At 68.7% G+C, this 109233-nt stretch carries 112 protein-coding genes and 1 other RNA gene (2 of these 113 running past the window's edge); 55 read left to right on the forward strand and 58 right to left on the reverse strand.

Annotated features, from left to right (window positions below; translation table 11 throughout):
* Together rimM and rpsP are read right to left on the reverse strand one after the other, a co-directional pair.
* On the reverse strand, window positions 1-49 hold the beginning of the coding sequence (gene rimM / locus ACSQ4M_RS31110) for a ribosome maturation factor RimM (protein ID WP_436193223.1). Its footprint begins 521 nt before the window's first position; 49 of the gene's 570 nt are visible here — the first part of the coding sequence; it begins with the start codon at window positions 47-49; its stop codon lies off the left edge, out of view.
* Between the two features lie 16 nt (window positions 50-65).
* A complete protein-coding gene (gene rpsP, locus ACSQ4M_RS31115; protein ID WP_436193224.1) occupies window positions 66-341 on the reverse strand; it encodes a 30S ribosomal protein S16 in 276 nt (91 codons plus the stop codon).
* Between the two features lie 157 nt (window positions 342-498).
* Between rpsP and ACSQ4M_RS31120 the strand changes: the two genes are divergently transcribed.
* Together ACSQ4M_RS31120 and ACSQ4M_RS31125 are read left to right on the forward strand one after the other, a co-directional pair.
* The gene (locus ACSQ4M_RS31120) at window positions 499-1020 is read left to right on the forward strand and encodes an N-acetyltransferase family protein (protein ID WP_436193225.1); all 522 of its coding nucleotides are present in this window, start codon (window positions 499-501) and stop codon (window positions 1018-1020) included.
* 4 nt (window positions 1021-1024) lie between these two features.
* A complete protein-coding gene (locus ACSQ4M_RS31125; protein WP_436193226.1) occupies window positions 1025-1480 on the forward strand; it encodes a hypothetical protein in 456 nt (151 codons plus the stop codon).
* Between the two features lie 63 nt (window positions 1481-1543).
* Here the strand turns inward: ACSQ4M_RS31125 and ACSQ4M_RS31130 are convergent, their stop codons facing one another.
* Window positions 1544-2554 carry an anion permease gene (locus tag ACSQ4M_RS31130; RefSeq protein WP_436193227.1) on the reverse strand — a complete coding sequence of 337 codons (1011 nt, stop codon included), beginning with the start codon at window positions 2552-2554 and terminating at the stop codon, window positions 1544-1546.
* Window positions 2555-2569: 15 nt separating this feature from the next.
* Window positions 2570-3217, reverse strand: a complete 648-nt coding sequence (locus ACSQ4M_RS31135) for a DUF47 domain-containing protein (RefSeq protein WP_436193228.1) — start codon at window positions 3215-3217, stop codon at window positions 2570-2572.
* 160 nt (window positions 3218-3377) lie between these two features.
* On the opposite strand from ACSQ4M_RS31135, the gene gmd reads away from it, so the two are divergent.
* The 10 genes from gmd to ACSQ4M_RS31185 all read left to right on the forward strand — a co-directional run bounded on the left by gmd (window position 3378) and on the right by ACSQ4M_RS31185 (window position 14241).
* Entirely contained in the window at window positions 3378-4493 is a 1116-nt protein-coding gene (gmd, locus tag ACSQ4M_RS31140; RefSeq protein ID WP_436193229.1) for a GDP-mannose 4,6-dehydratase, read from the forward strand.
* Window positions 4490-5443 (forward strand): GDP-L-fucose synthase family protein, encoded by a 954-nt coding sequence (locus ACSQ4M_RS31145; protein WP_436193230.1) that lies wholly within the window; start codon window positions 4490-4492, stop codon window positions 5441-5443. The genes gmd and ACSQ4M_RS31145 overlap by 4 nt, the downstream gene beginning before the upstream one ends.
* Before the next feature lie 20 nt (window positions 5444-5463).
* Window positions 5464-5922: a low molecular weight protein-tyrosine-phosphatase gene (locus ACSQ4M_RS31150; protein WP_436193231.1), complete on the forward strand. Its 459-nt coding sequence runs from the start codon at window positions 5464-5466 to the stop codon at window positions 5920-5922.
* A gap of 393 nt (window positions 5923-6315) precedes the next feature.
* A complete protein-coding gene (gene epsA / locus ACSQ4M_RS31155; protein WP_436193232.1) occupies window positions 6316-7140 on the forward strand; it encodes an XrtB/PEP-CTERM-associated transcriptional regulator EpsA in 825 nt (274 codons plus the stop codon).
* Window positions 7133-8557 (forward strand): undecaprenyl-phosphate glucose phosphotransferase, encoded by a 1425-nt coding sequence (locus ACSQ4M_RS31160; RefSeq protein WP_436193233.1) that lies wholly within the window; start codon window positions 7133-7135, stop codon window positions 8555-8557. Before epsA ends, ACSQ4M_RS31160 begins: the two co-directional genes overlap by 8 nt.
* Window positions 8558-8565: 8 nt before the next feature.
* Window positions 8566-9744, forward strand: coding sequence for an XrtB/PEP-CTERM-associated polysaccharide biosynthesis outer membrane protein EpsL (gene epsL, locus ACSQ4M_RS31165; RefSeq protein WP_436193234.1), 1179 nt, complete (start codon window positions 8566-8568; stop codon window positions 9742-9744).
* Window positions 9745-9770: 26 nt separating this feature from the next.
* Window positions 9771-10595 carry a polysaccharide export protein EpsE gene (gene epsE / locus ACSQ4M_RS31170; RefSeq protein WP_436193235.1) on the forward strand — a complete coding sequence of 275 codons (825 nt, stop codon included), beginning with the start codon at window positions 9771-9773 and terminating at the stop codon, window positions 10593-10595.
* A gap of 292 nt (window positions 10596-10887) precedes the next feature.
* Window positions 10888-12378: a lipopolysaccharide biosynthesis protein gene (locus ACSQ4M_RS31175; protein WP_436193236.1), complete on the forward strand. Its 1491-nt coding sequence runs from the start codon at window positions 10888-10890 to the stop codon at window positions 12376-12378.
* A gap of 28 nt (window positions 12379-12406) precedes the next feature.
* Complete coding sequence (locus ACSQ4M_RS31180; protein WP_436193237.1) at window positions 12407-13432, forward strand: polysaccharide pyruvyl transferase family protein; 1026 nt, start codon at window positions 12407-12409, stop codon at window positions 13430-13432.
* An 83-nt stretch (window positions 13433-13515) separates the two neighbouring features.
* On the forward strand, window positions 13516-14241 hold the full coding sequence (locus tag ACSQ4M_RS31185) for a galactosyl transferase (protein ID WP_436193238.1): 726 nt from the start codon (window positions 13516-13518) through the stop codon (window positions 14239-14241).
* 37 nt (window positions 14242-14278) lie between these two features.
* Here the strand turns inward: ACSQ4M_RS31185 and ACSQ4M_RS31190 are convergent, their stop codons facing one another.
* From ACSQ4M_RS31190 to epsF, 15 genes are all read right to left on the reverse strand, one after another.
* A complete protein-coding gene (locus ACSQ4M_RS31190; protein ID WP_436193239.1) occupies window positions 14279-15757 on the reverse strand; it encodes a lipopolysaccharide biosynthesis protein in 1479 nt (492 codons plus the stop codon).
* An 80-nt stretch (window positions 15758-15837) separates the two neighbouring features.
* Window positions 15838-16671: a glycosyltransferase gene (locus ACSQ4M_RS31195; protein WP_436193240.1), complete on the reverse strand. Its 834-nt coding sequence runs from the start codon at window positions 16669-16671 to the stop codon at window positions 15838-15840.
* 28 nt (window positions 16672-16699) lie between these two features.
* Window positions 16700-17869 (reverse strand): polysaccharide pyruvyl transferase family protein, encoded by a 1170-nt coding sequence (locus ACSQ4M_RS31200; RefSeq protein ID WP_436194095.1) that lies wholly within the window; start codon window positions 17867-17869, stop codon window positions 16700-16702.
* Window positions 17866-19014, reverse strand: coding sequence for a nitroreductase family protein (locus ACSQ4M_RS31205; protein ID WP_436193241.1), 1149 nt, complete (start codon window positions 19012-19014; stop codon window positions 17866-17868). Before ACSQ4M_RS31205 ends, ACSQ4M_RS31200 begins: the two co-directional genes overlap by 4 nt.
* A 172-nt stretch (window positions 19015-19186) precedes the next feature.
* On the reverse strand, window positions 19187-20197 hold the full coding sequence (locus ACSQ4M_RS31210; RefSeq protein ID WP_436193242.1) for a hypothetical protein: 1011 nt from the start codon (window positions 20195-20197) through the stop codon (window positions 19187-19189).
* Between the two features lie 67 nt (window positions 20198-20264).
* The gene (locus ACSQ4M_RS31215; protein ID WP_436193243.1) at window positions 20265-21104 is read right to left on the reverse strand and encodes a polysaccharide pyruvyl transferase family protein; all 840 of its coding nucleotides are present in this window, start codon (window positions 21102-21104) and stop codon (window positions 20265-20267) included.
* A gap of 60 nt (window positions 21105-21164) precedes the next feature.
* Complete coding sequence (locus ACSQ4M_RS31220; protein WP_436193244.1) at window positions 21165-22361, reverse strand: glycosyltransferase family 4 protein; 1197 nt, start codon at window positions 22359-22361, stop codon at window positions 21165-21167.
* 199 nt (window positions 22362-22560) lie between these two features.
* Window positions 22561-23730 (reverse strand): glycosyltransferase, encoded by a 1170-nt coding sequence (locus ACSQ4M_RS31225; RefSeq protein ID WP_436193245.1) that lies wholly within the window; start codon window positions 23728-23730, stop codon window positions 22561-22563.
* A gap of 67 nt (window positions 23731-23797) precedes the next feature.
* Window positions 23798-24892 (reverse strand): acyltransferase family protein, encoded by a 1095-nt coding sequence (locus ACSQ4M_RS31230; protein WP_436193246.1) that lies wholly within the window; start codon window positions 24890-24892, stop codon window positions 23798-23800.
* Between the two features lie 94 nt (window positions 24893-24986).
* Complete coding sequence (locus ACSQ4M_RS31235) at window positions 24987-25967, reverse strand: glycoside hydrolase family 26 protein (protein WP_436193247.1); 981 nt, start codon at window positions 25965-25967, stop codon at window positions 24987-24989.
* 25 nt (window positions 25968-25992) lie between these two features.
* Entirely contained in the window at window positions 25993-27045 is a 1053-nt protein-coding gene (locus ACSQ4M_RS31240; protein ID WP_436193248.1) for an acyltransferase family protein, read from the reverse strand.
* Between the two features lie 3 nt (window positions 27046-27048).
* Window positions 27049-28317 carry a hypothetical protein gene (locus ACSQ4M_RS31245; protein ID WP_436193249.1) on the reverse strand — a complete coding sequence of 423 codons (1269 nt, stop codon included), beginning with the start codon at window positions 28315-28317 and terminating at the stop codon, window positions 27049-27051.
* Window positions 28317-29366 carry a glycosyltransferase family 2 protein gene (locus ACSQ4M_RS31250; RefSeq protein WP_436193250.1) on the reverse strand — a complete coding sequence of 350 codons (1050 nt, stop codon included), beginning with the start codon at window positions 29364-29366 and terminating at the stop codon, window positions 28317-28319. Before ACSQ4M_RS31250 ends, ACSQ4M_RS31245 begins: the two co-directional genes overlap by 1 nt.
* Window positions 29356-30246, reverse strand: coding sequence for a polysaccharide biosynthesis tyrosine autokinase (locus ACSQ4M_RS31255; RefSeq protein WP_436193251.1), 891 nt, complete (start codon window positions 30244-30246; stop codon window positions 29356-29358). Before ACSQ4M_RS31255 ends, ACSQ4M_RS31250 begins: the two co-directional genes overlap by 11 nt.
* A 77-nt stretch (window positions 30247-30323) precedes the next feature.
* Window positions 30324-31745: a chain length determinant protein EpsF gene (gene epsF / locus ACSQ4M_RS31260; protein WP_436193252.1), complete on the reverse strand. Its 1422-nt coding sequence runs from the start codon at window positions 31743-31745 to the stop codon at window positions 30324-30326.
* Window positions 31746-31910: 165 nt separating this feature from the next.
* On the opposite strand from epsF, the gene ACSQ4M_RS31265 reads away from it, so the two are divergent.
* Entirely contained in the window at window positions 31911-32243 is a 333-nt protein-coding gene (locus tag ACSQ4M_RS31265; protein ID WP_436193253.1) for a hypothetical protein, read from the forward strand.
* Between the two features lie 60 nt (window positions 32244-32303).
* Here the strand turns inward: ACSQ4M_RS31265 and folK are convergent, their stop codons facing one another.
* Genes folK through hda form a run of 4 tightly spaced genes read right to left on the reverse strand, consistent with a single transcriptional unit; the run spans window position 32304 to window position 35682 of the window.
* A complete protein-coding gene (gene folK, locus ACSQ4M_RS31270; RefSeq protein ID WP_436193254.1) occupies window positions 32304-32774 on the reverse strand; it encodes a 2-amino-4-hydroxy-6-hydroxymethyldihydropteridine diphosphokinase in 471 nt (156 codons plus the stop codon).
* A gap of 3 nt (window positions 32775-32777) precedes the next feature.
* The gene (pcnB, locus tag ACSQ4M_RS31275; protein WP_436193255.1) at window positions 32778-34328 is read right to left on the reverse strand and encodes a polynucleotide adenylyltransferase PcnB; all 1551 of its coding nucleotides are present in this window, start codon (window positions 34326-34328) and stop codon (window positions 32778-32780) included.
* The gene (locus tag ACSQ4M_RS31280) at window positions 34325-35011 is read right to left on the reverse strand and encodes an HAD family hydrolase (RefSeq protein WP_436193256.1); all 687 of its coding nucleotides are present in this window, start codon (window positions 35009-35011) and stop codon (window positions 34325-34327) included. Before ACSQ4M_RS31280 ends, pcnB begins: the two co-directional genes overlap by 4 nt.
* The gene (hda, locus tag ACSQ4M_RS31285) at window positions 35008-35682 is read right to left on the reverse strand and encodes a DnaA regulatory inactivator Hda (protein WP_056656708.1); all 675 of its coding nucleotides are present in this window, start codon (window positions 35680-35682) and stop codon (window positions 35008-35010) included. Before hda ends, ACSQ4M_RS31280 begins: the two co-directional genes overlap by 4 nt.
* Window positions 35683-35791: 109 nt before the next feature.
* Here hda and purM point away from each other — a divergent pair, with 109 nt between their 5' ends.
* A complete protein-coding gene (gene purM / locus ACSQ4M_RS31290) occupies window positions 35792-36844 on the forward strand; it encodes a phosphoribosylformylglycinamidine cyclo-ligase (protein ID WP_436193257.1) in 1053 nt (350 codons plus the stop codon).
* A gap of 1 nt (window position 36845) precedes the next feature.
* Here purM and ACSQ4M_RS31295 read toward each other — a convergent pair whose 3' ends face one another.
* Complete coding sequence (locus ACSQ4M_RS31295; protein ID WP_436193258.1) at window positions 36846-37742, reverse strand: LysR family transcriptional regulator; 897 nt, start codon at window positions 37740-37742, stop codon at window positions 36846-36848.
* Between the two features lie 110 nt (window positions 37743-37852).
* Between ACSQ4M_RS31295 and ACSQ4M_RS31300 the strand changes: the two genes are divergently transcribed.
* Complete coding sequence (locus ACSQ4M_RS31300; RefSeq protein ID WP_436193259.1) at window positions 37853-38860, forward strand: aldo/keto reductase; 1008 nt, start codon at window positions 37853-37855, stop codon at window positions 38858-38860.
* On the opposite strand, the gene ACSQ4M_RS31305 is transcribed toward ACSQ4M_RS31300, so the two are convergent.
* Complete coding sequence (locus tag ACSQ4M_RS31305) at window positions 38861-40177, reverse strand: hemolysin family protein (protein WP_436193260.1); 1317 nt, start codon at window positions 40175-40177, stop codon at window positions 38861-38863.
* Window positions 40177-40662, reverse strand: a complete 486-nt coding sequence (locus ACSQ4M_RS31310) for a hypothetical protein (RefSeq protein ID WP_436193261.1) — start codon at window positions 40660-40662, stop codon at window positions 40177-40179. Before ACSQ4M_RS31310 ends, ACSQ4M_RS31305 begins: the two co-directional genes overlap by 1 nt.
* Before the next feature lie 76 nt (window positions 40663-40738).
* Here ACSQ4M_RS31310 and ACSQ4M_RS31315 point away from each other — a divergent pair, with 76 nt between their 5' ends.
* On the forward strand, window positions 40739-41581 hold the full coding sequence (locus ACSQ4M_RS31315) for a symmetrical bis(5'-nucleosyl)-tetraphosphatase (RefSeq protein ID WP_436193262.1): 843 nt from the start codon (window positions 40739-40741) through the stop codon (window positions 41579-41581).
* 6 nt (window positions 41582-41587) lie between these two features.
* Here the strand turns inward: ACSQ4M_RS31315 and ACSQ4M_RS31320 are convergent, their stop codons facing one another.
* Window positions 41588-43135, reverse strand: a complete 1548-nt coding sequence (locus ACSQ4M_RS31320; RefSeq protein WP_436193263.1) for a DEAD/DEAH box helicase — start codon at window positions 43133-43135, stop codon at window positions 41588-41590.
* 109 nt (window positions 43136-43244) lie between these two features.
* Window positions 43245-44339: a chorismate synthase gene (gene aroC, locus ACSQ4M_RS31325; protein WP_436193264.1), complete on the reverse strand. Its 1095-nt coding sequence runs from the start codon at window positions 44337-44339 to the stop codon at window positions 43245-43247.
* A gap of 117 nt (window positions 44340-44456) precedes the next feature.
* Here aroC and ACSQ4M_RS31330 point away from each other — a divergent pair, with 117 nt between their 5' ends.
* Window positions 44457-44879 (forward strand): cupin domain-containing protein, encoded by a 423-nt coding sequence (locus ACSQ4M_RS31330; RefSeq protein WP_436193265.1) that lies wholly within the window; start codon window positions 44457-44459, stop codon window positions 44877-44879.
* A gap of 30 nt (window positions 44880-44909) precedes the next feature.
* Here ACSQ4M_RS31330 and ACSQ4M_RS31335 read toward each other — a convergent pair whose 3' ends face one another.
* Window positions 44910-45569 (reverse strand): glutathione S-transferase, encoded by a 660-nt coding sequence (locus ACSQ4M_RS31335; protein ID WP_436193266.1) that lies wholly within the window; start codon window positions 45567-45569, stop codon window positions 44910-44912.
* 138 nt (window positions 45570-45707) lie between these two features.
* Between ACSQ4M_RS31335 and ACSQ4M_RS31340 the strand changes: the two genes are divergently transcribed.
* Window positions 45708-46925, forward strand: coding sequence for a polyhydroxyalkanoate depolymerase (locus tag ACSQ4M_RS31340; protein WP_436193267.1), 1218 nt, complete (start codon window positions 45708-45710; stop codon window positions 46923-46925).
* 27 nt (window positions 46926-46952) lie between these two features.
* Here ACSQ4M_RS31340 and ACSQ4M_RS31345 read toward each other — a convergent pair whose 3' ends face one another.
* Window positions 46953-47411: a CBS domain-containing protein gene (locus tag ACSQ4M_RS31345; RefSeq protein ID WP_436193268.1), complete on the reverse strand. Its 459-nt coding sequence runs from the start codon at window positions 47409-47411 to the stop codon at window positions 46953-46955.
* A 100-nt stretch (window positions 47412-47511) separates the two neighbouring features.
* On the opposite strand from ACSQ4M_RS31345, the gene ACSQ4M_RS31350 reads away from it, so the two are divergent.
* From ACSQ4M_RS31350 to ACSQ4M_RS31365, 4 genes are read left to right on the forward strand one after another with little or no spacing between them, the layout of a single operon-like run.
* Window positions 47512-48822: an O-acetylhomoserine aminocarboxypropyltransferase gene (locus ACSQ4M_RS31350; RefSeq protein WP_436193269.1), complete on the forward strand. Its 1311-nt coding sequence runs from the start codon at window positions 47512-47514 to the stop codon at window positions 48820-48822.
* Window positions 48819-49637 carry an alpha/beta fold hydrolase gene (locus tag ACSQ4M_RS31355; RefSeq protein WP_436193270.1) on the forward strand — a complete coding sequence of 273 codons (819 nt, stop codon included), beginning with the start codon at window positions 48819-48821 and terminating at the stop codon, window positions 49635-49637. Before ACSQ4M_RS31350 ends, ACSQ4M_RS31355 begins: the two co-directional genes overlap by 4 nt.
* Window positions 49637-51997, forward strand: coding sequence for a GDYXXLXY domain-containing protein (locus ACSQ4M_RS31360; protein ID WP_436193271.1), 2361 nt, complete (start codon window positions 49637-49639; stop codon window positions 51995-51997). The genes ACSQ4M_RS31355 and ACSQ4M_RS31360 overlap by 1 nt, the downstream gene beginning before the upstream one ends.
* Window positions 51998-52040: 43 nt before the next feature.
* Window positions 52041-52370: an Mpo1-like protein gene (locus tag ACSQ4M_RS31365; RefSeq protein ID WP_436194096.1), complete on the forward strand. Its 330-nt coding sequence runs from the start codon at window positions 52041-52043 to the stop codon at window positions 52368-52370.
* A gap of 11 nt (window positions 52371-52381) precedes the next feature.
* Here the strand turns inward: ACSQ4M_RS31365 and ACSQ4M_RS31370 are convergent, their stop codons facing one another.
* Window positions 52382-53623, reverse strand: a complete 1242-nt coding sequence (locus tag ACSQ4M_RS31370; protein ID WP_436193272.1) for a YihY family inner membrane protein — start codon at window positions 53621-53623, stop codon at window positions 52382-52384.
* A 21-nt stretch (window positions 53624-53644) separates the two neighbouring features.
* Between ACSQ4M_RS31370 and ACSQ4M_RS31375 the strand changes: the two genes are divergently transcribed.
* The 7 genes from ACSQ4M_RS31375 to ACSQ4M_RS31405 all read left to right on the forward strand — a co-directional run bounded on the left by ACSQ4M_RS31375 (window position 53645) and on the right by ACSQ4M_RS31405 (window position 58074).
* On the forward strand, window positions 53645-54037 hold the full coding sequence (locus ACSQ4M_RS31375; protein WP_436193273.1) for a DUF2069 domain-containing protein: 393 nt from the start codon (window positions 53645-53647) through the stop codon (window positions 54035-54037).
* Window positions 54038-54054: 17 nt separating this feature from the next.
* Window positions 54055-55491 carry an FAD-binding oxidoreductase gene (locus tag ACSQ4M_RS31380; RefSeq protein ID WP_436193274.1) on the forward strand — a complete coding sequence of 479 codons (1437 nt, stop codon included), beginning with the start codon at window positions 54055-54057 and terminating at the stop codon, window positions 55489-55491.
* A 45-nt stretch (window positions 55492-55536) separates the two neighbouring features.
* Complete coding sequence (locus ACSQ4M_RS31385; RefSeq protein WP_436193275.1) at window positions 55537-55776, forward strand: type II toxin-antitoxin system CcdA family antitoxin; 240 nt, start codon at window positions 55537-55539, stop codon at window positions 55774-55776.
* Window position 55777: 1 nt separating this feature from the next.
* Complete coding sequence (locus ACSQ4M_RS31390) at window positions 55778-56092, forward strand: CcdB family protein (protein ID WP_436193276.1); 315 nt, start codon at window positions 55778-55780, stop codon at window positions 56090-56092.
* A 1-nt stretch (window position 56093) separates the two neighbouring features.
* A complete protein-coding gene (locus ACSQ4M_RS31395) occupies window positions 56094-56918 on the forward strand; it encodes a thymidylate synthase (RefSeq protein WP_436193277.1) in 825 nt (274 codons plus the stop codon).
* A 9-nt stretch (window positions 56919-56927) separates the two neighbouring features.
* Window positions 56928-57437, forward strand: coding sequence for a dihydrofolate reductase (locus tag ACSQ4M_RS31400; protein ID WP_436193278.1), 510 nt, complete (start codon window positions 56928-56930; stop codon window positions 57435-57437).
* 172 nt (window positions 57438-57609) lie between these two features.
* A complete protein-coding gene (locus tag ACSQ4M_RS31405; RefSeq protein ID WP_436193279.1) occupies window positions 57610-58074 on the forward strand; it encodes a CopD family protein in 465 nt (154 codons plus the stop codon).
* Here the strand turns inward: ACSQ4M_RS31405 and ACSQ4M_RS31410 are convergent.
* Window positions 58052-58534, reverse strand: a complete 483-nt coding sequence (locus tag ACSQ4M_RS31410; protein WP_436193280.1) for a DUF2231 domain-containing protein — start codon at window positions 58532-58534, stop codon at window positions 58052-58054. The two genes, ACSQ4M_RS31405 and ACSQ4M_RS31410, sit on opposite strands and share 23 nt — an antisense overlap.
* 54 nt (window positions 58535-58588) lie before the next feature.
* On the opposite strand from ACSQ4M_RS31410, the gene coxB reads away from it, so the two are divergent.
* The 5 genes from coxB to ACSQ4M_RS31435 are packed head-to-tail and all read left to right on the forward strand — an operon-like array spanning window position 58589 to window position 63562.
* Complete coding sequence (coxB, locus tag ACSQ4M_RS31415) at window positions 58589-59266, forward strand: cytochrome c oxidase subunit II (RefSeq protein WP_436193281.1); 678 nt, start codon at window positions 58589-58591, stop codon at window positions 59264-59266.
* Window positions 59263-61755 (forward strand): cytochrome c oxidase subunit I, encoded by a 2493-nt coding sequence (ctaD, locus tag ACSQ4M_RS31420; protein WP_436193282.1) that lies wholly within the window; start codon window positions 59263-59265, stop codon window positions 61753-61755. Before coxB ends, ctaD begins: the two co-directional genes overlap by 4 nt.
* Window positions 61756-61757: 2 nt before the next feature.
* Window positions 61758-62132, forward strand: a complete 375-nt coding sequence (locus tag ACSQ4M_RS31425) for a hypothetical protein (RefSeq protein ID WP_436193283.1) — start codon at window positions 61758-61760, stop codon at window positions 62130-62132.
* Window positions 62117-62854, forward strand: coding sequence for a cytochrome c oxidase assembly protein (locus ACSQ4M_RS31430; RefSeq protein WP_436193284.1), 738 nt, complete (start codon window positions 62117-62119; stop codon window positions 62852-62854). Before ACSQ4M_RS31425 ends, ACSQ4M_RS31430 begins: the two co-directional genes overlap by 16 nt.
* Window positions 62855-62902: 48 nt before the next feature.
* Window positions 62903-63562: an NUDIX hydrolase gene (locus ACSQ4M_RS31435; RefSeq protein ID WP_436193285.1), complete on the forward strand. Its 660-nt coding sequence runs from the start codon at window positions 62903-62905 to the stop codon at window positions 63560-63562.
* Here ACSQ4M_RS31435 and ACSQ4M_RS31440 read toward each other — a convergent pair.
* Window positions 63559-64545, reverse strand: a complete 987-nt coding sequence (locus ACSQ4M_RS31440) for an arsenic resistance protein (RefSeq protein ID WP_436193286.1) — start codon at window positions 64543-64545, stop codon at window positions 63559-63561. The genes ACSQ4M_RS31435 and ACSQ4M_RS31440 overlap by 4 nt on opposite strands.
* Window positions 64546-64627: 82 nt before the next feature.
* Between ACSQ4M_RS31440 and ACSQ4M_RS31445 the strand changes: the two genes are divergently transcribed.
* Both ACSQ4M_RS31445 and ACSQ4M_RS31450 read left to right on the forward strand, forming a co-directional pair.
* On the forward strand, window positions 64628-65536 hold the full coding sequence (locus tag ACSQ4M_RS31445; RefSeq protein ID WP_436193287.1) for a TauD/TfdA dioxygenase family protein: 909 nt from the start codon (window positions 64628-64630) through the stop codon (window positions 65534-65536).
* A 22-nt stretch (window positions 65537-65558) separates the two neighbouring features.
* Window positions 65559-66389: an amidohydrolase family protein gene (locus ACSQ4M_RS31450; protein ID WP_436193288.1), complete on the forward strand. Its 831-nt coding sequence runs from the start codon at window positions 65559-65561 to the stop codon at window positions 66387-66389.
* Window positions 66390-66401: 12 nt separating this feature from the next.
* Here ACSQ4M_RS31450 and ACSQ4M_RS31455 read toward each other — a convergent pair whose 3' ends face one another.
* Together ACSQ4M_RS31455 and ACSQ4M_RS31460 are read right to left on the reverse strand one after the other, a co-directional pair.
* The gene (locus ACSQ4M_RS31455) at window positions 66402-67196 is read right to left on the reverse strand and encodes a phosphodiesterase (protein ID WP_436193289.1); all 795 of its coding nucleotides are present in this window, start codon (window positions 67194-67196) and stop codon (window positions 66402-66404) included.
* A gap of 62 nt (window positions 67197-67258) precedes the next feature.
* Window positions 67259-67822 (reverse strand): TetR/AcrR family transcriptional regulator, encoded by a 564-nt coding sequence (locus ACSQ4M_RS31460; protein ID WP_436193290.1) that lies wholly within the window; start codon window positions 67820-67822, stop codon window positions 67259-67261.
* A gap of 103 nt (window positions 67823-67925) precedes the next feature.
* Between ACSQ4M_RS31460 and ACSQ4M_RS31465 the strand changes: the two genes are divergently transcribed.
* Complete coding sequence (locus ACSQ4M_RS31465) at window positions 67926-68645, forward strand: glutathione S-transferase (protein WP_436193291.1); 720 nt, start codon at window positions 67926-67928, stop codon at window positions 68643-68645.
* Here ACSQ4M_RS31465 and ACSQ4M_RS31470 read toward each other — a convergent pair.
* Window positions 68635-69330 carry an HAD family hydrolase gene (locus ACSQ4M_RS31470; protein ID WP_436193292.1) on the reverse strand — a complete coding sequence of 232 codons (696 nt, stop codon included), beginning with the start codon at window positions 69328-69330 and terminating at the stop codon, window positions 68635-68637. The genes ACSQ4M_RS31465 and ACSQ4M_RS31470 overlap by 11 nt on opposite strands.
* A 116-nt stretch (window positions 69331-69446) precedes the next feature.
* Here ACSQ4M_RS31470 and ACSQ4M_RS31475 point away from each other — a divergent pair, with 116 nt between their 5' ends.
* The 3 genes from ACSQ4M_RS31475 to xth all read left to right on the forward strand — a co-directional run bounded on the left by ACSQ4M_RS31475 (window position 69447) and on the right by xth (window position 71562).
* Complete coding sequence (locus tag ACSQ4M_RS31475; protein ID WP_436193293.1) at window positions 69447-69719, forward strand: metal/formaldehyde-sensitive transcriptional repressor; 273 nt, start codon at window positions 69447-69449, stop codon at window positions 69717-69719.
* Window positions 69716-70699 carry a CDF family Co(II)/Ni(II) efflux transporter DmeF gene (gene dmeF, locus ACSQ4M_RS31480; protein WP_436193294.1) on the forward strand — a complete coding sequence of 328 codons (984 nt, stop codon included), beginning with the start codon at window positions 69716-69718 and terminating at the stop codon, window positions 70697-70699. The genes ACSQ4M_RS31475 and dmeF overlap by 4 nt, the downstream gene beginning before the upstream one ends.
* A gap of 89 nt (window positions 70700-70788) precedes the next feature.
* Window positions 70789-71562, forward strand: coding sequence for an exodeoxyribonuclease III (gene xth / locus ACSQ4M_RS31485; protein WP_436193295.1), 774 nt, complete (start codon window positions 70789-70791; stop codon window positions 71560-71562).
* 3 nt (window positions 71563-71565) lie between these two features.
* Here xth and ntrC read toward each other — a convergent pair whose 3' ends face one another.
* From ntrC to ACSQ4M_RS31535, 10 genes are all read right to left on the reverse strand, one after another.
* The gene (ntrC, locus tag ACSQ4M_RS31490) at window positions 71566-73095 is read right to left on the reverse strand and encodes a nitrogen regulation protein NR(I) (protein WP_436193296.1); all 1530 of its coding nucleotides are present in this window, start codon (window positions 73093-73095) and stop codon (window positions 71566-71568) included.
* Between the two features lie 43 nt (window positions 73096-73138).
* Entirely contained in the window at window positions 73139-74248 is a 1110-nt protein-coding gene (gene glnL, locus ACSQ4M_RS31495) for a nitrogen regulation protein NR(II) (RefSeq protein WP_436193297.1), read from the reverse strand.
* Window positions 74245-74736, reverse strand: a complete 492-nt coding sequence (locus tag ACSQ4M_RS31500) for a hypothetical protein (RefSeq protein ID WP_436193298.1) — start codon at window positions 74734-74736, stop codon at window positions 74245-74247. Before ACSQ4M_RS31500 ends, glnL begins: the two co-directional genes overlap by 4 nt.
* A gap of 158 nt (window positions 74737-74894) precedes the next feature.
* Window positions 74895-76310 (reverse strand): type I glutamate--ammonia ligase, encoded by a 1416-nt coding sequence (glnA, locus tag ACSQ4M_RS31505; RefSeq protein WP_436193299.1) that lies wholly within the window; start codon window positions 76308-76310, stop codon window positions 74895-74897.
* Between the two features lie 177 nt (window positions 76311-76487).
* Window positions 76488-77363 carry a competence/damage-inducible protein A gene (locus tag ACSQ4M_RS31510; RefSeq protein WP_436193300.1) on the reverse strand — a complete coding sequence of 292 codons (876 nt, stop codon included), beginning with the start codon at window positions 77361-77363 and terminating at the stop codon, window positions 76488-76490.
* A complete protein-coding gene (locus tag ACSQ4M_RS31515; protein WP_436193301.1) occupies window positions 77335-78255 on the reverse strand; it encodes an EI24 domain-containing protein in 921 nt (306 codons plus the stop codon). Before ACSQ4M_RS31515 ends, ACSQ4M_RS31510 begins: the two co-directional genes overlap by 29 nt.
* 21 nt (window positions 78256-78276) lie before the next feature.
* Window positions 78277-79248: a sterol desaturase family protein gene (locus tag ACSQ4M_RS31520; RefSeq protein WP_436193302.1), complete on the reverse strand. Its 972-nt coding sequence runs from the start codon at window positions 79246-79248 to the stop codon at window positions 78277-78279.
* Window positions 79236-80069, reverse strand: a complete 834-nt coding sequence (locus ACSQ4M_RS31525) for a polysaccharide deacetylase family protein (RefSeq protein ID WP_436193303.1) — start codon at window positions 80067-80069, stop codon at window positions 79236-79238. Before ACSQ4M_RS31525 ends, ACSQ4M_RS31520 begins: the two co-directional genes overlap by 13 nt.
* Window positions 80056-81039, reverse strand: coding sequence for a YncE family protein (locus ACSQ4M_RS31530; RefSeq protein ID WP_436194097.1), 984 nt, complete (start codon window positions 81037-81039; stop codon window positions 80056-80058). The genes ACSQ4M_RS31525 and ACSQ4M_RS31530 overlap by 14 nt, the downstream gene beginning before the upstream one ends.
* A gap of 46 nt (window positions 81040-81085) precedes the next feature.
* Window positions 81086-81838: a 16S rRNA pseudouridine(516) synthase gene (locus ACSQ4M_RS31535; protein ID WP_436193304.1), complete on the reverse strand. Its 753-nt coding sequence runs from the start codon at window positions 81836-81838 to the stop codon at window positions 81086-81088.
* 183 nt (window positions 81839-82021) lie between these two features.
* Between ACSQ4M_RS31535 and ACSQ4M_RS31540 the strand changes: the two genes are divergently transcribed.
* On the forward strand, window positions 82022-82363 hold the full coding sequence (locus ACSQ4M_RS31540; protein WP_436193305.1) for a hypothetical protein: 342 nt from the start codon (window positions 82022-82024) through the stop codon (window positions 82361-82363).
* 20 nt (window positions 82364-82383) lie between these two features.
* On the opposite strand, the gene ACSQ4M_RS31545 is transcribed toward ACSQ4M_RS31540, so the two are convergent.
* Both ACSQ4M_RS31545 and ACSQ4M_RS31550 read right to left on the reverse strand, forming a co-directional pair.
* On the reverse strand, window positions 82384-83202 hold the full coding sequence (locus ACSQ4M_RS31545; RefSeq protein WP_436193306.1) for a hypothetical protein: 819 nt from the start codon (window positions 83200-83202) through the stop codon (window positions 82384-82386).
* 2 nt (window positions 83203-83204) lie between these two features.
* On the reverse strand, window positions 83205-84110 hold the full coding sequence (locus tag ACSQ4M_RS31550) for an alpha/beta fold hydrolase (RefSeq protein WP_436193307.1): 906 nt from the start codon (window positions 84108-84110) through the stop codon (window positions 83205-83207).
* A 164-nt stretch (window positions 84111-84274) separates the two neighbouring features.
* Between ACSQ4M_RS31550 and ACSQ4M_RS31555 the strand changes: the two genes are divergently transcribed.
* Together ACSQ4M_RS31555 and ACSQ4M_RS31560 are read left to right on the forward strand one after the other, a co-directional pair.
* Window positions 84275-85366, forward strand: coding sequence for an SMP-30/gluconolactonase/LRE family protein (locus ACSQ4M_RS31555; RefSeq protein ID WP_436193308.1), 1092 nt, complete (start codon window positions 84275-84277; stop codon window positions 85364-85366).
* A gap of 170 nt (window positions 85367-85536) precedes the next feature.
* On the forward strand, window positions 85537-86499 hold the full coding sequence (locus ACSQ4M_RS31560) for an alpha/beta fold hydrolase (protein ID WP_436193309.1): 963 nt from the start codon (window positions 85537-85539) through the stop codon (window positions 86497-86499).
* Here ACSQ4M_RS31560 and ACSQ4M_RS31565 read toward each other — a convergent pair.
* Complete coding sequence (locus ACSQ4M_RS31565) at window positions 86465-87379, reverse strand: AraC family transcriptional regulator (protein ID WP_436193310.1); 915 nt, start codon at window positions 87377-87379, stop codon at window positions 86465-86467. The two genes, ACSQ4M_RS31560 and ACSQ4M_RS31565, sit on opposite strands and share 35 nt — an antisense overlap.
* Before the next feature lie 81 nt (window positions 87380-87460).
* Here ACSQ4M_RS31565 and ACSQ4M_RS31570 point away from each other — a divergent pair, with 81 nt between their 5' ends.
* The 4 genes from ACSQ4M_RS31570 to ACSQ4M_RS31585 are packed head-to-tail and all read left to right on the forward strand — an operon-like array spanning window position 87461 to window position 89951.
* A complete protein-coding gene (locus ACSQ4M_RS31570; RefSeq protein WP_436193311.1) occupies window positions 87461-88009 on the forward strand; it encodes a carboxymuconolactone decarboxylase family protein in 549 nt (182 codons plus the stop codon).
* Window positions 88010-88012: 3 nt separating this feature from the next.
* A complete protein-coding gene (locus ACSQ4M_RS31575; RefSeq protein WP_436193312.1) occupies window positions 88013-88567 on the forward strand; it encodes a TlpA family protein disulfide reductase in 555 nt (184 codons plus the stop codon).
* Window positions 88564-89271: a glutamine amidotransferase gene (locus ACSQ4M_RS31580; RefSeq protein WP_436193313.1), complete on the forward strand. Its 708-nt coding sequence runs from the start codon at window positions 88564-88566 to the stop codon at window positions 89269-89271. Before ACSQ4M_RS31575 ends, ACSQ4M_RS31580 begins: the two co-directional genes overlap by 4 nt.
* Complete coding sequence (locus tag ACSQ4M_RS31585; RefSeq protein ID WP_436193314.1) at window positions 89268-89951, forward strand: MOSC domain-containing protein; 684 nt, start codon at window positions 89268-89270, stop codon at window positions 89949-89951. Before ACSQ4M_RS31580 ends, ACSQ4M_RS31585 begins: the two co-directional genes overlap by 4 nt.
* Window positions 89952-89960: 9 nt before the next feature.
* Here ACSQ4M_RS31585 and ACSQ4M_RS31590 read toward each other — a convergent pair whose 3' ends face one another.
* The 3 genes from ACSQ4M_RS31590 to ACSQ4M_RS31600 all read right to left on the reverse strand — a co-directional run bounded on the left by ACSQ4M_RS31590 (window position 89961) and on the right by ACSQ4M_RS31600 (window position 92627).
* Window positions 89961-90467, reverse strand: coding sequence for a hypothetical protein (locus ACSQ4M_RS31590; RefSeq protein ID WP_436193315.1), 507 nt, complete (start codon window positions 90465-90467; stop codon window positions 89961-89963).
* Window positions 90468-90563: 96 nt separating this feature from the next.
* Window positions 90564-91994, reverse strand: coding sequence for a catalase (locus tag ACSQ4M_RS31595; RefSeq protein ID WP_436193316.1), 1431 nt, complete (start codon window positions 91992-91994; stop codon window positions 90564-90566).
* Window positions 91995-92009: 15 nt separating this feature from the next.
* A complete protein-coding gene (locus ACSQ4M_RS31600; RefSeq protein WP_436193317.1) occupies window positions 92010-92627 on the reverse strand; it encodes a protoglobin domain-containing protein in 618 nt (205 codons plus the stop codon).
* A gap of 223 nt (window positions 92628-92850) precedes the next feature.
* On the opposite strand from ACSQ4M_RS31600, the gene ACSQ4M_RS31605 reads away from it, so the two are divergent.
* Window positions 92851-93771, forward strand: coding sequence for a YihY/virulence factor BrkB family protein (locus tag ACSQ4M_RS31605; protein ID WP_436193318.1), 921 nt, complete (start codon window positions 92851-92853; stop codon window positions 93769-93771).
* Between the two features lie 121 nt (window positions 93772-93892).
* Here ACSQ4M_RS31605 and ACSQ4M_RS31610 read toward each other — a convergent pair whose 3' ends face one another.
* The gene (locus ACSQ4M_RS31610; RefSeq protein WP_436193319.1) at window positions 93893-94492 is read right to left on the reverse strand and encodes a LuxR C-terminal-related transcriptional regulator; all 600 of its coding nucleotides are present in this window, start codon (window positions 94490-94492) and stop codon (window positions 93893-93895) included.
* A 158-nt stretch (window positions 94493-94650) separates the two neighbouring features.
* On the opposite strand from ACSQ4M_RS31610, the gene ACSQ4M_RS31615 reads away from it, so the two are divergent.
* From ACSQ4M_RS31615 to ACSQ4M_RS31625, 3 genes are all read left to right on the forward strand, one after another.
* Window positions 94651-97473: an ATP-binding protein gene (locus ACSQ4M_RS31615; protein ID WP_436193320.1), complete on the forward strand. Its 2823-nt coding sequence runs from the start codon at window positions 94651-94653 to the stop codon at window positions 97471-97473.
* A gap of 130 nt (window positions 97474-97603) precedes the next feature.
* A complete protein-coding gene (locus tag ACSQ4M_RS31620) occupies window positions 97604-98254 on the forward strand; it encodes a LuxR C-terminal-related transcriptional regulator (protein ID WP_436193321.1) in 651 nt (216 codons plus the stop codon).
* A gap of 103 nt (window positions 98255-98357) precedes the next feature.
* A complete protein-coding gene (locus ACSQ4M_RS31625; protein WP_436193322.1) occupies window positions 98358-100709 on the forward strand; it encodes a PAS domain-containing protein in 2352 nt (783 codons plus the stop codon).
* Between the two features lie 7 nt (window positions 100710-100716).
* On the opposite strand, the gene ACSQ4M_RS31630 is transcribed toward ACSQ4M_RS31625, so the two are convergent.
* Window positions 100717-101013 (reverse strand): hypothetical protein, encoded by a 297-nt coding sequence (locus tag ACSQ4M_RS31630; protein WP_436193323.1) that lies wholly within the window; start codon window positions 101011-101013, stop codon window positions 100717-100719.
* Window positions 101014-101302: 289 nt separating this feature from the next.
* Between ACSQ4M_RS31630 and ACSQ4M_RS31635 the strand changes: the two genes are divergently transcribed.
* The 3 genes from ACSQ4M_RS31635 (at window position 101303) to ACSQ4M_RS31645 (ending at window position 104831) form a co-directional block, all read left to right on the forward strand.
* Window positions 101303-102058: a response regulator gene (locus ACSQ4M_RS31635; RefSeq protein ID WP_436193324.1), complete on the forward strand. Its 756-nt coding sequence runs from the start codon at window positions 101303-101305 to the stop codon at window positions 102056-102058.
* 98 nt (window positions 102059-102156) lie between these two features.
* Window positions 102157-103290, forward strand: a complete 1134-nt coding sequence (locus ACSQ4M_RS31640) for a thiolase family protein (protein WP_436193325.1) — start codon at window positions 102157-102159, stop codon at window positions 103288-103290.
* Between the two features lie 8 nt (window positions 103291-103298).
* Window positions 103299-104831: a phospholipase D family protein gene (locus tag ACSQ4M_RS31645; RefSeq protein WP_436193326.1), complete on the forward strand. Its 1533-nt coding sequence runs from the start codon at window positions 103299-103301 to the stop codon at window positions 104829-104831.
* A 55-nt stretch (window positions 104832-104886) separates the two neighbouring features.
* On the opposite strand, the gene ssrA is transcribed toward ACSQ4M_RS31645, so the two are convergent.
* From ssrA to ompA, 4 genes are all read right to left on the reverse strand, one after another.
* Window positions 104887-105273: a transfer-messenger RNA gene (ssrA, locus tag ACSQ4M_RS31650) on the reverse strand.
* Window positions 105274-105280: 7 nt separating this feature from the next.
* Complete coding sequence (gene gph / locus ACSQ4M_RS31655) at window positions 105281-105976, reverse strand: phosphoglycolate phosphatase (protein WP_436193327.1); 696 nt, start codon at window positions 105974-105976, stop codon at window positions 105281-105283.
* The gene (gene ubiG / locus ACSQ4M_RS31660; protein ID WP_436193328.1) at window positions 105966-106694 is read right to left on the reverse strand and encodes a bifunctional 2-polyprenyl-6-hydroxyphenol methylase/3-demethylubiquinol 3-O-methyltransferase UbiG; all 729 of its coding nucleotides are present in this window, start codon (window positions 106692-106694) and stop codon (window positions 105966-105968) included. The genes gph and ubiG overlap by 11 nt, the downstream gene beginning before the upstream one ends.
* 94 nt (window positions 106695-106788) lie before the next feature.
* Window positions 106789-107430 (reverse strand): outer membrane protein OmpA, encoded by a 642-nt coding sequence (ompA, locus tag ACSQ4M_RS31665; RefSeq protein ID WP_436193329.1) that lies wholly within the window; start codon window positions 107428-107430, stop codon window positions 106789-106791.
* A 212-nt stretch (window positions 107431-107642) separates the two neighbouring features.
* Here ompA and gyrA point away from each other — a divergent pair, with 212 nt between their 5' ends.
* On the forward strand, window positions 107643-109233 hold the 5' portion of the coding sequence (gyrA, locus tag ACSQ4M_RS31670) for a DNA gyrase subunit A (RefSeq protein WP_436193330.1). The gene runs 1043 nt beyond the window's last position; 1591 of the gene's 2634 nt are visible here — the first part of the coding sequence; its start codon is at window positions 107643-107645; its stop codon lies off the right edge, out of view.

Consider the following 109233-nt stretch of genomic DNA (forward strand, 5'->3'; position numbering starts at 1 on the left):
CTTCGACCGCATCGTCCGGCAGGGGCGCCGGATCGAGAGCCTGCAACATCAGCAGGCCTGCCAACTCAGGCAGCCGCTACGGGAGCAGCGGCCGGTGCGGCGGCAGCGGCCTGGGCCACCAGACGCTCGACCGTGGGCGATGCCTGGGCACCGACGCTGCGCCAGTAGCTCAGGCGGTCCTGGGCGATGCGGATGCTCTCTTCGTTGGCCTTGGCGGTCGGGTTGTAGAAACCGATGCGCTCGATGAAGCGGCCGTCACGGCGCACGCGCTTGTCGGCAACGACGATGTTGAAGAAGGGACGGGCCTTAGCACCGCCGCGGGAAAGCCGGATGACAACCATGATTTATCCTCAAGGGGTCGGCCTGCCAGCTAGATAGCACCGGTGGGCCAGATTCATTTTTCAGATTCAGCGCTGAGACACGCGCTTGTGGCCACCCGGCCAGCGACACGCTGAAAAGCCCGCGATTATAGCCTGCACAGTTGCTTTTTCTTTCCACATGCCCAGCATCCGCCCCAGTACCGACGCCGACGTCGCGGCCATCGCCGCCATCTACACCCACCACGTGCTGCACGGCACCGGCACCTTCGAGATCGATCCGCCCACTGCACAAGACATGGCAGCGCGCCGCGCCGACGTGCTGGCCAAGGGCCTGCCCTACCTCGTGGCAGAGGAAGACGGCTGTGTGCTGGGCTTTGCCTACTGCACCTGGTTCAAGCCGCGCCCGGCCTACAGGTTTTCGGCCGAGGACTCGATCTACCTCGCTCCCGAGGCCGCCGGCCGCGGCCTGGGCCGCCAGTTGCTGACGGCACTGGCCGGCGAGGCCGAAGCGTGCGGCGTGCGCAAGCTCATCGCCGTGATCGGCGACTCGGCCAACGCCGGCTCCGTCGGCGTGCACCGCGCGCTGGGCTTCGAACAGGTCGGCGTGATCCGCTCGTGCGGCTGGAAATTCGAGCGCTGGCTCGACATCGTGCTCATGGAAAAAGCCCTGGGCGTGGGTGACAGCCAGCCGCCGGTCTGAAGCGATGCGCAAGACCAAGAACAAGACCCTGGCCACCTGGCTGGCCCTGCTGGGTGGCCCGCTGGGCCTGCACCGCTTCTACTTGCGCGGCCTGGGTGATCTGTGGGGCTGGCTCTACCCATTGCCGACGGCACTGGGCCTGTACGGCATCGAGCGCGTGCAGCAGTTCGGCCAGGACGACCACTGGAGCTGGATGTTGATTCCGTTGCTGGGCGTGTCGATCGCGGCCAGCGCGCTGACCGCCATCGTCTACGGCCTGCGCACGCCCGAGAAGTGGAACGCTGCCTTCAACACGGCGGCCGCGCCCGAAGCGCCGGCCGGCAACACCAACTGGATCACCGTGATCGGCATCGCCGCCGCACTGCTGCTGGGCACCGGCGTGCTGATGGCCAGCCTGGCCTTCAGCTTCCAGCGCTACTTCGAATACCAGATCGAAGAGGCGCGCAAGATCTCGCAGTGAGCACAGCACCGCCGGTGCCGCCCCATGGTGCTCAGCACCTCAGTGTGAAGGCCATCCAGTGCGTCAGAACACGCGGAAACTGATCCAGTAGGCGATCGCCGCCACAAAGGCGCTGGCCGGGATCGTGAAGATCCAGGCCCACACGATGTTGCCCGCCACGCCCCAGCGCACCGCGCTGGCGCGGCGCGTGGAGCCCACGCCGACGATGGCGCCCGTGATGGTGTGCGTGGTCGACACCGGCACGCCCAGCACCGTGGCCATGAACAGTGTCAGCGCCCCGCCAGTCTCAGCGCAGAAGCCGCCCACCGGCTTGAGCTTGGTGATCTTCTGGCCCATGGTCTTGACGATGCGCCAGCCGCCGAACATGGTGCCTGCCGCGATCGCCACGTAGCAGCTGATGATGGTCCAGGTCGGCGGCGACGCATCACCGGCCGAGGCATAGCCCGTGGCGATCAGCAGCAGCCAGATGATGCCGATGGTCTTTTGCGCATCGTTGCCACCGTGGCCCAGGCTGTAGGCGCCGGCCGAGACCAGCTGAAGCCGGCGAAACCAGCGGTCCACGCGCGAGGGTGTGGCACGCCGGAAGATCCAAGCCACGATCACGAGCATCAGCGAGCCCAGCGCGAAGCCCAGCAGCGGCGATACGAAGATGAAAGCCACCGTCTTGGCGATGCCGCTGCCGACCAGGCCCGACGCGCCGGTCTTGGCCATCACGGCGCCCACGATGCCGCCGATCAGTGCATGCGAGGAACTGCTCGGGATGCCGTAGTACCAGGTGATCAGGTTCCACGAGATGGCGCCAATCAGCGCACCGAACACCACGTGCACATCCACCACGCCCGGTTCGGCGATGCCCTTGCCCACGGTGGCCGCCACACTCAGGTGGAACACGAAGATGGCGACGAAGTTGAAGAACGCGGCGAATACCACGGCCTGCCCGGGCTTGAGCACGCCCGTCGATACCACGGTCGCGATCGAGTTCGCCGCGTCGTGGAAGCCGTTCATGAAGTCGAACACCAACGCCAGGGTGACCAGCAGCACCACGACCCACAGGGCCACCTGCACAGAAGCCATCGCGCGCTGCCCGGATCAGGAGTTCTCGAGGACGATGCCCTCGATCAGATTGGCCACGTCCTCGCACTTGTCGGTGACCGTCTCCAGCAGCTCGTAGATGGCCTTGAGCTTGATCAGCTCGCGCACGTCCGGCTCCTCGCGGAACAGCTTGCTCATGGCCGAGCGCATCACGCGGTCGGCGTCGGATTCCAGGCGGTCGATCTCTTCGCAGGTCTTGAGCGCGGCCTCGGCGGTCGCCGGGTCACCGATGTTGGCGAGCAGCTTGACCGCATCCTTCACGCGCTCGCAACACTTCATGCACAGCTCGGTCAGGCGGCGGATTTCGTCCGTCATGCTGCGCACGTCGTACAGCGCCATGGTCTCGGCCGCGTCCTGCAGCAGGTCGGCCACGTCGTCCATGCAGTTGATCAGCGAGTGGATCTGCTCGCGGTCGATCGGCGTGATGAAGGTCTTGTGCAGCGTGCGGTTGACCTCCTGCGTCACACGGTCGGCGGCCCGCTCGGCGTTGTCCACATCGCGGTTGTACTGCTCACGCAGGTGTGCATCGTGGTAATTGGCCACCAGCTGCGAGAAGGCACGGGCCGCCTCCACGATGCGGTCGGCATGCTGGTTGAACATCTCGAAAAAGTTGCCATCACGTGGCATCAGCTTGCCGAACAGCATGCGCAGATCCTGGGGGAGGGTGTCAAAAATATGACGATTCGGTGAAACGGGGCGCAGTGTAACTGCGCGTTCCGGCGCCCCGTCCCACACTGCGATACTTCCACCCGCCCCGCCGGCACATACGCTGGCGCCCTCTCCTGCGGACCCTTTGACGACCCTCATGAAAAAAGTTGCCCTCATCACCGGCATCACTGGCCAGGATGGCGCCTACCTGGCCGAACTGCTGCTGCACAAGGGCTACGAGGTGCATGGCATCAAGCGGCGCGCCTCGCTGTTCAACACCGACCGGATCGACCATCTGTACCAGGATCCGCATGTGGAGCACCGCAACATGGTGCTGCATTACGGCGACCTCACGGACAGCACCAACCTGATCCGCATCATCCAGCAGGTGCAGCCCGACGAGATCTACAACCTGGCCGCCATGAGCCACGTGGCCGTGAGTTTCGAGATGCCCGAGTACACGGCCAACGCCGATGGCCTCGGCACGCTGCGGCTGCTCGAGGCCATCCGCATCCTGGGGCTGGAAAAAAAGACACGCTTCTACCAGGCCTCCACGAGCGAGCTCTACGGCCTGGTGCAGGAAACGCCGCAGAAGGAGACCACGCCTTTCTACCCGCGCAGCCCCTATGCCGTGGCCAAGATGTACGCCTTCTGGATCACGGTGAACTACCGCGAGGCCTATGGGATGTACGCCTGCAACGGCATCCTGTTCAACCACGAAAGCCCGCTGCGCGGCGAGACCTTCGTCACGCGCAAGATCACGCGCGCTGCCGCGCGCATCGCACTGGGCCTGCAGGATTGCCTGTACCTGGGCAACCTGGACTCGCTGCGCGACTGGGGCCATGCGCGCGACTACGTCGAGATGCAGTGGCTGATGCTGCAACAGGAGCAGCCGGAAGACTTCGTCATCGCCACCGGCGTGCAGTACAGCGTGCGCCAGTTCGTGGAGTTCGCGGCCGGCGAGCTCGGCATCACCATGCGCTGGGAAGGCACGGGGGTCGATGAACGCGGCATCGTTGCCGCAGTCCACGGCAAGCAGGCCAAGTGCAAGGTCGGCGATGTGATCGTGAAGGTCGACCCGCGCTACTTCCGCCCGACCGAGGTCGACACCCTGCTCGGCGACCCGGGCAAGGCCAAGCGCAAGCTCGGCTGGAGCCCCAGAACCACGCTCAAGGAGCTGGTGGCCGAAATGGTGCAGGCCGACTACACCGACGCCAAGCGCGACGCGCTGGTGCGGCTTGCCGGCTTCACGGCCTACGACCACCACGAATGAACACGGCCGCCACACCGATCGGCCGCAACGCCACCATCCTGGTGGCCGGTGCCAATGGCATGGTGGGCTCGGCCATCGTGCGCCGCCTGCAGGCCGGCGGCTACGGCCGGATCCTCGCGCCAGCGCGCGCCGAACTCGATCTGCAGGACCAGGCCGCCGTGCACGCCTACCTCGCAGCGCACCGGCCGGACTACGTGTTCATCGCCGCAGCCAAGGTCGGTGGCATCCAGGCCAACAACACCTACCGGGCCGAATTCCTCTACCAGAACCTCAGCATCCAGAACAACCTGATCCACGGCGCGCACCTGGCGGGCGTGCAGCGGTTGATGTTTCTGGGCTCCAGCTGCATCTACCCCAAGCTCGCCCCGCAACCGATCCGGGAAGACCATCTGCTGACCGGCCTGCTGGAGCCCACCAACGAGCCTTACGCGATCGCCAAGATCGCCGGCATCAAGATGTGCGAGGCCTACAACGCCCAGTACGGGCGCCAGTACACCAGCGCCATGCCGACCAACCTGTACGGCCCCAACGACCACTACGACCTGGCCAACAGCCACGTGCTGCCGGCGCTGATCCGCAAGGCCCACGAGGCCAAGCTGCGCGGCGATGCCGAGTACGTGGTCTGGGGCACGGGCACGCCGCTGCGCGAGTTCCTCTACGTGGACGACCTGGCCGACGCCTGCGTGTTCCTCATGGAGCGTGGCTTCGATGGCCCGTTGATCAACGTTGGGGCCGGCGCCGACGTCAGCATTGCCGCGCTGGCCGACATGGTCATGCGGACCGTAGGCTTCTCCGGGCGCATCGTCTACGACCACAGCAAGCCCGACGGCACGCCGCGCAAGCTGATGGACTCCAGCCAACTCCATACCATGGGCTGGCAACCGCGCGTCGGCCTGGAAGAAGGCATCGCCCGTTCGTACCAGGACTTTCTGGCACGATCCGCCGCTTAACGGCCCCCGCGCGGTCTCTCATGTACGAACGTATTCTTGTCGTATGCACCGGCAATGTCTGCCGCAGCCCGCTGGCCGAAGCCCTGTTGCGCCTGCAATTGCAAGCGGATGGCCGAGGAGAGAGAACGCAGGTGCAATCCGCCGGAACACGCGCGCTCGTCGGCAAACCCGCAGACGAAACCGTGCTGTATGTTGCGCGCGGGCAGCCCCGCCTTGTGCAAGAGCTGGAACGGCACCGTGCGCAGCAGATCAACCGCACCCTGCTCTGGTGGGCCGACCTGATCCTGGTGATGGAGAAGGCCCACGTCCGCCAGCTCGCCCAGGTCGATCCCCAAGCTCCGGACAAGGCTCGCATGCTGGGGCACTGGCTCGGGACGGCCATTGCCGATCCCTACCTCAAGCACGAATCGGTCTATCAGGAGACGCACAGCCTGGTCGAGCGGGCCGTGTTGTCATGGCGGGAAGGCATCCACGGTTGAGCAGCCCTGCAGATCGGGCCAACGCGTCGGAACCGCCAGCGAGGCCGGACGCTGTTACATTTCCTGATGGCTTGAAAGTTGCTCTGTTGCAGAGTGCCGCTAACATCCCTGCCTACCGAGCACCGCGTCGACAATCTGTCAGCGCAGAATTTCCCGAATTTGGCGGCCTGCCAACCAGGCATTGACCGGGGTGAGTCAACCCGGAATATTTGTCGTCAACATGACAATTTGGCCTATGAATGAGATGCCATCAGACAGACATGGACAGGCATCAAACTGGCTAATGCAGAGGACAAGGCCGGGGGACATTCAAGAAAATGCACCATTTCGAAGCACGCAGAAAGCGGCAGTGTGGTTGCGTTTCCGATCGACTGGCCTTCCCCGAGGATGTGAATGTCATTTCTGAGCAATTTATCCATCGCAGATCGCGGGCGCTGCTTCGATGTGCTGGCAGAAGTCACGCACATCCGCACGCATCTCGATTTGGTCCATTGGCTACGCGGTGGCGTCCAGCACTTCATGCCGCACGACATCCTGGTCGCCGCCTGGGGTGATTTCCAGCGCGGAGCCATCGGCCACGACATCGTCTCTCCACTGCGCGGCGTGCGGACGGCGCAGGCCAATATGTCCGCCCTGGTTTCTCAGTTGCAAGAACTGTTTGCCAACTGGTCCGCCGCGAACAAACAGCCCTACGTGACCCCTGCCCAGCGCATCAACGGCCTTCTCGGGCTCGCGCCACAGCAGGAGTTGCTCCATTCGTCGGTCCCGGCCATGCGCTCGGCCATGGTGCATGGCCTGCGCGACCTGCGCGCTGAACAGGATTGCCTGTATGTCGTGCTGAGCCGCGAGGCGATCCCCGAAAAGACCTGCGCCGCTGCGATGACGGCGCTGCTGCCCCACATCGACATGGCCATGCGCCAGACCGCCCTGCCCTCCAAGATCATCACGCAAGGCAGCGCTTGCGGAGCGCCTGCGCAGATCACCATCTCGCGCCACGGACCGGACAGCGCAGTACCCGACAACGGCATGACGGGCCGTGAGTTGCAGATCATGCAATGGGTCGAAATGGGCAAGACCAACCAGGAGATCGGCACTATCCTGGACATCAGCGCCTTCACCGTCAAAAACCACCTGCAACGCATCTTCAAGAAGCTGGACGTCTACAACCGCGCCCAAGCGGTGTCACGGCTGAAGAACAGTCACTACGCCCATGGATAGCTCTCCCATTCCCTTGACACAGGCCAAGACTGCACCCGAAGTCGTCGGCGGCGGCAGCCTGGGCAAGGACCACCCCCTCAGCTTCATCGAATCGCTGCTCGATCCCGGCATGCTGGTGCTGTCGCTGTGGGGGGTCGGGCTGTACCACACGGGTAGCCTGCGGCCCGAGTACCTGATCCTGTCCGTCATCGTGTTCGCGATGACATTCCCGGGCACGACGCAGATCCGCTCGTCGTTGCGCAAGCTGGTCACGCAGACGCTCATCAACTGGGCGGCCATCGCCGCGCTGCTGATGGTGATGGGGGTGGCCACCGGGTACAACCGCCACTTCCCCGTGGGCGCGCTGCTCATGTGGCTGTGGCTGGCGCCCGTGTCGCAAATCGCCGCCCACCGTGCCCTGCGCCTGGCAGCACCCGCCATCCTGGCCCTGCGCGGACCGCCGCGCAAAGCCGTGATCGTCGGCATGAACACCCAAGGGGTGGCGCTGGCACGCCGCATCCGCGAAACCCCGTATTCCCAGATCGAAGTGTCCGGTTTCTTCGACGACCGCGAACTGCACCGCCTGAACGCCCCGATGGGCTTTGGCCTGATCGACCGCCTTGCCGCCTTGCCGGCCTATGTCAAGGCGAACAACGTGCAGATGATCTATCTGTCCTTGCCCATGGCATCGCAGCCGCGCATCCTGCAGGTGCTCGACGGCCTGAAGGACACCACGGCCTCGATCTATTTCGTGCCCGACATGTTCGTGACGGACCTGATCCAGGGCCGCAGCGCGTCGGTGTGCGGCACGCCCGTGATCTCGGTCTGCGAGACCCCTTTCCGCGGCACGACCGGCCTGGTCAAGCGTGGCTGGGACATCCTGCTGGCCTCCGTGATCCTGCTGCTGATCGCGCCGATCATGCTGGCGGTGGCCGTCGGCATCAAGCTGACCTCTCCCGGCCCCATCATCTTCAAGCAGCGCCGCTACGGTCTGGACGGCAAGGAGATCATGGTCTACAAGTTCCGCTCGATGACGGTGACCGAAGACGGCGAGAAGAGCTACACACAGGTCAAGCGGGGCGATGCGCGCGTGACCAAGATCGGCGCCTTCATCCGCAAGACCTCGCTGGACGAGTTGCCGCAGTTCATCAACGTGCTGCAGGGACGCATGAGCGTGGTCGGCCCGCGGCCGCACGCCATCGCCGTGAACGAGCAGTACCGCAAGCTCATCTCCGGCTACATGATCCGCCACAAGGTGCGCCCCGGCATCACCGGTTGGGCGCAGGTCAATGGCTTCAGAGGCGGCGACGATCTGGAATCCATGCAGCGCCGCATCGAGTTCGACCTGGACTACCTGCGCAACTGGTCGTTGCGGCTGGACCTGTACATCATCGCGCGCACGGTGGGCGTGGTGTTCAAGGACACGAAGGCGTATTGATTTCTCGCATGAGCAGACGGGTTCATTTCGCGCCAGGCCTGGTGATCGTGCTCGCGCTGTGGTCGGCCCACGCGCTGGCGCAGGAAGAGGAGCTGGATGCGCTGAAATTCAGCGCATCTCAGTCGGTTCGGTACGACAGCAACCTGTTCCGCCGGAACACCGATGCGCAGTCCGAAACCGTGAACATCACGACGGCCACCATGGCGATCGACAAGCGCTACTCGCTGCAGCGCTTCGAACTCGGTGGCAGCGTGGTGGCCAACCGCTACCGTGCCAACGACTACCTGAATTTCAATGCGTTGAACTACCGTGCGATCTGGCACTGGAGCGTGACGCCGCGCCTGCATGGCACCTTGAGCCATACACGCAGCGAGGACATCAACACTTTCGACATCTACCGCAGCTTCGACCGCAACATCCGCACCGACACGTCGACCGGGGCGGCGGCCGAATACGAAGTCGGCCGCGACTGGCGCCTGCTGGGTGGTTTGACGCGACGGCATCGGGAGAACGAGCGGCCCACGGCGCAGGACGGAGACAACCGTCTGACCAACGTGGCCCTCGGCGTTCGGCGGCTCTTTCCCTCGGGAAGTTCCATCAGCTACCGGCTGCTCGATGGTCGTGGCGACTACTACAACCGCGTCCCAGGTGTCAGCCAGGCGCCGACCGAGTTCGACCAAATTGAGCACGAGTTCCAGTTGTCCTGGTCGGCCACGGAAAAAACCCGGCTGACCGGAACGCTGTCTTACCTCAAGCGAGAGCACCCCGGCTTCCCCGCACGGGACTATTCGGGCCCGCGCGGCAACCTCACCGCGCAGTGGAGCGCCACGGGCAAGATCGGCGTGCAACTGCGCTTTGCCCGCGATATCTCGGCTTACACGGCGAACAACGCCAGCTACACCACGGTTACCAATCTGTCTGTGTCGCCCTACTGGATGGTTGGCGCGCGTACCACCGTGTTTGCCTCTCTTCTTTACGGGAAGCAGGGCTTCAGCGGTAGCTTGGCAGGCTTCACCGAAGAAGACCGCGATGACCGCAACCGTCTGGGCTTGCTCGGCATCCGATGGCAACCCATCGACGCCCTGACGCTGGACGCCAGCCTTGCACACGAGCAACGCAGGTCCAGCCTGGACATCTACAACTACACCAACCGTACTGCGCGTTTCGACGCGAAATTCGCATTCTGACTACCGGACTACACATGCAACCGTCCATGCTCTCTCCGCTCTGGCTGCGCAGCTGGTTTCACCAGTTCGTGATCTGCTGTCTCATGCTGCTGGCATGGCCCGCAACTGCCCAGGATGCACCGCCAACCGACTACCGACTCGGCGCAGGCGACACCATCCGCGTCCTGGTCTTCCAGAGCCCGGAACTCACCATCGAGACCCGGGTGTCGGAGACCGGCAACGTCACTGTTCCGTTGATCGGCAGCATCGCCATCGGCGGTCTGAGCATTTCCGATGCTGAAACCAAGATCGCGACTGCATTGCAGACCGGAGGCTTCCTGCAGAAACCGCAGGTCAACATCGTGTTGGTCCAGGTGCGCGGCAACTTGGTCTCCGTGCTCGGGCAGGTTCACCGGGCTGGGCGCTTCCCGCTGGAGATCGCCAACACCCGTGTCACCGATGTGCTGGCGATGGCTGGTGGCGTGATGCCAACGGGTGACGACGTCGTCATCCTCAGTGGGGTGCGCGACGGCAAGCCGTTCCGCAAGCTGATCGACATCCCGGGCCTGTTCCTGGCAGATGAAGCGGTCGACAATGTCCTGGTGGCCCCCAACGACACGCTGTATGTCCACCGTGCGCCGGTGTTCTACATCTACGGCGAGGCCCAACGCTCCGGGCCCTACCGCATCGAACGCGGCATGACGGTCATGCAGGGCTTGGCGATGGGCGGCGGGCCGACGAACCGCGGCAGCGAGACCCGGCTGCGCCTGCACCGCCGAGACGCGGCTGGCGTGGTCCAGCAGACGACCCCGACGCTCACTGACTTGCTGCAGCCCAACGACGTGATCTACGTGCGCGAGAGTTTGTTCTAAGGTCTAGGCGAACCGCACGCCAGTTGGCCCTATGGCCCATCTGTCCGCTCCGATCGCCGGGGCGGACCGGCAACGAAAAAAGTACCCAGGGAGGGTGCACTATGCAGATCACCATCATTGGCTGCGCTGACGTGCTCCATCGCGGCACGGCCCACGCAACCGGGATGCTGCGCAGCCGTGTGCTCTCGGTGCGCCCCGGCCTGCCTCCAACGGAACTCGAGCCGCCGTGTGCGTGCCGCCCGGCAGCAGGAACTGGGATGCTTCCCCCAGCGCAACCATCGCTCCCGCACTTGTGAACGACATCAAACACCGCCTGGTCAAGGGCACGGCTTGGCTCAGCCTGGCGCGCGTCATCATCAACGCGCTTTCCATACTCAGCACCTTTGTGCTGGCACGGCTGCTGGCACCAGAGGACTTCGGCTTGGTGGCACTGGGCACCACCTTGATGCTGCTTGTGACGGAGGTCACGGAGCTCTCGCTGGCCCAGGCGCTGGTGCGTCACGCCGATCCGACACGTGAGCATTTCGACACCGCCTGGACCCTCAATGCATTGCGCGGTACCGTGCTCGGCGCCTTGTTTCTCGCGGGCGCCACACCTGCTGCACAACTGTACGGCGATCCCCGGCTGGTCGGCATCATGCTGGCCCTGGGCAGTAGCATCTTCTTGAGCGGCCTGATCAATCCGCGCCGCGTGCTGCTGACGCGCCAGCTCGTGTTCTGGCAGGAGTTCGTGCTGAACGTCGGCCAGAAGCTGGCTGGTGTCGCTGCCTCCATCCTGGTCGCCTATCTCTACCAGAGCTATTGGGCATTGGTGGTCGGCATCGTGGTCACGCAATTGGCTAACGTCGCCATTTCCTACATGGTCTTGCCGTTCCTGCCGCGGGTGCGTTTCGCGCATGCGCGCGAGCTCTTTTCGTTCTCGCTGTGGATCACGGCGGCACGCTTCGTCGACACATTGAACTGGCGCTTCGACCAACTGTTCGTCGGCAAGCTCCTGGGTAGCACGGCCCTGGGGCACTACTCGATGGGCAGCACGCTGGCCTCCATTCCGACGCGGGAGACCACCGGCCCGTTGCGCCAGACCTTTTTTCCCGCCTTCGCCAGCATGCAGAACGACGACGCTCGTATGGCCGCGGCCTACCAGCGTGCCCAGGCCGTGGTCACGGCGGTAGCGCTGCCGGCTGGCATTGGCGCCGCGCTTCTGGCCGATCCGTTGATCCGGCTGGTGATGGGAGAAAAATGGGTGCCGGCCATTGCGATCGTGCAAGCGCTCGCAGCCGTGTACGCGCTGCAGACCCTGGGATCGTCCGCCGACTCGGTCGGCATGGCCAAGGGACAGACGCGGCTGCTGTTCATGCGCAGCCTGCAGATGCTGCTGGTGCGCGTGCCCCTGATCGTCGTCGCCACGCTGTACTTCGGCATGGCAGGCCTGGTGCTCTCGCGCGTGTTCACCGGCCTGCTGGCCGCCCTCGTCAACATGTTCGTCGTCCGCCAGTTGATCGGCGTCGGCGTGCTGGCACAGTTTGGCGCCAACCGCAGGGCGCTCACCGGAGCGGCCGTCATGGTCGTGGTCACGCTGGGCGTGATCCACCTCCTGCCTGCCGCGAATGGAGCGCACGATCTCTCCATGCATTTGCTGGTCATCGGCTCCTCGGCCGTCGCCAGCTACTGCCTCAGCACATGGCTGATGTGGATTGGCGCGCGCAAGCCGGCCGGTCCCGAACAAGAATTGAAGCAGTTGCTCGGCAAGGTGCTGGGCAAACTGCGCCGCAAAGTCTCCTAACGAGCCGATGACCCAGATCGGAACACAGATGTCGCACCCTTCTCACCAGAAATACATTGCAGAGATGCAGGACCGGATCCATGCAGTACTTGCACCGTTGGTCGGCGACCAGCCGCTGGCCGTGATCGACTTTCCCGACATCCGCAATGTGGGCGACTCGGCCATCTGGGTCGGGGAAATCGCCTATCTGAAGAACAAGCACCACACGGAGCCGCGCTACGCCTCCACCGTCTGGGACTTCTCGGAAGAGGAGCTGGAACGCGCGGTTCCGCAGGGCCCCATCTTCATCCACGGCGGGGGCAACTTCGGCGACATCTGGCTCTCGCACCAGGAGTTTCGCGAGCGCATCCTGCAACGCTTCAAGCACCGCCGCGTCATCCAATTTCCGCAGTCCATCCACTACAACGATCCAGCGCGCGTCGAACTGACGGCACGCACCATCGCAGCCCACAAGAACTTCGTACTGCTCGTGCGCGACCAGGAGTCGCTCGAGTTCGCGCAGAAGCGCTTTGACTGCGAAGTCCATCTGTGCCCCGACATGGCCTTCAGCATCGGCGCCATCCAGGCCGGCCAACCCGACCTGCCGGTACTGGCCATGCTGCGCGAAGACAAGGAAAAGGTCGGCGGGCGCGACCTGAGCGTGCTGGGCGATTGCCCCGTCGAGGACTGGATCACCGAGCCCAGGCTGCCGGTGAAGATGGCCAAGGTTCTGGGCCGGCTTTCACAGCTGTCCACGCTGGACCGCAGCATGATGCGTTTCGGCAAGCTCAATGCAGCAGCGAATCAGCGCCTGGGCCGCGGCACGCGCCAACTCTCTCGCGCGCGCGCCATCGTCACCGACCGCCTGCATGTGCACATCATCTCCACGCTGATGGGATTGCCGCACGCCGTCCTGGACAACTCCTACGGCAAGATCACACGCTTCATGGAAGCCTTCCCTGGCGCAGAGAGCGTCACCTACCGTGCCAGTTCGCTGGCCGACGGCTTCGAGTGGGCCCGCGCGCAGGCGCAGCAGCAAGAATCCAAGGCAAGCAAACAAGGAGTTGCATCTTGACCGCCATCACTTTTTTGATCCCGGTGCGCCATTACGCCAATGCACGAGACTGGTCGCTTCTCAAATCCAACATCCGTCAGACGATGGCCTCGATCGCTGGCCAGACCCACGGAGACTGGCGCGGCATCATCGTCGCCAACGAAGGCTCCGACCTGCCGCCCCTGCCCGAGCGCTTCGAGGTCGAGTGGGTGCACTTTCCGCCGAACGACATGCACGACCAGCAGAAGGCCGCAAGCCGTGAGCAGTTCCATGATGCCTTCCGGCTGGACAAGGGGCGCCGCGTGCTCAGCGGCATGCTGCGCGCGCGTGACAGCCGCTTCTTCATGATCGTCGACGACGACGACTTCGTCAGTTCCGGTATCGCCCGGCACGCCGCCAGCCACCCCGAAGCGAACGGCTGGACCGTGGACCGCGGCTATGTATGGAGCGACGGCGGCAACCTGATGCTGGAGCATGACGACTTCAACCAGGTCTGCGGCACCTCGCTCATCGTCCGCACCGATCTCTACCAGTTGCCAGAGCGCTTCGAGGATGCCACGCCCGAATACATCAAGTCGATGCTGGGAAGCCATGTCGGCTTGCACCGCATCCTGGACGAGCGCGGCACACCGCTGCAATCGCTGCCATTCCGGGGGGCCGTCTACCGCGTGGGCCAGGCCGGCTCGCACAGCCAGTTTCCAGGCATCATCCGCAGGTACTTCCTGAACCGCAATGCCTTGCGCAAGCCGGCGCAATTGCTCAAGGACGTCAAGCGCTTGCGCCGGGTCAACGCGGAGATCCGCCAGCAGTTCTTCGGCAACGCCACCTGACTGGACACGGCGCACTGCAAGCGCCTGCGCACGCCGCCTAGCGTCGCGAACGGAACAGCTGGCGGACGTTGCGCAGGGCCTGCCATCCACCCGGCCACAAGGCGTTGGCAGCGAGCCAGACAGTGGCAAAGGTTCCCAACTTGAGGCCCAGCCCCAAGAGCAAAGAGGCCTCGCTCATCAGCACGCTGTTGCCCACGGCGAGCACGGCGACCACTGCAACCACCGACGTACAGGCAGGCTGCCCAATCGCCCCCCAGAAATCCGCCATCCTGATGGTGGTTGTACGGAACGACAGTTTGACCGTGGGATACAGCAGCAGATAGATCGCAATGCTGTAGCTGATCGCCACGCCCATGGGGCCCCAACGCAGCCCGGCCACGAAGGCAAGGCAGACCACCACGGCATTCATGACGCCCAGGACCAGGTAGTCGCGCGAGCGGCCCGACGACAGCGCCACCATGCCCCGCAGACTGGCGACGGGCTGGATGAAAGCAGCGAAGGCCAGGGCCTGGAAGATCGGCACGGCGCCGCCCCACCTGGGGCCGAGCAAGAGGCCAATGACCTGCTCGGCCGCGACCGCCAGGAAGGCCACCAGCGGCATGGAGGTCAATGCAAGCAGGAAACTGACCTTGCGGTAGTAGGCACGGAACTGCTCGGGCTCGCCGCGCAGCTGGCTCATGGCCGAGAACGCGACAGCGGTGATGGGCGCGCGCAGGTTGGTGATCGGGAACATCAGCAACTGGTAGGCGCGGCTGTACAGGCCCAAGGCATCGGCCCCCCAGACGCGGCCGATCAGCACGTTGTCCAGGTTGCGGTGGAAGTAGTTGATGAACTCGAAGGCCGTCACGTCGCCGCCGAAGCGCAGCAGGCGCCGCACCCCCTGGCCACGGCGAGGCCGCTGGATCCGCAGCGGTGCCAGCGTCACCAACAGCAAGCTCGTGGTCAAGGTGCCCGCGATGGTCCCCCAGACCAGCGCCCAATATGAATACCCCTGCAACGCGAGCATGATCGACGCGCCGAAGCTGACCAACGCACCTGCGATGTCTGCCACCGCCTTGCGTTTGAACAGCAACCGTCTTTGCAGCGTCGCCGCATGCTGGCTGCCCAGGCTGGCCAGCACGAAGGACACGGCGACGCACATGGTCACGGGCACCAGCGCGGGTTGGCCGAATACCCAGCCGATCAGCGGCGCGGCCGCTATGGTCAGCATGGTGAGCAGGGCGCCCGCCACCAGATTGAGCCAGAACAGGTTGCTCGCCTGCGCGGGCGTCAAACTTTCCGCAGCCTGCACGGCGGCGGCCGAGAGACCGAAATCCTTGAAGACCCCGACGAAGCCCACGACGGACATCACCATGGCAAGCACGCCGAAGTCCTCGGGAGCCAGCAGGCGCGCCAGCACCGCCGTGGAGGCGAGGCTGAAGAGGACGATCACCGCTCTCGCGCCGACGGTCATCAGCCCGCCCCAGATGGACTTCTTCTTGATCTCGGCCAGGTCGACTGGCGGCGTGGGCTTCATGGACCCGGAAACGGCGGCGGCAAGGCTCGGCGATGCGCCGCCTGGCAACTCGGAGCCGGAGCGATCGGCTGGACCATGGCTCACTTCGCTGTCTTCGAATGGCGCTCGTGCAGGTGCAACAGCCGGCAGGCCAGGCGGGCCAGCAGCCAACGCGCCGTGCTCATGGGCGGATAGGTCCTTGGCACGGCATTCCTGGGGCTTTGCCCATTCATCTGCGCGGCGCGCTCTACCAGCGCGGAGAACTCCGTAAGGCCGGCGATCTGGGCCTGGCCGAGCCGGATGCGACGGCGCTTCTTCATGAGTTCGTACATGGTGTGGCGGGCCTCGTGCTGGACCACCATAGCCGGGCACCATCCCATCTCGTGCCCATGCGCACGCGCACGAATGCCGAACTCATAGTCGCCCCCGCTCTGCAGGCGCTGGTCAAAGCCTCCGAGCGCGAGAAATGCCGTGCGCCGCATTGCGGTGTTGGCTGTCGCCGCCCAGCCTTCGGCAACATAGCGGCCCTGGTTCAAATGCGTGCGCGCGTCGACCAACTCCACGAGCGAGGGCGGCGAGTACTTGTAGGTCATCTCGATGGGTCCGGCCACACGGCTGCCCTGGTGCGTGGCGAAGTGGCCGCGGATCGCCTCCAGCCAGCCCGCACATGGCAAACAGCCCGCATCCGTGAACGCAAGAATGTCGCCGCTTGCATGTGCCGCGCCCATGTTGCGCGCAGCGTAGCTTCCGCGCGTACCGCAGACCAGCACCCGGATGGCAGCGCCTGGATGCTGGCGCGCGAACGCTTCGCACACCTGCTGGTCTTCGGCGCCCGAACCGTTGTCCACGATCAGCAGTTCGTCGGCCGCGCCCAGTTGAACGCGCAGCAAAGCAGCGGTGGCGACGGCCGCCGCCGAGTCGCGGTAGGTCGGCATGACGACCGAGATCTTCACCATACCGCTGTCATACCGCAGCAGGGTACCTGCGCCGCAGCAGGCCAAAAATGTCGGCCCACATCTCTTCGCTGCGCTGCTGCTGCTGCTGCGCTGCGCTGCGCAACGCCGCCCGCGCCGCACTGTCCTGCGCGGCCTGAACCAGCAGCTCCAGCTTGTGGGGCCAACTGCTCTGGTCGGACAGATCGATGTTGAAGTCCGGGCAGCCATAGTCGGACATCAGCTCTCCGTACTTGTGCGTCCAGCCGCAAGCTGCGGAGGGAACAGCAGCGGACAGTGCGCTGATGAGGCCATGAAAGCGCGAGGACACAGTGGCATGCGCGGCGCCGATGATGGCCTTGGTCACGAGCGGTGAAGGCTCGTCGACGACGTCGATGGGACGGGACAGCAAGGCATTGAGTTCGCCCGCCAGCCGGCGGTCACCGCCGCCCTCGTGGACCAGCAGCAGGACTTTGCGGTCGGTCGCGAGGAAGCGCTCCGCACAGACACGCAGGAACTCCAGGTAGCCCGCGCGCCGGCCCGCATCCTGACCGACGACCACTTTCTCGTTCGGGATCAGCAGGAACGCCCCCTGCACATCGGCCAGTCGCTCCGGTAACGCCGGATGCAGCAGATTCGTGAAATCCGGACTCAGGCGCACATTGCCGGCCTGGGCACCTGCCGCATGCACATAGGCCATCGAGGCCCGGTCGCGCACATAGACCATGTCGGCGCGGCCTTGCGCCTCGCGCCACGCCGCGGCCATCCCCCGGCCATCGAACGGGCCAAGTGCTTGCGGCAGCAGGATCAGCGTCTTGCAGTCCGTCTTCCAAGGGCCGGCAACCCGCAGCAGGCGCCTTTGCAGTTTCGGCAGGCCCCAGTAGTCACCGTAGGCAAAGCCGGATGCGTCCAGCACCACATCGATCTCGCTGGGCGACAGCAGGCCCACGCCCTTGCGAAGCCGCTGTGGCAGCAATTCGCTCAGACGCGAGGTGTCCAAGCGGCCCCGCTCCCGCGGGAAGGTGCAGTGCAGGCCCAGGCTCAGCCGCTGGTCGGCGGGCCAGGTCAGCGGCACCGCCAGGCGCGCCTTCGGAAATTCTTGCCGGAACTTCTCCCGGATCGCCTCGAGCATCAACAGGGCCCCCTTGTTGTGGGGCGAAACGCCGAGGATTTCTACGTTGATCGGCTTAACGTGCTTCACATCCAACTCAGCATCTCCTGGACGCTCTTCTTCTCGGAATGGGGTACCAATCCAGTGGGATCGGGATACCCGACAGCCATCAGCATGACGACGCGTTCGTAGGGTGCCAGCTTGAGTAGCGCTGCCGCCTTGCGTTCGCGGGCCTCCATGTCGGGCCAGTTGATGGAGCAAGACGCCAGGCCCAGGGTCTCCAGCGCCAGCATGAACTGCATGTTGGCCAGGCTGGCATCGATGTAGATGATGTGGCGGTCGCGCTCGAACGGGTAGGCGCTGAGGTCGCCGACCACCGCCAACATCAAGGGGATGCCTTCTGCATAGCCGGCCGTTCCCATCGGCAAGCGAGCCAGCTGCAACTTGGTCGGGTTGTCGGCGACAGCGATGTAGCGCAGTGGCTGGCGGTTGCACGCAGATGGTGCCTGCGCAGCGGCCGCGACGGCATGCTCGATGGCCGCACGCGGCACTTCGACCGGCTTGAAGTTGCGCACCGACGCACGGCGTTGCGTCAGCGTCAGGAACTGGGCATAGCTCACATCGGTCTGCGGCAGCTGCTCTTGGGCCGCGGGGACGGCGGGCGCACCGGCGCCAATCGTCTCGCTGGCCTGTGCGCTCAGCCGCTCGAAACGCTTGGGCTGGGGCGCAGATGCAGCCCAGCGCGTGGCAGCAAAGTAGGCGCACAGCACATCGTGTGCATACCGGATCAGTGCGTGTTCGTGCGGTTGCGGCGCCTTCAGCAGATCGCCGAAGGCCACGAGTGTTTCGTCGATGTAGTCGAGCGCAAAGCGGTCACGGGCAGGCACCATGCACAGCCCCTTTTCCAGCCGATGGATGTTGCGCCGAACGACCACCGCAGCCACCCCGCTCGAGGCCACATGGCGGATGTGGTGCCAGCGGCCGGCCAAGGTGGCGTGCTGCTCGCGCGTGAACGCCGGATTGAACAGCAGGTAGTAGATCTTGGTGCAGAACGGGCTTGCCGTGGCCAAGGGCAGCAGTGCGCAGTCGATACGGTGTAGCACGCGGCCGATGCGGCTGCGTGCAAAGCCGAGCGCGCGCACATGCAAGGGCTTGCGCGGAGCGGGCGCAGCCTGGGGCCGGGTGGGTTCGGCCTGCTTTTCATCGCGCGCGATGCCTGCAGCATTCGTGGTCATGGAAACACCTTGTCTTCGGAAGAGAAAGGATGGCGGGCGCGATGGTAACGCCTGGTAACACTTTGCGCACCAGCCGATCGGCTCGACAACACGGTTGAAGCAGCACCGGCTACTAGTCCTCCGTGTGGCGGCATGCAGCAGGTGGAGATGCCCGCGCGGAAGCGCCGCAAGTTTAGGCGCCCGGCACGATCCTGCGTAGAAAGCCATCGATTGCGCGCCCGATCGGGGGCCAGTCGTATGCGTCCAGCGGCGCCGCCTGGCTGCTGGCCCGGGCGCGCAGCCGCGCGCCGAAATCCTGCAAAACCTGCGGCGTCAGCTCACCGTCGTAGAGGTACAACCAATCTTCCCCCACATGCTGTTGCAACTCCGGCAGGCTGCCTATCCTCGGCGCCAGGACCGGGCGGTTGCGCGAGAGCGCGTGCAATGCAGAGCCACTGTTCAGGATGTTGCGGTATGGCAGCACGACGCCGTCGCATGCGTCGATCAGACGCTCAACATCCGCATCGTCGAGCGGCGTCGAACGCGCGTCGAGTGTGATGTTGGCCGCCCCCGCGGCGCGCGTCTGCAGGTCGGCCAGGAGTTCATCGGCGTCTTTGGCCATGCCGCTCATGTGCAGGCTAAGACCTGGCAGGTTGGCCGCTGCCGAGACCAGGGTGTCCAGATTCTTGTATGGGCGAATCAGTCCCACGTACCCGAGCCGCACAACGCTGCCAGGCGGGCTGCATGCACTGGGGGAAGCCAGCGCCACATCGCGGTAGTGGCCATGGACAGTGACCAGCTGTTCCTTGGCACGCAGTTGCGGATAGTGCTCCTCCACGAGTTGCTGCGAGCGGCGCGACAGGAAGATGACCCCGTCGAGCGTATCGAAGAACCGGTCGCGCAGCCTGTCGTCCACGGCGGCCGTGTCATGGGGCGCCAGGTTGTGCGCCACCCACACGACGCGCTGCCCCTTGAACAGCTTCGCGGCACGGAGCATGAACAGCTTGGCGTAGGACTTCAGCGAGCCGGACAGGCCCCGCTTCAGGAAAAACTGGTCCGGCCAATGCAGGATCACCGCGTCGCTGGCCCATAGCCCTGCCCCGCTCCACGAGAACTCTCGCGTCGCGTTGCCCGCCGATTCGATCGACGAGGAGAACAGGTCGATGAACTTGTTGAGCGGCAGCGTGCGGGGCATCAGCGCCACGTTCAAGTTCCGCTTTGATGGGTTCATCGGGGCTTCACGCACTTCGTCGTTCCTCGAGGGTTCCAATTCATTCGGGGCGGTCGCCGTCTTGCCACAGATCCAGCGGAAAGGCATCCAGCAACGCCTGGGCACTGAACACCGGCGGCGGCTGCCCGCCCATCTCCAGGGCCTGGGCGATGCTGGTTGCCGCCTCGATCGGGCCGCGGCCGGTGCCACGCATGTAGTCGTCGTACTTGAAGGACTTCTCGGTCTCCGACAGCCGCACGTACCGGGCCGGTATGCCATAAGCCTCGGCAATCACGATGCCGTGCAAGGAACTGGAGACCACGAACTCGGCTTCGAGAATGCGCGCCACGCAGCGGTTCCAGCTGTCCAGAGGCGAGACGAGGTCCTTGGCGCCCTGCTCCGTGAGCAGCCGCATGTCGTGGAGATTGGGCACCACGACATGCGGGCGCCTGGCCACGGGCACGAAGCGCCCCGGAAACAGGACCGGCAGCAGCAGCGCAGGATCGCCGTAGATCTCCGGCACGGCGATGCCGCGCGCCAACAGGAATTCGCGTGTCAGCGGGCCGCGCACGGCGCGCACGTCCAGTTGGCTGTAGCGGTGCACGGCGGGATCCATCTCCTTGCCGTTGACACCAGAGCCCCAGACCACGTCGCCGGTGCGGGCAAAGTGGATCACCGAACCGATCGCCAGCAGGCGCCGGGGCTGGCGTACCGCCTCCTCGATGACATGGCCGCGGTCCGCGAGGACCTTGCTCACCACCACCCGCGCCAGGTGGTCTCCAAAGTTGCGGTGGCCCGATGCGGGCGACCACGAGAACACCTCGATCTCGGAAAAATCTGGCGCGGCGGCAGGAGCCTTCGGCGCCAGTCGCCGCATCACCTTGTTGAAAGCACGTTGCATGGGCATAGGGATCACATCGAATTCAGAGCAGCAAGGTGCCGGGGAAGTGCGCAGGACACCTCACTGCCGTGCCACCTGGCGTTCGCGGGCAAACATCCAGACCTCTTCGTAGCGCTCGATCAGTCGCTCGACCTTGAACTCCTCGCTTTTGACGAGGCACGCTTGGCGATACGCCTCGCCGTTCCAATCGGCAGCCAGGCGCCGCACGAGGGCACTCAGTTGCTCCGCGTCCCCCGGACGCACAACGAAGCCGGTCACGCCCTCCTCGACGATCTCCGGCATGCCGCCGCTGCGCATCACGATGGAAGGCAGGCCGTGTGCGTAGGCTTCGTAGATCACACGGCCCAAGGGCTCCTCCCACACCGAGGGCACGATCAACAGGTCGATCCGCGCGAAGAGATCCGCCGGTTTGGTAAATCCCAGGAACTCGATGTTGGGCGCTGCGGCGTAACGCTGCTGGAGCCCATTCACGTACTCGTCCGCCCCTTTGCCTGCGAGCAGCACCCGCACCTGCGGGGTCTGCGCCAGGCCGTCGAGCATGAACTCCAGGCCTTTGGTGGATTCCAGGCGCCCCAGGTAGCCCACCGTCAGCTGGCCAGCGAGACGGGCAGCGCACGGAGCCTGCGGCGCGGCCACCAGGTCGCTGGCGCCGTGGATGATGGCCTTCTTGGGAACATGCGCAAACATGCCCGTGCCCTCGACGCGCTCCAGCAGCCGCGCACTGAGTGAGATCACGGCCTCGGGAATGTCGGACATGGCGCGCCGTGGCGCGGTGAACACACGACAGGCCGTGCACTGGCGCGTGCAGTTCTCGCCGTTCTTGAACATCGAGGAATTGCCGCAGCCCATGTAGTAGTCGTGCAGCATCTGCACCACCGGAATGGAGCGTCGGCGCGCGGCATGCCAGACAGCAGCAGAAAATCCCAGCAGGTTGCCGGTCTGCAGCACTTCGGGTTGTTCGCGGTCCAGGATGCGCCCCACGCGCCGCGCCATCCAAGGGTTGTAGGCGTCGATGGCGTGCCACAGGGCCCGCCGCACCGCGCCGCGCGGCACGGGGCTGAACGGATAGTGGACGTTGGCCAATGGCACGTAATAGGTGCGCACGCCGTTGAGCTCGCCGCTGCGCGCAACGCCATCGGGCGCCAGCGAGATGACGGCGGCCTCGTGGCCACGGCGCACAGCCTCCTCGGCGATCGTCTGTACCGTGCGTTCGGCGCCACCCACGCCGTTGGGGGCATACAAGCTGCCCACGAACACCACTTTCATGCGGCCTGCCCTCGGCCAATGCGCCGGCCATCCCTGCCCCTGGGCGCACCGTGCATCCGTTCCGAAGGGGTCACTTCTGCCTGCATGAGGACGAGCGTGATGCAAGGCCCGGGCCAGCCGTGAACGCTCCAACCGTCGGAGCGGCCCAGGCGCAGCCGCGCTGCTGCACTGGCACGGAGACGCGCCGCCCTCATCGCGCTGCCTCCATGGAAGAAGCACGGCCCAGCAGTTCCTGGTAGAGCGCGCGCGTCTGGTGCCCGATGCCCTCCCAGGAATCCTTGCTGTCCATCTCGCGCGGCAGCGGCCGCTGCTCCACGGCCTCCTGCAAGGCTGCGGCCAGTTCGCGCGCATCGCCGCTGGCGACCAGCCGGCCGTCGTCCGTACCGTCCATCTGCTCGGCAAACACGCCGACCCTGCTTGCAATCAACCAGCGGCCCAGGGCCTTGACCAGGAAGTACACGCCACTCGCATCGATCTGCCGGTAAGGAAAGACGAAGCAATCGGCCTGCGAGAACAGCTGCGCCATTTCCTCTTCGCTGATGCGGCGCAGGTCAAAGTCGAAACATTGGCCGATGCCGAGTTCCGCGATCCGATGCTGGATGTCTGCGAGTTCCATGCGCGGGCGCCCAGCGACGAAAATCCGCAAGCGCGCCTGGATGGCCGCAGGCAAGGCACCGACCGCCTCCACCAGCACATCCAGGCCCTTGTAGGGTTTGATCTCGCCGAACAGGACCACGTTGTACGACGCGGCAGGGGCAGCGTCCACGGGCCGCGCGGCAACAGGATGAGCGATCCGCAGCGGCCCGTGCGGAACCACGCGGATCTTGGCCGCGGGCACGCCGACGGCAATCAAGTGCTCGCGGCCGGTCTGCGTGTGCGTGATGAGGCGATGCGCCAGCCGCAATGGAAGATGAAAGCCCATGCGCTTGAAAAGGGACATGCGCTCGCCGTTGAACGGCACCGAGTCGTGCACCGTGAGCACGACAGGCTTGAACAAGCGAATCACCCCGATGGCCAAGGCATCGAACAAGGGAAGCACCAACCACTGCACGTGCACGACGTCGGCACGGTGCTTGAAGACCCGCGCCACCAGTGCGACCAGCCCGCCCAGGTGCGCAAGCCCCTTGACGGCGGCGCGCCAGCCCGATGCATGCGCACTGTCGGTGCGGCGATAAAAGAAGTCATCCACGTACTGTGCGGGAATCTCCTGGCGGTCACCCGGGCGCACCGGACGGACAGCCCACATCGGAGAGACGCCCGCCCCGACGAGGCCCGCCGTCAATGCCGCGTCGTAGGGCGCCGTGAACAGCGACGGATCGACGAGCAACACTTTGATCGGAGGCTGGATGCGAGGCGGCATGTGGAGGTCGGGAAGAAGTAGAAATCGTCGAATGCCGGGTGCACAACGGGCACCTGGTGCAGCCGCATCACCGGCGCTGCGTGATTGGGGTGGGCAGGCGCCCCAGCGACTGGAGCCAGCGGCGCAGGCCAACCTCCAGGTACTTCCAGGTCAGGAGGGAAGCCAGGCAGGAAATGGCGAAGGCCACGACCACGAACACCATGATCGACGGCCAGGTACCCAGACCAAGTGCGGGCAGAAGGAGCCGCTTGACCGGACTCATCATGATGGGATGAACCAGGTAGAAACTGAAACTGATGGTGCCCAGCCACTGCATGCCGCGCGATGCCAGGATGCGGCCGTGCGCGCCACTGCGAAACAGCAGAATCCACGCGAAGAACCAGCTTGCCCCCAGGAATGCCGCGAGCGTGGCCAGTCCATCTCCCTGCATGGCGAAGTCGACCAGCGTGCGGCTGAGCGCCGCGTTGTCGACACCGGTGCTGAGCCAGGCCACCCACGCCACAAGCAGTCCCACCCAGCCCCACCGCATCCAGGCGCCCCGGGCACGCAGCCAAGGCTCGTACAAGGCCGCCAGAACCCCAGGAACGAAGAAGAGCGAGCGCGGAAACAGCACCACGAAGATCAGGGCCGGCAACAGGCACAGAATGCGCAGCCAGGTCGCGTGCCGGCGCGCCAGCCAAACCGTGGCGGCAAATGCGTAGAAGAACAGTTCATAGCACAGTGACCACTGCGCCGGATGGATGTTGTGCACCGGCAGCACCGGCTCCAGGATGAGCAGGCTCGGGATCAACGTCAGGGCATCGGGCCGCGACCGCATCGGCGTTCCCGACAGGTGGGACCATGCCGCAGCCCCGGCCAGCAGCGCGCAAGCGAGAGGCAACCACAGCGGAAAGATGCGCAGCACGCGGTCGCGCATGAACAGCCTCACATTGGCGTGCCGCCGCAAGCTGTGCACGATGACATAGCCGCTGATCAGGAAGAACACCTCGACGCCGTAGCGCAAGCCGTGGCTCAGCCACAGCAACCACGCCGTCAGCGGCGACGTTGCGGGCGGCAGCAGGCCAGAGTTGACGACGTGATAGATAAATATCGCGACGACGCAGGCGCCGCGCAGACCGTGGATGCCGGCATGGTGTTCCGTGCTGCGGACCGAAGAAGACATCGAACGCCTCAAGAATCAATCCGCTGGGTGAGTGCCAACGCGCAGGCCAGACCGACCCTCTCCAACGCGTGTGCGCCGCTGCTGGTGCAGACACTCATCGGCCAACTCCAAACGCGTCCAGGTAAATCCTTCCCGAGAGCGGCTGGTTTCCATCGGAGATCTTCGACCTGTAGTCCTTGGCGTAGAAATCCCAGTAGCTGTGGTACTCGGGTGGGTTCTCAGCAATCCACCGCGTCATGCCCTGCATGAACACAGGGTCGTCACCCCCACCCTTCCCGTCCGGGCGCGTGCCCGTGCCCCATTCAGGGAAAGATGTGGGCTTGCCATGCTTGCGGGCAAAGTCGCGATGCCAGCGCAAACCCACGGGGCCATCTCGCATTTCCTTCCAGCGCTCCTCAGCCGTCGTACCTGGACGGAAGTAATTGTTGTTGTAGGCATCGGCACCGATGATGTCGACCACGTCGTCGCCGGGATAGGCTGCCACCGGCGAGGCCACGCCAGGGCCGATGATCGGAGTCCAGTCGAACCGGAACTGCGCCCCCGGGACGCTTCGCATCACACCGACCACCCTGCGCCAATGTGCGATGTACTCTTCCGGCTTCTTGGTGGCATCCCACCTGTACCACGGCGCGTTGAACTCCCAGCCAAGCCGAATGATCGCTGCACCATTCCCCGTACCGATCAGTCGCCGCGCCACAAGAGCAATCTTGTCGTCATAGTCGCCCCGCGCACCGGCCTCAAGGGTAAAGCTCTTGTCACGAGGAAGCATGGGCATCGACACGACCACTGGCTTGCCTGCTTCCTGCCAACACTTGCCGACCCAGCCTGCCGCCCAGGCCATCGCTTCCCACGAGTCCCAGGACAGAAAGTCGACAACGAAATCCACTGGTCTGCCGATCCACGCTTCAAAGGCTGGCAACTTCTTGCGTGCATCGCAGCCGGCGCCCAGGTAGACGCCAAGTCGCGGTTGGGCCACGGGAGAGGCACCAGCGGCTGGCTGCGCGGACGCCAGCCCGCCTGTCAGCATGGCCATGCCAAGCGCAATTGGCAACACAAGTCGTAGCAGCTTCAGCATGGTCTGATCCTCGAGGTTTGATCACTCATGCCGCAGCGCGTTGGCGCGTCGCAGGCATTCCGAGCAGGGGAGCGAAGTACCGTTTCAGCAGGAACGCAGCAGGGACCGTACAGACGATGGCCCACAGCGCGAACAGTAGCGAGGCAAGTTGGCCATAGTGCCCTGCGCCGAGCATCTTGGCCAAACCACTTCCTAGGTTGATGAACAGCGCATGCAGCGGAAAGATGATCAGGGTGTTATGCGCCAGCCACTGCACGATGAGAGTAGCACGCAGGCGCGAAGCCACAGTGAAGAGAACGGCAATGCCACTGAAGGCCGCGACAAAATAGATTGGCCAGCTCGGTCCAAAGTTCGCCAGCGCGAGATCCACCCGCCCCTGCGACGAGGCGCAGCCCAGCCAAACCAGCAATACGGCGAGCAGGATCGGCAATCGCACCCATCCAGGCCGCGTGACGGCGCATTGCACCAACGCCGAACCCGGCCTCGCGCACCGCCCTGCGGAGAAGAAGACCAGCGCCACCCACGCAATATCGAGGCCCCACGGTAGACGCGTGGACCAAGGCAAGGTGGTCGCCATGAGCACCGCTGCGATCACGCCACTGCCCAGCGCCAGCCAGCCGTCGCTCCGAACGAGTTTCCACGCCATACGGTAGAGCAGTTGCGTCACAAACATGCATGGAAAGAACCACAGCGCCATGTTGACGAACAGATCAGCCGACAAGCCGGTCACCATGCTGAACAAGGCATCCAGAACCGTCAGGTCGCCAAACTTCCCTGCTCGGGTCCCAATGTTGCGGGTGGCCACCCAATAGCCAAGCGAGATCACAAAAAACAGCACGTAGGGCCTCAACAGCGATCGGGCAAGCTCGCGTGCCTGTGATGCCAAACCCTGCTCCAGGCGCTCTGTCTTCAACAGATATCCAGAAATGAAGAAGAACAGCGGCATATGGAAGCTGTAAAGCAAATCGCCGACCAGATCAGGAATTCCCGGACTGTGCCCCCATACGACGAGAACGATGCCGACCGCCTTGCAAACATCTATGAGGCCAGATCGCGCTGGAACAGAAACACCCTTCATCGATCAGACAGCACCAGGAAGACGACGAACTCTTTGTTCAGACTCCGCCCAGACGAGCAAGACAAAAGCCAGTGCATGCGCGAATGGAAAATAGTTTCCACTCAGTATGAGACAGATCGCCAAACCAACCTTCAGAACCAACGGCGCTCTGGAGCGCCCAAAGTAATAAACCAACAACCCGAAATACAGGGTCGCCCCAAGCAATCCAAATTCAAAGATAACCTTGAAAATTGCCATTTCCGATACGGGATAGGTTGCGGCCAGCATGTAGAACTTGAATGTACCAGCCCCGTAACCGATCAACGTACGAACTGGGTCGGGCCACAAGAACTCATCAAACATGTAATACCCTCCGACGAACCTCGCAAAGCCGCTGGAGCCCGTAGAACCGAATTCACCGATACGGGAAATCATGTGACCCAGGATCGGAATGTCTTTGAAGACCGACCCCAATGCAAACAGTACGAACACGCCGGCAAAAAAAGCCGTGACCAAGCCGATTTTCCCACGCTCCACAGCGAATACCACGAGCGTTGCCACGAGGAGCAACATCCCCGTTCCAGAATAAGAAACGACCATCGCAACCATTGCAACCGCGAAATACCACCATCTGCGTTTGCTGATCAACTCGATGACGATGCAAAGCGCCATCAGCTGACTAAAAACTGACGGCTCCACCATCACCATCCCATTCGCGCGATAGACAGTAGCCCCGTAAGCAATCGGGGCCTGCTGATTGAATAGGCTGACAATGAAGTCTTTTGGGAAAAAATTCTCCAGCGGAAAAACCAGATCCGCCGGAACGGCGAATTGAAGAAAATACTGGAGTATTCCAAGAATGGCGATGATCAGGCCGACATTCTGAATTGACCGGACGATCCGAACAAAACTTGGTGGCTGCACCATTCTGACAACATAAGGAAAATGCAGCATCGCCAGCAGAATCAGCGACATCAGCGAGTAGCGGCTATCTGCCATCGACTGCATCGCAACAAGGCTGCCCAACACGAACAGATAGGCTGCCGACGCCCTTGGCTCAAATACCAGACGCTGGAAAATCAAAGCGATGCACACCATCGCCAGCATGGCGGGGATGGCGACCGATATCCCCGCTGCGCCGAGCGGAGGAACCGCAAACTTGGACGCAAAGGTCGCCGTCATCACAGGCACCCAGAAGAGTCCCTTGTCGATATACCACTGCAGATGCCGGACAGAATGCGCCCTGCCCGCTTCGGCATCGCCCAACCATGGCGTGGGCAGCGACGTGGACATCAGGGCTCGGTCCGCATCAGACGTTCATCGAACACCAACGGGTCGGCGTGGCTGGCCGACCAGGGCGCTTGTCGCAGGAACGCCATGCTCCACAGGAAACCAACTGCCCAGGCTGCATGCATGGTGACTGCAGCCGGTCCGCTCCACATCCCGCACGTCGAACGCTGCTTCAGCGCAATACCGATCGATGCCGCCAATAGCGCAAGCCCATAGATGGCTGGAAGCACCAGCAGCCAGGGCAGCCAAGCGGCGGCCACCAGCGCAAACACGTTCGCACACAGGAACACGGGAACAGCCAACTGACGCAGGCGCATCGAACCGGGGTGCTTGCGCACGGTTCGCGCCCGGCCTTTGCCATAGCCGAAATACTGCCGCCACAGCCCACGCAAGGTGCTGCGCGGGCTATAGCCGATGCGGATGTCTGCATCCAGGTAGATCCGGCTGCCCAGTGCCCGCTGGCGACAGTCCAGCTCGGCGTCCTCGTTGTGCGTGAAGGTTTCGTCGTAGCCGCCGGCCCGTCGAAAGCTCTCCATGCGGAAAGCGGCGTGGTGCCCGTGGTCGATGAACCCGCTGTGCCGCCCCCCCCGGTGTGCGGAACCGCCGGACCCGAGCGGCGTGTCCGACACCCAGGCCACGGCGCGTTGCACGCAGTTGTGTCCGTGCGAATCCATGGGCACCACCACAGCATCCGCCTGAACGCGCTCCAGCGTGGCCACCAGGTCCCGCACGAAGCCATCGGGATAGTCGGCGTGCGCGTCGCAGCGCACCAGCACATCGGCATCGGCACCCAGCTTGCGGGCCGCCAGATTGACAGCGGCACTCTGGATGCGGTGGGGATTGGGAAGCAGCGACAGCCACGGTCGGCTCGCGGCCAGGTGGTGGACCTTCTCGACCGTGCCGTCGGTGCTGCCGCCGTCGGCCACAACGACCCGCACCTTGTGCCGAGGATCCCACCCACGTGCCAGGGTATCGAGCACATCTTCGATGTGCGCCGCTTCGTTCAGGGTGGGGATCACCACCAGAACCGTTCGGACGCTTTCAATGCTCATTGAGCATGACCCCGGCAATTTTGGCGTGGGAGCGCGCGATCTGCTGCACCAGCGACTGGATCGCATCCATGCGCGTGCGGTCGCGCCGACCAATGATCAGGGCCGCGCCGCAACGCGCCGCGAGCACGCGTCCGTCCGCGCCATGCTCCGCGGCCGGCGTGTCCACGATCACATGCTGGAAGCGGTTCAGCAACTCCTGCATCAAGAAAGCGAACGACGAGCGTTGCATCAGCTCTAGCGGATTGGGCGGCAGCGTGCCAACCGACAGCAGGTGCAAGCCTGGCAGCGCTGCCACTGGCTGCACCGCATCGGCGGTCGCGCGTCCGGCAAGGATGTTGCTCAAACCGTTGCCAGGCGGCACGCCGAAGAGGTGGTGCTGCCGCGGTGTTCGCATGTCGGCATCGAGGAGCAAGGTGCTCTCGCCCAACTGGCTGAACGCCACGGCGAGGTTGGCGGCAAAGTAGGTCTTGCCGTCTCCGACGTTGGGGCTCAGAACGGCCAGCGCGCGCCGGGGCTGCCCTGGCGCAAAGACGTCCATCAGAAGCTGGCTGCGCACGTCGCGAAAGACCTCCGCGGCATCGCAGAACGGGTCGGTGGCCGCCACCAGTTCCGTGCTCAACCCGGTGAGACCGCCTTCTGCTGCGTACGGGTAGTGGAACTGCTGCGAGAGCGCCCACAGCACGTCGTCACGCGAAGCGAGCTTGAGCGCAATGGCCGCCTCACCGAAGCGCACACCATGCTGGCGCTGGTACTGCAGGATCTGCTCGATCTGCCGTGTGTCCAACTTGCGCAGATCGCAGATCAGATCCCCGATCGACCGGTCGACCAGTTGGCCACCAGCGTCGAGAGAAGTAATAGACCCATCGGGTGTGGTTGTCATGGATTTCGCAGGGGTTCATGCCCGGCATCGGGCACGGTGGTCGATGGACGTGAATCAGGCACGGATTGCGCAGGCACTCAACCGGTCTTGCCGGGCGTGCTGTTGGCGATCTGTGCCGTCCACCGCGCACGCAAGCGCGGTGCGCGCCGCGTCGCACCCGACCGTTCAGGCATCACTCCCAACACGGGCAGCCGGAGCGTGCGCGCCACATCCTGCTCGCTGCGGAGCCGGCGATCACGCATTTCCGTGGCCAGCGCCGTCGCCAGCGCCAGCAATGTCGCGGCGATCAAGCCGATCGCCATGTTCATCATGACGCGGGGCTCCGACGGGCTCAGTGGCTGGGTCGCATCCTTGAGCACGTTGACATTGGTCTGCGTCGCGTTGCTCTCCACATTCGTCTGGCTGGCCCGCGACATCACCGTGTCATAGGCACGCTTGGCGTTGTCCACGTCTCGCTCCAGCACGCCGGCCTCGTCACGCAAGGCCTTCAGGTGCAGCACCTTGTTGCGCTGCTCCTCCACCGCTGCCCGCGCCTGGGCGAGCCGCCCCTGGTTGACGCTGTTGCTCACGGTGATGCTGCCGGTGACACGCTTGGTCTCCGTGGCGATCCTTGACCGCAGTTCAGCCAGTTTGGCCTGCAGCTCGACCATCTCGGGATGCCGCTCTCCGAGGCGCTCGGACAACTCCTTCTGCCTTGCTTCCTGGCGCGACAGTTCGGAGGTCAGCGACACGATCACCGGATTGGCCAGCACCTCCGGCATGCGGTCGGCATTGCCGACCGCCTGACTCTGGCGACCACCCGACTCATTGGCCAGATTCTGCAGGGCCACCATCTGCGAGGACAACTCCATCAGCCGCACGTTTTCGACGTCGACACGTTCGTCGGTCGCCACCAGGCCATGCTCACGCTGGTAGCTGGAGAGACGAGCCTGCGCCTTCTCCAGATCCTCGCGCAACTGCTTACCATATGTGTCAAAGAAGCTGTTGTACTGGCGCGCCGGATCGACGCGCAGCTCCAAGGTCGTGGCCATGTAGGCCTTGATCCATGCATTGACGACTTGGGCGGCAAGCGCGGCATCCTTGGAGGTATAAGAAACGGTGATGACGTTGGAATCGCGGGTGGGCACCGCATCCAGATCCTTCAGCAAGCCAGCCACCAGCCAGGCGTTGAAGTCACCCTGGCCCTCCGACGCGGTCTGCCAGATCTGGCGCCGCTGCTCGTCCTGGTCCCAGCCGAAAGCTCGCACTACGCGCAGTGCGACACGATCGCTGCGCAGAATGCTCAACTGCGTTCCGATGTACGAATTGTTCGTCACGCCGGCCAACGCACCGCCAGCAATCGGGTCGGCCTTGACATCCAGCACCATAGCAGCCGACGCTGTGTATTTGGGGTCCTTGAGAAACGTCACCGCTGCCACCAGGGCAACCACCGCAACCCACACCACCGCCGCCAGCCTCCAGCGGGCACGCAGCAACACAAAAATATCCGCAAGTCTCATCTGACGGCTCTCCTGAAGACGGCGATTCTCGGGCCAGTCGGCCTCGACACAGCCTTCGATAGTACTTTCAGACCACTTAGTCCATTTGGACTATTGCTGCACTGCACAATAGTCTACATACTAACCCTGAGGCTCCAATCCACTTTGCACAATAAGGACTCCACCATGCGGAAAGCTTTTTCCATTGCAGCATGCGCGCTTGCCCTCTCGTGTGCCGGGATGGCACAGGCAGCGAACGAGTCGGACGCTGTGTCGTCCGTGACGAACCAGATCAGCAGCCGGTTGCAACAATTGGTCCAGTTCGTCCAGGGAAATCCAGCCGCCGCGCCGAAGACCCAGACGGCTTTCGACGCAGGCAGCATCGGCAACCGCAGCCGCACCATGGTGACCGGCGCACCGGTCGCGCAGGCCGAAGAGCAGACCGGCCAGGCGATGCTGCTGGCAGGCTTGCTGGTCATGGGTGTCATCATCAAGCGCCGCTCCGGCAAGCGCGACTGAGCGCCATCCCACCCATCGGCCAGCACACACCGCTGGCCAGCTCCTCATCCCGCAGAGGGTCTATTTCTCACATCGCGTGATCTGCTGGTCGGAGACCGTCTCCAGCGCCCCCTGCGGCACCAGGCCGGGTTCGATCTCGGCCAGCGGCCGCAGCACGAAGGCACGCTGCCACATGCGCGGGTGCGGCAGCGTCAGCCGCGGCAGTTCCAGCCCACGGTCGGCATACAGCAGCACATCGAGATCCAGCGTGCGCGGCGCGTTGACGTAAGGGCGCTCACGCCCCGCTTGCAGTTCGAGTGCCTGCAAAGCATCCAACAGGTCCAGCGGCGCCAGGTGCGTCGCCAGCTTCGCCACAGCGTTCACGTAGTCCGGCCCCCCCGCATCGACCGGTGCACTGCGGTACAGCGACGACGCGCGCACCAGACGTGTGCCCGGCAGCCGGTCCAGTTCTGCCAGCGCCCACAAGACGGCCGCCCGCGCATCGCCCAGGTTGCCGCCCAGGCCGACGAAGGCGGTGGCGGCAGCGGCCACGGCTCAGGCGCCGTTGTCCGGCGTGGGTGCGACCTCTACGCGTTCGCCGGCCGGCTTGCGGCGGCGGCGCCGCTTCTTGGGCGCCACGGCGGTCTCATCGTCTTGGGGCGCTGCCGCAACGTCCGATGCATCGGCCTCGCGCTTGGGGCCTTTCACGACGCGCACGCGCGCGCGGCCCGATTCCTCCCGCGCCTGGTCCAGCAGATCGTGCCGGCGCTCGTCGCTGGCCAGGCTGAACTCCTGCCACCACTCGGCCAAGGCCTCGTCGATCTCGCCGCAGTCGGCGCGCAGGCGCATGAAGTCGAATGCGGCACGGAAGCGCGGCTGTTCGACCAGGCTCCAGGGCGCGCTGCCGGTGCGCTTGTCAAAGCGCGGCTGCATGGTCCAGGTCTCGCGCATGTCGCCGGCCAGCTTGCCGCGGCCCGAGACGTCGCCGATGCGCGCGCTGAACACGTCCTCGATGGCGTCCTGCAGCGCAGGGAACGGCGGCTGGCGCTTGTGCTCGACGCGCGTCTTCCACCCGTCGCGCACATCGGCCCACAGCACGCAGGCCAACAGGAAGCTGGGCGCCACAGGCTTGCCCTCGCCAACGCGGCGGTCGGTGTCCTGCAGCGCGGCGCGCACGAAGGGCTGGTCGGCGCGTTCGACCACGAGGTCCAGCAGCGGGTAGATGCCGGTCGCCAGGCCCAATTCCTTGAGCTTGTCGATGGTGGCGATGGAATGCCCGGTCTGCAGCAGCTTGAGCATCTCGTCGAACAGGCGGCTTTGCGGCACGTCGGCCAGCAGCTGCTGCGACTTGACCAGGGGTGCTGCGGTCTTGGGCTCGATCTTGAAACCCAGCGCGTTGAGCTTGGCCGCGAAACGCACGGCACGGATGATGCGCACCGGGTCTTCGCGGTAGCGCGTGGCGGCGTCGCCGATCATGCGGATGCTGCGGTTCTGCACGTCCTTCAGGCCGTCGTGGTAGTCCACCACGATCTGGCGCTTGGGGTCGTAGTACATCGCGTTGATGCTGAAGTCGCGCCGCGCGGCATCCTCTTCCTGCGGCCCCCAGACGTTGTCGCGCAGCACGCGGCCAGTGGCGTCCACGGCATGCTGCATGCCGGCCAGCTCGCTCTTGCTGGTGCGCTCGTTGCCGGCCACCTGCTCGGCCGCGGCGTTGTCCAGGTAGGCGCGGAAGGTGGAGACCTCGATGACCTCGTGCTCGCGCCCGCGGCCGTAGACCACGTGCACGATGCGAAAGCGCCGGCCGATGATGAAGGCGCGGCGGAACAGGCCCTTGACCTGCTCGGGCGTGGCGTTGGTGGCCACGTCGAAGTCCTTGGGCTTGAGGCCCACCAGCAGGTCGCGCACGGCGCCGCCGACGATGTAGGCCTCGTAGCCGGCCTGCTGCAGCGTGCTGACCACGTTGGCGGCGCGCTCGTCCACGAGCTTGGGGTCGATCTTGTGGACCTCGGCCGCAATCTCCTGGCGCTTGCCGAACTTGGGGCGGGCACGGCTGGCGGGGGCGGCGGAACTCTTGCCCAGCAGCTTGTCGATGAGTTTCTTGATCATGTGAGTTTTTCGAACAGGTCCAGGATGCGCCAGCCGCGCGCCTGCGCGACCGCCCGCAGGTGGTCGTCGGGATTGGTGGCCACCGGAACCTGGACCTTCTCCAGGAGCGGCAGATCGTTGATGGAGTCGGAGTAGAAGGTGCAGTGCACGCTGTCCCAGGTCAGGCCGCGTTCGTCCAGCCAGGCCTGCATGCGCGTGACCTTGCCCTCGCGCGCCGAGGGCACGCCGCGGATCGCGCCGGTGATCCAGTCGCCGCCGTCGGGCAGGGGTGCACGCTCCAGCTGCACGGCGATCAGGTGCTCGATGCCCAGGGCCTGGGCGATCGGCGCAGTGACGAACTCGTTGGTGGCCGTGACCAGCAGCAGCGTGTCGCCGCGTGCGCGGTGCAGCTCGACGAGTTCACGCGCCGCCGGTAGCAGGGCCGGCAACACCATCTCGCGCATGAAGTCGGCATGGGCGGCGGCCGCAGCCTGCGGGCCGCGCTCGCGCACGGCGTCGGTGGCGAAGCGCACGTAATCGTGGATGTCCAGCGTGCCGGCCTTGTAGTGCGCGTAGAACGCGTCGTTGCGCCGGGCAAAAGCCTCGGGGTCAGTCCAGCCGATGCGGGTGGTGTAGACGCCCCAGGCGTAGTCGGAATCGATCTGCAGCAGCGTGTGGTCCAGATCGAACAAGGCCAGGTTCAAGTGTGCTCCAGCATGGACTTGATCAGCGGAATGGTGATGGCGCGCTGCGTCTGCAACGCATAGCCGTCCAGATGGTCCAGCAGCTGGACCAGGCTGGCCAGGTCGCGGCTGAAGCGCCGCAGCATGAAGTCCATCACCTCGTCGGGCAGGAAGATGCCGCGCGCGTCGGCCTGCTGGCGCAACACGGCGCGGCGCTCGGCCTCGGACAGCAGCTGCAGCTGGAACACATGGCCCCAGCCCAGGCGCGAACGCAGGTCGTCGCGCAGTGGCAGGTCGGCCGGCGGCAGCGTGCCGGCACCCAGCACCCAGCGCTGCAGGCCCTGGGCGTTGACGAACCAGTTGAAGGCCGCGTGCTGCTGCACGGCCGAGTAGTGCTGCACGTCGTCCAGCAGCACGGCGGCCCAGTCCTCGTCGAATTCCGGGGGCTCGGCCACGCTCGGGTCGAGCCAGCCGATCTTGCCGCCCTGCTCGCGCAGCGCCGCGCGCACGGCCTCCAGCAGATGGCTCTTGCCACTGCCCTCGGGCCCCCACAGGTAGGTGGGCACCGGCGAGCGCGTGGGGCTGCCGGACCACAGCTGCAGATGCTGCAGCGCAGCCTCGTTCGGTCCGGCGAAGAAGTTCGCCAGCGTAGGGCCGGAAGCCAGACCGATGTCGAGGGCCAACTGTTGCATCAAAGGGGATGGAGCGAGGTAGCGGGGGGAGCCCCCGTAGAATTCGCGCGGATTTTAGTCTTCTCCGCGTACCCATTGCCCCCTGTGCCGTCGCAGGCACCCTGCCCCCATGAGCAACACCCCCGCCTCCCCCTCCCCGCTGTCCTACAAGGATGCCGGTGTCGACATCGACGCTGGCGACGCCCTGGTCGAGCGCATCAAGCCGCTGGCCAGGAAAACCATGCGCGAGGGTGTGCTGGCCGGCATCGGCGGCTTCGGCGCGCTGTTCGAGGTGCCCAAGCGCTACCAGGAGCCGGTGCTGGTCTCGGGCACCGACGGCGTGGGCACCAAGCTGCGCCTGGCCTTCGAATGGAACATGCACGACACCGTGGGCATCGACCTGGTGGCCATGAGCGTCAACGACGTGCTGGTGCAGGGCGCCGAGCCGCTGTTCTTCCTCGACTACTTCGCCTGCGGCAAGCTGGATGTGGACACCGCCGCGGCCGTGGTCGGCGGCATCGCCAAGGGCTGCGAGCTGTCGGGCTGCGCGCTGATCGGCGGCGAGACCGCCGAGATGCCCGGCATGTACCCGCCCGGCGAATACGACCTGGCCGGCTTCGCCGTCGGCGCCGTGGAGAAGAGCAAGATCCTGACGGGCAAGGGCGTGGTCGCCGGCGACGTGGTGCTGGGCCTGGCCTCGGCCGGCGTGCACTCCAACGGCTTCAGCCTGGTGCGCAAGTGCATCGAACGCGCCGAAGCGGCCGGCAGCCTGCCCGCCCTGCTGGATGGCAAGCCCTTCAAGCAGGCCGTGATGGAACCCACCCGCCTGTACGTCAAGAACGTGCTGGCCGCGCTGGCGCGGCACCCGATCAAGGCGCTCGCCCACATCACCGGCGGCGGCCTGCTGGAGAACATCCCGCGCGTGTTGCCCGAGGGTCTGGCCGCCCACCTGAAGGCCGGCAGCTGGCCGCAGACCGAGCTGTTCGCCTGGCTGCAAGCCACGGCCGGCATCGACGACATCGAGATGAACCGCACCTTCAACAACGGCATCGGCATGGTCGTCGTGGTGCCGGCGGCCGAGGCCGAGGCCACAGCCGCGACGCTGCGCGCGGCCGGCGAGACGGTCTACACCATCGGCGCCATCGCGGCGCGCGGCGACGGCGCTGCGGTGGTGGTGGCCTGAACTAGGCCGCCTGCCGGGCCTGCACCCAGTCCATGAAGGCCCGCAGCGCCGGGCTGACCTGGCGCCGGCCCGGGTAGTACAGGTGAAAGCCCGGCTCGGGCGGACACCAGTCGGCCAGCACCTGCACCAGCTGGCCGGCCGCCAACCCGGGCGCCGCCATGGCTTCGTAGATGTAGGCCCAGCCCACGCCGCCCAGCGCGGCGCCCAGGGCCAGGCGCTGGTCGTCCACGGTCAGCGGGCCGGACACATCCAGCGCCTTCGCCACCTCGCCCTTGCGGAACTGCCAGTGGTACAGCGCCCCGCTCGGGAAGCGTTGGCGCACGCAGGGCCGCGCCAGCAGGTCTTCGGGCAACTGCGGAAGGCCCTGGGCCTGGGCGACATCGGGCCGCGCCACCACGCAAAAGCGCTGCACCGGCCCCACCGGCACCGCCACCATGCCTTGCGGCAAGGCCTCGGGAAAGCGCACACCCGCATCGAAACCGCCCGGCACGATGTCGGCCATGGCGTCCTGGCTGCTGACCTCCAGCGCGATACCGGGATGGGCGCGCAGGAAATCGCCCAGCAGGGGCTCCAGCCACAAACTCGCGGCGCTGCGCGGCAGGTTCAGCCGCAGCGTGCCACGCACCAGCGCCTGGAACTGGCCCACGTTGGCCAGCGCGCTGTCCAGCCCGGCCAGCAAGGGTCGCAGCTCGGCCAGCAGCGCGCGGCCGGCCTCGGTGGGTGCCACGCTGCGCGTGGTCCGCTGCAACAGCGGCACGCCCAGGGATTGCTCCAGCGTGCGCACGGCCTGGCTCAGCGCCGAGGGCGAGACGTTCATGGCCTGCGCCGCGCGCCGGTAGCTGGACCATTCGGCCACGGCGGCCAGCGCGCGCAAGTGCAGGAGTTCGGGTGTGGCCATGGCGGGCAATTGTGCAGCCAGGCCGCACAGTGCGTGAACACGATGGCGGATTGTGCGCCGTAGCTTGGCGATGGATGATCCGGCCTCCAACGCACAGGGAGCCTCTTGCCATGACCACACCCATCACCCCCCGCCCGCTCGCCGGCCACGCCATCCACCTGCTCGGCCTGGGCTGCATGGGCATGAGCGAGTTCTACGGCCCGTCCGACGAGGCCGAGTCGCTGGCCACCCTGCGCGCCGCGCGCGAACTGGGCGTGCAGCACTTCGACACGGCCGACACCTACGGCCTGGGCCACAACGAGGAACTGCTGGGCCGCTTCCTGCGCGCGCTGGCTCCGGCCGAGCGGGCCGGCCTGGTGGTCGCCACCAAGTTCGGCATCGTGCGCACCAAGGGCACCTACGAACGCCGGATCGACAACTCGCCGGCCTACATCCGCGCCGCCTGCGAGGCCTCGCTCCAGCGCCTGGGCGTGGAGCGCATCGGCCTGTACTACTGCCACCGGCGCGATCCGCAGGTGCCGCTGGCCGAGGTCGTGGGCGCCATGGCCGATCTCGTGCGGGCCGGCAAGGTCGCCGCATTGGGCTTCTCGGAGATCAGCGCGGACAGCTTGCGCCAAGCCCACGCACAGCATCCGGTCGCGGCCGTGCAGAGCGAGTATTCGCTCTGGGAGCGCGGCGCCGAGGCGGCCGTGCTGCCCGCCGCGCGCGAACTGGGCGTGGCCTTCGTCGCCTACAGCCCGCTGGGCCGTGCCGTGCTGACCGACCGGCCGCCCGAGGAGCAGAGCCTGGCAGAAGACGACTTCAGGCGCGCCTTGCCGCGCCTGCAGGGCGCGGCCGGCGCGGCCAACCTGCAGCTGCGCGAACGCCTGGCCGCGCGCGCGGCCGAGCTCGGCCAGCCGGTGGCCGCCCTGGCCCTGGCCTGGCTGCTGCAGCGCCAGCCGCATGTGCTGCCGATCCCGGGCACGCGGCGCCAGGCCCATCTGCGCCAGAACCTGGCGGCCTGCGCGCTGCAGTTGCCCGACGCGCTGCTGGCCGAACTCGATGCCCTGTTCGCGCCTGGTGCGGTGCAGGGCGCGCGCTACCCGGATGCCGGCTTCGCAGGGGTGGAAACCCGCTGATCAGCCGCCCGCGCTGCCCTCTTCCGCGCGCAGCGGCTGCGCCAGCACCTTGTCGATACGCCGGCCATCCAGGTCCAGCACCTCGAACACCCAGCCCGCGCATTCGATGCGCTCGCCCGTGGCCGGCATGTGACCCGAAACGGCCATGAGCAGTCCGGCCACGGTGTTGTAGCGGCCGCGGTCTTCCTCGGGCAATTCGTCGATGTCCAGGCGCGCCTTGAGTTCGCCGACCGGCATCAGCCCGTCCAGCAGCCAGGAGCCGTCGCCGCGCGCCGTGGCCCAGGCCTCGGTCTGGGTCTCGGGCTGCAGCTCACCGGTGATGGCCTCCAGCAGGTCGCGCGGCGTCAGCACGCCCTGCACGACGCCGTATTCGTCGACCACGAAGACCATGCGCCCGGCACGCGCGCGGAACTGCTCCAGCAGTTCCAGGCCCGACAAGGTCTCGGGCACGAAGGTGGCCGCCAGCGCGTGCGTGCCGATCAGCGCCTCGCGGTCCTGGCCGGCCAGCGCCAGCAGGCGCGCCACACTGACGATGCCGACCACGTCCTCCAGCGAGCCGCGGCACACCGGATACCAGGAGTGGCCGGCGTGCTCGGCCTCGCCGCCGGCCAGGCGCAGCGCCTCCAACACCGGCAGGCTGGCATCGAGCCAGCCCACCTCGTCGCGCGGCACCATGATGGAGGTCAGCGGGCGCTCGTCCAGGCGGAACAGGTTGCGCACCATGCGGTGTTCGTGCGCCTCGATCACGCCGGCGTCCACGCCCTCTTCCAGGCTGGCGTCGATTTCCTCTTCGGTCATGGCGCGGTTGCCGGCCGTGTCCACGCGCAACGCCGCCAGCACACCCTGCGTGCTCAGCGAAAGCAGCCGCACGAAGGGCTTGGCCACCATGGCCACCCAGGTCATGGGCCGGCTCACGAGGTGCGCCACCTTTTCGGGATGCAGCTGCGCAATGCGCTTGGGCACCAGTTCGCCGAACACGATGGTCACGAAGGTGATGGCCGTGACCACCAGCGCCGTGGCCACGACGTCGGCCACGCCGGGGCCCAGGCCCAGCGCTTCCAGCCACTTGGCGACGGCGCTGCTGAACGCGGCCTCGCCCAGGATGCCGTTGAGCATGCCGATCAGCGTGATGCCGACCTGCACCGACGAGAGGAAGCGCGTGGGGTTGGCCAGCAGCGCCAGGGCCGCCGCCGCGCCCTTGTCGCCACTCTCGGCCATGGCCACCAGGCGCGCCTTGCGGCTGGTGGCCAACGCCATCTCCGACATGGCGAACACGCCGTTGAGCGCAGTCAACAGCGCGATCAGCAGGAAGTCCATCAGGGCAGGGGCGTTGGCCCAGACAGCGGCAGGGACACGGCGTAGGCCTTGTCCAGCGCCATCCAGGTCACGAGCACGGCGCCCAGCACCATCACGCCATACAGCATGCGGTGGATGTCCTCGCGCGGCCGCGCGATCGACCAGATCTCCTGGAATGCGCGACCGAAGTGCGCACGCACGCGGTCCAGCCGGCGCCGCCCCACCACGATGGAGATCTGCATGCGCTTGATCGCGAGCAGCCCGTACAGGCAGATGGCCCAGGTGATGACCACCAGCACCCAGTGGCGCACGCCTCCTTCGGTGATCGGATCGACAAGCTGGTGCACGCCGGCCAGCAGCAGCGCGTAGATCACCAGCGCATAGGCACCGGCCCACCACTGCTGGCGCGTGAAGAGCTCGATGTCGGCCACGCAGGCGCCGTAGGCCATCTGCAGCTCCGAGCGGTCGATGTCACTCAGCTCTCCGAAACCCGAAGTCGAATCCATGGCAATCCTCCCTGATGGCTGTGCAATCTACAGCATTCGGCGCCGTGTAGAGTCGCGCGTCGTTGTTGGAGAACACATGGCGTCTTATCTGATCGGGGATGTGCAGGGTTGCGACGAGCCGTTGGGCCGGCTGCTGCAGGCCATCGATTTCTCACCCAGCCGCGACACCGTCTACGTGCTGGGCGACCTGGTCAACCGCGGCCCGGCCTCGGCCGAGGTGCTGCGCCGGCTCATGGCGCTGGAGGGCAGCGCGCGCTGCCTGCTCGGCAACCACGACATGCACCTGCTGGCCTGCGCCTGGGGCGTGCGCCGCCCGCACAAGCGCGACACGCTGGACGCCCTGCTGGCCGCGCCCGACCGCGCCGCGCTGCTGGACTGGCTGCGCTGCCAGCCGCTGGCAATCCACGAGACCGTGGCCGGCCGCGAACTGCTCATGGTGCATGCCGGCGCGCTGCCGCAATGGACGGCCGAGCGCACGGCCGCGCTGGCCGCCGAGCTGCAGGACGTGCTGAGCGGCCCGCACATCGGCGACTTCCTGCACGAGATGTACGGCAACCAGCCCGACCACTGGGACGACGCGCTGACCGGCAACGCGCGCCTGCGCGTGGTCATCAACGCGCTCACGCGGCTTCGCTTTTGCAGCGCCGAGGGGCAGATGGAGTTCGAGACCAAGGAAGGAGTGAGCGCAGCGCCCGAGGGCTTCATGCCCTGGTTCGAGGTGCCGGGCCGGCGCACGGCCGACGTGGCGGTGGCCTTCGGCCATTGGTCCACGCTGGGCTGGCTGGACCGTGACGACCTCTATTGCCTGGACACGGGCTGCGTATGGGGTGGCCCGCTCAGCGCGCTGCGCGTGGGCGCCAGCGCCGCGCGGCAGGCCTTGGTGCAGGTCGACTGCCCGCAGGCACAGCAACCCGGCTGAGGCCGGTCAACCAGCCGAGGTTTCCGGCTGCGGTGCGGCGGCCGGTGCCGGCGCCGGGGCTGGTGCCTTGAACAGCGCGGCCAGCTTGCGCCTGGGCTTGATGTTGGCCGAGACGCCGCTGCGCACGGTCTCGCGCTTGCTCTCCCAACCGGGCGCACCGGCAGCCGATGCATTCGCCTCGTAGGGCTGATTGAAGAACGGATCCTGCGCCGGAGCGGCCGAACGGCGCGGCGCGCGCTCGCGGGGTTCGGGCCGGTCACGCGGGCCGTCCATCACGTCGCGCGGATCGTCGCCGCCCCAGGCGCGGCGGCCTTCGTTGAAGCGGCCCTGCTCGCGGATGCGCGGCATGTCTTCGTCGTACTCGAAGGCCTCGATCTCGATCTTGGTCTTGATGAGCTTCTCGATCTCGGCCACCAGGCGCACATCGTTGCCGCCACCGGCGAAGCTGACGGCCAGGCCCGAGGCGCCAGCGCGGCCGGTGCGGCCGATGCGGTGCACGTAGTCCTCGGCGTTGAACGGGATGTCGAAGTTGAACACCGCCGGCACGTCCTTGATGTCCAGGCCGCGCGCGGCCACGTCGGTGCAGACCAGCAGGTCGACTTCGCCCTTCTTGAACGCGTCGAGCGCCTTCAGGCGCTCGTCCTGGCTGCGGTCGCCGTGCAGCGCGTTGGTCTTGAGGCCTTCGCGCTCGAGCGCGCGGGCCAGCCGGGCGCAGCCCAGCTTGCTGTTGACGAACACGAAGGCCTGACGCAGCTGGCGCTTGCGCAGGATCTGGTGCAGCGCGCGGCGCTTGTTCTCGTCCGTGACGCTGTAGAAATGCTGCTCCACGGTCGAGGCCGTGGCATTGGAGCGCGCCACCTCGATGGTGGTCGGGTCCTGCAGGTAGCTGCCGGCCAGGCGCTTGATCTCGGGCGAGAAGGTGGCCGAGAACAGCAGCGTGGTGCGCTGCTTGGGCAGGTAGGACAGGATGCGCTGCAGGTCGGGCAGGAAGCCGATGTCCAGCATGCGGTCGGCCTCGTCGAGCACCACGTACTCGACCTGGTTCAGCACCGCGTTCTTGGCCTCGATGTGGTCCAGCAGACGGCCCGGCGTGGCCACCAGCACCTCGACGCCCTTCTTGAGCTCGAGGGTCTGCGGCTTCATGTCGATGCCGCCGAACACCACCGTGCTGCGCAGCTGCGTGTACTTGGCGTACAGCTTGATCTGCTGCGCCACCTGGTCGGCCAGTTCACGCGTGGGCAGCAGCACCAGCGCGCGCACGGGGTGGCGCGCGGGCGAGGTCGAGGCGTTCTCGTGGCGCAGCATGCGCTGCAGCAGCGGCAGCGAGAAGGCTGCTGTCTTGCCGGTGCCGGTCTGGGCAGCGCCCATCACGTCGCGGCCCGTCAGCACCACCGGGATGGCCTGCGCCTGGATCGGCGTCATGCTGCTGTAACCCATCTCGGCCACGGCGCGCGCCAGCGGCTCGGCGAGGTTCAGCTGAGAGAAGGAAGCGGTCGGCGGTGCGGTGTCGGCGGGCGTTGCGCCTGCCTCGGGAGCGGTTGCGGAGTCGGTCATCAAGTCCAGGGTTCAAGCGCTACCAAACAGATAGCAGGCCGGCGCGCGAGGATGAGGCCGGGCCGCGATTATCGCGCAAGGGGGGCAAACCCCTGTGACAGGTGCAGTTTCAGGCACTTGCGGGGATGGGTCCCACGGCCTGGCGCACGTCGCCGCACTGGGCGCGCTGGCGCAGTGCGTGCTCCATCACCACCAGCGCCAGCAGTGCCTCGACGATGGGCGTGGCGCGGATGCCCACACAAGGGTCGTGTCGGCCCTTGGTCACCACCTCCACGCTCTGGCCGGTGGTGTCGATGGATTCGCGCGGCGTGATGATGGAACTGGTCGGCTTGATCGCGATGGACACGTCCAAATCCTGGCCCGTGCTGATGCCGCCCAGCACGCCGCCGGCGTTGTTGGAGAGGAAGCCCTGCGGCGACAGCGAGTCGCCGTGCGTGCTGCCGCGCTGCGCCACGCTGGCAAAGCCGGCGCCGATCTCCACACCCTTGACGGCGTTCAGGCCCATCATGGCAAACGCGATGTCGGCGTCGAGCTTGTCGAACAGCGGCTCGCCCAGGCCCACGGGCATGCCGCTGGCCGTCACGCGCACCCGTGCGCCGCAGGAATCGCCGGCCTTGCGCAGCCGGTCCATGTAGGCCTCCAACTGCGACACATCGGCGACGGGCGCGAAGAACGGGTTGTTGGGCACATGGTCCCAGCTCTCGAACGGGATCGCGATCTCGCCCACCTGGGTCATGCAGCCGCGGAACTGCACGCCATAGCGCTCGCGCAGCCACTTGCGCGCGACCGCGCCGGCCGCCACCGTGGGGGCCGTGAGCCGGGCCGAGGAACGACCGCCGCCGCGCGGGTCGCGGATGCCGAACTTGTGCCAGTAGCTGTAGTCGGCATGGCCGGGGCGAAAACTCTGCGCGATCGCGCTGTAGTCCTTGCTGCGCTGGTCGGTGTTGCGGATCAGCAGCGCGATCGGCGTGCCCGTGGTGCGGCCTTCGTAGACGCCCGACAGGATTTCGACCTGGTCGGGCTCGGCGCGTTGGGTCACGTGGCGGCTGGTGCCGGGGCGGCGGCGGTCCAGTTCGACCTGGATGTCGGCCTCGGACAGTTCCATGCCGGGCGGGCAGCCGTCGATCACGCAGCCGATGGCCGGACCGTGCGATTCCCCGAAATTGGTAACTGCGAAAAGGGTGCCGAAGGTGTTGCCGCTCATGGCGCGATTATCGACCAGCCCCTCGCCATGGCCGGTGGACAGCCTGGGAACGGTTCATGCTTCGCATGCAAGACACCCCTCGCCGGTGTGGAACCCCTTCTCAGCGAAAGGCAAACCATGTTGGACCGCACAAGCACCAAGTTCTCCCACGTCAAGGAAGGCGATACGCAATACGTGAGCGGCGGATTGCGCGATTTCTTTCTCTACCGCGACCTCGGCATCGCCGAAGCCACGCACGGAAAGGTGATCGCGCACCTCGTGAAGGCCAACATGGCACCAGAAACGGGCACCGGCTGGCACCGCCATGAGGCGGACTTCCAGATCGTCATCATGGTCAAGGGCTGGGCCCGCTTCATGTACGAGGACAAGGAAACCCTGGTCGAGGCCGGCGACGTGGTGCACCAGCGCCCCGGCATCCGCCACTACCTGTTCGACTACTCGCCCGACATGGAGTATCTGGAGATCGTCTCGCCCGCAGACTTCAAGTCGGTGGACGTGGACCCGGTCTGCGAGGTTCCTGCGGCCACGCCCTGGAAGTGAGCACGGTGGCGGCCCAGGCCGCCGCCAGTTTCAGAACTCAGCGTCCAGTTCGTCGATCTCGTCGGGCTCCTTGCGGGCCTCGGCGATCCACTCCTTGAGCGCGGGCAAAGCCATCATCTGCTTGCAGTAGTCCACGCAGGCTGGCGGCAGCGGCACGTCGTAGGTCAGGAAGCGCGTGACCACCGGCGCGTACATGGCATCGGCGATGCAAGGCTTGTCGCCGAACAGGTACGGGCCGCCGTAGGCTTGCAGGCACTCGGTCCAGATCTCCAGGATGCGGTCCACGTCGGCCTGCGCACGCGACCAGATCTTGAAGCCGGGAAAGTGCGCCTTGATGTTCATCGGCAGCGAGGAGCGCAGCGCCGAGAAGCCCGAGTGCATCTCGCCGCAGATCGCGCGGCAGTGCGCGCGCGCGGCCTGGTCGGCCGGCAGCAGGCCGGCCTTGGGCTTGAGCTCGTTGAGGTACTCGCCGATGGCCAGCGTGTCCCACACCTGCACCTTGCCGTTCTGCAGCGAAGGCACGCGCATGGAGGACGACAGCAGCAGCATCTCGGCCTTCATCGCCGGATCGTCAGGCGAGACCACGTTCTCGTTGAACTCCAGCCCCGCCAGCCGGGCCATGAGCCAGCCGCGCAAGGCCCAGGCTCCGTAGTTCTTGCTGCTGATCGTCAATACCGCCTTGGTCGCCATGGGATCGCCTCCAGTGTCGGCATGTTCAGCAAACGCTGTGCCAGACATGTGACAGGCCCTGCATTCCTCCGGTCGGCGGCGCATGGCCCGCAACTTGCCTGCCTGGGTACAAACCCGATCGACTCCACGAGACACCGCATGCTGTACCAGGCCTACCAGCTCCAATCCGACCTCCTGTCGCCGATGCGGCTGCTGGCCCAATCGCTGGGGAACGCGCTGTGGCTCGAGGACACCGACCGCAGCCCGCTGCGCGCATGGTCCGCCGCCGGGACCGTGTTCTCGCGCATGCGGCTCACGCACAGCCGGCCGGCCTACGGCATCGACCAGGCCATCGTCGACGGCGTGGCCGTGCCTGTCACCGAAGAAGTCACGCTCAGGAAACCGTTCGGCAGCCTGCTGCACTTCAAGCGCGCGCTGCAGCCGCACACGCCGGCCCAGCCGCGCATGCTGCTGGTGGCACCGCTGTCGGGCCACTTCGCCACGCTGCTGCGCGACACCGTGCGCACGCTGCTGCGCGACCACGACGTCTACATCACCGACTGGCACAACGCGCGCGACGTGGGTCTCAAGCACGGCGCCTTCGCGCTGGACGACTACATCGCCTACATGATCGAGTTCACCGCCGCATTGGGGCCCGGAACGCATGTGATGGCGGTGTGCCAGCCCTGCGTGGCTGCGCTGGCCGCCACGGCCATCATGGCCGAGGACGACCATCCGGCCCAGCCCGCCAGCCTGACGCTGATGGCCGGCCCGGTGGATTGCCGCGTGAACCCCAGCGGCGTGAACGAACTGGCCACCAGCAAGCCCATCGAATGGTTCGAGCAGAACCTGATCAGCCACGTGCCGCTGCCGCATGCCGGCTTCATGCGCCGTGTGTACCCGGGTTTCGTGCAGCTCACGGCCTTCATGAGCATGAACCTCGAACGCCACAAGCAGCAGTACAAGGACATGTACAAATACCTGCTCGAAGGCGACATCGAGAAGGCCGAGACCATCCGCGTGTTCTACGACGAATACCTGGCCGTCAACGACCTGCCGGCCGAGTTCTACCTGGAGACGGTGGAGAAGGTGTTCCAGACCTACGACCTGCCATTGGGCAAGCTGACCTACCGCGGTCGCCTCGTCAACACCAAGGCCATCCGCCGCACCGCGCTGATGACGGTGGAAGGCGAGCGCGACGACATCTGCTCGGTCGGCCAGACCCTGGCCGCGCAGGACATGTGCCCCAACGTGCGGCCCTACCGCAAGACCCACCACGTGCAGACCGGCGTGGGCCACTACGGCGTGTTCAGCGGCCGGCGCTGGAACCAGGAGATCTACCCGCGCGTGCGGGACATGGTCTACGCGATGGAGTGAACGCTGCGGCGCTCCACGCCGCCCGCTTCAGCCCTTGCCGTCTTCTTCCTCGCCACCCGGCCAGTCGCGGATGTAGGCCTTGAGCATCTTGTTCTCGAAGTTCTGGCTGTCCACCACGGCCTTGGCCACGTCGTAGAAGCTGATCACACCCATCAGCATGCGCTTGTCCATGACGGGCATGTAGCGCGCGTGGCGCTCCAGCATCATGCGGCGCACCTCGTCGAGTTCGGTCTCGGCCGTGCAGGTCAGGGGCGCATCGTCCATGGCACTGCGCACCAGCGTCGAGCCGAGCGCGCCACCGTTCTTCACAACGGTCTGGATCACCTCGCGGAAGGTCAGCATGCCGACCAGATCGCCGTGGTGCATGACGACCAGCGAGCCGATGTCCTTCTCGGACATGATGCTCACGGCACCCGCCAGTTCCTCGTCCGGCGTGACGGTGAAGAGCGTGTTGCCTTTGACGCGCAGAATGTCGCTGACTTTCATGGGGGCCTCCTGGTGATCGTCCGCGACGCGGAACTGCCCAGGGAATATAGCCCACAATCGCGCCCAAACTGACCCCGTTCCCCCTGGAGGAGACCCTCGCATGCCCGGTTATTCGGACCCCGGCTTCGACACCTTGGCGCTGCATGCCGGCGCCGCGCCCGACCCGGCCACGGGCGCGCGTGCCGTACCCATCCACCTGTCCACGTCCTTCGTGTTCGAGTCCAGCGACCATGCGGCTGCGCTGTTCAACCTCGAACGCGCAGGCCACGTGTACTCGCGCATCAGCAACCCGACCAACGCGGTGCTCGAACAGCGCGTGGCGGCGCTGGAAGGCGGCATCGGCGCCATCGCCACCGCGAGCGGCCAGGCCGCGCTGCACCTGGCCGTCGCCACGCTGATGGGCGCCGGCAGCCACATCGTTGCCAGCACGGCGCTGTACGGCGGCTCGCAGAACCTGCTGCACTACACGATGCGGCGCTTCGGCATCGATACGACGTTCGTGAAGCCCGGCGACATCGACGGCTGGCGTGCCGCCATCCGGCCCGAGACGCGCCTGCTGTTCGGCGAGACCGTGGGCAACCCCGGCCTCGACGTGCTGGACATCCCCACCGTCTCGGCCATCGCCCACGAGGCCGGCGTGCCGCTGCTGGTGGACTCCACGCTGACCTCGCCCTGGCTCATCAAGCCCTTCGATCTTGGCGCGGACCTCATCTACCACTCGGCCACCAAGTTCCTGTCGGGCCACGGCACCGTGATCGGCGGCGTGCTGGTCGACGGCGGCAGCTTCGACTGGGCCGCATCGCACGCCACGAGCGGCCGCTTCGCCGAGCTGGCCCAGGCCTACGACGGCTTCCACAACATGGTGTTCACCGAGGAGAGCACCGTCGGCGCCTTCCTGCTGCGCGCACGCCGCGAAGGCCTGCGCGACTTCGGCGCCTGCATGAGCCCGCACACGGCCTGGCTGATCCTGCAGGGCATCGAGACGCTGCCGCTGCGCATGGAGCGCCACATGGCCAACACGCGCAAGGTGGTCGAGTTCCTGGCCGGCCAGCCCTTCGTGTCGCGCGTCGGCCATCCGCTGCTGGAGAGCCACCCCAGCCACGCACTGGCCAACAAGCTGCTGCCGCGCGGTGCCGGCTCGGTGTTCAGTTTCGACCTCAAGGGCAACCGCGCGCAGGGCAAGAAGTTCATCGAGACGCTCAAGATCTTCAGCCACCTGGCCAATGTGGGCGACTGCCGCTCGCTGGTCATCCACCCGGCCAGCACCACGCACTTCCGCATGAGCGACGAGGCGCTGGCGGCGGGAGGCATCGGCCAGGGCACGATCCGGCTGTCGATCGGGCTGGAAGATGCCGACGACCTCATCGACGACCTCAAGCGGGCCCTGAAGGCGGCGGAGAAAGCAGCATGATCGTCACCGTCAACGGCGCCCCCACCTACTGCTACACGGGCGGCAAGCCCTTCGATGCAGCCAAGCCCACCGTAGTCTTCATCCACGGCGTGCTCAACGACCACAGCGTCTGGATCCTGCAGAGCCGCTACCTCGCCCACCACGGCTTCAACGTGCTGGCGGTGGATCTGCCTGGCCACTGCCGCAGCGCAGGCGAGGCGCCCTCCTCCGTCGAGCAGGCGGCGGACTTCATCGCCGCGCTGCTGGACGCGGTCGGCGTGCAGCGTGCCGCGCTGGTCGGCCACAGCTGGGGCTCGCTGATCGCGCTCGACGCCGCGGCCCGGCTGGGCGAACGCGTCACGCAGCTCGTGCTGGTCGGCACGGCCTTCCCGATGAAGGTCTCGCAAGCCCTGCTCGACGCCGCCCAGAACGACCCCGAGGCCGCGATGAAGATGGTCAACGTGTTCTCGCGCTCGACGCTGGCGGCACCGCCCTCGGCACTGGGGCCGGGCACCTGGGTCTATGGCGCCAGCCTCGCGCTGGGCCGGCGCGTGCTGCGCAGCAACCAGGGCGCCAACGTGTTCCACCGCGGCTTCCTGGCCTGCGACCGTTACACCCACGGCGAAGAGGCCATCGCGCAGATCGCCTGCCCGGTGCTGTTCGTGCTCGGCGCGCAGGACCAGATGACGCCGCCCAAGGCCGCGCAGGGTCTCATCGCCAGAGCCAAAGCCGCCGGCAAGAACGTGCAGGTGGCGCAACCACCCGTGGGCCACCACCAGATGACCGAAACGCCGGACGACACGCTGTTCGCGATCCGCGACTTCCTGTCGCGCTGATGCCGGGCCTGCAGCGCTTCTGGCAAGCGGTGGCGTTGCTGGCGGCGGCGCTGATCGGCTTCGGCCTGATCCTCTGGCTCGCCGCCAACTGGGACGACTTCGGCCGCATGGGTCGCTTCGCAGTGCTGCAGGGCGCCCTGGCCATCGCCGCGCTCGCAGCTGCTGCGCGGCCGGCCCTGCGCGTGCCCGGCGCCCTGGCCGCGCTGCTCGCCACGGGCGCGCTGTTCGCCTACTTCGGCCAGACCTACCAGACCGGCGCCGATCCCTGGCAGCTGTTCGCGCTGTGGGCCTTGCTGGCCCTGCCGCTGGCGCTGGCCGCGCGCAGCGACGCGCTGTGGCTTCCCTGGGGCCTGGTGGCCATGGCGGCGGTCGCGCTGTGGGCCCAGGCGCACACCGGCCACGCCTGGCGCGTGCGGCCGCAGGATCTGCCGGTGCACGCCAGTGCCGTCGCGGCCTCCGCGCTGGTGGTGGCAGTGCTGTCGCCCTGGGCGCGCCGCTACACGGGCGCCGGGCCCTGGGCGTTCCGGCTGGCTGTGGCCCTGTTCGCCGTGCTGCCGACGCTGACCGCGCTGGGCGGCCTGTTCCGCGAGGTGCCTGCGCCGCAGTTCGCGGCCGCCCTTGTGCTGTTCGCGGCGGCCGCGGCCGGCTTCGCCAGCCGCCGCGCCTTCGACCTGTTCGCACTCAGCGTGGCCACGCTGGCCCTGGACACGCTGCTCGTCGCCGGCGCCGCGCGCTGGCTGCTCGACGGCGACTTCGATGCCATCGGCCATCTCCTGCTGTTGGGCCTGGCGGCCGCGACGCTGTTGGCACTGTCCGTGCGCTGGGTGCAACGGCGCGCGCAGGCCTGCGGCGCCTGGGCCGCAGGTAGCGCGGCGACGGCGGCAGGCGAGCGCCCCGGGCCCGTGGTGCTGCTGACCGCGCTGGGCGCCTGGCTGGCCGCGCTGCCCTTGCTGGGTGCCGTGGCGCTGCTGCTCGGCGACTGGATCCACGCCGGCACCGGCCCCTACGCGGTCGGCGTGCTGCTGCTGGCGCTGGCCGGCACGCTGCTGCGCCGGCCCCGTGCGTCGGTGTTCGTCGAACAGCTGGCCCTGCCGCTGCTGCTGTCCGGCCTGGGCACGCTGGGCTACGGCCTCGCACGCGACCTGCCGTTGCGGCTGGCGGCGGGCCTGCTGGCCTGCCTGCTGCTCGCACTGGCCCGGCTGGCCGGTGCACGGCAGCGCTGGCTGCAGGATTGGCTGGGCGCCGCAGCGGCCGCTGCGGCGGTACTGGCGCTGCACGGTGAGGACGACTGGCACCAAGGCAGCCTGTTGTGGCTGGCCCTGCACGGCATCGTGCTGCCGGGCCTGGCCGCACTGCAGCGCCCCGCCCTGGCGGCCACGGCCACGGGCTGGCTCGGGCTGGCGCTGGCCGGGCTCGCCCTGGCATCTGGCACGGGCTTGCTGGTCGGCGCCATGCCCGGGTCCATGGAACCGTTCGCCGGCAATGGCGGGCTGGTGGCGCCCGGCCGCTGGACGGCGGCGGCTTCGGTGCTGCTGGCGCTGGCTGCCGCGGCCCAGGCCGCACGGCACTGGCCTGGCTTGCGGCGGCCGGGCTGCGCCGCGGTGGCACTGGTCCTCGCCGCGCTGTGCGCCTTCCTGCCCATGCTGGGCGGCGTGCTGCTGATCGCCGCAGTGGCAGCCACCGGTGGCCACCGCCGGCTGGCCCTGTGTGCTGCGCTCGCCGCGGCCTGGGCCGTGGGCGGCTTCTACTACACGCTGGCCTGGCCGCTGGCGCACAAGGCCGTGCTGATGGTGGCCTGCAGCGCGGCGCTGGCGGCGCTGGCCTGGGGTGGCGCACGCCTGCACGGCGGCGCCATCGCGCCAGCGTCCAGGCCGCGCACCGCCGCGCTGCTGCTGGGCGGCCTGGCCACGCTGCTGCTTGCCAACGGCGGCATCTGGCGTAACGAGCGGCTGATTGCGCACGGCCAGCCGGTCTTCGTTGCGCTGGCCCCGGTCGATCCGCGTTCGTTGATGCAGGGCGACTACATGCGGCTGCGGTTCCAGTTGCCGCCGGATACCGAGGAGCGGCTCGCGCAAGACCAGGACGGCGCACGGCCGCAGGCGGTCGCGCGGCGCGACGCGCGCGGTGTGGCCGAGCTGCTGCGCGTCGCGACGCCGGGGGAGCCGCTGGCCGCCGGTGAGTTCACGATGACGCTGGCACCCAAGGACGGCCGCTGGACGCTGGTCACCGACGCCTGGTTCTTCCGCGAGGGCGATGCCGAGCGCTTCGCACAGGCCCGCTATGGGGAATTCCGTGTCGCGCCGGACGGCGGCGCCCTGCTCGTGGGGCTGGCGGACGCCGAGCTGCAAGCGTTACGATGAATCCGAGCCCTGCGATGAAAGGGCCAGGAGACAGCGCATGAGCATGCTTCCGTCGGTGGCGCCCGTCGATCCGCGCCGTTTCAAGAGCTTCGCCGAGTTCTACCCGTTCTACCTCTCCGAGCACCGCGACCGCACCTGCCGGCGGCTGCACTTCGTGGGCAGCACGCTGGGGCTGGCCTGCCTGGCCGTGCTGCTGTTCACCGGCCAGTGGCGCTGGCTCTTCATCGGCCTGGGTTGCGGCTACCTGTTCGCCTGGATCGGCCACTTCGGCTTCGAGAAGAACAAGCCCGCGAGCTTCAAGCGCCCGCTCTACAGCCTCCTGGGCGACTGGGCCATGTACCGCGACATCTGGCTGGGGAAAATCAAGCTCTGACCGCTACAGCGCTATAGCGCATCCCGCAACCGCAGCGCGTCCCAGCGCCCCTTGTCCCACAACCCGGCCAGCGGTGCGCTGCGGTCCAGCAGCAGCCGCTCGAACAGCGGCGCAAGCGGCGTGCACTCCGGGTCGGCCAGCAGCACGTAACGCGCCTCGGCATCGGCGCCTGTGCCATGTTCGGCCTCGTCCAGCCGCGCCACCCAGTCCAGCCCGACCAGCGCCTGCAGCACGGGCTCGAGCTGCAGCTTGGTCGTGCCCAGCGCGCGGCCGAGCTCGCCGGCCGACAGGCCATGCGCCTCGCCGCTGCGCGCGCCGTGCAGGTGCTGCAGCACTTCGACGGCCAGGTGGAAGTGCCAGCCGTAGGTGGCAGTGGGCCGCGCCACGCCGGCCAGCAGGCTGGGCAGGTAGGCCGCGATCACGGCCCCCAGCAGCACGATGGTCCAGGCCAGGTAGATCCACAGCAAGAGGATGGGCGCCGTGGCAAAGGTGCCGTACATGGCCGAGTAGGTCGGCACCGAAGCGATGTAGAGCGACAGCAGCCGCTTGGCCAGCTCGATGCCCACCGAGACGAAGATGCCGCCGGCCAGCGCGTGGGCCCACTTCACATGGGTGTTGGGCACGTAGCGGTAGACCGCTGCCATGCCCAGCGCGAGCAGGCCGAACTCGAGGGCGTCCAGCAGCACGCGCACGCCGCCGGGCAGGCTGTCCACCAGGCCGCGCGAGGACGACAGCGCGTACGAGGTCATCGCCAGGCTGGCGCCCAGCAGCAACGGGCCCAGCGTGATCAGCGCCCAGTAGATGAGCACGCGCTGGCCCAGCGGCCTCGGGCGTGGCACGCGCCAGACGCGGTTGAGCGTGCGGTCGATCGTCAGCACCAGCGCCAGTGCCGTGACCAGCACCACGGCCAGCCCCAGGCTGCCGAGCCGGCTGGCCTGGCTGGCGAACTGCGTGAGGTAGCCCAGCACCTGGCGCGCGATGGTCTCGGGCACCAGGCTCTGCACCAGCCAGCGCTGCAGCACCTGCTGCACCGTGCCGAACATCGGGAACACCGTGAAGATGGCCAGCGCCACCGTGAACAGCGGCACCAGGGCCAGCATGGTGGTGAAGGTCAGGCTGCTGGCGGTCAGCGCGAGCTGGTCTTCGCGGAAGCGTTCGCGCAGCGTGTGCGCAGTGGTGCGCCAGGGGAAATGCGCCAGATCACCCAGCAGCGCGTGCAGGCGCTCGGGCATGTGGCTGGGTGCGGCAGACATGCTCGTTATCATGCCAGCCCCATGCCTGCAGCCCCCCTGGACCCCACCGTCGCCTGGACCCGCCGGATCGCCGTCGCGAGCCTGCTCGCGATGATCGCCCTGGGCCTGGCCTGGGAGCTCTGGCTCGCGCCGCTGCGCCCGGGTGGCAGCTGGCTTGCGCTCAAGGTGCTGCCGCTGTGCATCCCGCTGGCGGGCCTGCTCAAGAACCGCATGTACACCTACCGCTGGCTGAGCCTGCTGATCTGGCTGTACTTCACGGAAGGCGTGGTGCGCGCCTGGAGCGACCCGCTGCCGGCCGGCCGCTGGTGCGCTTGCGCGCAGCTGCTGCTGTGCCTTCTGCTGTTCGCCGCCTGCGCGATGCACGTGCGGCTGCGCTTTCGCAATGCCCGGCTGGCTGCGGCCGCCGGCGAATGAACGAGGACCTCGACCCCATGACCGCTGCCCTGCTCGACTCCCTGCGCGCCATCGTCGGCGACGCCCATGTGCTGGCCGACGGCGACCTCTCGGCCTGGGAACAGGACTGGCGCAAGCGCGAGCGCGGCAAGGCCCTGGCCGTGGTGCGGCCCGCCAGCACCGAGCAGGTGGCGGCCGTCGTCAAGGCCTGCGCGGCGGCCGGCGTCAGCATCGTGCCGCAGGGCGGCAACACGGGCCTGGTCTGCGGCTCCATCCCCGACGCGAGCGGCCGCCAGATCCTGCTCTCGACCAGGCGCATGCACGCCGTGCGCGCCATCGATCCGGCCAACCTCACGGTCACGGTGGAGGCCGGCTGCGTGCTGCAATCGCTGCAGGAGATCGCCGAGAAAGAGGGCTTCCTGTTCCCGCTGAGCCTGGGCGCCGAAGGCAGTTGCACCATCGGCGGCAACCTCTCGACCAATGCCGGCGGCACCCAGGTCGTGCGCTACGGCAACGCGCGCGAGCTGTGCCTGGGCCTAGAGGTGGTGACGGCCGAGGGCGAGGTCTGGAGCGGCCTCACCGGCCTGCGCAAGGACAACACCGGCTACGACCTGCGCGACCTGTTCGTCGGTGCCGAGGGCACGCTGGGCATCATCACGGCCGCGACCATGAAGCTCTACCCGCTGCCGGCCGTGCAGCTGACGGCCTGGGCCGCCGTGCCCTCGATGGAGCACGCCGTGGAACTGCTGGGCCTGGCCCACCGCACGCTGGGTGCGGGGCTCACCGGCTTCGAGGTCATGGGCCGCTTCGCGCTGAGCCTGGTGGCCAAGCACTTCCCGCAGCAGCGCGTGCCCTTCGTGACGGCTGCAGCCGAATCGGCCGACGAAACGCCCTGGTGTGTGCTGCTGGAGAACTCCGACGACGAATCCGAGGAGCATGCGCGCAGCCGCTTCGAGAAGCTGCTGGAGATCGCGTTCGAGGCCGGCTGCGTGAGCGACGCCGTGATCGCCGAGAACCTCTCGCAGGCGCGCGCGCTCTGGCACGTCCGCGAGAGCATCACGCTGGCCCAGGTCGAGGAAGGCCTGAACGTCAAGCACGACATCTCGATCCCGGTCTCGCGCATCCCCGAATTCGTGCGCGTGACCGATGCGCTGCTCGCCGAGAAGATCCCCGGCGTGCGCATGGTCGACTTCGGCCACCTGGGCGACGGCAACCTGCACTACAACGTGCAGGCGCCGGAAGGTGTCGATGCCAGGGCCTTCCTGGCCGCGCAGGAAGAACACATCAACACGTTGGTGTTCGACTCGGTCAAGGCCTTCGACGGCTCGATCTCGGCCGAGCACGGCGTGGGCAGCTTGAAGCAGCACAAGCTGCCGCACTACAAGTCGCCCGTGGCGATGAAGCTCATGCACGCGATCAAGGGCGCGCTGGACCCCGAGAACCGCATGAACCCGGGGCGCGTGCTGGAGACCTGACATGCGCCTAAAATCTGCGCATTCTCTTTGCGCAGAAACGATGCCATGCCCCGCTTTGACAACGCCCCCAAGAAAGCCACCAACCTGTCGCTGAATGCCAAGGTGTTGGAACTGGCCCGTGAGATGGGCATGAACCTGTCGCAGACCGTCGACGAGTTGCTGGCAGCGGAGGTCAAGCGCCGGTATTGGGAACGGTGGAACGAAGAGAACAAGGACGCCGTGGCCGCCTACAACGCCCGCATCGCCAAAGAGGGCCTGCCATTGGCCAAGTACCGCAGCTTCTGACATGGCCCGCTTCGACGTGTTCCGCCATCCCGATGCCGGGCTGCGCAAATTCACCCCTTACCTGCTGGACATCCAGAACGACTACATCAACAGTGTCGACACCCGCGTCGTGCTGCCGATGCGCTCTGCCAAGCTGTTTGGCCCGCCCATGCGCGACCTCAACCCTGGCTTCGAGATCGATGGCATGGCGGTCGTGCTCGACACACCGGCCATCGCGGCGTTCCCGGCCGCGGAACTGCGCCAACCTGTGCTGAGCCTGCGGGCGCAGTCTGATGCGATCGTCAGCGCCCTCGACACACTTTTCGGCTCGTACTGACATGACCACCCAATCCACGTCCCGCCCCATCCGCTCCCAATACGAAGACTTCATGCGCCACGTGCACACCCATGGCGTGGCCAAGGGCGACCGCACGGGCACGGGCACCAGGAGCGTGTTCGGCCACCAGATGCGCTTCGACCTGTCCGAGGGCTTTCCGCTGGTCACGACGAAGAAGGTGCACCTCAAATCCATCATCGTGGAACTGCTGTGGTTCCTGACCGGCTCGTCCAACAACCACTGGCTCAAGGAGCGCGGCGTGTCGATCTGGGACGAGTGGGCCAGGGAAGACGGCGACCTGGGCCCGGTCTACGGCGTGCAGTGGCGCTCCTGGCCCACGCCGGATGGCGGCCACATCGACCAGATCGCCGAAGTCGTCAAGCAGCTCAAGAGCAACCCCGATTCGCGCCGCATCATCGTGAGCGCCTGGAACGTGGCCGACCTCTCGAAGATGGCCCTCATGCCTTGCCATGCCTTCTTCCAGTTCTACGTGGCCGAGGGCAAGCTCAGCTGCCAGCTGTACCAGCGCAGCGCGGACATCTTTTTGGGCGTGCCGTTCAACATCGCCAGCTACGCGCTGCTCACCCACATGCTCGCGCAGCAGTGCGACCTGGAAGTCGGCGACTTCATCTGGACCGGCGGCGACTGCCACATCTACAGCAACCACGTGGAGCAGGTGGAACTGCAGCTCTCGCGCGATCCGCGCCCCTACCCGCTGCTGAAGATCCTGCGCAAGCCCACCTCGATCTTCGACTACCAATACGAAGACTTCGCCATCGAAGGCTACGACCCGCATCCCGCCATCAAGGCGCCGGTGGCGGTGTGAAGGATTGAGATGCCCACGCTGCACCTGATCTGGGCCCAGGCCGCGAACGGCGTCATCGGCCGCAACAACACCCTGCCCTGGCGCTTGCCCGAGGACATGGCGCACTTCAAGGCCACGACCATGGGCTGCCCGGTGGTCATGGGCCGCAAGACCTGGGATTCGCTGCCGCCCAGGTTCCGGCCGCTGCCCGGCCGCATCAACATCGTGCTGACGCGCCGTGCCGACTGGCAGGCCGATGGCGCGCTGCGCGCCGCCTCGCTCGAAGAGGCCCTGGGCCTGTGCCCGGCCGAGGCCAAGGTCTGGGTCACGGGCGGGGCCGATGTCTATGCGCAGGCGCAGCCGTTGGCCAGCACGGCCGTAGTGACCGAGATCGAGGCGACGTTCGAAGGCGACGCCTTCGCGCCGCAGCTGGACGGCGCGTGGACCGAAGTCGCGCGCGAGCGCCAGGTGTCGGCCACGGGGTTGGCCTTCAGCTTCGTGCACTACCGCAACACCGCGGCCCCGGCCACCGCGGCTTGAGTCGCGGGGCCGTAGGCCCCATCCGACCCCGCAGCGGCGCCCGCGCCGCTGGTCGCGCGCGCGGCGCACCAGCCAGACTGGCAGCACCCGCCATCGGCACGCGCCACCACCACACCAACAAGCGCGCCCGGCCCCACTGCCGAGCAGACATCGGCACTGCCCTGAATGCCGCATGGACCTGCTCGCCACCTGGATGCCCTGGATCAAGTTCGTGCACCTGGCCGCGCTGCTGGCCTGGTGCGCCAGCCTGCTCGCGCTGCCGTCCCTGCTGGCGCTGTGCCCGGTGACCGAGGGCAGGGTCAACCGGCGCCGCCTGCGCGCGGCCACGCGCTTCGTCTACATCGCGCTGGCCTCGCCGGCCGCGGTGCTGGCCGTGGTCTCGGGCACGGCGCTGATCCACCTCATGGACGTCTACGCGCCCTGGTTCTTCGCCAAGCTCACGCTGGTGGCGGCGATGGTGCTGTTCCACGCGGGCTGCGGCAAGCTGATCCTGGTGCTGCGCGAGCGGCCGCGGATGTGGCCGCCCGGCCTGCTGCAGGCCATGGCGGCGGTGCCGGTGGCGCTGATCCTCGGCGTGCTGTGGCTGGTGCTGGCGCAGCCGGCGCTGGGGCCGCTCAGTCTTCCTCGTCTTCGTTGAGTACGCCCACCCGATGCTCGAACACCAGCGTCCCGCCCAGCCAGCCGGCCACCCCCACGAGCAGCACCCCGAGGCCCGAGAGGTACAGGCCCATGGGGACGATGGCGACCTCGGCATCGCCCAGCCGCAGGCCCCAGTTCGCCATGCCCACGGACAGCAGCATCACGGCCACGACGAAATGGCTCCAGGCCGCGGCGCGGCGCCGGATGTCGCGCACGGCCAGCAGTTCTGCGGTGCCGACCGCGCCGGCCACGATGCCGCTCAGCGCGCCGCCGCCCGCCAGCCACAGCGACATGCGGGCCCAGAACGGGTCGCCCCAATACCACCAGGCCAGGTCGCTCGCGAACACGCTGACCAGGAAGGCGATCGGGAACGGCACCAGCATCGCGTGCGCGGGGTGGCCGAAGAAGTGCACGCTGGTCGTCGTGCCGTGGGGGATGGGGTCGGCGTAGTGCTTCATACTGTGCACCACTGTAGAAGGCGAGGGGCGCGGCGCACTGCCGGCGCACACGCCGTGTGCCTGTGCGCCGCCGCCGTGCTGGCCGGATGCAGCACAGCCGGCCCGCTCTCCGCGCTGGACCCGGCCGGGCCCGGCGCTGCGCCCACCGCCCAGGTCTGGTGGTGGATGTTCTGGGGCGGCACGGCACTCACGCTGGGCATGACGGCGCTGGGCCTGGTGGCGGTGTTGCGCCGCCAGCGCCAGGCCGCGACAGACCCGGCGGCCGGGCAGGCATGGCTGGTCGGCGGCGGTTTGCTGCTGCCGGGCCTGGTCATCGGCGCGCTGCTGTTCTGGGGTCTGCGCGCGGGCCATGCGCTGCTGCCGCTGCCGGGCGCTGCGCCGGTGTTCACGGTCGAGGTGACGGCGCGCCAGTGGCAGTGGGACGTGCACTACCCCGCGCATCCGCTGGCCAGCGTGCAGCCCAACCGCATCGACATTCCGGCTGGCCAGCCCGTGGACGTGCGCGTGCGCACGGTCGACGTGATCCACGGCTTCTGGGTACCGCGCCTGGGTGGCAAGATCGACACGATCCCGGGCCGCACCAACGTGGTCCGGCTGCAGGCCGATGCACCGGGCGTGTACCGCGGCGTGTGCGCCGAGTACTGCGGCACGGGGCACGCGCGCATGCCTATGGAGGTGCATGCGCATGCGCCCGAAGCGCTGGCCGCGCGCATGCAGGGGGCCACGCCATGACGCACCCCGTGGCCCTGCACCGTCGGCTGCAGCAGGTCTGGCACAACCCCGCGGGCTGGCGTTCGCTCTCGGCCGTCAACCACAACGTCGTGGGTCGGCGCTTCATCGCCACGGCGCTGCTGTTCTTCTTCGTCGGCGGCATGCTGGCCATGCTGATCCGTGCGCAGCTGGCCACGCCGCAATCGGCCTTCCTCGACGACGCGCTGTACGCCCAGGTCTTCACGATGCACGGGACCATCATGATGTTCCTGTTCGCGATCCCGCTGATCGAGGGCTTCGCGATCTACCTCTTGCCCAAGATGCTGGGCGCGCGCGACCTGGCCTATCCACGCCTGGGCGCGTTCGGCTACTGGTGCTATCTGCTGGGCGGGCTGATCCTGCTCGGCGCACTGGCGACCGGGCTCGCGCCCGACGGCGGCTGGTTCATGTACACGCCGCTGTCCAACGCCACGCACACGCCGGGTGTGAACGCCGACGTCTGGCTGCTGGGCATCACCTTCGTGGAGATCTCGGCCGTGGCGGCCGCGGTGGAGGTCATCGTCACCATCCTGACCATGCGCGCGCCGGGCATGCGGCTCGTGGACATGCCGCTGTTCGCCTGGTACATGCTGGTCACGGCCGGCATGATGCTGGTGGGCTTTCCGCCGCTGATCCTGGGCAGCCTGATCCTGGAGCTCGAACGCGCGGCCGGCTGGCCCTTCTTCGACGCCGCGCGCGGCGGCGACCCGCTGCTCTGGCAACACCTGTTCTGGCTGTTCGGCCATCCCGAGGTCTACATCATCTTCCTGCCCGCGGCGGGTATCGTCTCCACGCTGGTGCCCACTTTCGCGCAGCGCCCGCTGGTGGGCCGGTCCTGGGTGCTGGCCAGCGTGGTGGCCATGGCCTTCATCAGCTTCGGGCTCTGGGTGCACCACATGTTCACGGTGGGCATCCCGCACCTGGCGCTGGTGTTCTTCTCGGCCGCGAGCATGCTGGTGGCCATTCCCACGGCCGTCCAGCTGTTCGCCTGGATCGCCACGCTGTGGCACGGCCGGCCCAAGCTCGCGCTGCCCATGCTGTGGCTGCTGGGCTTCCTCGTGGTCTTCGTCTGCGGCGGGCTCACGGGCGTGATGCTGGCGCTGGTGCCGTTCAACTGGCAGGCGCACGACACGCACTTCGTCGTCGCGCACCTGCACTATGTGCTGGTCGGCGGCTTCCTGTTCCCGTTCCTGGCGGGCGTGTACTACTGGTTTCCACACCTGTTCGGCCGCCATACGCTGCCGCGCCTGGGCAGCTGGGCGTTCTGGCTCATCTTCCTGGGCTTCAACACCACCTTCTTCGTGATGCACCTGACCGGGCTGCTGGGCATGCCGCGGCGTGTGGGCAGCTATGTGACGGGCCTGGGCTGGGATCTGCCCAATCTGGTGTCCTCACTTGGCAGCTTCGTGATGGCCATCGGCTTCTTCCTGCTCCTGATCGACCTCATCGTGAGCGCCTACCTGGGGCGCATCGCGCCGCAGAACCCCTGGCGCGCATCCACGCTGGAATGGGCCATGCCGACACCGCCGGCCTTCTACAACTTCGCGAGCCAGCCGCGCGTGGTGGGCCCCGAACCGCTGTGGACGGAACCGCATATGGGCGCGCAAGCCGCGGCGGGCGAAGGCCTGCTGGCCGACACCAGCATGGACGAGCAGCGCAGCCTGGGCTGCGATCCTGTCAGCGGCGAGCCCACGCACGTGGTGCGGCTGCCGCGGCCGAGCTGGCTGCCGCTGGTGGCGGCGCTGGCCGTGGGCAGCGTGTTCATGGGCCTGCTGACCAAGGCCTACTGGCTCGCGCCGCCGGCCGCGCTGCTCGCGCTGGTGCTGTTCTGGCGCTGGGCCTGGTCGATCGGCCTGCAGCACGACCCCGATCCGGTGGACGTGGGCCAGGGCCTGCGCTTGCCCGTGCATGACGTGGTGGAGCGCGCGCCGGGCCGCGCAGGCCTGCTCTGGACGCTGGTGGCCAATGGAAGCTTCTTCGTCTCGCTGCTGTTCGGCCACGCCTACCTGGCAACCGTGGCGCCGGGCTGGCCGCCACCGCACTGGCTGCAGACCGGCGCGGTCCTGCCGCTGGCCGGTGCGGCCGCGCTGGCACTGGCCTGCGGTGCAGTGCGGTACGCCGTGTGGGCCAACGCGCGTGGCGACGTGCGCGGCCAGCAGCTGGCGCTTCTGGCCGCGCTGATCGCCGCACTGTCCGCCACGCTGCTGCTGCCGGCCGGCGTGCTGCCCGGCATGCCTTCGCCACGCGAGCACGCCTACGGCGCGATGCTGGGCTTCTGCCTGGCCTACGCCGTGCTGCACACCGCCTTGGGCGCGGTGTTCGCGGCCTATGCGCTGGCACGCGGGCAGGCGGGCTACCTGTCTGCCCGGCGCGGCGTGGAGCTGCACAACGCGCGGCTGTGGTGGGACTACACCGCTGCCACGGGCGCCGTGCTGCTGCTGGCCATGCATGTGCCGGCGTGGGGGCGTTGAGCATGCCGGCCAGTTCCCCTGCCCGCTGGTTGCTCGGCACCACCGCCGGCCTGTTGGTCTGGGCCAGCAGCTTCGTCGTGCTGTACGCCGGTCTGACGCTGGGATGCGAAGCAGGCTGGCATGCACGCCGGCTCTGCGGCATCAACCTCCTGACAGGCGCCCTGGCCCTGGCCTGGCTCGTGCACCTGCTCACGCTGGCCGCCCTGTGGTGCTGGTTTGGCCACTGGACCGGAGCGCTGCGCCACATGGCACGTGTGCTGACGGCCGTGGCGGCAGCCGCCACGCTCTGGACCGGCTGGCCGATGCTGGCCCTGCCGCCCTGCGCCGGCCAGATGCTGGCATCGACCATGGAGGACCCCACATGTTCGAAGACCTGATCTCCCTGTGCCTGGCCGGCAAGCCGCCGGCCCTGCCGCAGGACTGGTGGCTGCACTGGAGCCTGGCCCCGGCCACGCTGGTGCCGCTGCTGGGGCTGCTGGCCTGGCTGCTGATGCACTGCCGCAAGCCGTTGGCATTCGCGGGCTGGGGCCTGCTCGCGCTGGCCCTGGTCTCGCCTCTGTGCCGCCTCGCGGCCACCCTGGCCTCGGCCCACATGGCGCAACTGATGCTGCTGCTGGCGGGCATGGCGCTGCTCGCGCTGGGCTCGCTGCCGCGCGCCCACATGCCCAAGCCGGGCCCGGCCGCAGCCGTGCACGGTGTGCTGCTCTGGCTGTGGCACTGGCCACCGCTGTACGCGGCCGTTCTGACGTATGCGGGCCTGCATGTCTTCGCCATGGCACTGCTGCTGGCCTCGGCCTGGTGGTTCTGGCGCGCCGTGCTGCTGGCCCCCCTGCCCCGGCGCGGGACGGCATTGCTCGCGCTGTTGGCCACCATGGCCCACACCGGGCTGCTGGGCGCACTGCTGACCTTCGCCGCCGAGCCGCTCTACGCAGCACCGGGCGCACGGGCCTGGGGCCTGGAGCCGCTGCACGACCAGCAGCTCGCCGGCCTGCTGATGTGGGTGCTCGGTGCGCTGGCCTATCTGCTGGCGGCCATGGCACTGGCGCTGCGTTGGTTCGCGCCGGGCCACCCAGTCCGGCGCGCGACACCGGCGCATTGAGGCGCGGGCATACTGGCCCGGCCCCACGACCCGGACCACCGCCCCACCATGCAGCTGGATGCAGCGCTTCGCGACCTCATCGCCCGCCACCTCGCCACCTTCGACCTGCACGGCGTGCCCGCCGCCGGGCACCGGGCCGCGGTGGCGCTGGCCCTCGTGGAGGAAGGCTGGGGTGCGGAGTTTCCCGGCCTGCCCCGCCCTGAGGACTGGAGCGCTCAGGCCGCCGTGCTGCTCACGCGGCGCGCCATGCACCTGCGCAACCACCCGGGCCAATGGGCCCTGCCCGGCGGCCGTGTCGAGCCCGGCGAGTCCGCTGCAGACGCCGCGCTGCGCGAGCTGCACGAAGAGGTGGGCCTGGAACTGGGGCCCGAGGCCGTGCTGGGCCTGCTCGACGACTTCCCCACGCGCTCGGGCTTCGCGATCACGCCCGTCGTGGTGTGGGCCGGCGCCGTGCGCGGCGCGCTCGTGCCCAATCCCGCCGAGGTGGCCAGCATCCACCGCGTGCGCCTGACCGAGTTGCAGCGCGCCGATGCGCCGCTGCTCGAAGCCATCGACGACAGCCCGCACCCCGTGCTGCGCATGCCGGTCGGCAACGGCTGGGTCGCGGCCCCCACGGCCGCGCTGCTGTTCCAGTTCCGCGAGGTCTGCCTGTCCGGCCGCGCCACGCGCGTGGCGCATTACGAGCAGCCGTTGTTCGCGCGGCGTTAGCAAGCCTCGCCCCGCCGCCCCAACCGGGGCATCCAGCGGATGTAGACCAGTTCGGCCACGAGTTCCACGAGCGTCTGCGCCACCACCACGGCCGGCAGCAGCGGCAGCGCGCCCGGCACGGCCAGCGCCAGTGGCAGCACCACCAGCGAATTGCGCGTGGCCGCGCTGAAGGCCACGGCGCGCGCGGCCGGCGCCGGCAGCCGCGCGCGCCGCGCCACCCACCAACCCAGCAGGGGCGCCAGCAGCGCGAACACGCCGTAGACCGGCACGGCGCGCAGCGCGGCCGTGCCGGCCTGGCCGAGTTGCGGCAGCACGGCCGCCACGACCAGCAGCAGCACGAGTGCCGTGGCTGGCACCGGCAGCAGCGCGAGCGCCGCGTTCACGCGCGCGCCGGCCCAGCGCTGGCAGGCCAGGGCCAGCAACAGCGGCACCGCGATCAGCCAGACGAAGGCCTGCACGAAGGGCCCGGGCCGTACCAGGCCGGCGGCCGCATCTCCGAGCAGCAGCGCAAGGAACAAGGGCAGCAGCGCCATCTGCAGCAAGAGCAGCCAGGGCGTGGCCGCCAGCAGCAGCCGCGCATCGGCCCGGCCCAGCTGGGCAAAGGCCACCACGTAGTCGATGCAGGGGCACAGCAGCACCAGCAGCACGCCCAGGCGCAGCAGCGGGTCGGCCGGCAGCAGCGGCAGCAACAGCGCCACGAGCAGCGGCACGGCCACGAAGTTCACGCCCAGCAGCACGGCCAGGAAGCGTCGCGCCCGCAGCGCCTGGCCCAGCGCAGACAGCGGCAGCTGCAGGAAGGTCAGGAACAGCATGAGCGCCAGGGCCGGTTCGATGGCCGGCTGCCAGGCCGCCGTGCCAGGCACGCCGAACGCAAGTGCAGCGCCGGACAGCACGGCGCCGAAGTAGATCGCCGGCTGGCGCGTTTCGAGAAGGTCTTGGAAGGCAGGCACCGGGCCGAGCTTAGCCGGCGGCGCTTTGCGCATATCGACATGCGCAAAGCTGCGTTCACGCGCATGGCCGCGCTGCCTAGCATGGCCAGGCTTTGCACCGCACAAGGAGTTCCACATGCCAGCTGTTCTCGAGCGTCCGCCCACCCGCCACACCGACACCGCGCCCTGGCAGGTGCAGCCCATTGCCGGCGCCGCGCTCGGCGCGCTGGCACAGGGCATCGATGCGCGCCAACCGCTGGACGCGGCCCAGGTGCGCGCGGTCCGCCTGGCCTTGCAGCGCCACCGCATCGTGCTGCTGCGCGGCCAGCAACTCGACGATGCGCAGTACCTGCGCCTGGCCAGCTACTTCGGCAGCGTCTTCCAGGCGCCGGCCGACGTGCCGGTGCTGGCCTCCGACCCCTACGGCGGCAACACACCCGCCATCGTGAAGGTGGGCAACGTAGACGACGGCGTGCTGGGCAACCACGAGTTGGCCGCGCACTCGGACCACCACTGGACGCCGCAGCCCTCCTCGGGCTCCTTCCTCTACGCCTTGCAGGTGCCCTCGGTCGGCGGCGAAACCACCTGGGTCGACGAAGTCGCGGCTTACGGTGCACTGGACGAAGCCACGCGTGCCGAGATCGACGGCCTGCAACTGATCACCTACAACCCCTTCCTGCGCCGGCTGCACCCGCTGGCCTCGGGCGAGCGGCCGCTGTACCGTACGCCCGATATCGCGCCGTTGTCGCCGTTCGAGGTGCACCCGCTGGTGCGCACGCATCCCGACACCGGGCTGCGCCTGTTGTACCTGGACGCGGCCACCGAGGTCGAGGTCGTGGGCTGGGACGCAGCGCGCGGCCGGGCACTCATCGAGCGCCTGCGCGCCCACCTCGCGCAACCGCGCTTCGCCTACACGCACCGCTGGCAGGTGGGCGACATCGTCTACTGGGACAACCAGGCCACGCTGCACGCGCGCACGGGTTTCGCGTCCGGCGAGACGCGTTTGCTCAAGCGCATCAGCCTGTCGGGCAGCCGGCCTTTCTGAAGCGGCGGCGTAGCATCGCCGCATGCCCCAGCCCGCCGCCCTACCGATCGTGGACTGTCATGTCCACGTCTTCGACCCCGAGCGCTTTCCCTACGCGGCCGACACCTGGTACCGGCCCAGCGCGGCCGAGACCGGCACGCCCGCACAGCTGGTCCATGTGCTGGATGCGCATGGCGTGCGCCATGCGCTGCTGGTCGGTCCCAACTCGGGCTATGGCCTGGACAACCGCCTGCTGCTGGACACGCTGGCCCAAGGCCAGGGCCGCTACAAGGGCATCGCGGTGCTGCGCAACGACGCCAGCCGCGGCGAGCTGCAGGACCTGCAGGCCCAGGGCGTGGTCGGCGTGGCCTTCAACGCCGCGCTGCTGGGTGTGGACTTCTACCGCGACATCGGCCCGCTGCTGGAGCGCCTGCGCGACCTGGGCCTGTGGGCCGACGTGCAGGTCGAGGGCGACCAGCTGGTCGCGCTGGCGCCGTTGCTCATGGGCAGTGGCGCGCAGCTGGTCTTCGACCATGTCGGCCGCTTCGTGCCTGCGGCCGGGGTCGGCCAGGCCGGGTTCGCCGCGCTGCTGGCGCTGGCCGGCAGCGGGCGCGCAGCCGTCAAGCTCTCGGGCCTGGCCAAGGTCTCCGGGGAGGCCTATCCGCATGCGGACTGCACGCCCTATGTGCAGGCGCTGCTCGACGCCTTCACGCCGCAGCAGCTGGTCTGGGCCTCGGACTGGCCCTTCCTGCGGGCGCCCGCGCGCATCGACTACGCGCCGCTGCTGGCGCTGCTGGAACGCCAGCTGCCGGACGCAGCCGCGCGCCGGCAGGTGCTGTGGGAGACACCGCGGCGGCTGTTCGGCTTCAGCTGATCCGCGCCCCGCTCACGCGAAGTCGAACGGCCCCTCGAAATCGCCGATGGTGCTGAGGTGGCTGACCATGCCCTCGGCCGCGCTCCACAGGTGCAGCATGCAGGCCGGCGGCGCCATGAACGATGCCGGCCGGGCATCGGGCTGCAGGCGCAGCGCGATCTCGGTCGTGGTGCTGGGGCAGCTGCAGACCACGGTGCCGGCCCAGCGCCGCAGCATCACGCGGTGCACATGGCCGCACAGCACGCGCTCCACGTTGTCGAACGCGCCGATCACCTGCGCGAGCCGCTCGGGCGCGCGCAGCGCATAGCCATCCATGTACGGGATGCCGCTGGCGAACGGTGGATGGTGCAGCACCACCAACGTGGGCTTGGCCCGGTCCGCCGCGAGCGTGGCGCGCAGCCAGTCCAGGCCGGCCTCGTCGAGGACGCCATGGTGCGCGCCCGGCACGGTCGAATCGAGCGCCACGATGCGCACCGGATGCGTGTCCACGCAGAAATGCAGCGGGCCGGCCGCGGGCAGCCAGGCATGGTCTGCGAAGGCGGCCCTGAACGCGTCGCGGTGGTCGTGGTTGCCGGGAATCACGAGGTACGGAATCGTCAACTCCGCGAGCAGTTCGCGGGCCATGGCGTATTCGTCGGGGTGGCCTTTGTCGACGAGGTCGCCGGTCAGCAGGACCAGGTCGGGGCGCCGGTCCAGCCCGTGCAGGTGGGCGATGGCCTGGGCCAGCATGCGGTTGGAATCGACAACGCCGTGGTAGAGCTGGCCTTTGGGCCGGATGTGCGTGTCCGAGATCTGACCGATGAGCAAGCGGGTCTCCTGGTGCGTGGGCCGGCGGCCATGCAGGTTCCGTTCCACACGCGACCGGCCGCTCACGCCGGCAGCAGCCCGGCCGCGCGGTAACTGCCGACCAGCGCGTCATACAACGCGATGTCCGAGCGGCTCCTGGCGACCAACTGCGCGCCGGCGATGGCAGCGAAGATGGCGCGCGCCCGGGATTCGCCGTCCTCCGGACGGACCAGCGCGCTGGCCACGAGCAGCTTGGCCAGCCACGCCACGTTGACGTCCGTGAAGGTCTGCACCTGCGTCCGCACGGCCTCGGGCAGGTCGTCGTATTCGGCGGCCATGTAGCTGCACATGCACATGCGGTTGCCGGTTGCTAGCGCCTTGCGGAACACCTCGGGATAGCGGGCCAGGCACCGGGCCGGGTCCGGCGTATCGGCCCACATGGCGTCCAGCGTGGCCGCGGTGTCTTCCCAGTAGCGCTGGGCCACGGCTGCGCCGAGGTCGGCCTTGGTCGGGAAGTGGTAGTGGATGCTCGCACTCTTGATGCCCACGTCCTGCGCGAGGTCGCGGAAGTTCAGCCCGCTGTAGCCGTGCGCCTGCGCCGTCCGCTTGGCAGCGGCCAGGATGTCCTCTCGCGCGTTCGAAGCCATGTGTCAGCCCTCCTTGCATCAATTATCTACCAAGTGATAGATAGTTCTTGACCGGCGCAAGTGCATGCGCCTACCATTTGCCTACCAACTGATAGGTAAACACATGAGCACACGAACCACTCCTGCCGATGCTGCGCCGCAACCCACCATGACGGCCCACGACTGGCACACCGGCCCCTATCCGGCCCGCGTCCGGATCGCACTGGCAGAAAAGAATCTCCAGTCGCGCGTGCGCTTCGTCTCGGTCGATCTCTGGAAAGGCGAGCACAAGCGGTCGGGCTTTCTGGCCTTGAACTACTCGGGCACGCTGCCAGTGCTCGAACTCGAGGATGGCAGCTGCATCGCCGAATGCACCGCCATCACGCAATACCTGGATGCCCTGGACGGCGCGCCCACGCTGACAGGCACGACGCCACGCGAGCAGGGCTTCATCCACATGATGAACAAGCGCGCCGAGATCGAGCTGCTCGACGCGGTGAGCGTGTACTTCCACCACGGCACGCCGGGGCTCGGGCCCGATGTCGAGCTGTACCAGAACGCCGAATGGGGATTGCGCCAGCGCGACAAGGCCGTGCGGGGCATGCGCTACTTCGACACGGTGCTCCAGCAGCAGCCGTTCGTGGCCGGCGACCGCTTTTCGATGGCCGACATCGCCGTCATCGGTGGGCTGATCTTTGCGGAACTGGTGCGGCTGCCCATTCCCGCGGACTGCGCGACGCTGCGCGCATGGTGGGCCGACATGCAGCAGCGGCCCAGCGTGAGGAACCGGGTGGCGATGTCTGCACCGGCCAGGGCGCCAGGACCGGTTGCCGCTACGCGCTGAGCGATTCGATGATGGCCCAGCCCCGGGTGTCGGCGACCTGGCGCAGCGCGGCGCTGGGGCTCACGGCGACGGGCCGGCTCACGGCTTCGAGCAAGGGCAGATCGTTCACCGAATCGCCGTAGAAGCTGACCGACGCGAAATCGTCCAGGCGCAGGTCCTGCGCGGCCAGCCAGGCGTGGACGCGGTCCACCTTGCCCGCGTGGAAGGACGGGATGCCCAGGATGCGGCCCGTGATGCGCCCCGCGTCGGCCCGCTCCAGCTGCACGGCCAGCACATGGTCGATGCCGAAGGCCTCGGCGATGGGTGCGGCCAGGAACTCGTTCGTGCCCGTGACCAGCGCCACCAGGTCGCCGGCCGCCTGGTGCTGCGCCACGAGGCGCCGCGCCGCATCGGGGATGGCCGGCACGATGACGTCGGCCACGAAGGCGGCGCGGACTTCCAGCTGCTCGTGCGCGGCCCGGTCGCGCCAGGCAGCGGTGGAGAAGTCGATGAAGCGGTGCAGGTCGAGCCGGCCCAGGTGGTGGTCTTCGAGGAAGGCGGCATTGCGGGCCTGCCAGGCCTCGGCGTCGACCCAGCCCAGGTGGGCCAGGAACCGGCCGAAGGCCTGGTTGGTGTCCAGCGGCAGCAAGGTGCCGTCCAGGTCGAACAAGGCCAGGTGGCGGCGGTCGTCGGGGTGCATGTCCATGCGCAGATTGTCCGTGCCCTCGGCCCATGACCGCATGCGCAGAATGGGTGCTGCAGCTGCGCTGCTGGCCGCCCCTGTTTAACATAGTCCCCTACACTATATTTGGAGGTCGACCCATGTCCCACACGCTGCGCCAGAAGGACAAGCTGCTCGCCCGCGTGCGCCGCATCAAGGGCCAGATGGAGGGCATCGAACGCGCGCTGGAGGGTGGTTCGGCCTGCGGCGAGGTGCTGCGCCAGCTGGCCTCGGCCCGCGGCGCGATGGCCGGGCTCACGGCCGAGCTGATGGCCGACCACCTGCAGGAACACGTGGTCGAGGCCGCGACCGAGGCCGAACGGCGCGCCGGCGGCCAGGAGATGCTGGACGTCATCCGGAGCTACATGAAATGAGCACCCCCTTCCAGGCGCCGCACGCCCACGTCTACCTGGGCCGAGACCACCGGCGCAATGAGCGCCGGGTCTGGTGGGTCATCGCGCTCACGGCCGCCATGATGGGCGTGGAGATCGTCGCCGGCACGGTCTACGGCTCCATGGCGCTGGTGGCCGACGGCTGGCACATGTCCACCCACGCAGGCGCCATGCTGATCACGGCGCTGGCCTACCGCTACGCCCGGCGCCACGCGGGCAACCCGCGCTTCGCGTTCGGCACGGGCAAGCTCGGCGATCTGGCGGCCTTCGCCAGCGCCGTGGTGCTGGGCCTGATCGCGCTGCTGATCGGCTGGGAGAGCCTGCTGCGCCTGGCCCGGCCCGTGCCGATCGACTTCACGCAGGCCATCGCCGTGGCCGTGGTGGGGCTGGCCGCGAACCTGGTCTGCGCCTGGCTGCTGCGCGAGGACCACGGGCACCGGCACCATGGGCATGGGCATGGGCATGGGCACCACGACAACCATGACCACCACCACGACAACCATGACCGCCACCACGGCCATGGCGAGGGCGCCCGCGACAACAACCTGCGCGCCGCCTACATGCACGTGCTGGCCGATGCGCTGACCTCGGTGCTGGCCATCGTGGCACTGGTGCTGGGCCGCAGCCAGGGCTGGCTCTGGGCCGACCCGGCCATGGGCGTGGTCGGTGCGCTCGTGATCGCGCGCTGGTCCTGGGGGCTGGTGCGCGACGCGGGCGGCGTGCTGCTGGATGCGCCCGCGCAGGGGCCGCAGGTGGTCGAGGAGATCCGCCACGCGCTCGCGCCCACGGGCGACCGCATCGAGGACCTGCATGTCTGGCAGGTCGGGCCCGGCCACTTCGCGGCCATCGTGTCCATCGCCTCGGCCGCGCCCCAGGACGCACCGGCCTACAAGGCATTGCTGGCGCCGATCGGGCAGCTATCGCACGTCACGGTCGAGACGCAGCGGCTGCCCGCCGGCTAGAACCGCTGCTCCAGCGGCCGATGGATTGCAGGGCCGCGGCGCTGCGCGAGCCGCCTGGCCGGCGGTGCCGCGGTGATAGGCTCGCGGTCATGAAGATCGCCACCTGGAACGTCAACTCCCTCACCGCACGCCTGGACCACGTCCTGCGCTGGCTGGCCGCCAATCCCGTGGATGTGCTGTGCCTGCAGGAACTCAAGATGACCGACGACAAGTTCCCCCTCGACGCGCTGCGCGAGGTGGGCTACGAATCCGCCATCTTCGGCCAGAAGACCTACAACGGCGTGGCCATCCTCTCGCGCACGCCAGCACGCGAGGTCGTGAAGAACATCGTCGGCTTCGACGACGAGCACGCGCGCGTGATCGCGGCCACGGTGGACGGTCCGACCGGCCCGATCCGCGTCGTCAATGGCTACTTCGTCAACGGCCAGGCACTGGACTCCGACAAGTTCGTCTACAAGATGAACTGGCTGAACGGCCTGCAGGCCTACCTGCGCGCCGAACTGGCGGCGCACACGCAGCTCGTGCTGCTGGGCGACTTCAACATCACGCCCGACGACCGCGACACCTACGACCCCGTGGGCCTGGCCGGCACCATCCACCACAGCGAACAGGAACGCGCCCACTTCCAGGCGCTGCTGGACCTGGGCCTGACCGACAGCTTCCGCATGTTCGAGCAGCCACCCAAGAGCTTCAGCTGGTGGGACTACCGCATGCTGGGCTACCAGAAGAACCGCGGCCTGCGCATCGACCACATCCTGGTCAGCGCGGCGGTCAAGCCGCAGGTCAAAGCCTGCGTGATCGACCGCGTGCCGCGCAAGTGGGAAAAGCCCAGCGACCACGCGCCCGTGGTCCTGGAAATCTGACCCTCACTCCAGGCCGAGTTCCTGGATCTTGCGCGTGATGGTGTTGCGCCCGATGCCGAGCTTCTGCGCGGCCTCGATGCGGCGCCCGCGCGTGTTGTTCAGCGCAGTCAGGATCAGCTTGGACTCGAAGCGCCGCGTGAGCACGTCCCAGACGTCGTGGCGGTCAGCCGCCAGCAAGGCCAGGGCCTCGGCCTCCAGGCCGCGCTCCCAGGTCGGCGCGGCGCCGTCCGGCGGCGCCAGCGGGTCGGACACGGGCAACGGCTCGCCGGGCAGGGCCTCGGCCAGGGGGCTGCTCGCCACGGGCTCCGGCGCATCCATGCCGACAACGGGCCGCGGTGCCTGCGCCGGCACGGCGGTGGGCGCGGCGGCCGCCGTCAGCACCTCGGGCGGCAGGTCCTTGGCCTCGATGACCTGGGACGGCGCCATCACCGTGAGCCAGTGGCACACGTTCTCGAGCTGGCGTACGTTGCCCGGGAAGTTGAACAGGCCGAGCTGGGCCAGCGCGGCGTCCGAGATGCGCTTGGGCTCCACGCCCAGCTGCGCGGCGCTTTGCTGCAGGAAATGCCGCGTGAGCATGGGCACGTCTTCCTTGCGCTCGCGCAGCGCCGGCAGGCGCAGGCGGATCACGTTCAGGCGGTGGAACAAGTCCTCGCGGAACACGCCTTCGCGCACGCGCTGCTCCAGGTCCTGGTGCGTCGCGGCGATCACGCGCACATGGGCCTTGACGGCGTTGTGCCCGCCCACGCGGTAGAAGTGGCCGTCCGACAGCACGCGCAGCAACCGCGTCTGCAGGTCGAACGGCATGTCACCGATCTCGTCGAGGAACAGCGTGCCGCCCTCGGCCTGCTCGAAGCGCCCGCGCCGCATGGTCTGCGCGCCCGTGAAAGCGCCGCGTTCGTGGCCGAACAGCTCGGACTCCAGCAGGTCCTTGGGGATGGCGGCCGTGTTGATCGCCACGAAGGGGCCGTTGGCGCGCGGCGAATGCTTGTGCAGCGCGCGCGCCACGAGCTCCTTGCCCGAGCCGGACTCGCCCGTGATCATGACCGTGACGTTGCTCTGGCTGAGCCGGCCGATGGCGCGGAACACGTCCTGCATGGCCGGCGCCTGGCCCAGCATCTCGGGCGCGGCGGCCATGCGCTCTTCGGACACTTCCTCGCGCTGGCTTTCCTCCACCGCGCGGCGGATCAGCTCCACCGCCTTGGGCAGGTCGAAAGGCTTGGGCAGGTATTCGAAGGCGCCGCCCTGGAAGGCCGAGACGGCGCTGTCCAGATCGGAGAAGGCGGTCATGATGATGACCGGCAGGCCGGGGTGCAGCTCCTTGACCTTGCCCAGCAGGTCCAGGCCCGAGCCACCCGGCATGCGGATGTCGCTGACCAGGATCTGCGGCCCGTCCTCGTCGCTGGCACCCTCCAGGGCGGCCAGCACTTCGCGTGGATTCGTGAAACTGCGCGTGGGCAGGTTCTCGCGCAACAGCGCTTTCTCCAGCACGAAGCGGATGGATTGGTCGTCGTCTACTATCCAGATCGGCTTCATCGTCACCTCGGGTCGGCCCGCTTCGGAAGCCGCGAGCGGTTGCTCAGGGCAGCGGGATCAATAGCTTGAAATCGGTTCGGCCAGGAACGCTCTCGCATTCGATCAGTCCGTGGTGCTGTTGCACGAAGGTCTGCGCGAGCGTGAGCCCCAGTCCCGATCCCCCATCGCGACCCGACACCAGCGGGTAGAAGATGCGGCTCTTGATCGACTCCGGGACCCCTGGTCCGTTGTCGATGACATGCAATTCCAGTGCCAGTCGATAGCGCTGCTTACCAAAGGTAACCTGCCGCGCCACGCGCGTGCGCAAGGTGATCTGCGCATCGCCCGCGGCGATGCGTTCGGCCAGCGCCTGGGCCGCGTTGTGCGTGATGTTGAGCACGGCCTGGATCAGCTGCTCGCGGTCGCCACGGAACTCGGGAATGGAGGTGTCGTAGTCGCGCACGACCTTCAGGCCGCGCGGGAACTCGGCGACGATCAGCGAGCGCACGCGCTCGCAGACCTCGTGGATGTTCACGTCGCCCACCACGTGCGGGCGCCGGTGCGGCGCCAGCAGCCGGTCCACCAGCGCCTGCAACCGGTCGGCCTCATGGATGATGACCTGCGTGTACTCGATCAGATCGCGCGAATCGATCTCCATCTCCAGCAGCTGCGCCGCGCCACGGATGCCGCCCAGCGGGTTCTTGATCTCGTGCGCGAGGTTGCGGATCAGCTCCTTGTTGGCCTGGGCCTGGTCGATCAGGCGCTCCTCGCGGTCCTGGCGCGCCTGCTGCTCCTGCGGCAGCAGCTCGATGATGATCTCGCCCGGCTCCTCGGCCGGCGCCACGATCACGTGCACGGGCAGCGGCTCGTAGGTGGCGCGCTTGAGGAAAGCGTCGTAGCGCAGCGCGGCGAACTCGTTGCTCTGCGCGCCGTCGAGCGCGTTCTGCACCAGGTGCGGCTCGGTGAAAAAGTCGGCGAAGGACGAGCCTTCGATGGTCCGGCGCGAGAAGCCCAGCGCGTCCTCGAGCGCAGCGTTGGCGAACAGCACCGTGCCGTCGGCACGCAGCACCGACACCAGCGTGGCCAGCAGGTCGAAGGCATGGAAGCGGGCGCTGGTGGCGGGCGACACGGGGCGCACGGACCGGCCCTTGCTCGCTGGGCTGGTGGGATTCATTGGGCGGCTGGCAGGCGCGCGATCTCGCGCTTGATGCCGGCGATGTCGCTGTCGTTGCGGGCGATGGCGGCCTTCATCTCGGCCACGCGGTCCAGGTAGCGCTGGTGGTTGCGCGCCTCGCCGCCCACCTTGTCGGGCTCGCCATTGTTGTAGTCCTTGAGCAGCTCGGCCTGGCGTGCCTCGGCCTTCTTCAGCTCGGCCTCCAGGATGCGGCGCGACTCGGCATCGCGCGTGCGCTGCGCGCTGTCGTCGCTGCGCGGTGCGGCCGCGGCCGGCGCGCGCACCGGGCCGCTCGTGGCGCCGGGGCGCGGCTTGGGGCCTTCGATGACCGTCACGTTGCCGCCCTCCACCAGCTTGCAGCCGCGCTGCTGCGCATCGCGCGCATCACGGATGTTGTTGGTGTACTCGTTGCCGCAGCGGTAGACCTGGGCCCAGGCGGCGGGCACGAGCATGGCGGAACAGAGGGCGAGAACGATGGCGGTCTTCATGCGTCGGATGAAAGGGGTCCTGTCGGAACGGTCGCAGCGCATGGTAGCGCGCGCCCCTGATGCCCCTGGCCGCGTGCCCCATGAAAAAAGGACGGCCTGGGCCGTCCTTTGCTCAGACCGCACCGGCCGCCACAAGTTGCGGCGGACCGGCATGCGGCTTACAGCGAGTAGTACATGTCGAACTCGACCGGGTGCGGCGCCATGCGGAAGCGCGTCACTTCGGTCATCTTGAGCTCGATGTAGGCATCGATCATCGAGTCGGTGAACACGCCGCCCTTGGTCAGGAAGCTGCGGCCCTTGTCGAGGTACTCCAGGGCCTGGTCCAGGCTGTGGCAGACGGTGGGGACCAGCTTGTCCTCTTCCGGCGGCAGGTGGTACAGGTCCTTGGTGGCGGCTTCGCCCGGGTGGATCTTGTTTTCCACGCCGTCCAGGCCGGCCATCATCAGGGCCGAGAAGCACAGGTAGGGGTTGGCCGACGGATCGGGGAAACGCGCCTCGATGCGGCGGCCCTTGGGGTTCGCCACGTACGGGATGCGGATCGAGGCCGAGCGGTTCTTGGCCGAGTAGGCCAGCTTGACCGGGGCTTCGAAGCCGGGAACCAGGCGCTTGTAGCTGTTGGTGCCAGGGTTGGTGATGGCGTTCAGCGCGCGGGCGTGCTTGATGATGCCGCCGATGTAGTACAGCGCGAAGTCCGACAGGCCGGCGTAGCCGTCACCGGCGAACAGGTTCTTGCCGTCCTTCCAGATCGACTGGTGCACGTGCATGCCCGAGCCGTTGTCGCCGGCGTAGGGCTTGGGCATGAAGGTCGCCGTCTTGCCGTAGGTGTTGGCAACGTTCCAGACCACGTACTTCAGCACCTGGGTCCAGTCGGCACGCTCGACCAGCGTGGAGAAGCGCGTACCGATCTCGTTCTGGCCGGCGCCCGCCACTTCGTGGTGGAACACTTCGACCGGGATGCCCAGCGATTCCAGGATCAGCGACATCTCGGCGCGCATGTCCTGCGTGCTGTCGACCGGGGGCACGGGGAAGTAGCCGCCCTTGACGGTGGGACGGTGGCCGCGGTTGCCGCCTTCCAGCTTGGAGCCGCTGTTCCAGGGCGCTTCGTACTCCTCGATCTCGCTGAACACGCGGCCGGGCTCGTTGCTCCAGCGCACGCCGTCGAAGATGAAGAATTCGGGTTCCGGTCCGAAGAAGGCGGTGTCGCCCAGGCCGGAGGCCTTCAGGTAGGCCTCGGCGCGCTTGGCGATGGAACGCGGGTCGCGGTCATAGGCCTTGCCGTCGCCCGGCTCGATCACGTCGCACTGCAGGAACAGCGTGGTTTCTTCGAAGAAGGGGTCGATGTTGGCGGTGTTCGGATCGGGCATGAGTTGCATGTCCGAGGCTTCGATGCCCTTCCAACCCGCGACCGAGGAGCCGTCGAATGCATGGCCCGACGTGAACTTGTCTTCGTCGAAGTGGGACACCGGCACGGTGACGTGCTGCTCCTTGCCACGGGTGTCGGTGAAGCGGAAGTCGACGAACTTGACTTCGTTCTCCTTCACCATTTTCATCACGTCTGCGACGGTCTTGGCCATCAAAAAGCTCCTGAGGGTTGGTTGGGGTCTACAGAAAAGACGGGGATTCGGACGCAGGTTCCGTGCCAAATGGGCGCGCACCAAAACCGGCCGATCCGCGCAGTTCCATGTGCGAAAGGTCTGCGTAGACGGGCCTGCATCCTACAGCGCACGCGCGCAAACGGTGGCGTTTTCGCACTACTTTGGTGCAATCTCATGAATTCCCCAAAATGATGCTTCTGAGCGCACCAATTCGGGTCCGAGTGGCAGGGCCTGCGCACGCAGGTCCTGCAGCAGCTCGGCATAGGCTGGCGTGGCGGCTGCGGGATCGCCTTTCACGCCGAGCTCGATGTGGCGGCCATGCTCGGGGTGGTCGACGCTGGGCAGGCTGAACACCTTGACGCCGGCATGGTTGCGCTCGATGCGTTCCATGAGCGGCACCAGGGCCGACTCCATGGCGCCGTAGACGATGACCGAGCGCTCGACCCAGGCCGCGCGGCGCTGCAGCGCCGCGTAGTGCTGGTCCAGCACCCACTCGATCATCGGCCATGCCATGACCGGGAAGCCCGGCACGAAGTGCACGTGGCCCAGGCTGAAGCCGGCGATCTTGTTGTAGGGGTTGGGGATGATGGCCGCGCCCTCGGGGAACACGCCCATGTTGAGCCGGTGCTGGTTGTCCGCCCTGTCGGGCTCGTAGGGCAGTCCCTGCTCGCGCGCGACGTCCTGCATGCGCTCGCGGATCAGGGCCGCGGCCTCGGGGTGCAGCATCAGCGGGCGGCCCAGCGCCGCGCCGGCACACTGGCGCGTGTGGTCGTCCGGCGTGGCGCCGATGCCGCCGCAGGAGAACACCAGGTCGCCCGACGCGAAGGCCCGCGCCAGCGTGGCCGTGATGCGCTCCGGCGCGTCGCCCACGTAGTCGGCATAGGCCAGCTGCATGCCGCGCGCGGACAGCAGCTCGATGACCTTGGCCATGTGCTTGTCGGCGCGCTTGCCCGAGAGGATCTCGTCGCCGACGATGACCAGGCCGACCGCCGTCGGCAACGTCTCAGGGAGGGGGGAGGGGCGTGGGGGCATAGGTGCGGGAGGGTGAAGAGCTGCCATCGCCCTGCTCCACGAGCACGGCGCTCGGGGCGGGCCAGGCGGCATCGGCCGGCGCCACCTGCACGCTGGCGGCCTTGGCGCGCATGGCTTCCAGCGCGGCCAGCGCATAGTGCGTGAACCACAGGGCGGAGAAGGCGAACACCAGCGTGTAGAGCCAGACCGAGACCGGCACCAGCACCGGGGCCAGCACCACGGTCAGCGCGCCCCAGGCCCAGACCAGCGCGGGCGCTGCGCCCAGGTAGCCGGTCAGCACGCCCAGGGTCAGCAGCGTGAAGCGGTGCTCGCGCATGAGCTCGGTGCGCTCGGCCTTGCTGGCGTGATCGGCCAGCACGTCGTAGGACATCACGCGGTAGGTCAGCCAGCCCCAGATCAGCGGCGGCAGCACCAGCACCAGCGGCGGCACCAGCCACAGCGGGATCGACAGCACCAGCACGACCAGCGCGGCCATGGTCGCCCACAGCGCGCCGAACAGGCTGCCGAAGAAGGAGCCGCCGCGGCGCTTGTCCAGCTGCGGGAAGCGCCGGTCGCCGACCAGCGCCACCACCGAAGGCGTGACCAGCCCGGCCACCAGCAGCAGCGAGAGCACCACCACCAGCGGCGTGACCAGCGCAACCAGCAGCAGCGGCGCGACGGCCGCCTGCACGCCGCCGAAGCCCAGGCCCTGCAGCCAGCCCATGACGGTGCCGAACAGCGGCCAGCCGTGCAGCCAGGCCCGCAACCAGGCCACGGCCGGTTCCCAGAAGAAGTAGCCCAGGCCCAGCGAGAGCACCGCCATCAGCACCAGCGGCAGGACCGACAGGGCGATGACACGCGGGTGCAGGCAATAGGCTGCCGCACGCCAAAAGGAATCCATCAGCAGACGCATGGCTTGAGGATACCCCGGTGTTCAGGCGCGCCCGACCAGGCGCAGCACACCCAGCCATTGCTGGCGCCAGAAGCCGTGGCCGTAGTCGCGCAGGCCGCGCGGACCGGGCTCGACCTGGTCGCGGATGCCGGTGGGGTCGTAGCGCACCGTGAAGTCGGCCGTGCGCAGCAGCATGTCCCACCAGGGCAGCAGCACGCCGAAATTGACACCGCCCAGGCGACTTGGCTGCTGCTGCGACTCATGACCGATGCCGATGCTGTGGTGCCGCCGGTGGAAGCGCGGGCTCACCCACAGCCGCTCGCCGACGCGGCCGAACCACAGCCGCAGGTTGGCATGGTGGAAGTTCTCGGACAGCTGCGTCAGCGCCACGATGGCGACGAACTGGCCCGGGCCCACGCCGATCAGCTGCGCCACGACGACCAGGATGGCATCGCGCAGCACATCGTCGAGCAGGTGGTTGCGGTTGTCGCTCCACATCGTCATCTGCTGCTGCGAATGGTGCAGCGCGTGCAGGTTCCACCACCACTGGAAGCGGTGCTGGCCGCGGTGGATGCAGTAGTCGGCGAAGTCGAACACCAGCAGGTACAGCACGAAGCTGACCCAGGCCACGTCGGTCACGCCGGGCCACAGCCCGTCCAGATGCCAGGTCGACAGGCCCTGCACGCGCAGCCAGCCGAACACATCGTCCATCCACGGTTCCAGCGTGAAGAACAGCGCGAGCCGGAACAGGCCCAGCCGGTGCACCAGCGTGTAGAGGATGTCGGTACGGATGGCGGCGCGGTCGGTCACGGGCTCCACGGGCCGCCAGCGCTGCAGCGGGCCGATCACGAGCAGCATGGCGGCGATCTGCAGCAGGCCCACCAGCAGCCAGCCGGTCGCCGTGAAGGCGTCTTCCAGCCAGCCGCCCAGGCCCATGGCGAACACCACCGGCTGCACCAGCGACTCGAACAGCCACTGCTGTGCATTGGCGAACAGGTCGGTCAGCGACTCCATGGCGGGTCGTCCCTGTGCGCGGCGATCCAGCGCTGGTAGTCGGGGTGCTCGCGCAGCGTGGCGAAGCACATGCCCTTGGCCTTGAGCCCCTCGATCAGCGGCTCCAGCACGGCCGGCGCCCAGGGGTCCTTGCGCGACCAGATGCCCAGATGGGCCACGAGGATCTGGCCGGGCCGGATGTCGCGCAGCGCCTTGGCCAGCAGGTCGGCATTGGAATAGCGCTCGCTGGGCAACTCGTCGCCCAGGAAGCCGGCCGGCGCCCAGCCCACATGGGCGTAGCCGCAACCGCGCGCCACCGACAGCAGCGTCGGCGAGGTGCGCCCGCCGGGCGCGCGGAACAGCGGCAGCGGCGGCTGGCCCGTGATGTCCTGCAGCCGGCGCGCGGCGCGGCCGATCTCCTCGCAGTACTGGGCGGCCGTGAACAGCCGGGTCTGGCCGATGTTGGGGCCGGCCGAGGCGCGGATGCGAAAGCGCGCCGTGCCGTCGCGGCCGGGCGGTACGTCGGCGCTCCAGTAGACATGGTCGTAGGTGTGCGAGGCGAAGGCATGGCCTTCCTGCGCACGCGCGCGCCACCAGGCGGCCCAGTCGTCGCCCAGGCTGCCGTCGCCCTGCTGCGTGGCCTCGTTGGCGGCGAAGAAAGTCACGCGCACATCCTGGCGCTTGAGCACCTCGGCGACCAGCGGGGCCACGCCCATGTGGCCGGTGTCGAAGGTCAGGTAGACCGGCCGCGTGCAGTTGGCGGCGGCCTGGCCCGCCAGCGCCAGCGCGACCAGGCCGGCGAGGGCCCTGCGCACCGGCGCAGCGGGCTCAGCGCGTGGCATGGTCCAGGGTCCAGACGCCATGCGGCGACCGGCCGACCTTGACCTGCTGCACCAGCTTGCCGGTCTGCAGGTCGAGCACGCTGAGCTTGCGCGCCCAGCGCGAGGTGAAGTACAGCAGCCGGCCGTCGGCCGACAGGTCCATGCAATCCGGCCCGCCAGGCGCGACGTAGCTGGCGACGGCCTCCAGGCTGTGCAGGTCGATCTTGCTGATGGTGTTGGCGACACGGTTGCTGACGAAGACATGGCGCCCGTCGCCCGCACTGCGGAAGGCATGGGCACCGTTGCCTGTCTTGATCAGTTTGGCGGCGCGGGGTTCCTTGCCCGAGATGTCGAACACCTGCACGCCGTCGGCGCCGGTCAGGCCGACCAGCAGGCTCTTGCCGTCCGGCGTGCCGAACACGTCGGCCGGCATCTTGCCGGTGGGCACCTGCCAGCGGATCTGCTGCGTGGCCAGGTCCACCGCGATCAGCTCGTCGCTGTCCTGCACCGACACGTAGGCCGTGGTGCTGCGCGCGTCGATCCAGATGTGGCTGGGCGTCTTGCCGGTCTGCAAGCGGCGCGCCAGTTGCAGATCGTGGCCGTTCCAGCGGTACAGGTCGACGTGGTTGAGCCGGTTGGCGGCGATCACCAGCCACTTCATGTCGGGCGAGAAGCGCAGGTGGTAGGGGTCGACGATACCCGGCACGACCCGCTGGACCTCGGCCGTGCGCGGGTCGATGAAGGTCAGCGAATCGCTCAGCGCATTGGCCACGATCACCGACTTCTCGTCCGGCGTCATGTACAGGTGGTGCGGCTCCTTGCCGGTGGCGATGCGGCGCGTTTCCTGCCAGCTGACCGGGTCGATCACGCTGACGGAAGCGTCCAGGGAGTTCAGCACGAAGACCGGGAGGCGCTGCGCATGGGCAGCCAACGGAGACAGCACGGCCAGCGCGAACAGCGCAGCGCCGAGCCGGAGCAGGAACGAGGAAATCACGACACCCTTTGCACGGAGCGCGCAGTGTAGCGCTGCGACCCTGTCAGCCAGCCGTCAGCGCGGCCAGGTCCGCGGCGCGCAGCCAGCGCCACTGGCCAGGCGCCAGATCGGCCGGCAGCTCCAGCGTGCCGATGCGCGAACGGTGCAGGCCTTCGACGCGGTTGCCCACCGCGGCCAGCATGCGCTTGACCTGGTGGTACTTGCCGCTGGTGAGCGTCAGGCGCAGGTGGCGCGCGGCGCCATCGGCATCGACGATCTCGGCCGCCGCCGCCTGCACCGGGCGCGGGTCGTCGTCCAGCACCACGCCACGCAGCAGCGCCTCGACCTGCCTGGCATCCAGTGCGTGCTTGGCCTGCACCTCGTAGACCTTGGGCGCCAGCTTCTTGGGCGAGGTCATGCGGTGCAGGAACTGGCCGTCGTCGCTGAGCAGCAGCATGCCGGTGGTGTCCTGGTCGAGCCGGCCGACGGCCTGCACGCCCTGCAGCGCGCTCTTCTGCGGGCGCTGGCGCAGCGGCGCGGGCAGCAGCGTGTAGACGCTGGGGTAGGACGAAGGCTTGTGCGAGCACTCGGTGCCGGCCGGCTTGTGCAGCAGCACGTAGGCCTTCTCGAAGTACTCCCAGTCCTGGCCCTGCACGCGAAAGCGCAGGCCTTCGGGTGCGAAGTCCGCGGCCGATTCGGTGCAGGGAAGGAAGACGCCGTCGGCGCCCGCCACGGCCACATGGCCCTGCTGGACCAGCCCGGCGCAGACGCGCCGCGTGCCGAAGCCTTGTGAGAAGAGGATGTCCTGCAGCTGCATGGGTGGACGGGCCGCGCAGGCCCGCGAAAAAGGCCGCAGATGATACCGGCAGGGCATCGCCCTCCCGCCAATGGCCTATGAACACCCTGCCCGCCCGGCGCTTGGCGGGAGCCCGGTCCGCGCCGAGCATGGCTGCACTGCCAGAACTTCTCTGCAGTGCATCCCCATCGACTGGAGTTCACCATGCAACGCATCGCCGTACTGATCGCAGCCGCCCTGGCCTCCCACGCACTGGGCTTTGGCGCCCTGGCGCAGGAGCAGGGCCCCGCGCTGGCGCCGCCGCCGGCCTATCAGAAGGTCTCTCCCGAGGACAAGGCCGCCGGCAAGGCCCAGCGTCGCGCCGAAGGCCGCGCCGCCGCCAAGGCCGGCAGCAGCACCGGCGAAGGCGCACCGCAGCCGGCGGTACAGGCCAAGGTCCCGCGCGAGCAGCGCCAGCAGGCCCGCGCCGCGCGCAAGGCCGAGACCGCGCGCGCGGCCCGGGCCGGCGAACTGCAGGCCTCGGGCGAGGTCGGCCCGTCCAAGTGAACGGCGCGGCCGGGCCGGGGCTACGGCCCCAGTCCGAGCTCGCGCCGCTTGTTCGCGAGGTAGCTGGCCTTGTCCAGCTCGCGCAGCTGGCGCGGGTAGCGCTCGGTCGCGTCGAACCAGTGCTCCAGCCGCGCCAGCGCGCGCCCGGCCGGAGGCAGCGCCGCCGCCTGCAGCCAGGCCTCGATCGCGAGGTAGTAGCGCACCACGGTGCGTTCCACCACGCCGCGCAACCCGCTGACCAGCTCCTGCGGCCCGCCGCCCGGCCGGGCCGAGAAGCCCACCTTGTCGCGGCCCAGCGTCGCCAGGTAGCTGCGCAGCAGCAGCCGCGCGGCCGGGCTGAAGCGGCAGGCGTACTGCAGGCCGAGCGCGCAGCCGCCACCGGGCGCCGGCGCCAGCTGCAGCAGCACGGCGTAGTCGGTGGTGCCGAACGGCCCCTGCGCCGCGTGCAGGCGCACGCCGAGCCGGGTGTCGGCGCGCTCCTGCAGCTGCCATTGCAGCACCAGCGCATGCGCCTTGTCGGCCGGCTGGTCGTGCTTGCGGGCGATCGCCAGCGCCAGGGCGGGGCCCTGCGGCCCCTGCTGCAGGCGGCAGGCCTTGTTGTTCAGGTGCAGCATCAGGATCTCGCACCAGACCTGCGGCGCCGCCAAGGCCTCGGCGGCGGGGCCGTAGGCGAACGGAACGACCGCCTGGACGGCGCCCTGGAGTGCGTCGCCGCTCTCGCTGGACGCCAGCCGCAGCGGCAGGTCCGGCCCGGCCGCGCCCGCGCCGTGCGGCAGGCACCCCCACAGCAGCACGCCGGCAACCCGTCGTCGGCGCGCATCGACGGGCAGACCCGGCATGCTCAGCGCAGAAAACGCAGCACGTCGCCACCGAAGCGCTCGGGGTACTGGAACAGGAAGCCGTGGCCCGCATCGGGGTAGAGCACCAGCGTGGCGTCGGGCAGCGCCTGCGCCATGGCGTAGGAGGCATAGGTCGCCACCATGGTGTCGTGCCGGCCGTTGGCGACCAGTACCGGCTGGCGCACCGCGCCCAGCCGCGGCAGCAGCGAACTCGCCGGGTCCTGCAGCGCCAGCGCCGAGGCCAGTTGCGCCTGCCAGGCCGCAGCCTCCACCTGCCGCGCGAAGGCATCGGGCCGCTGGCGCAACCGCGCCAGGTGGTCGCGCCCGGCCTGTTGGCTCGTGGCCGTGGGCTCGAAGAACAGGAACAGGAAGTCCTCGTCGTCATTGACCGGCTTGGTCGCCACCTGCCAGACCGCGGGGCTGGAGACATCCGGGTCCTGCGGCAGGCCCGGCACATGGCCTGGGCCGGAGCCCGCGACCACGGCACGGCGCACCAGCGCCGGCTGGTCCAGCAGCAGCTGCAGCGCGACGGTGCCGCCCATGGAAAAGCCCAGCAGGTCCAGCTCGGCGATCCCAAGCGCCCGCGCGAAGGCGGCGGCGTTCGCCGCGAATGCGGCCACGCTGGTCGGCGGCGCGCCCTCCGAGCGCGCGAAGCCCGGCTGGTCGAACAGCAACACGCGGCGCTCGGCCGCCAGCACAGCGAGCAGGGCGGGGTCCCAGTGGTCCATGGTGCCGCGGAAGCGGTTCAGCAACAGCAAGGGCACGCCGCGCTCCGGGCCCAGCGCGCGGTAGGCGATCAGGTCGTCGCGCACGCGGACCGTGCGGGTCGGCGCCTGCGTGGCGGAGACGGCCACGGCCGGCTCGGCGACGGCGGCACAAGGGCGGGTGGGCAGGCGAAGAAGCGGCATGGCAAGGCTCCGGTGGCAGCAAGTGCCCGCATCTTCGGAACGCGGCGCACGCCTGCCATCCCCCTGGGGACCTAGGTCCAGGCCCCGCCTAACGGCGATTGCGGCGCCGCCTGGCGCTTCTACAACCTCAAGGTTTGCAGCCCACTCTCAGCCAAGGACCCGCCATGCACCCCCACCTGCACCGATCCCTGATCGCCCTCCTGGCCTGCGCCGCCGCGCTGGCCTGCACCGCCCCGCAGGCCCAGCCGCAGCGCCTTGCGCACTGGGAGGTCGAGCGCTTCGCGCTGCTGCCCGCCGACATGCGCCACCCCGAGGGCCTGGCGGCCGATGCGGACTCGGGCCAGCTCTACGTCGGCACCTTCGATGCGCGGCTACCGGCATCCGCGCGCAACAACCAGCTGCTGCGCTACGCCGCCGACGGCCGGCTGCTGGCGCAGCGCAGCTTCGGCGAGACGCCGCTGACGGGCCTGGCGGTCTCGGCCGGCAAGCTCTATGTGCTGAACTTCGGCGCCGCTCGCCTGCAGCGCATCGCGCTGGACTTCGACGCCGCCACGCCCGTCGAGGATGTCGCGCGCTTCGAGGCCCTGGTGCCCGCGGCGCCCGCGCCGCGCCGTGTCGACAACCCGGACGGCAGCCACGACACCGTGGCCTTCGGCGTGGCCGGCTTCCCGGCCATCAACGGCATGGTGTTCGACCGCGCCGGCAACCTCTACGTCTCCGACTCGTTCCAGGGTGCCATCTACCGCATCGCGCAGGCCACGCGCTGCGCGCCCTGCGAAGTGGCAACGCTGCTGCGCGATCCCCTGCTGGCCACGGCCGGCGCCCTGCCCTTCGGCGCGAACGGCCTGGCGCTGAACGCCGACGAGAGCGTGCTCTACATCAACAACGCCGGCGACGGCCGCGTGCTGCGCCTGCCCCTGGCCGGCGGGCCGCTCACGGTGCTGGCCGAGGGTCTCTACGGTGCCGATGGCCTGCAGTTCCACGACGGCCGGCTGTGGGTCGTGGCCAACCAGATCGACACCGTGATCGCGCTGGACGAGGCCGGCCTGGTGCGCGGGCGTGCCGGGGATTTCCAGGGCATCGCCGCCGACGGCGCGCCCGAGGGCCTGCTGTTCCCGGCCAGCACGGCCGTGCTCGGCGACTGGATGTTCGTGACCAACCTGGCGCTGCCGCTGACCGCCGCGGCCGGCGACGAATGGGAGGAGCAGGTGCGGCGCTGGTCGCTGTCGCGCTTTCGGCTGCCGGGCCGTCGGTAGCTCCCTCCAAAGGGCCAGATGCGCACCACCCCTTGCAGTGCCTGCCGCGCCCCACCAAGGCGAAGCCGCACCCCCACCCCAGCGCGGGATGCCGCACAACCCGCTGCAGCCGACCATGGCGGCGTGCCACGCACTGGCGCCCACCGCCGCCTTCCACGAAAGGATCTTCCATGTCTGAGCTCTCCCATGCCACGGCGCCGTCCTCCCGGCGCAGCGTGCTGCTCGCAGGCGCCGCTTCGGCCGCACTGGCCCTGCCCGCCCGCGCCCAATCCACCCACCACCGCGCCAAAGGAACCCAAGCCATGAGCACCATCACCACCCAGGACGGCACCCAGATCTACTACAAGGACTGGGGGCCCAAGGACGGCAAGGTCGTCAGCTTCAGCCACGGCTGGCCGCTCAGCGCCGACGCCTGGGAGGCGCAGATGTACCACCTGGCTTCGCACGGGTTCCGCTGCATCGCGCACGACCGGCGCGGCCATGGCCGCTCCAGCCAGCCCTGGCACGGCAACGAGATGGACACCTATGCCGACGACCTGCAGGCCCTGTTCACGCAGCTGGACATCCGCGGCGCCATGCTGGTGGGCCACTCCACGGGCGGCGGCGAGGTGGCGCGCTACATCGGCCGCCACGGCAGCGCCCGCGTGGCCAAGGCCGTGCTGATGGGCGCGGTGCCGCCCATCATGCTGAAGTCGGCCAACAACCCGGTCGGCCTGCCGATGGCGGTCTTCGACGGCTTTCGCAGCGCCTACCTGGCCGACCGCGCGCAGTTCTTCCTCGATGTTGCGACCGGCCCCTTCTTCAACTTCAACCGCCCGGGCGCCAAGGTCTCCGAGGGCCTGATCCGCAGCTGGTGGACGCAGGGCATGATGTCCGGCCACAAGAACGCCTACGACTGCATCAAGGCCTTCAGCGAGACCGACTTCACCGAAGACCTGAAGCGCTTCGACATCCCCACGCTGATCATCCACGGCGACGACGACCAGATCGTGCCGATCCAGGGTGCGGCGCTGCTGTCGGCCAAGCTCGTCAAGGGCGCCGAGCTCAAGGTCTACAAGGGCGGCAGCCACAGCCTGGGCGACACCGCCAAGGAGCAGCTCAACGCGGACCTGCTGGCGTTTGCACGCGCGTGAGGCCTGCGCCTTCGCGCGCCAGCCAGTCGCGCGGCGACAGCCCCACGCGCTGGCTGAACAGCCGCGACAGCGCCGACGCACCGGCATAGCCCAGTTCGTCGGCGATCTGCTTGACCGGCCGGCCTGCGCGCAGCGCGGCCTGGGCCAGCGTGAGCCGCCAGTCTGCCAGGTAGGCGGCCGGCGTCTGCCCCACCACGGCATGGAACTGCGCGGCGAACGCGCTGCGCGACATGCCGGCCGTGCGCGCCATGGTCTCCAGGCGCCAGTCGCCGCCGGGCGTCTCGTGCACGGCCACCAGCGCGCGCGCCAGGCGCGGGTCGGCCAGTCCGGTCAAGAGGCCGCTCTGGATGCCGGCTTCCTGCGGATGGTCGATGCACCAGCGCAGCAACTGGATCAGCACCACCTCGAACAGCCGGTCGGCCAGCAGGCGCTGTCCGCAGCGCAGCCGCTCGGTCTCGGCGAACAGCAATGCCAGCGCGGCCTGCAGGCCCTCCACGCGCGCCAGCGGCAGCAGCACCAGGGCGGGCAGCGCGCGCACCAGCGGGTTGGCCTCGCCGCCGTCGAACTCCAGCTCGGCGCAGACGAAGTCCGAGCCCTCCACGGGCGGGTTGTGGAAGACATGGGCCACGGGCCGCGGATAGAACAGCAGGCTGGGCTCGGTCACGCGCAGCACGCGCGGCAGGCCGCTGCGCGGCGCATGGCGCAGCTCCAGCCGGCCGGCACGCATCACGTGCAGGAAGCCGCGCCCCGGCAAGGCCGGGAACGGGCTCACGCCGCACAGCGGCCCCTGGTGGAACAGCCGCGCGCGTACGCGGCAGCGCTCCAGCAGCGCGGACAGACGGTCCAGCGGGTCGGGCGGGGCTTCTGGACGATTCGGCATGATCAATGGACGATTCGCACCCAATGGTACCGGCAAGGCACGCACACTGGAGGCCTTCATCCACACCGAAAGGCAAGCACCATGTCCCGCATTCCCCTGCTCTCCGCGCAAGACACCCACGGCGAACGCCAGCAGCTGCTGGCCCAGATCCACGGCGCCTTCGGCGCCACGCCCGCGATGTTCCGCGCCGTCGCCCACTCCACGGCCGCGCTCAAGGCCATGTGGGGCAGCTTCGGCGCGCTGGGTGCCGGCGTGATCCCGGCCAAGCTGGGAGAGCAGATCGCCGTGGCCGTGGCCGAGCGCAACGCCTGCCACTACTGCCTGGCGGCCCACACGCTGCTGGGCCGCAAGGCCGGCGCCAGCGCCGAGGAGATGGCGGCGGCCCAGCGCGGCGAATCGGCCGACACGCAGACCGCCGCGGCGCTGCGCTTCGCGCTGCAGCTGGTCGAGGCGCGCGGCCAGGTCGGAGCGGCCGACGTGCAGACCCTGCGCGATGCCGGCTTCAGCGACGAGCAGATGGTGGAGATCGTGGCCCATGTGGCGCTCAACCTGTTCACGAACTACGTGAACCTGGCCTTCGACGTGCCGGTGGACTTCCCGGCCGTGCGCCTGCACCGCCAGGGGAGCTGAAGCATGGACACGACGCCGCTTCCCGCGCCTGCGCTGCAAGTCGCGCATTGGCTCAACACGCCGACGCCGCTCACGCTGGCATCGCTGCGCGGCCGCGTCGTCGTGCTGCATGCCTTCCAGATGCTGTGCCCGGGCTGCGTGGCGCACGGCCTGCCGCAGGCCCAGCGCCTGCACCAGCTGTTCCCGCCCGAGCAGTTGGCCGTGGTGGGCTTGCACACGGTGTTCGAACACCATGCCGTGATGGGCGGCGTGGCCGCGCTGCGGGCCTTCGTGCACGAGTACCGGCTGAGTTTCCCGATCGGCATCGACCAGCCCGACGGCCTCGACGGCGTGCCGTTGAGCATGCAGGCCCTGCGCCTGCGCGGCACGCCCAGCCTGGTCGTGCTGGACCGGTACGGCCGCGTGCGGCTGCACCACTTCGGCGCGATCGACGACCTGCGCCTGGGCGCGCTGCTGGGCCAACTGGTGGGAGAGGCACTGCCCCCTGCGGACGGTGTGCCGGTTGCCAGCGGCTGCGATGATCGCGGTTGTCCCCTGCCTTCGGCCACCACAGCATGAGCACACGCACCGTCCTGGCCCTGCGCCACCTCGCTTTCGAAGACCTGGGCCTGCTCGACCCGCTGCTGCGCCGACGCGGCGCCACGCAGATCGCCACCCACGACGCCGGCGTCGACGATCTCGCGGCCATCGACCTGGACGCCATCGACCTGCTGGTGGTGCTGGGCGGCCCCATCGGCGCGCACGACGACGGGCGCTACCCCTGGCTCGCCGACGAGGTGCAGCTCATCGCACGCCGCCTGGCCAGCGGCCGGCCTGTGCTGGGCATCTGTCTGGGCGCCCAGCTCATGGCACGGGCGCTCGGCGCGCGGGTTGCACCGATGGCGCACGGCCGTAAGGAGATCGGCTTCGGTCCGCTCGCGCTGACCGCGGCCGGCCAGGCCTCGCCGCTGGCCGCGCTCGGCGACCAGCCCGTGCTGCACTGGCACGGCGACCAGTTCGCGCTGCCCGCGGGCGCCAGCAGCCTGGCCACCACCGCGCTGTGCCCGCACCAAGCCTTCATGCCGCACCCGGCGGCACTGGCGCTGCAGTTCCACCTGGAGGCCGACCCGCACCGCATCGAGCAATGGCTGGTCGGTCATGTCGCTGAACTGGCGCAGGCCGGCATCGACATCCCGGCCCTGCGCGCCGACGCCGCGCGCTACGGCGCGGGCCTCGCGGCCGCGCTGGAACGGGTCGTCGACGCCTGGCTGGAGCGGCTGTGACGACGGTCGCGCAGGTGCGCGCCGTGCTGGCCGGCCCGGCGCATGCCTACACCCGCCCCGGCAGCCGCAGCGCCATCGACAAGCGCCCCCTGGCCGGGCCGGTGGCCGTGCATCCGCTGGGCCTGGCCGGCGACGAGCAGGGCGACCTGCGCGTGCACGGCGGCCTCGACAAGGCCGTGCACTGCTATCCCTGGAGCCACTACGCGCACTGGCGCACCGTTCTGCCCGCCACGCCGGTGCTGCAAGCCCCCGGCGCCTTCGGCGAGAACCTGAGCCTGGACGGGATGGACGAACAGGGCTGCTGCATCGGCGACCGCTGGCAGATCGGCAGTGCGCAGTTCGAAGTCAGCCAGGGCCGCCAGCCCTGCTGGAAGCTCAACGACCGCTTTGGCGTGCCCGACATGGCGCGCCGCGTGCAGGACAGCGGCCGCGCCGGCTGGTACCTGCGCGTGCTGCAGCCCGGCCAGCTACAGGCCGGCGATGCGGTGCGGCTGCTGGACCGGCCGCATCCCGATTGGTCGGTCGCGCGGCTGCTGCGCCTGATCACCGACCGCGACTGCGCGCCGGCCCTGCTGGACGCGGTGCTGGCCCTGCCGCTGCCGCCCTCGTGGGAGCGGCTGTTCCGGCGCCGGCGCGAGCAAGGCCAGGCCGAGGACTGGACGGCGCGGCTGCAGGGCTAACCGTGGCACTCAGGGACGCAGGGCCGCGGCGCCCAGCGGCGTCGCGCGCTGGCGCCTGCGCATGCGCAGCACCTGTGCCGCCATGACCACCGCGAACACGAGGAACACCACGCCCACCGAGGCCTTGAGCTTCGGATCGTCCGGCCCCGCGAACAGCGGCGCGCCCAGCGGCACGCGCATGAAGGTCTCGGTCAGGCCGGGAACCATGTGGAAGAACAGCGTCAGCGTCCACAGCACGGTCTGCGCATAGGGCCAGGCCCGCGCGCGCAGCGGCAGCAGTGCCAGGCCCACCACGAGCAGCGTCAGCACGCCCAGCATGTGGGCCTCGTTGAAGCCGCCGCGCTGGAAGATGCCGAAGCCCGTGAGGCAGGTCAGCACCGTGCTCCACAGGTAGACCTGGCCCAGCCGCTGGCGCGGGTCGATCGCGCCGCGCTGCAGCAGGCTCTGGTAGCCGGCCCACAGCGCGACCAGGCTGATGGCGGTGTGCAGCGTACCGAGGGTGGTGAGTCCGAACATGGAGAACTCCTTGCGATGGAGGGTGGAGCGGCGCAGTCGCTTCAGCATAGGCCCGCAGGCCGCAGGCGACCATCTGCCAAAAGGGGCAGGCCCGTGTCAGCCCAGGCCCAGCGCGGCCATGATGCGGGCGCCGTAGTCGGCATCGGCGCGGCCGCAGTTCTGCGCGTGACGCTGGCGGATGTGCAGCGGTGCATCGCCCATGGAACGCGCCGTGTTCGCAACCAGGCGCGCGCGCTCTGCCGGCGACATGAGGCGGTACAGCGCGCCGGGCTGGGCGTAGTGGTCGTCGTCGTCGCAGTGCTCCCAGTGGCGCACCTGTCCCTCCAGCGCCAGCGGCGGTTCCCCGGCCTGCGGGCTGTCGGCCCACTCGCCCGCGCTGTTGGGCACGTAGGCGATGGTGCCGCCGGCATTGCCGTCCACGCGCATGGCGCCGTCGCGGTGGTAGCTGTGGAACGGACAGCGCGGCGCGTTGACCGGGATCTGGTGGTGGTTCACGCCGAGCCGGTAGCGCTGTGCGTCGCCGTAGGAGAACAGCCGCGCCTGCAGCATGCGGTCGGGCGAGAAGCCGATGCCGGGCACGGTCTGGGCCGGCGAGAACGCGGCCTGCTCGACCTCGGCGAAGAAGTTCTCGGGGTTGCGGTTCAGCTCCAGCACACCGACCTCGCGCAGCGGGAAGTCGCCGTGCGGCCAGACCTTGGTCAGGTCGAAGGGGTTGACGGGGTGGCGCGCGGCCTCGTGCTCGGTCATGGTCTGCACGTAGAGCGTCCAGCGCGGGAAGTCACCGGCCTCGATGGCCTGGTACAGGTCGCGCTGCGCGCTCTCGCGGTCGCCGCCGACCACGGCACGGGCCTCCTCGTCCGTGAGATTGGCAATGCCCTGCTGCGTCTTCCAGCTGAACTTGACCCAGTGGCGCTCGCCGGCCGCATTGACGAGGCTGAAGGTGTGGCTGCCGAAGCCGTGCATGTGGCGGTAGCTGCGCGGCAGGCCGCGGTCGCCCATCACGTAGGTGACCTGGTGCAGCGCCTCGGGCAGCAGGGTCCAGAAGTCCCAGTTGCTGGTGGCGTTGCGCAGGCCCGTGCGCGGGTCGCGCTTGACGGCGTGGTTGAGGTCCGGAAAGCGCAGCGGGTCGCGCAGGAAGAACACCGGCGTGTTGTTGCCCACCAGGTCCCAGTTGCCTTCTTCCGTGTAGAACTTGATCGCGAAGCCGCGGATGTCGCGCTCGGCATCGGCCGCGCCGCGCTCGCCGGCCACGGTGGAAAACCGCACGAACACCTCGCAGCGCTTGCCCACGGCCGCGAACAGCGCGGCGCGCGTGAAGGCCGTGATGTCCTGCGTGACCGTGAAGTGGCCGTAGGCGCCCGCGCCCTTGGCGTGCATGCGGCGCTCAGGGATCACCTCGCGGTCGAAGTGGGCGAGCTTTTCCAGCAGCCACACGTCCTGCAGCACGGCCGGGCCGCGCCGGCCGGCGGTCTGAATGTTGAAGTTGTCGACCACCGGCGCGCCGGCAGCATGGGTCAGTCGGCTCATGGCGGGGCTCCTGGTTCAGAAGTCGGCGGCCGGCAGGTAGGGCTGGGCCCACAGCGTGGCCGTCAGCGTCACGGCCTTGAACCAGGCCTGGTGCATGGCCTCCACCTGCTCGGGCGCATGGCCCTTCTTGCCGAGGAAGGGCCGCATGGTGGCGGTCAAGGGCACGATGAAGGCGATCAGGTAGCGCAGGTGGATCACGTCCGAGCTGGAGCGCACGCCGTCGGTCTGGTTCTTTTTGAGGCGCGTGTGGCGCAGGCCGATCTCGTACTGGTAGTCGAGCCAGGCCCGGTCGTAGCGCGCGGCCGTGGTGTCCAGGATCCAGGCGCCGAAGCGCTTGCGCACGGCCGCGAGGTAGGCCGCATCGGGCGCGCCGCCGCTGCCGGCGAAGTAGCGCACCAGGTGCGGGCTGCCGCCGACGAAGCCATACCAGACATCGAGCACGTCCTCCACCTGGTCCTGCAGCACCTGGTGCGCCAGCCGCAGGGCCAGCAGGTCGGCCTCGCCGAGCAGCAGCGTGGCTTTGAGGTCGGCGAAGTCCTGGTCGGACAGCGGCGAACGCGCCGACTGCGGCATGCCGTAGGTGTAGCCGGGGATCGCGGCGGCGGACGGATCGGCGAGGGTCGTGGCAGACATGGCGGGGCCTTTCGTGGTGCAGCAAGCAACAGGCTTGCCTGGCCATGGAGCATGCGTGGCGGCGGTCGCGCCGGCATCCCTCCTGCAACAGCCGGCCGCATACGACCAATGGGGCATGGCGAGCCCCTCCCTCCCGGCCCACACGCGCTGTCGTCCTTGTCCGGCAATGGCCGGTGCGCCGGGCGGCTACGCTGGCAGCCCCGCTGCAATTCACCGCCCACCCATGGAACGCCTGGCCGAACTCCTGCGCCGCCTGCAACACGCCGCGCTGTCCGCCCCGGTGCTGGGCGTGCTGCTGCGGGCCATCCGCAACTACGTGCTGCACCAGAGCGCCAACCAGGCCGGCAGCCTGGCGTTCTCGACCGTGCTGTCGATGTTCCCGCTGGTGCTGCTGCTGTCTGCCGCCGCGGGCTACGTGGGCCAGCCCGGCGACGCGGCGGCCCTGGTCGGGCGCGTGGTGGACTATGCGCCCCAGCTCGTGCGCGAGGCCGTGCAGCCCGTCATCGACGAGGTGCTGGCCCAGCGCAGCCAGGCGCTGCTGGCCATCGGCCTGGTGGTCACGCTGTGGACAGCCTCCTCGGGCATGCAGGCCGTGCGCACGGCGCTGAACCGCGCCTACGGCATCGAGCGCGGCACCGCGTTCTGGAAGGCCAGGCTCAAGGTCACGCTGTTCACCGTGGTGGTGGGCGGCGGCATCCTGCTCGCGTTCAGTTCGGTGATCGTGATGCCCTATCTGTGGCAGCTGCTGCAGCAGCAGATCGGTGCCGGCCAGGAGACGCCCTGGCTGCGCAACAGCGTGCGCTACGGCACGGCCTTCGTGGTGCTGAGCGTGCTCTACGCCGTCGCCTATGCCTGGCTGCCGGACACGCGCCAGCGCTTCGGCACCGTGCTGCCCGGCGCGGTGGTGGGCGCCGCGCTGTGGGCCGGCGCAGCCGCCCTGCTTTCCTACACGCTGCACAGCGCGGGCAAGCTGGCCCTGGTCTACGGCAGCTTCGCGGGCGTGGTGGCCACGCTGGTCTTCCTCTACGCCAGCGGCACCACGCTGATCTTCGGTGCGGAGGTCAACGGCGTGCTGCGGGCGCGGCGCCGCCCGGATGCCAGGCCGCAGCCCGTGGACGGCGCGGCCCCCATGGCCGCCGCCTGAGCCGCACGCCGCCGCGCCCAGCCACCGCGCGCTCCAGCACGATGCGCAAGGCATGCGTGTGCGCGCGGGTGGCCAGCTGCACCAGGTCGCGGCCGCCAGGTCCTGCAGGCCGATAGTCGTTTCAGTGCCGCGCCGCCAGTCCGCGCGCCATCGCGATGCTGACCACCTGCGTGCGGCTGCTGGCCTGCAGCTTGGACATGATGCCCTTCACATGCGCCTTGACCGTGCCGACCGCGATCTCCAGCTGGCGCGCGATGGTCTTGTTGCAGCAGCCCTGCACCAAGAGGCCGAGCACGTCGGACTCGCGGCCCGTGAGGTGCTCGCGCGTCATGCTGTCGGCCATGCGCTGGGCGGCGGCAAGGCTCAGGTAGCGCTGGCCCTGGGCCAGCGCGCGGATGCCCTCGACCACCTCGTCGACACGGCTGCCGGCCAGCAGGTAGCCGTGCACGCCACGCTCCAGCGCGGTCCGCACCTCCTGCTCGCGGTCCTGCGCGGCCAGCACCAGGACGCGCGCCGGCGCACGCCCGGGGCGGGCGCCCGCTCGGACCGTGCCGGCCAGCGCCAGGCCGCCGGCGTAGTCGGTCAGCACGACCTGGGCCGCGCCCGAGGACACGACCTCGATGCCGGATTGCTGGCCCAGTGCCGCGGCCAGGCCCAGGGCCAGCAGCGGATCGGGGTGGGCGACGAGAACCTGGATGCGGGAAGCGGGCAGCTTGGTCATGGTGTGGGTTCCTGGGTGGATGCCCCTGCCGGGGACGGGTGACGCGGTGGCGCCGATGGGTGTGATCTTGGCTGCCCGCCTGCCGCCATGCCAGTTAATGTTGGGCAAGCCTTGTGAAGGCATTGCCCCCAATGGGGTAGACGCAAGGCATGGGGCCCATGGAAGAATTTCGCGCCGTGAACGACCTCGTCTACACCTTCGGACCGTTCCAGCTGCTGCCGCGCCGCCGGCTGCTGCTGCGCGGCGGCGTGCCGCAGCGCCTGGGCGGGCGCGCACTGGATGTGCTGCTGGTGCTGGTGCGCCGTGCCGGCGAGGTGCTGGGCCAGGACGAACTGACGGCCGCCGTCTGGCCGCGTGCCGTGGTGGCCGAGAACAACCTGCGCGTGCACATCGCCGCCGTGCGCAAGGTGCTGGGCGACACCGCGGCCGACGCGCGCTACATCGTCAGCATCCCGCTGCGCGGCTACGCCTTCGTCGCGCCGGTGCAGTCCCTGAGCGCGCCCGCAGACAACGGCCCGGCCCCCGCTCCTGCCGAAGACCCGCTGCGCAGCCGCCTGCCCGCACCGCTGGCTGCGCTGATCGGCCGCGACACGCTCATCGACGAGCTGCTCCAGGCATTGGCCACGCAGCGCTTCATCACGCTGGTGGGCCCCGGCGGCATCGGCAAGACCAGCGTGGCCTTGGCCGTGGCGCACCGGCTGCGCGCGCGCGACGCCGAGCCGCCGTGCTTCGTCGACCTGGCCGCGGTGGCGGATGCGCGCGGCGTGGCCGGCGCCTTCGCCGCGCCACTGGGCCTGGCGGTACCGGCCGGCACCCGTTACTCGGGCCTGGCCGCGCAACTGCAGGGGCGCCGCCTGCTGGTGGTGCTGGACAACTGCGAGCACCTGCTGGACGCCGCCGCCGAACTGGCCGAGGCGCTGTGCCGCGGCGCCCCCCAGCTGCAATTGCTGGCCACCAGCCGCGAAGCGCTGCGCGCCGAGGGCGAGCAGGTGGTGCGCCTGCCCGCACTGGCCCTGCCCGACCCGCAGGCCCCGCTGCCGGCCGATGCCGAGGCCGCGCTGCGCTACCCCGCCATCGCGCTGTTCGCCGAGCGCGCCGCGGCCGGGCAGGACGGCTTTCGGCTGCAGACGGCCCACATCGCGCAGGTGGCGCAGATCTGCCGCAGCCTGGACGGCATCCCGCTGGCCATCGAGCTGGCCGCCGCCCATGTGCACGCCTTCGGCGTGCAGCAGCTGGCCGAGCACCTGCAGGACAGTCTGGCCCTGCTCACGCAAGGCCGGCGCACCGCCGCGCCGCGCCAGCACACGCTGCGCGCCGCGATGGACTGGAGCTACGAACTGCTGGCCGCGCCGGAACAGGCGCTGCTGCGCCGGCTGTCGGTGTTCCAGGGTTTCTTCACCTTGCATGCCGCGCTGGCGGTGGCCGACCCGGCCGAGCTGCCCGGAGCATCGGACCGCGGCGCGCTGCTGGAGAGCCTGTCGCAGCTGGTGGCCAAGTCACTGGTCATGGCCGACCCGGCGGGCGAGACCATGCGCTACCGCCTGCTGGAGACCACGCGCGCCTATACGCAGGAGAAGCTGCTGGCCAGCGGCGAGTGCGAGCGCCTGAACCGGCGCCATGCCGACCACTGCCTGGCCCGGGCCGGCCAGGTCCGGGTGGCCTGCGCCAGCCAGCATCCGCAGGCCTGGCTGCGCGAGCATGGCGAGGATTTGAACGACCTGCGCGCCGCGCTGCTCTGGGCCTTCTCGGCCGAGGGCGATGCCGCCACCGGTGCCGCGCTGGCGGCCGAATCCGCACCGCTCTGGTATGCGCTGTCGCTCATGCACGAGTACCTGGAGTGGGTGGAGCTGGCGCTGTCGCGCGCGCGCCAGCTGGAGCCGGTCCTGGAGATGCGGCTGCTCGACGCCCAGGGCCACACGCTGTGGCATGCGCGCGGGGTGGTGACCGGCATGCGCGCCGCGTTCGAGCGCCTGCAGGCACTGGCCGAGCGCCACGACGTGGCCGAGGCCCGGCGTGCGGCACTCTGGGGGCTGTGGCTGCATGCCAACATGGACGGCGAGAACGCGCGTTCGCTGCAGTTCGCGCAGCGCTTCGCGGCCAGCGGCGAAGACGTTGCGCCCGCCGCGTTCGCGCCGGTGGCTGCGCGCATGCTGGCCCTCAGCAACCAGTTGGTTGGCCGCCTCGAGCAGGCCCAGCGCGGCTGCGAGCAGGTGCTGACGGGCATGGCGGACAGCACGCCCACGGTGCGGCGGGACCTGCAGTTCGACCCGCGCGTGAGCGCACGCGGCACGCTGGCGCGTACGCTGTGGTTGCGCGGGCGCAGCGACGAGGCACGCGCCATGGCCGACGAGACCGTGGCACTGGCCGAGGGCATCGGCCACGACCTCTCGCTGATCTACGCGCTGGCCATGGCCGCGCTGCCGGTCGCGCTGTGGACCGGCGAGTTGGCGCTGGCCGCCCGGCACAACGACGCTTTGCAGGCGCGCGCGTCCATGCGCTCGCTCAAGCTCTGGCAGATGCATGGCGAGGGCTACGCCCGGGTGCTGGCGCGGCGCCGGGGCCTGGACACCGGCACGGCGCTGCCGGCCGCATTGCGCCAGTTGGCCGGCCGGCACCTGCAGCACATGCTGGCCACGCAGGACGAGGCGCTGGCCGACGACGCACTGCTCGCGCGCCTGGACGGCGAGCCGGCGCACTGGAGCACGGCCGAGCTGTTGCGCATCCGCGCGATGCGCCTGCAACACGCCGGCCACGGCGCGCAGGCCGAGGCCCTGCTGCGCCAGGCGCTGGCACTGGCGACGCAGCAGGGCGCCGTGGCCTGGCAGCTGCGCTGCGCCAGCAGCCTGGCCCAGTTGCTGCACGGCGGCCCGCTGGCCGCTGCGGGCCGCGACGGCCTGGCCGCGCTGCTGGCCAGCCTGCCGCAGGGCCAGGACACGCCGGACCGGCGGCGCGCGGCCGCGATCCTCGCCACCGCGGCCTGATCGCAGGGGTGCGGACGCCGCCAGATGTCATCTGACATCTGGCCTTGCGCCGCGTTCGTGGTGCAGCGCGCCACGCTGCCTAGACTGGAGAACGTGTTCACGGTCTCAGGCCGCACCCGCGAGGACCACCATGCCCTACGACTACTCCGATCTGCTCCAGCCCGCGCCGTTCTCGGTGCTGCTGGCCGACGCCCAGCCGCTGATGCGCCTGGGCGTGGCCGCGCTGATCGATGCGCAGGCCGACATGCGCGTGGTGGCCCAGGCCGCGAGCCTCACCGAGCTGCAGGCGCTGCGCGCACGCCACCGGCCCGACGTGGTCTGCCTGGACACCGCATTGCTGGATCCGCAGCCGGCCGAGCACCTGGCCGCGCTGCGCCACGGCGACGCCGCGAGCCGCGTGGTGGTGCTGACCCAGCGCGTCGGCGAGGAGGACATCTACCGTGCCGTCTGCGCCGGCGCCAACGCCTACCTGCTCAAGGACAGCCCGACCGAGCAGTTGCTGCAGGGCCTGCGCACCGTGCACGCGGGCGGCCGCTATATGCCGCCGGCCGTGGCCGCGCGTCTGGCGGCGCGCCTGCACGGCGGCGTGCTGAGCCAGCGCGAGATGCAGGTGCTGGAACAGGTGGCGGCCGGGCACAGCAACAAGCGCATCGGCCTGGCCTTCGGCATCAGCGACGGCACGGTCAAGTCGCACACCAAGCGCATCTTCCACAAGCTGGGCGCCACCAGCCGCACCGGGGCGGTGGCGATCGCGGTGCAGCGCGGGCTGATCGCGCTCTAGGAGCGTGGCTGGCGCGCGCAGGGCCGCCCGCCTATGATGCGCCGGCCCCGCACCGGACTGCGGTGCAGGGCACGATCTCCCCCATCGCTTCGGCAGGCGCACCTTGCAGCAACCCGACCCGGCCCTCGACGCCCCGGCCCCGCAGCGGCAGGTCGCGGGGGTACTGGCCGCTGCAGAGCGCGCCCGCCGCGCGCAGCGCCACCTGGAAGCCGCAGAGCACTACGAGCAGGCGGCGTTGCGGGCCAAGGACCAGGGCTGGCTGCCCGACGAAGCGCTGGCGCACGAAGGCGCGGCCGAGTGCCTCGCCGTGCTCGGTCTGGCCACGGCCAGCGAGGCGCACTGGCGCCTGGCCCATGCGGCCTACGCACGCTGCGGTGCCAACGACAAACTGCGCGCGCTGGAGCAGGCCCACGCCTTCCTGCTGCCCGGCGCGGCGCAGGATGCCCGCCTGGTCGACGAGCTGCGGCGCGAGATCCGCGAGCGCCAGGAGGCCGAGCGCCAGAGCGCGCGCGTTCAGGCCGCGCTGGCCGAGAGCGAGCAGCGCTTTCGCCGCATGGCCGACGCCACGCCCGACGTGATCTGGATCACCGAGCTGGTGCCCGAGCGCGTGGTCTACGTGAGCCCGAGCTTCGAACGCGTCTGGGGCCGTACGGCCGAGGAGCTGTACCGCGATCCGCGGGTGTGGACGGCCGGCATCCACGACGAAGACCGCGCCACCGTGGAGCACGCCTTCGTCGCCTGGATCGAAAGCGGCGCCGACCGGGCCTGGAATGCCGAGTTCCGCGTGGTCCAGCCCGGCGGCGCCGTGCGCTGGATCCACGACCGCGGCGTGATGATCTCCGACGACAAGGTCGGCCGCGTGACCGGCATCGCCACCGACATCACCGAACGCAAACAGGCCGAGGCCGCGTTGCGCACCTCCGAGAGCCGCTTCGCGCTGGCTGCCGCGGGCTCCAACGACGGCATCTTCGACTGGGACATCCCGAACGACCGCATGTACCTGTCCGAGCGCGCGCAGCGCCTGTACGGCCTGGAGCCCGGCCCCGAGGTGCGCCGCCGCGAGGACTGGGTGCAGATGCTGCGCCAGCACCCCGACGACGCGGCGCGCCGCACGGCTACCTTGTGGGGCTACCTGGAAGGCCGGCTGCCGGCCTACGACGGCGAATACCGCATCCTGCACGCCGACGGCCTGTACCGCTGGGTGCGGATCCAGGGCCTGTGCGTGCGCGACGCGGGCGGCCGGCCCACGCGCATGGCTGGCTCCATCAGCGACATCGACCCGCACAAGCGCGCCGAGGCCGCGCTGCGCCAGACCCAGCGGCTCGAGGCCGTGGGCACGTTGGCCGGCGGCATCGCGCACGACTTCAACAACATCCTGGGCGCGGTGCTGGGCTTCGGCGAAATGGCCCAGCGCGGCACGCGCGCCGGCAGCCGCGCGCGCCGCGACATCGACTTCATCATGACCGCGGCCGAGCGCGGCCGCGCGTTGGTCGAGCGCATCCTGGCCTTTAGCCGCAGCGGGCTGATCGAGCGCGTGCCCGTGCACATCGAGCACGTGACGCAGGAGACGCTGCAGCTGATGTCCGCTGCCATCCCGGCCGAGGTGCAGTGCACGCAGCAGCTGGCCACCGGCCGCGCCGCCAGCCTGGGCGACGCCACGCAATGGCACCAGGTGGTCATGAACCTCGTGACCAACGCGCTGCAGGCCATGCCGGAGGGCGGTGCGCTGCGCGTGGCGCTCACGCTGCAGACCCTGGACCGGCCGCGCGTGGCCACCACCGGCCAGCTGCCCCCGGGCGAATACCTGGTGCTAGAGGTGGCCGACACCGGCGCCGGCATCGCGCCCGAGCACCTGGCGCGCATCTTCGACCCCTTCTTCACCACGCGTGAGGCCGGCTCGGGCACGGGCCTGGGCCTGTCGCTCGTGCACGGCATCGTGGCCGAGTTCGGCGGCGCGGTCGAGGTGCGCACCGAGCCCGGTACCGGCAGCTGTTTCGGCGTCTGGCTGCCGCGCACGGGCGATGCAGCGCCACCGGCAGACAGCGCGCCGGCACCGCTGCCACGCGGCCGCCACGAACAGATCCTCGTGGTGGACGACGAGGACGCGCTGCTGCGCCTGGCCACGCAGCGCCTGGCCGACCTGGGCTACGTGCCCGTGGGATTCCGCTCCGGAGCCGAGGCACTGGCGGCGTTCGCGGCGCACCCCGAGCGCTTCGATGCGGTGCTGACCGACGAGCGCATGCCCGGCCTGTCGGGCACCGAGCTCGTGCGCGCGCTGCACGCGCTGCGGCCCGGCATCCCGATCCTGGTGTTGACCGGCTACACCGATGCGGACCGGGTGCAGCGCGCACGCGCCGCTGGCGCGAACGCGGTGCTGGGCAAGCCCCTGGCCGAACAGGATCTGGCGCGGGCCCTGGCGCGCGTGCTGGCGGACGCGGCGGGCCGGCCGCACTGAGGGGGCGTCAGGGCAAGGCGGCGCGCACGGCCTGCAGGAGTTCGTCACGGGCCAGCGGCTTGGCCAGTGCAGCCGCGATGCCATGCAGGCCCAGCGCCGCCCCGCCGCGCCCGAAGCGCGCGGACAGCAGGATCAGCGGCCCGGCATGCGCCGCGCGCACGCTGCGCACCAGCATGGGCACGCTGCGCGGTCCTGCCACGTCGGCGATCACGAGGTCGAAGGCCTGGCCCGCGAGGCCAGCCGCCCTGGCCTCGGTGGCGCGGTAGCCCGCGTCATCCAGCCAGCGCAGGAGCAGCTGGCGCATGAGGTCGTCCGATTCGACGACGGCAATCCTGAACGGTGGCGGCAATCGCAGTCCCTTGGCCCTTTCCGTCGGCCGGCGCGCTGCTGCCGACGCGCCGACCGCCGCCCCCATTACAGCGGCGCGTGCAGCGGCTCCAATGTCCGTGGACGGTCGTCGTGTGTCATCTGACACAGGCCGGCCTGCCGCCTGCGGCTTACACGAAGCCGACATCCCGGCGCGGCGCTGCCTGCGTGACACGCCGCACGACACATATGTCTACACTGCCGCGTCCCGACCAACCCGCTGCTCCATGCACAGCCTGTCTCCGCACACCGGCGCGCCGACTCCAGCCCATGTGCTGGCCGTCGACGACGACCCGTCGGTGCGCGAGCTGATCAGCACATACCTGGGCGACCACGACCTGCGCGTGACCGCGGTCGCGCGCGAGGCCGAGATGCGCGCGGTGCTGGAACGCGAGGCCGTGCAGCTGGTGCTGCTGGACCTGCGCCTGAAGGGCGAGGACGGGCTGGCCATCGCGCGCGATCTGCGCGCGCGCTCCAAGCTGCCCATCATCATCCTGACCGGACGCACCGAGGAGGCCGACCGCGTCATGGGCCTGGAGCTGGGTGCCGACGACTACCTGACCAAGCCCTTCTCGCCGCGCGAGCTGCTGGCGCGCATCCGCGCGCTGCTGCGGCGCACGCAGATGCACGCCACGCTGGCCGAGACCGTGGCCAGTGTGCGCGCCTACCACTTCGAGGGCTGGACGCTGAGCCTGCGCCTGCGCCGCCTCAACGACCCGGCCGGCCGGCCCGTGGAGCTGCGCAACAGCGAGTTCAACCTGCTGCTGGCCTTCCTCTCGGCGCCGCAGCGTGTCCTCACGCGCGAGCAGCTGCTGGACCTTTCGCGCCTGCACAACGCCGAGGTCTACGACCGCTCCATCGACGTGCAGGTCGGCCGGCTGCGGCGCAAGATCGAGGCCGACCCGCGCAGGCCGCGGTTGATCGTGACCGAGCGGCATGCGGGCTACCTGTTCGCGGCCGAGGTCCAGGCACTGCGCGACTGAGCCCGGCTACCCCTTTTGACGGGGGTGGCGCCGGCCCCTTCACGGCATCCCTTGCCGTGCGGCCCCACCCACACTGGCGGCATCGCCGAGGAGCCGCCATGAAAGCCGTGATCTGCGCTTACGGGCGCACCCCCTTCCACTTCGCGCGCAAGGGCCGGCTGGCCGGTGTGCGGCCCGACACCCTGGCCGCACACCTGGTGGCCGCGCTGGTGCAGCGGCTGGACCTGGACCCGCTGCTGCTCGAGGACCTGGTGCTGGGCTGCGCCTACCCCGAGGCGGCGCAGGGCGGCAACCTGGCGCGCATGGTCGGCCTGCTCGCCGGCCTGCCGCAATCGGTCGGCGGCATGACGGTCAACCGCCTGGGCGGCTCCTCGATGCAGGCCGTGCACAGCGCAGCGGCGCAGATCGAGGCCGGCATGGGCGAGGCCTTCCTGTGCCTGGGCGTGGAGTCCATGAGCATGGTGCCGCTGGGCGGTCTCCACGGCTCGCCACACCCGCGCCTGCTGGCACGGGGCGATGCCACCATCGCCATGGGGCAGACGGCCGAAAACGTGGCCGAGCGCTGGCGCGTGGACCGGGCGGCGCAGGAGGACTTCGCGCTGCAGTCGCACCGCAAGGCCGCGAACGCACAGGCCTGCGGCCGGCTGGCCGAGGAGATCGTGCCGATCGCCGACGCCGACGGCGCCGCGGTGCAGCAAGACGGTTGCATCCGCGCGCAAGCCAGCCTGGAGGCGATGGCGGCGCTGCGGCCCGCCTTCCGCGACGGGGGATCGGTCACGGCCGCCACCGCCTCGCCGCCGACCGACGGCGCGGCCGCGCTGCTGGTGGCCAGCGACACCTTCGCAAGCCGCCACCGGCTGGCCCCGCTGGCGCGCATCCGCGCCTGCGCCAGCATCGGCGTGGACCCCGCCGTGATGGGCATCGGCCCCGTGCCGGCCACGCGCAAGGCGCTCAAGCGCGCAGGCATCGCGGTGGCCGACCTTGACGTGGTCGAACTGCACGAGTCCTTCGCGTCGCAGGCCCTCGCCTGCGCTCGCGAACTGGGCCTGGACCCGGCCCGCACCAACCTGGACGGCGGCGGCCTGGCCATCGGCCATCCTCTGGGCGCTTCGGGCGCGCGCATCGTGGGCAAGGCGGCGGCGCTGCTGCGTCGCACGGGCGGGCGCTACGCGCTGGCCACGCAGTGCGTCGCCGGCGGCCAGGGCATCGCCACCATCCTCGAACGCGCGTGAGGCCCGCCATGCACACCCTCACCCGCTGGCTGTTTCCGTTGCTGGTCCTGCTGCTGCAGGCCTGCGCCGGCCTGGCGCCGCGCGCGCCGCTGCCCTACCAGGGCACACCGCCCGACGCGCAGCACTCCACGCTGGGCCGGCTCGCGCAGCAGGTGCCGGCGGCGGGCCTGTCGGGCCTGCGGCTGCTGCCCGACGGTGCCTTCGCGCTGGACGCCCGCCTGGCATTGGCGCAGCGGGCCGAACGCACGCTGGACCTGCAGTACTACCTGTTCCGCTGCGACGCCATCGGCCTGGCCGTGCTGCAGGCACTGGCCCAGGCGGCCGAGCGCGGTGTGCGCGTGCGCCTGCTCGTGGACGACCTGCACGTGGACAACGATGACGCACGCTTCGCCGCCTTCGCGGCGCATCGCAATGTGCAGGTGCGCCTGTTCAACCCGTTGCCGGCGCGCGGGGGCGGCGTGCTGTCACGCCTGGTGCGCTCGCTGCCCGACCTGCGCCGCATCAACCACCGCATGCACAACAAGCTGTTCATCGCCGACAACAGCCTGTCGGTCTCGGGCGGCCGCAACATCGGCCGCGAATACTTCATGCAGGACGAGGACGCCAACTTCATCGACATGGACATCCTGGCGCTGGGGCCGGTGGTGCAGCAGCAGTCGGCCTCGTTCGACCGCTACTGGAACAGCGCGCACGCCTACCCGATCGCCGCACTCGTGCGCACGGCTGCGGCCGCGCCGCTGCCGCCCGCCCGCCCGGACCTGCTGGCGCCCGCGCATGCCGAGGACGCGCTGGGCCGCCCCCTGCTTTCGCAGCAACTGGCCGCCGGCCGGCTGGACCTGCTCTGGGCGCCCGCCCGCGTCGTCGCCGACCTGCCCGACAAGATCGCGCGGCCCGACATGGCCCAGCGCTTCGCCGGCAGCGTCACCGCGCACACGCTGGACCTGATCGGCGGCGCGCAGCGGCGCGTGCTGATCATCTGCCCCTACTTCATCCCGGGCGAGGTCGGGCTGGAACTCATGCGCGACGCGCAGCGGCGCAGCGTGCGCACCACGCTGCTGACCAACTCCTTCGGCGCCACCGACGAAGCCCCGGTGCACTTCGCCTACGCCGGCTACCGGCGCGAGGTGCTGCGCCTGGGCGTGGAGGTCTACGAGCTGGGACCCGACATCGCGCGGCGGCTCAGGAAGCTCGGCAACTTCGGCCGCTCGCAGGGCCGCCTGCACGCCAAGATGGCCATCGTCGACGAGACGCACATGTTCATCGGCTCGATGAACATGGACGAACGCTCGGCCAGCGTGAACACCGAGGTGGGCCTGCTGATCGACAGCCCGGCGCTGGTGCAGGACTTCCGCCGGCTCATGGACGGCGAGCACTTCCGCAGCGCCTACCGGCTGCGCCTGGGCGAGAACGACCGGCTGCAATGGATCGACCGCGACGACGCGGGCCGCGAGGAGGTGCTGGACGCGGAGCCCGGCCTGCATCCCTGGCTGCGGCTCAAGCGCTGGCTGCTGACGCCGATCCTGCCCGAGGATCTGCTGTGAGCGGTACACAAGAAAAAGGCGTCCACCGGATGCCGGTGGACGCCTTTGGGAGGTTTGGTGGAGCTGGGGGGATTTGAACCCCCGTCCGCAAGCCATCTTCGCGCAGATCTACATGTTTAGCGGTCTGTTTTAAGTCTCGCTTCCTGTGCCGCGCAGCCGCACGCTACACAGGACGCCAGTACCCTATTGTCTCGCCCCTGACCAAGGTACCCGGTCCGGAGCCAGCCGATGAAATTATCTTTACAGCCGGGAGCGCTCAACTTGCGTCAAGAACCCCTTGCCCAGCCCATCGGCCTGCTGTTGTAAAGCTCACTGGCAATTAAGCAGCGAGTGCGAAACGTTCGTCGTTTGCAGTTAGTTTGTTTGAATCTGTTTAACGAGCGCATTCAGCTCGACATGCACCACAGCGATTCCGAACCCACGTCGAAACCAATGCAGCCCCAGAACTTCTATTTTAGGCTACTTGGCGCCATTGCAAGACCGGGCGCAAGATCCAGCACGGACAACAGGTCCATAGGCGCATCGATGGCGGCGTCTGCGTGCCACTCAGCGGTATCGACCGGGCCCAGGTAGCCGTAGCAGGCCGCCACAGTCAGCATGCCGGCCGCGCGGCCCGCCACGATGTCGCGCGCATCATCGCCCACATACATGCAGCTTGCCGGGTCGACCCCGAGCACACGGGCAGCTTCCAGCAGGGGTTCTGGATGCGGCTTGGTGTAGGCCGTGGTGTCGCCGCTCACGAGCACCCCGCTGCTGACGAACAGCGCCATGCCGGCGGTCAACGGTCGTGAGAAGCGCGAGGGCTTGTTCGTGACGACGCCCCAGCGCAGGCCGCGCGCGCGCAGCTCTTCGACCAGGTCAGCGACGCCGTCGAAAGGCCGCGTGAGTTCGGTCAGCCGGCGTTCGTAGTTATGGAAGAACTCTTCGCGCAAGGCTGGAAAGTCCGGATGGTCCGGTGCCATGCCGAAGGCCACGCCCAGCATGCCGCGCGCACCCGCGCCTGCCATCGCGCGGTAGGCCGCCAGGCCAAGGGCGGGCAGGCCGCGGTCGGTGCGCAACTGGTCCGCCGCAGCACCCAGATCGCCCGCGCTGTCGACCAGCGTGCCGTCCAGATCGAACAGCACGGCCTTCAGTTCACGCGCCATCGGACGTCTCCAGCGGCCGGCGCGTGGCCAGCATGTAGTTCACGCTGGTGTCGCTGCTGAGCCAGTAGCGCCGCGTGATCGGGTTGTATTCGAGGCCGCGGCTGTGCTGCAGTTCCAGGCCGGCCTCGCGGCAATGGCGCCCCAGCTCGCTGGGCCGGATCATCTTGTCGTAGTGGTGCGTCCCGCGCGGCAGCAGGTTCAGCAGGTATTCCGCGCCCAGGATCGCGAACAGGAAGGACTTGGCGTTGCGGTTCAGCGTGGAAAAGAACACCCAGCCGCCGGGCTTGACCAGTTGCGCGCAGGCGCGCACCACGGACGCCGGATCGGGCACATGCTCCAGCATCTCCATGCAGGTGACGACGTCGAAGCTGGCCGGCTGTTCGGCTGCCAGTTCCTCGGCGGCCACTTCGCGGTAGCGGATGTTGGGCGTACCGGCCTCCAGCGCATGCAGTTGCGCCACCTTCAAGGCCTTGGTGGACAGGTCGACGCCCAGCACGTTGGCGCCGCGGCGCGCCATGCTGTCGGCCAGGATGCCGCCGCCGCAGCCGATGTCGACGACCTGGCGCCCGGCCAGCGCCGCAGACTCCACGATCCAGTTCAGCCGCAGGGGGTTGATCTGGTGCAGCGGGCGGAACTCGCTCTCCGGGTCCCACCAGCGGTGCGCGAGTTCGGAGAACTTGGCGAGTTCGGCCGGGTCGGCGTTCAAAGCAGCATTCATCGGTTTCCTCTGCACAAAGAAAAAAGCCCGCGGATACGACTCGCGGGCTTTGATGCCTGCAGGCGCCAGGCCTGCAGGTGTTCTCTGACGAGAATCAGTTGGCGCGGGTGCCAACCACTTCGATTTCCACGCGACGGTTCTTCGCGCGGCCTTCAGCAGTCTTGTTGTCGGCGACGGGTTGCTTCTCGCCCTTGCCTTCGGTGTAGACGCGGTTGCGTTCGATGCCCTTGGACACCAGGTACGCCTTCACGGCTTCCGAACGACGAACCGACAGACGCTGGTTGTAGGCATCGCTGCCGACGGAGTCGGTGTGACCCACGGCGATGATGACTTCCAGGTTGATGCCCTTGATCTTGCCGACCAGGTCGTCCAGCTTGGCGCGGCCTTCCGGCTTCAGCACGGACTTGTCGAAGTCGAAGAAGGCGTCAGCGGCGTAGGTCACCTTGGTGGCTGCGGGCGGCTGGGGAGCCACGACGGCGGGTGCCTTGGCGGGTGCTGGGGCGGCAGCAGGTGCCGGGGCCGGGGCAGCAGCAGCCTGGGCAACGATGGCGCCATCACAACCCTTTGCAGCGGTTGCGGGCGTCCAGTTGGCATCACGCCAGCACAGGGCTTGGTCAGCGGTCTTCCACACCAGCGCGCCATCGGCGGTGCGCCAGTTGTCGACCGATTGAGCACCTGCGGCGGTAGCGAGCGCTGCGGAGGCCAACAACATCGCCACTTTGTTCAATTTCTTCATGGTTCTCCTCTGGGGGAAAAAGGCGCAGCAGCGCTGCGAAACCGGGACGCCTTCAGTGACCACCACTGAGCACGTACGCATTGATTGTGCCATAGGGGCTTGTAGCGACTGGCGCGCGAACCGTAGGACAGAAGCCAAATCCCGGCTGTTTGTTGCTGTGACGCGACAGACGCCCGCGCCTAAAATGCGCGGCCTTCCCTGCTTCTCACACCATGACCCAATTCGCCAAAGAAACCCTGCCGATCAGTCTCGAAGAGGAAATGCGGCGGAGCTATCTCGATTACGCGATGAGCGTGATCGTGGGCCGGGCGCTGCCGGATGCACGGGATGGGCTGAAGCCGGTACACCGCCGCGTGCTGTTCGCGATGCACGAGCTCAACAACGACTGGAACCGGCCCTACAAGAAGTCCGCGCGTATCGTCGGCGACGTCATCGGCAAATACCACCCGCACGGCGACCAGTCGGTCTACGACACCATCGTGCGGATGGCGCAGGACTTCTCCATGCGCCACATGCTGGTGGATGGGCAGGGCAACTTCGGTTCGGTCGATGGCGACAACGCTGCCGCCATGCGGTACACGGAAATCCGCCTGGCCAAGGTGGCGCACGAACTGCTGGCCGACCTGGACAAGGAAACCGTCGACTTCGGCCCCAACTACGACGGCAGCGAGAAGGAGCCGCTGGTCATGCCGACGCGGCTGCCCAACCTGCTCGTGAACGGCTCGGGCGGCATCGCGGTCGGCATGGCCACCAACATCCCGCCGCACAACCTGAACGAGGTGGTGGACGCCTGCCTGTTCCTGCTGCGCAACCCGGACGCCGACATCGACGCCCTGATGGAGATCGTGCCGGCGCCAGACTTCCCCACGGCCGGCATCATTTACGGCATCAGCGGCGTCAAGGAAGGCTACCGCACCGGCCGCGGCAAGGTCGTGATGCGCGCAAGGTGCCACTTCGAGGACATCGACCGCGGCCAGCGCCAGGCGATCATCGTCGACGAGCTGCCCTACCAGGTCAATAAGAAGACGCTGCAGGAACGCATGGCCGAACTGGTGCACGAGAAGAAGCTCGAGGGCATCAGCCACATCCAGGACGAGTCCGACAAGTCGGGCATGCGCCTGGTGATCGAGCTCAAGCGCGGCGAGGTGCCCGAGGTGGTGCTGAACAACCTGTACAAGCAGACGCAGCTGCAGGACACCTTCGGCATGAACATGGTGGCGCTGGTCAACGGCCAGCCCAAGCTGTGCAACCTGAAGGACCTGATCCAGGTGTTCCTGGATCACCGCCGCGAAGTCGTCACACGGCGCACCATCTTCAACCTGCGCAAGGCACGCGACCGCGGCCATGTGCTGGAAGGCCTGGCCGTCGCACTGGCCAACATCGACGAGTTCATCCGCATCATCCGCGAGTCGCCCACGCCGCCCGTGGCCAAGGCCGAACTGATGGCGCGCAGCTGGGACAGCCGGCTCGTGCGCGAGATGCTCACGCGCACGCGCGCCGATGGCGGCGTCGTCAATGCCGACGACTACCGGCCCGAAGGCCTGGAACGCGCGTACGGCATGGGCAGCGACGGCCTGTACCGCCTGTCGGACACGCAGGCCCAGGAAATCCTGCAGATGCGCCTGCAGCGCCTGACGGGCCTGGAACAGGACAAGATCACGGCCGAGTACAAGGAAGTCATGGCCGAGATCGAGGACTTGCTCGACATCCTGGCCAAGCCCGAGCGTGTCACGGTCATCATCACCGACGAACTCGGCGCCATCAAGCAGGAGTTCGGCCAGACCAAGATCGGCGCGCGCCGCA

The organism is Pseudorhodoferax sp. LjRoot39 (assembly GCF_964253035.1).
Taxonomy (GTDB): domain Bacteria; phylum Pseudomonadota; class Gammaproteobacteria; order Burkholderiales; family Burkholderiaceae_C; genus Pseudorhodoferax.

What these genes read in the sequence shown, in the direction of transcription:
- ACSQ4M_RS31180 (WP_436193237.1), top strand. Translation starts at nt 12,407, where the DNA reads ATGTCGCACCCTTCTCACCAGAAATACATTGCAGAGATGCAGGACCGG.
- ACSQ4M_RS31445 (WP_436193287.1), top strand. Translation starts at nt 64,628, where the DNA reads ATGCCAGCTGTTCTCGAGCGTCCGCCCACCCGCCACACCGACACCGCG.
- ACSQ4M_RS31405 (WP_436193279.1), top strand. Translation starts at nt 57,610, where the DNA reads ATGGACCTGCTCGCCACCTGGATGCCCTGGATCAAGTTCGTGCACCTG.
- ACSQ4M_RS31425 (WP_436193283.1), top strand. Translation starts at nt 61,758, where the DNA reads ATGCCGGCCAGTTCCCCTGCCCGCTGGTTGCTCGGCACCACCGCCGGC.
- ACSQ4M_RS31590 (WP_436193315.1), bottom strand. Translation starts at nt 90,467, where the DNA reads ATGTTCGGACTCACCACCCTCGGTACGCTGCACACCGCCATCAGCCTG.
- gmd (WP_436193229.1), top strand. Translation starts at nt 3,378, where the DNA reads ATGAAAAAAGTTGCCCTCATCACCGGCATCACTGGCCAGGATGGCGCC.
- ACSQ4M_RS31575 (WP_436193312.1), top strand. Translation starts at nt 88,013, where the DNA reads ATGGACACGACGCCGCTTCCCGCGCCTGCGCTGCAAGTCGCGCATTGG.
- epsE (WP_436193235.1), top strand. Translation starts at nt 9,771, where the DNA reads ATGCTCTCTCCGCTCTGGCTGCGCAGCTGGTTTCACCAGTTCGTGATC.
- ACSQ4M_RS31620 (WP_436193321.1), top strand. Translation starts at nt 97,604, where the DNA reads ATGCCCTACGACTACTCCGATCTGCTCCAGCCCGCGCCGTTCTCGGTG.
- aroC (WP_436193264.1), bottom strand. Translation starts at nt 44,339, where the DNA reads ATGAGCGGCAACACCTTCGGCACCCTTTTCGCAGTTACCAATTTCGGG.
- ACSQ4M_RS31300 (WP_436193259.1), top strand. Translation starts at nt 37,853, where the DNA reads ATGACCACACCCATCACCCCCCGCCCGCTCGCCGGCCACGCCATCCAC.
- ACSQ4M_RS31500 (WP_436193298.1), bottom strand. Translation starts at nt 74,736, where the DNA reads ATGAAGACCGCCATCGTTCTCGCCCTCTGTTCCGCCATGCTCGTGCCC.
- glnA (WP_436193299.1), bottom strand. Translation starts at nt 76,310, where the DNA reads ATGGCCAAGACCGTCGCAGACGTGATGAAAATGGTGAAGGAGAACGAA.
- ACSQ4M_RS31370 (WP_436193272.1), bottom strand. Translation starts at nt 53,623, where the DNA reads ATGTCTGCCGCACCCAGCCACATGCCCGAGCGCCTGCACGCGCTGCTG.
- ACSQ4M_RS31600 (WP_436193317.1), bottom strand. Translation starts at nt 92,627, where the DNA reads ATGTCTGCCACGACCCTCGCCGATCCGTCCGCCGCCGCGATCCCCGGC.
- ACSQ4M_RS31395 (WP_436193277.1), top strand. Translation starts at nt 56,094, where the DNA reads ATGACCACCCAATCCACGTCCCGCCCCATCCGCTCCCAATACGAAGAC.
- ACSQ4M_RS31245 (WP_436193249.1), bottom strand. Translation starts at nt 28,317, where the DNA reads ATGTCCACGTCGCTGCCCACGCCATGGTTGGGCGATGCCGAAGCGGGC.
- ACSQ4M_RS31235 (WP_436193247.1), bottom strand. Translation starts at nt 25,967, where the DNA reads ATGCTGAAGCTGCTACGACTTGTGTTGCCAATTGCGCTTGGCATGGCC.
- ACSQ4M_RS31160 (WP_436193233.1), top strand. Translation starts at nt 7,133, where the DNA reads ATGGATAGCTCTCCCATTCCCTTGACACAGGCCAAGACTGCACCCGAA.
- ACSQ4M_RS31365 (WP_436194096.1), top strand. Translation starts at nt 52,041, where the DNA reads ATGCTTCCGTCGGTGGCGCCCGTCGATCCGCGCCGTTTCAAGAGCTTC.
- ACSQ4M_RS31150 (WP_436193231.1), top strand. Translation starts at nt 5,464, where the DNA reads ATGTACGAACGTATTCTTGTCGTATGCACCGGCAATGTCTGCCGCAGC.
- ACSQ4M_RS31540 (WP_436193305.1), top strand. Translation starts at nt 82,022, where the DNA reads ATGCAACGCATCGCCGTACTGATCGCAGCCGCCCTGGCCTCCCACGCA.
- ACSQ4M_RS31350 (WP_436193269.1), top strand. Translation starts at nt 47,512, where the DNA reads ATGCCCGGTTATTCGGACCCCGGCTTCGACACCTTGGCGCTGCATGCC.
- ACSQ4M_RS31440 (WP_436193286.1), bottom strand. Translation starts at nt 64,545, where the DNA reads ATGCGCAAAGCGCCGCCGGCTAAGCTCGGCCCGGTGCCTGCCTTCCAA.
- ACSQ4M_RS31565 (WP_436193310.1), bottom strand. Translation starts at nt 87,379, where the DNA reads ATGCCGAATCGTCCAGAAGCCCCGCCCGACCCGCTGGACCGTCTGTCC.
- ACSQ4M_RS31430 (WP_436193284.1), top strand. Translation starts at nt 62,117, where the DNA reads ATGTTCGAAGACCTGATCTCCCTGTGCCTGGCCGGCAAGCCGCCGGCC.
- ACSQ4M_RS31400 (WP_436193278.1), top strand. Translation starts at nt 56,928, where the DNA reads ATGCCCACGCTGCACCTGATCTGGGCCCAGGCCGCGAACGGCGTCATC.
- ACSQ4M_RS31230 (WP_436193246.1), bottom strand. Translation starts at nt 24,892, where the DNA reads ATGTCTTCTTCGGTCCGCAGCACGGAACACCATGCCGGCATCCACGGT.
- ACSQ4M_RS31205 (WP_436193241.1), bottom strand. Translation starts at nt 19,014, where the DNA reads ATGACCACGAATGCTGCAGGCATCGCGCGCGATGAAAAGCAGGCCGAA.
- ACSQ4M_RS31125 (WP_436193226.1), top strand. Translation starts at nt 1,025, where the DNA reads ATGCGCAAGACCAAGAACAAGACCCTGGCCACCTGGCTGGCCCTGCTG.
- ACSQ4M_RS31330 (WP_436193265.1), top strand. Translation starts at nt 44,457, where the DNA reads ATGTTGGACCGCACAAGCACCAAGTTCTCCCACGTCAAGGAAGGCGAT.
- rpsP (WP_436193224.1), bottom strand. Translation starts at nt 341, where the DNA reads ATGGTTGTCATCCGGCTTTCCCGCGGCGGTGCTAAGGCCCGTCCCTTC.
- ACSQ4M_RS31135 (WP_436193228.1), bottom strand. Translation starts at nt 3,217, where the DNA reads ATGCTGTTCGGCAAGCTGATGCCACGTGATGGCAACTTTTTCGAGATG.
- hda (WP_056656708.1), bottom strand. Translation starts at nt 35,682, where the DNA reads ATGCAACAGTTGGCCCTCGACATCGGTCTGGCTTCCGGCCCTACGCTG.
- glnL (WP_436193297.1), bottom strand. Translation starts at nt 74,248, where the DNA reads ATGAATCCCACCAGCCCAGCGAGCAAGGGCCGGTCCGTGCGCCCCGTG.
- xth (WP_436193295.1), top strand. Translation starts at nt 70,789, where the DNA reads ATGAAGATCGCCACCTGGAACGTCAACTCCCTCACCGCACGCCTGGAC.
- ACSQ4M_RS31645 (WP_436193326.1), top strand. Translation starts at nt 103,299, where the DNA reads ATGCACACCCTCACCCGCTGGCTGTTTCCGTTGCTGGTCCTGCTGCTG.
- ntrC (WP_436193296.1), bottom strand. Translation starts at nt 73,095, where the DNA reads ATGAAGCCGATCTGGATAGTAGACGACGACCAATCCATCCGCTTCGTG.
- ACSQ4M_RS31630 (WP_436193323.1), bottom strand. Translation starts at nt 101,013, where the DNA reads ATGCGCCAGCTGCTCCTGCGCTGGCTGGATGACGCGGGCTACCGCGCC.
- ACSQ4M_RS31130 (WP_436193227.1), bottom strand. Translation starts at nt 2,554, where the DNA reads ATGGCTTCTGTGCAGGTGGCCCTGTGGGTCGTGGTGCTGCTGGTCACC.
- ACSQ4M_RS31195 (WP_436193240.1), bottom strand. Translation starts at nt 16,671, where the DNA reads ATGCCGACCTACCGCGACTCGGCGGCGGCCGTCGCCACCGCTGCTTTG.
- ACSQ4M_RS31640 (WP_436193325.1), top strand. Translation starts at nt 102,157, where the DNA reads ATGAAAGCCGTGATCTGCGCTTACGGGCGCACCCCCTTCCACTTCGCG.
- ACSQ4M_RS31460 (WP_436193290.1), bottom strand. Translation starts at nt 67,822, where the DNA reads ATGGCTTCGAACGCGCGAGAGGACATCCTGGCCGCTGCCAAGCGGACG.
- ACSQ4M_RS31375 (WP_436193273.1), top strand. Translation starts at nt 53,645, where the DNA reads ATGCCTGCAGCCCCCCTGGACCCCACCGTCGCCTGGACCCGCCGGATC.
- ACSQ4M_RS31410 (WP_436193280.1), bottom strand. Translation starts at nt 58,534, where the DNA reads ATGAAGCACTACGCCGACCCCATCCCCCACGGCACGACGACCAGCGTG.
- gph (WP_436193327.1), bottom strand. Translation starts at nt 105,976, where the DNA reads ATGGCGCGTGAACTGAAGGCCGTGCTGTTCGATCTGGACGGCACGCTG.
- ACSQ4M_RS31475 (WP_436193293.1), top strand. Translation starts at nt 69,447, where the DNA reads ATGTCCCACACGCTGCGCCAGAAGGACAAGCTGCTCGCCCGCGTGCGC.
- ACSQ4M_RS31390 (WP_436193276.1), top strand. Translation starts at nt 55,778, where the DNA reads ATGGCCCGCTTCGACGTGTTCCGCCATCCCGATGCCGGGCTGCGCAAA.
- ACSQ4M_RS31295 (WP_436193258.1), bottom strand. Translation starts at nt 37,742, where the DNA reads ATGGCCACACCCGAACTCCTGCACTTGCGCGCGCTGGCCGCCGTGGCC.
- ACSQ4M_RS31315 (WP_436193262.1), top strand. Translation starts at nt 40,739, where the DNA reads ATGGCGTCTTATCTGATCGGGGATGTGCAGGGTTGCGACGAGCCGTTG.
- ompA (WP_436193329.1), bottom strand. Translation starts at nt 107,430, where the DNA reads ATGAAGAAATTGAACAAAGTGGCGATGTTGTTGGCCTCCGCAGCGCTC.
- ACSQ4M_RS31265 (WP_436193253.1), top strand. Translation starts at nt 31,911, where the DNA reads ATGCGGAAAGCTTTTTCCATTGCAGCATGCGCGCTTGCCCTCTCGTGT.
- ACSQ4M_RS31470 (WP_436193292.1), bottom strand. Translation starts at nt 69,330, where the DNA reads ATGGACATGCACCCCGACGACCGCCGCCACCTGGCCTTGTTCGACCTG.
- ACSQ4M_RS31380 (WP_436193274.1), top strand. Translation starts at nt 54,055, where the DNA reads ATGACCGCTGCCCTGCTCGACTCCCTGCGCGCCATCGTCGGCGACGCC.
- ACSQ4M_RS31570 (WP_436193311.1), top strand. Translation starts at nt 87,461, where the DNA reads ATGTCCCGCATTCCCCTGCTCTCCGCGCAAGACACCCACGGCGAACGC.
- pcnB (WP_436193255.1), bottom strand. Translation starts at nt 34,328, where the DNA reads ATGATCAAGAAACTCATCGACAAGCTGCTGGGCAAGAGTTCCGCCGCC.
- ACSQ4M_RS31510 (WP_436193300.1), bottom strand. Translation starts at nt 77,363, where the DNA reads ATGCCCCCACGCCCCTCCCCCCTCCCTGAGACGTTGCCGACGGCGGTC.
- ACSQ4M_RS31515 (WP_436193301.1), bottom strand. Translation starts at nt 78,255, where the DNA reads ATGCGTCTGCTGATGGATTCCTTTTGGCGTGCGGCAGCCTATTGCCTG.
- ACSQ4M_RS31240 (WP_436193248.1), bottom strand. Translation starts at nt 27,045, where the DNA reads ATGAAGGGTGTTTCTGTTCCAGCGCGATCTGGCCTCATAGATGTTTGC.
- ubiG (WP_436193328.1), bottom strand. Translation starts at nt 106,694, where the DNA reads ATGAATGCTGCTTTGAACGCCGACCCGGCCGAACTCGCCAAGTTCTCC.
- ACSQ4M_RS31345 (WP_436193268.1), bottom strand. Translation starts at nt 47,411, where the DNA reads ATGAAAGTCAGCGACATTCTGCGCGTCAAAGGCAACACGCTCTTCACC.
- ACSQ4M_RS31190 (WP_436193239.1), bottom strand. Translation starts at nt 15,757, where the DNA reads ATGAAGCCCACGCCGCCAGTCGACCTGGCCGAGATCAAGAAGAAGTCC.
- dmeF (WP_436193294.1), top strand. Translation starts at nt 69,716, where the DNA reads ATGAGCACCCCCTTCCAGGCGCCGCACGCCCACGTCTACCTGGGCCGA.
- ACSQ4M_RS31310 (WP_436193261.1), bottom strand. Translation starts at nt 40,662, where the DNA reads ATGGATTCGACTTCGGGTTTCGGAGAGCTGAGTGACATCGACCGCTCG.
- ACSQ4M_RS31520 (WP_436193302.1), bottom strand. Translation starts at nt 79,248, where the DNA reads ATGGAGTCGCTGACCGACCTGTTCGCCAATGCACAGCAGTGGCTGTTC.
- ACSQ4M_RS31120 (WP_436193225.1), top strand. Translation starts at nt 499, where the DNA reads ATGCCCAGCATCCGCCCCAGTACCGACGCCGACGTCGCGGCCATCGCC.
- purM (WP_436193257.1), top strand. Translation starts at nt 35,792, where the DNA reads ATGAGCAACACCCCCGCCTCCCCCTCCCCGCTGTCCTACAAGGATGCC.
- ACSQ4M_RS31355 (WP_436193270.1), top strand. Translation starts at nt 48,819, where the DNA reads ATGATCGTCACCGTCAACGGCGCCCCCACCTACTGCTACACGGGCGGC.
- ACSQ4M_RS31145 (WP_436193230.1), top strand. Translation starts at nt 4,490, where the DNA reads ATGAACACGGCCGCCACACCGATCGGCCGCAACGCCACCATCCTGGTG.
- ACSQ4M_RS31320 (WP_436193263.1), bottom strand. Translation starts at nt 43,135, where the DNA reads ATGACCGACTCCGCAACCGCTCCCGAGGCAGGCGCAACGCCCGCCGAC.
- ACSQ4M_RS31255 (WP_436193251.1), bottom strand. Translation starts at nt 30,246, where the DNA reads ATGACAACCACACCCGATGGGTCTATTACTTCTCTCGACGCTGGTGGC.
- ACSQ4M_RS31185 (WP_436193238.1), top strand. Translation starts at nt 13,516, where the DNA reads ATGGCCTCGATCGCTGGCCAGACCCACGGAGACTGGCGCGGCATCATC.
- ACSQ4M_RS31305 (WP_436193260.1), bottom strand. Translation starts at nt 40,177, where the DNA reads ATGGACTTCCTGCTGATCGCGCTGTTGACTGCGCTCAACGGCGTGTTC.
- ctaD (WP_436193282.1), top strand. Translation starts at nt 59,263, where the DNA reads ATGACGCACCCCGTGGCCCTGCACCGTCGGCTGCAGCAGGTCTGGCAC.
- ACSQ4M_RS31360 (WP_436193271.1), top strand. Translation starts at nt 49,637, where the DNA reads ATGCCGGGCCTGCAGCGCTTCTGGCAAGCGGTGGCGTTGCTGGCGGCG.
- ACSQ4M_RS31335 (WP_436193266.1), bottom strand. Translation starts at nt 45,569, where the DNA reads ATGGCGACCAAGGCGGTATTGACGATCAGCAGCAAGAACTACGGAGCC.
- epsF (WP_436193252.1), bottom strand. Translation starts at nt 31,745, where the DNA reads ATGAGACTTGCGGATATTTTTGTGTTGCTGCGTGCCCGCTGGAGGCTG.
- ACSQ4M_RS31465 (WP_436193291.1), top strand. Translation starts at nt 67,926, where the DNA reads ATGAGCACACGAACCACTCCTGCCGATGCTGCGCCGCAACCCACCATG.
- ACSQ4M_RS31450 (WP_436193288.1), top strand. Translation starts at nt 65,559, where the DNA reads ATGCCCCAGCCCGCCGCCCTACCGATCGTGGACTGTCATGTCCACGTC.
- ACSQ4M_RS31215 (WP_436193243.1), bottom strand. Translation starts at nt 21,104, where the DNA reads ATGCAACGTGCTTTCAACAAGGTGATGCGGCGACTGGCGCCGAAGGCT.
- ACSQ4M_RS31605 (WP_436193318.1), top strand. Translation starts at nt 92,851, where the DNA reads ATGGAACGCCTGGCCGAACTCCTGCGCCGCCTGCAACACGCCGCGCTG.
- epsL (WP_436193234.1), top strand. Translation starts at nt 8,566, where the DNA reads ATGAGCAGACGGGTTCATTTCGCGCCAGGCCTGGTGATCGTGCTCGCG.
- ACSQ4M_RS31435 (WP_436193285.1), top strand. Translation starts at nt 62,903, where the DNA reads ATGCAGCTGGATGCAGCGCTTCGCGACCTCATCGCCCGCCACCTCGCC.
- ACSQ4M_RS31535 (WP_436193304.1), bottom strand. Translation starts at nt 81,838, where the DNA reads ATGCAGCTGCAGGACATCCTCTTCTCACAAGGCTTCGGCACGCGGCGC.
- ACSQ4M_RS31225 (WP_436193245.1), bottom strand. Translation starts at nt 23,730, where the DNA reads ATGCCGCCTCGCATCCAGCCTCCGATCAAAGTGTTGCTCGTCGATCCG.
- epsA (WP_436193232.1), top strand. Translation starts at nt 6,316, where the DNA reads ATGTCATTTCTGAGCAATTTATCCATCGCAGATCGCGGGCGCTGCTTC.
- ACSQ4M_RS31635 (WP_436193324.1), top strand. Translation starts at nt 101,303, where the DNA reads ATGCACAGCCTGTCTCCGCACACCGGCGCGCCGACTCCAGCCCATGTG.
- ACSQ4M_RS31555 (WP_436193308.1), top strand. Translation starts at nt 84,275, where the DNA reads ATGCACCCCCACCTGCACCGATCCCTGATCGCCCTCCTGGCCTGCGCC.
- ACSQ4M_RS31610 (WP_436193319.1), bottom strand. Translation starts at nt 94,492, where the DNA reads ATGACCAAGCTGCCCGCTTCCCGCATCCAGGTTCTCGTCGCCCACCCC.
- ACSQ4M_RS31340 (WP_436193267.1), top strand. Translation starts at nt 45,708, where the DNA reads ATGCTGTACCAGGCCTACCAGCTCCAATCCGACCTCCTGTCGCCGATG.
- ACSQ4M_RS31525 (WP_436193303.1), bottom strand. Translation starts at nt 80,069, where the DNA reads ATGCCACGCGCTGAGCCCGCTGCGCCGGTGCGCAGGGCCCTCGCCGGC.
- ACSQ4M_RS31250 (WP_436193250.1), bottom strand. Translation starts at nt 29,366, where the DNA reads ATGAGCATTGAAAGCGTCCGAACGGTTCTGGTGGTGATCCCCACCCTG.
- ACSQ4M_RS31560 (WP_436193309.1), top strand. Translation starts at nt 85,537, where the DNA reads ATGTCTGAGCTCTCCCATGCCACGGCGCCGTCCTCCCGGCGCAGCGTG.
- ACSQ4M_RS31545 (WP_436193306.1), bottom strand. Translation starts at nt 83,202, where the DNA reads ATGCCGGGTCTGCCCGTCGATGCGCGCCGACGACGGGTTGCCGGCGTG.
- ACSQ4M_RS31385 (WP_436193275.1), top strand. Translation starts at nt 55,537, where the DNA reads ATGCCCCGCTTTGACAACGCCCCCAAGAAAGCCACCAACCTGTCGCTG.
- ACSQ4M_RS31580 (WP_436193313.1), top strand. Translation starts at nt 88,564, where the DNA reads ATGAGCACACGCACCGTCCTGGCCCTGCGCCACCTCGCTTTCGAAGAC.
- ACSQ4M_RS31615 (WP_436193320.1), top strand. Translation starts at nt 94,651, where the DNA reads ATGGAAGAATTTCGCGCCGTGAACGACCTCGTCTACACCTTCGGACCG.
- ACSQ4M_RS31550 (WP_436193307.1), bottom strand. Translation starts at nt 84,110, where the DNA reads ATGCCGCTTCTTCGCCTGCCCACCCGCCCTTGTGCCGCCGTCGCCGAG.
- ACSQ4M_RS31595 (WP_436193316.1), bottom strand. Translation starts at nt 91,994, where the DNA reads ATGAGCCGACTGACCCATGCTGCCGGCGCGCCGGTGGTCGACAACTTC.